Consider the following 107,525-nt stretch of genomic DNA (forward strand, 5'->3'; position numbering starts at 1 on the left):
GAGCCGATGCATTCCTTATCGGCGCATTAGGTGAAGGGGTGGGACGATGTCTCCCACGGTCTGTACTGGTCAGAGTCAGAAGCGAGGCTTTAGTCCCACCCACCCCTTCAAGTCTAAACATACAAGCGGGCTTGCCCGCGATGAGGCCCGCACAAGCAACATCGATTTAGCCGCCCCGCCCAGAAAGCATTATCATGGCCGCAGTTTTGCTGATCGAGTCCGCCATGAAGTTCGCCATCGCCGTGTTTTCCGCCGCCCACGCGCCCTCCTCGCGCCGCGCCCTGCTGTTTGCCCAGGCGGCACTGGCCGGTGGGCATGAAATTGTCCGGTTGTTTTTCTATCAGGATGGCGTCAACAACGCGTCCGGCAGTGTGGTCACGCCTCAGGACGAGCTGGACGTGCCCAAGCAGTGGCGCGCCTTTGTCAGCGACCATCAACTCGATGGCGTAGTCTGCATCGCCGCCGCCCTGCGCCGTGGGGTGTTGAACGAGGAAGAAGCGAAACGCTATCAGCGCGAAGCGGTTGCCGTCAGCGCGCCATGGGAACTGTCCGGCCTCGGTCAGTTACACGACGCGGTGCAAGACGCCGACCGTCTGATCTGTTTTAGAGGCGCATAACATGGCCAAATCCTTGCTAGTCATCAGCCGTCAGGCGCCTTGGTCCGGACCGGGTGCGAGGGAAGCGCTGGACATCGTGCTGGCCGGCGGCGCTTTCGATTTGCCGATTGGCCTGTTGTTTCTCGACGATGGCGTGTTCCAGCTCGCCGCGAACCAGAACGCCAAGGCCCTGCAACAGAAAGACCTGAGCGCCAACCTGCAAGCGCTGCCGATGTTCGGTGTGGAAGAACTGTTTGCCTGCGCCGACAGTGTGTCCCAACGCGGTCTGGAGCCGAACGGCCTGTCACTGGAAGAAGCCCAAGTGTTGGCCGCCCACGAAATCACCGCCCTTATTGACCGTTACGACCAGGTGATCACCCTCTGATGTCGACTCTGCATGTGTTGTCTCATTCCCCGTTCGGCGACGATCGCCTGACCAGTTGCCTGCGCGTGATCGGCGCTGCCGACGCGTTGCTGCTGTCCGGCGACGCGGCTTATGCCTTGCAGCCGGGCACCGCACCTTTCGCTGCACTGCAAACGCGCGGTTTGAAACTCTACGTCCTCGCCGAAGATGCCCAGGCCCGCGCCATCAGCGTTGCGGATTGGGTTGAAGCCATCGACTACCCGGCCTTCGTCGAGCTGTCGATTCACCACGACAAGGTCAACAGTTGGCTATGAATGCATTGACCGTCGGCGCCCGCGCCATCGAGCTGGACAAAGACGGTTTTCTGGTCGAGCTCAACGACTGGTCGGCCGACGTGGCCAGTGCCCTGGCCGCCGCCGAAGACATCGCGCTGACTGCGGAACACTGGGAAATCCTCGAGTTGCTGCGCAGTTTCTACGCCGAATTCCAGTTGTCGCCGGCCACTCGCCCGCTGATCAAATACACCGCATTGAAGCTCGGTCCGGAAAAAGGCAACAGCCTGCACCTGAACCGACTGTTCAAAGGCACCCCCGCCAAACTCGCCGCGAAACTGGCGGGCCTGCCCAAACCGACGAATTGCTTATGACCGACTACCCAGCGCTGACCCTCGAAACACCTGCCGAACACCCGTTCGCCCAGTTCGTGCGCATTCTCGGCAAGGGTAAACGCGGTGCCCGCGACCTGACCCGAACCGAGGCTCGCGAGGCCATGGGCATGGTCCTCGATGAAAAGGTCGAGGAAACCCAGCTCGGCGCATTCCTGATGTTGCTGCGGCACAAGGAAGAAAGCGCCGAGGAAATGGCCGGTTTCACCGAAGCGTTGCGTGAACGTCTTGACGCACCAAAGCTGGCGGTGGACCTGGACTGGCCGACCTATGCCGGCAAGAAGCGCCATCTGCCGTGGTATCTGCTGGCAGCCAAGTGCCTGGCGCAGAACGGTGTGCGAATCTTCATGCACGGCGGCGGCGCGCACACGGCCGGTCGGCTGTACAGCGAGCAATTGTTGGGCGAGTTGAACATCCCGCTGTGCCGCAACTGGCAGCAGGTTGGCGAGGCGCTGGATAACGGCGGCCTGGCCTTCATGCCGCTGATGGACTGGGCGCCACAGCTGCAACGGATGATCGACCTGCGCAACACCCTGGGCCTGCGTTCGCCGATTCACTCGCTGGCGCGGATTCTCAATCCGCTGGGCGCGCGCTGTGGCCTGCAGAGCATTTTCCACCCGGGTTATCAGGCGGTGCATCGCGATGCCAGTGGCCTGCTGGGCGACACGGCCATCGTCGTCAAAGGCGATGGCGGCGAGATCGAGATCAACCCGGATGCCGACAGCCATCTCTACGGCACCACGGGTGGCGAAAGCTGGGACGAGGAATGGCCGCAGGTGTCCGCGCAGCGTCACGTCAAACCCGCTGCGCTCGATCCTGAGCATTTGAAAGCGGTGTGGCGTGGCGATGTGGTCGACAGCTACCCGCAAATGGCCCTGATTTCGACCATGGCCCTGGCCTTGCGCGGCCTCGGTCAGACCCGTGAACAGGCCTTCGAAACCGCCGAGCAATATTGGGCCGCACGGGACAAATCGATTTAACCGATCATTTACGCCCGATCTTTGCGCTTTTTGTTCGAACCCATGGGCATAGACTCGACTCCAACGATTATTGGTTTCGGGAGTCTTGAACATGGGTTTGTTAGTCGATGGCCGCTGGCAGGACAAGTGGTACGAAAGCAGCAAGGACGGCGCGTTTCAGCGCGAACAGGCGCAACGCCGCCATTGGCTCACCCCTGACGGCCAACCCGGCCCGAGCGGCGTCGGTGGCTTTGCGGCCGAGCCAGGTCGCTACCACCTCTATGTTTCCCTCGCTTGTCCGTGGGCGCATCGCACACTGATCCTGCGCAAACTCAAGGGCCTCGAAAGCCTGATCGATGTCTCGGTCGTCAGTTGGCTGATGCTGGAAAACGGCTGGACCTTCGACCAGACGCTGGGCTCGACCGGCGACAAACTCGATCACTTCGACTTCATGCACCAGCGCTACACCGCCGATACCGCCGACTACACCGGCCGCGTGACCGTCCCGGTGCTGTGGGACAAAAAACTGAAGCGCATCGTCAACAATGAATCATCGGAAATCATCCGCATGTTCAACAGCGCCTTCGATGACCTGACCGGCAATGACCTGGACTTCTACCCGGCACCGCTGCGCAGTGAAATCGATGAGCTGAACGAGCGGATTTACCCGGCCGTGAACAACGGCGTGTACCGCGCCGGGTTTGCCACGTCGCAACAGGCGTATGAAGAAGCCTTCGATGACGTGTTTGCCGAGCTGGATCATTTGGAGCAGATACTGAGCGCCAACCGATATCTGGCGGGCGAGTACCTGACCGAAGCGGACATTCGTCTGTTCACCACGCTGATTCGTTTTGATGCGGTGTATTACGGGCACTTCAAGTGCAACCTGCGGCGGATTGCCGATTATCCGAACCTGTCGAACTGGCTGCGGGAGATTTACCAGTGGCCCGGGGTTGCCGAGACGGTGGATTTCACCCACATCAAGAACCACTACTACGCCAGCCACCGCACCATCAACCCGACAGGTGTGGTACCGAAAGGCCCGGCCCAGGATTTCACCGCCGCCCATGATCGGGAGCGGTTGAGCGGGAAAGGGGTTTGGCGCAGGTCTTGAAGCTTTTGCGGCTTTTGAGGGCCCCATCGCTGGCAAGCCAGCTCCCACAGTGATCTATGTGATGTTGAAAATTGCAGCTTCAACACAAAACCTGTGGGAGCTGGCTTGCCAGCGATTGGGGCACCCGGTTTCAGACCTGCCCCTGAGCCCCTTCAAACCACGCCAGTTTCTCGCGCAGTTGCACCACCTCGCCCACGATCACCAGCGTCGGCGCATGCACTTCATGCTCCGCCACCAGTTGCGGCAGGTTGGCCAACGTACCGGTAAACACCCGTTGATTGACCGTGGTGCCCTGCTGGATCAACGCCGCCGGGGTATCGGCAGCGCGACCATGCTTGATCAACTGCTCACAGATGCTCGGCAGGCCGACCAACCCCATGTAGAACACCAGGGTTTGCGCTGGCGCAACCAGGTCGGCCCACGGCAAATCGGTGGAACCGTCCTTCAAGTGACCGGTGACAAAGCGAACCGACTGCGCGTAGTCGCGGTGGGTCAGCGGGATCCCGGCATACGCCGCGCAACCGCTGGCTGCCGTGATACCCGGCACCACCTGGAACGGGATGCCATGGGCCGCCAATTCTTCGATTTCTTCACCGCCACGACCGAAAATGAACGGATCGCCGCCCTTCAACCGCACCACACGCTTGCCTTGCTTGGCCAAATCCACCAATTGCTGATTGATCTGGTCCTGCGGCACCGCATGATCGGCGCGACGCTTGCCGACGTAGACACGCTCGGCATCACGGCGGCACAACTCCAGAATCGCCGGCGCTACCAGGCGGTCGTACAACACCACGTCGGCTTGTTGCATCAGGCGCAAGGCACGGAACGTCAGCAGATCAGGATCACCGGGGCCGGCACCGACCAGATAAACCTCACCGGTCGCCACTGGAGCTTCGCCTTCGATTTTTGCTTGTAGCAGACGCTCGGCTTCACCGCCCTGCCCGGCCAGTTGTCGGTCGGCGATCGGCCCCTGGAAAACATCTTCCCAGAACGCCCGGCGCTGCTGCACATCCGGAAACAGCTTTTTCACCTGATGGCGGAAACCGGCCGCCAGCCCGGCCAGTTGGCCGTAAGTGGACGGAATCCAGGTTTCGATCTTGGCGCGAATCAAGCGTGCCAGCACCGGCGCATCGCCGCCGCTGGACACCGCAATGATCAGTGGAGAACGGTCGACGATGGCCGGGAAGATCACGCTGCACAGGGCTGGCGCGTCCACCACGTTGACCGGCACGCAACACCAATGGGCATCGGCGGAGACTTGTGCGTTCAGCGCTTCGTCGTCGGTGGCGGCAATGATCAGCGCGCAACCGTCAAGATCATCCTCGGCGTAGCCACGCAACAGGCACTCGCCACCGCTGCCGGCAACCAGTTCACGCAGTTGTGGTTCGATTTCAGGTGCAACCACCCGCAGCAGCGCACCGGCATCGGCCAGCAGGCGGGATTTGCGCAAGGCAATCTCCCCCCCGCCGACGACCAACACACGACTGCCGCGAAGGTTGTGAAACAGCGGCAGATAGTTCATTTAGCCGATGACCTCAAGGCCACCCATGTACGGCTTGAGCACTTCGGGCACACGGATCGAACCGTCGGCCTGCTGATAGTTCTCCACTACCGCCACCAGGGTACGACCGACCGCCAGGCCGGAACCGTTCAGGGTGTGCACCAGTTCAGGCTTGCCGGTTTCCGGGTTGCGGAAACGCGCCTGCATGCGGCGGGCCTGGAAGTCACCGCAGTTGGAGCACGACGAGATTTCGCGGTACTTGTCCTGGCTCGGAATCCACACTTCCAGGTCGTAAGTCTTGACCGCGCTGAAGCCCATGTCGCCGGTGCACAGCGCGATGGTGCGATACGGCAGTTCCAGCAGCTGCAGGACTTTTTCAGCGTTGGCGGTCAGGCCTTCCAGCGCTTCCATCGACGTCGACGGATCGACGATCTGCACCATCTCTACCTTGTCGAACTGATGCTGACGGATCATGCCGCGGGTGTCGCGACCCGACGCACCGGCTTCACTGCGGAAGCACGGAGTGTGGGCAACAAACTTGATCGGCAGTTGCTTGGCGTCGACGATTTCGCCGGCAACGATGTTGGTCAACGACACTTCGGCCGTCGGGATCAGGTACAGATCGGCTTCGCCTTCGCGTGTGATCTTGAACAGGTCTTCTTCGAATTTCGGCAACTGACCGGTGCCTTGCAGCGCCGGCGCCTGGACCAGATAAGGCGTGTAGGCCTCTTCATAGCCATGCTCGGTGACGTGCAGGTTGATCATGAACTGCGCCAGGGCGCGGTGCATGCGGGCGATCGGGCCGCGCAGCAACGCGAAACGGGCGCCGGACAGCTTGGCGGCAGTTTCGAAGTCCAGCCAGCCGAACTTCTCACCCAGGGCCACGTGGTCCTGAACCGGGAAATCGAACACCGCAGGCGTACCCCAGCGGCGCACTTCGACGTTGCCGTCTTCGTCTTCGCCAACCGGCACGGATTCGTGCGGCAGGTTGGGAATACCCAGCAGGATCGAGTCCAGTTCAGTCTGGATCGCGTCCAGTTCGACTTTACCGGTACTCAATTCGCCCGCCATGCGCTCGACGTCTGCCATCAGCGGTGCGATGTCTTCGCCGCGCTGCTTGGCCTGACCGATGGATTTGGAGCGTGCATTACGTTCAGCCTGCAGTGCTTCGGTGCGGGTCTGGACGGTCTTGCGCTGTTCTTCCAGCGCTTCAATGCGCGCAACATCCAGGGTAAAGCCACGGGATGCCAGGCGGTCCGCTACGTCCTGAAGGTTGCTACGTAACAGTTTGGAATCGAGCATGTCGGTCTCTCGTTATTAAAGTTTGGTCAAGGACAGGCCGGCCCAGGTGGCGAGCAGCCCGCCGAATACGCTGATGGCAGCATAGCCCAGGGCCAGCGGCACTTGCCCGCTTTCCAGCAGGCGCACCGTATCCAGTGAAAAGGATGAAAAAGTCGTCAGCCCCCCGAGGAAGCCGACGATCAGCCCGGCGCGCACCTCGAAGGGCACTTCCGGGCGTATCAAAAACAGACCGTATAGAACGCCGATCAGCAAACAGCCCACGATATTAACGGCGAGCGTCGCGGTATAGAAGTGCCGCGGCCAATTAGCGTTGATCCAGTTGCCCGTGGCAAAGCGCAACAACGTGCCGGCCACGCCACCGATGGACACTGCAATGATCAAGGGAACCACTACTTTCTCCGCTGCCGGGGGCTTAAACGGTCGAGTTTCGCCAGGTGATTGAGCTTCTCGCCGATCTTCAGCTCCAGGCCTCGCGGCACCGGCTGATAGAACGGGATCGGGTCGAGTTCTTCCGGGAAATAGTCTTCGCCTGCAGCATAAGCATCAGGTTCGTCGTGGGCGTAACGGTATTCATCGCCGTAACCCAGTTGTTTCATGAGTTTGGTCGGCGCGTTGCGCAGGTGCAGCGGCACTTCCAGCGAACCGTGCTCGGCGGCGGCCCGCAAGGCAGTCTTGAAGCCCATGTACACCGCGTTGCTTTTCGGTGCGCAGGCCAGATACGTAATGGCCTGAGCCACCGCCAATTCGCCCTCGGGACTGCCGAGACGTTCCTGCACCTCCCACGCCGCCAGGCACAAGCTCAGGGCGCGAGGGTCGGCATTGCCGATGTCCTCGCTGGCCATGCGCACCACGCGGCGGGCCAGGTACAGCGGATCGCAACCGCCGTCGATCATCCGCGCGAACCAGTACAATGCGCCGTCGGGATTGGAGCCGCGCACCGATTTATGCAGCGCGGAAATCTGGTCGTAAAACGCTTCGCCACCCTTGTCGAAACGCCGACGGGTATCACCCAGCAGGCTTTGCAGCAGGTCCACACCCATTTCGCTGTTGTCTTCGGCGAGGTCCGAGGCGTTTTCCAGCAAGTTGAGCAAACGCCGGCCATCGCCATCGGCGGCCGACAGCAGCATCTGGAAGCCTTCATCGCTGAGGGTCAGGTTGCGTTTGCCCAAACCACGCTCTTCGGTCAATGCGCGGTGCACCAGCTTGCGCAGGGCCGCTTCATCGAGGCTTTTGAGCACATAGACACGAGCCCGGGACAGCAAGGCGTTGTTGAGTTCGAACGAAGGGTTTTCGGTGGTTGCGCCGATGAAAATCAGTGTGCCGTCTTCGACATAAGGCAGGAACGCGTCCTGCTGCGACTTGTTGAAGCGGTGCACTTCATCGACGAACAGGATGGTGCGCTTGCCGTATTGCCCGGCCTGCTGCTTGGCGATTTCCACCGCCTGACGGATCTCCTTGACCCCGGCCAGTACCGCCGAGACCGTTTCGAAGTGCGCGTCCGAGACTTCCGCCAGCAATCGCGCCAACGTGGTTTTACCCACACCGGGCGGCCCCCAGAAAATCATCGAGTGCAGGGCACCCTGCTCCAGCGCTTCGCGCAAAGGCTTGCCGCGAGCGAGCACGTGTTCCTGACCGACGTACTCGTCCAGGTTGGCCGCACGCAAACGAGCGGCCAGGGGCTGGGCGATGGGGGTGCTGCGAAACAGGTCCATCACGTACTTTTAAAACCTCGCTATGAACACCGTATCCCCCTGTAGGAGCCGGCTTGCTGGCGATGGTGGGTCAGTCGACGCTAATGTTGAATGACAAACCGCCATCGCCAGCAAGCCGGCGCCTACAAGGGTTTTGCGTATTATTCCTGGATCACGTCCGCACCCTTCGGGATGTCGAACTTGAATCTGGACGCGGGAATCGGCTCGTTGGCCTTGACGCCGGTGAACAGGATATTGGTGCGCTGGCCAACGCTGTCGATCAGTTGCATATCATTGACCAGACCGTTGCGGAACGACAGGCGCAGGCTGTCGAACAGGGTGTCCTTGGTTTTCGGCTTGAGCGTGAAGTCGATCACACCGCCGGCTTCCTTGGCGCTGATATCGAAGCTCTGGCTGATCTTGGACACGTCACCGGACAGCAGCAAGGCTGGGGTCTGGGTCAGGCGCTGGTCGAGGTTCTTGATGGTGGCCTGTTCCAGGTCCGGGTCCCACAGGGTGACTTTCTTGCCATCGGAGACCATGGTCTGCTCCGCTGGGGCTTTGGTGTGCCAGTAGAACAGGCCTGGACGCTGCAACGACATCTCGCCGGCGGTTTCCTGCAACTGGGTGCCGGTGCCATCGAGGGTCAACTGCGAGAAGCGCGCGGTCAGGGTCTGGGATTTTTCCAGCAATTGGGTCAGGCGTGCCACGTCCTTGTCATCAGCGTGGGCCGAGAGCGTGGTCAAAGCCAGTACCGGCAGCAACAGCATGCGGATCAGACGCATGGGAGTCCTCATAACATTCGTGGGAGTGCGGGCGGCGTCAGGGACGCCGCCCCTTTCAAAATCAGGTCAGTCGCGCACCGGGCCCGGGGCCAGGACTTCACGCGAACCGTTGGTGTTCATGGACGTCACGACCCCGGCCATTTCCATGGCTTCGATCATGCGCGCGGCGCGGTTGTAGCCGATCTTCAGCTTGCGCTGAACCGCGGAGATGGAAGCACGACGGCTTTCCAGGACAAACTGAACCGCTTCGTCATACAGCGCGTCAGCCTCTGGATCATCGCCGTCGCCGCCACCGCTACTGCCTTCAAAGCCGCTACCGGCCTCTTCGACACCGTTGAGAATGTCGTCGTTGTACTCCGGCGCACCCCGCAGTTTCCAGGCTTCCACCACGCGGTGAACCTCATCATCGGAAACAAACGCACCGTGGACACGAATCGGCAGGCTGGTGCCTGGCGGCATGTACAGCATGTCACCGTGCCCCAGCAATTGTTCGGCGCCGCCCTGGTCGATGATGGTCCGCGAGTCGATCTTGCTCGACACCTGGAACGCCATGCGGGTCGGAATGTTAGCCTTGATCAGACCGGTGATCACATCCACCGACGGACGCTGGGTCGCGAGGATCAGGTGGATACCGGCTGCCCGCGCCTTCTGGGCGATACGGGCAATCAGCTCTTCAACCTTTTTGCCGACGATCATCATCATGTCGGCGAATTCGTCGACCACCACCACGATGGTTGGCAGCTTTTGCAGCAACGGCGCTTCGTCGTGGATGCTCTCGCGCTTGTACAGCGGATCGCTCAACGGTTCGCCGGCGTCCTGGGCTTCCTTGACCTTGGCGTTGAAGCCGGACAGGTTCCGTACACCCATCTTCGCCATGAGCTTGTAGCGGCGTTCCATTTCGGCAACGCTCCAGCGCAAGGCGTTGGCGGCGTCCTTCATGTCGGTCACCACCGGGCACAGCAGGTGCGGAATGCCTTCGTAGATCGACAGCTCGAGCATTTTCGGGTCGATCATGATCAATTTGGCGTCTTCCGGGCCAGACTTGAACAGGATCGACAGGATCATCGCGTTCACACCCACCGACTTACCGGAACCGGTCGTACCGGCCACCAGCAAGTGCGGCATCTTCGCGAGGTCGGTGATGACCGGTTTGCCGCCGATGTCATGACCCAGCGCCAGGGTGACCGGGGATTTGAAGTTGTCGTACTCGGGGGTCGACAGAACTTCTGAAAAACGCACGATCTGCCGGTCTTCGTTGGGAATCTCGATACCGACCGTGGTCTTGCCCGGAATCACTTCCACCACACGCACGCTGGTGACGGCCAGGGAACGGGCCAGGTCTTTTGCCAGGTTGGAAATACGACTGACCTTGACTCCGGCAGCAGGCTGGATCTCGTAACGGGTAATGACCGGGCCAGGATGGATCGAATCCACCGTGACTTCGACGCCGAATTCCTTGAGCTTGATTTCCAGCAGATGGCCGACTGCGGCCAGGGATTCAGGCGAATAGTTGAGTTGTTTCTTTTCCGCGGGATCGAGAATCGAGATCGGCGGCAAAGTGCCTTCCACGGCGCTGTCTACAAATAGCGGCGCCTGTTTCTCTTTCTCGACGCGTTTGCTCGGCGCTGCGGGCTTTGGCGGGGCTGGCGCGATGACCGGCGGAACCTGCTTCTCGCGCTCGGACATGTGCTTGCTCAAGGCCTGCTCACGTTCGATCAAACGCTCCTTGACCTTGGCCTGCTCGCGCTTGTCGGTGACGCTCGGGGCGACCACTTCATCCATGCGATCGTCGACTTCACGCAATTGTGCGACCAGTTGCTTGCGTTCGGTACGGGCAGCCCACCAGCGATTCGCGGCGCTCTGGAACAGCTCGAACAGGTCGAGGGTGATTTTCCCGGTGACGTCCATCACCTTGAACCACGACAGATCAGTGAACACGGTCAGGCCAAACAGGAACAGTGCAATGAACAGCAATGTGCTGCCCTGGATATTCAACGCGTTCCTGGCCAGGTCGCCGAGGCTTTCACCCAGCGCACCGCCCGCACCGGCCGGCAGACCGGTCGCGGCATGGAAATGGATATGGGCCAGGGCCGCGCCCGACAGCACCAGGAACACCAGGCCGATCAGGCGCCAGGAGAACAGCCAGCCGCTCCACTGCCACGGCTCGTGGCGCTGGCGGAAGATCTGATACGCCTTGATCGCCAGCAGCAACGGGAAGATGTAGGCGAAATAACCCAGCACCATGAACAGGATGTCGGCGCTGTAGGAGCCTGCCGGCCCACCGAAATTCTGAACATCGTCGATCTTGCTGTTATGGCTCCAACCCGGATCGTCCTTGCCGTAGGTCAGCAAGGCCATCATCAGGAACAGGCACAAGGCACCGATGGCGATCAGCGCACCTTCCTTGAGTCGGTAGTGCAAGTGCTGGCGCCAGAGCGGAACGACGGCTGGTTTAGGTGCTGCGGTGGATTTCTTCAAAACGCTTCTTTTCCTGCGCCAACGGCGCGTCCATCTGTTGAATGACTATGAAAACTGCCAAAAAACGCCCAATCCAGGCGGGTAAAAAAGTTAACACGCGTAACCGGGACTACTTTTAACACTACGCTCCGGTTTTTATAAACACGGTGCGCACTGAATATATGTAACACGCAAGGCATTGTACGGGTTTGTGCGCACGACGCCATGCCTGAGCCCCTTGTGTGCAGCATAGTCAACGGCACATGACATGCAGAGCAATTTGAGCATGCATTCTCTTTTGTGACAAAGGCTTATGAGGTGTTTTTATGAGTGAAGCGAAGCATCACCGCCTGATCATTCTAGGCTCCGGCCCCGCCGGTTACAGCGCCGCCGTGTATGCCGCCCGCGCCAACCTCAAACCCGTTGTCATCACCGGCATACAGGCAGGTGGCCAGCTCACCACCACCGTCGAAGTCGACAACTGGCCAGGGGATGTCGAAGGCCTCACCGGCCCGGTCCTCATGGAGCGCATGCAAAAGCACGCAGAGCGCTTTGCCACAGAGATCGTTTACGACCACATCCATACTGCCAAGTTGCAACAACGCCCGTTCGAACTGATTGGCGATGGCGGCACGTATACCTGTGACGCATTGATCATTGCCACCGGCGCTTCGGCTCAATACCTGGGCTTGCCGTCGGAAGAAACGTTTGCCGGCAAAGGCGTTTCGGCCTGCGCAACATGTGACGGATTCTTTTATCGCAATCAGGTGGTCGCGGTGGTGGGCGGTGGCAATACAGCCGTCGAAGAAGCGCTGTACCTGTCGAACATTGCCAAAGAAGTGCATCTGATTCACCGACGCGACAAACTGCGCTCGGAGAAAATTCTCCAGGACAAACTCTTCGAAAAAGCCGCCAACGGTAATGTTCGCCTGCACTGGAACCAGAATCTGGACGAGGTACTGGGTGATGCCAGCGGTGTGACCGGCGCCCGCCTGCGCGACAGTCATACCGGTGAAACCCGGGAGTTACCGCTGGCCGGCGTGTTTATCGCCATCGGGCACAAACCCAATACCGACCTGTTCACAGGCCAACTGGAAATGCGTGACGGCTATCTGGTGGTCAAGGGCGGCAGCGAGGGCGATGCCACGGCCACGGCCATCGCCGGCGTGTTTGCCGCCGGTGATGTGGCTGACCATGTCTATCGCCAGGCCGTCACTTCGGCCGGTGCCGGTTGCATGGCGGCGCTGGACGCCGAAAAATACCTCGACGACATTCCAACCGTTTGAAGGCAAACTTTATGGCGGGCCAAAACCCGCCATTGCCCTCCCCTTCTGTAAGTCCGGATGCCATGCTGACCTGGTTACAACGCAATACCTTGCACTTCCCACCGCTGGAAAAAGCCATGCGCGACCCCAACGGGCTGCTGGCCGCCGGTGGCGACCTGTCTGCCGATCGGCTGATCTCGGCCTATCGCCACGGCTGTTTTCCATGGTTTTCCGAAGGCCAGCCGATCCTCTGGTGGTCGCCGGATCCGCGCACCGTTCTGTTTCCCGACGAATTGCACGTTTCCCGCAGCCTTAACAAACTGCTGCGCCAACAACGCTATCAAGTGACCTTCGACGAAGATTTTGCGGCCGTCATCCGCGCTTGTGCCGCGCCTCGGGATTACGCCGATGGCACCTGGATTACCGAAGCCATGCAGAACGCCTACATCGAACTGCACAAGCGTGGGCACGCGCACTCGGTGGAAGTCTGGGACGGGGACGAATTGGTCGGCGGCCTGTACGGCCTGGCGATGGGCCGGTTGTTTTTCGGCGAGTCCATGTTCAGCCTCGCTGACAACGCCTCGAAATTCGGCTTTGCCACACTGGTCAAGCATCTGAAAGACTCGGGTTTTGTACTGATCGATTGCCAGATGCCTACCGATCACCTGCATAGCCTGGGCGCCCGGGCGATTCCACGCCGCGAGTTTGCCAATTACCTTGCGCAGTATCTGGACCAGCCCAGCAGCGCCAATTGGGTTTGCTGAGCGACTTTTGCGCGTGTGGCTTACACTTAATCCAAAGCACTATCCCGAGGGTTGATCATGACCGAGTTGGCGCGTTTGAAGTTCTATGCCACTCAGCCGCACTCTTGCAGTTATCTGCCAGAGGAGCAGGCCACAACCTTGTTCCTCGACCCTAGCCAGCCCATGGATGTGCATGTCTATGCAGATCTGTCAGAGATGGGTTTTCGTCGCAGTGGCGATCATCTCTATCGGCCGCATTGCCAGAATTGCAATGCATGCGTACCGGCGCGCATTCCCGTGGCGCAATTCACGCCCAACCGGCAGCAAAAACGCATTTTCAAGCGCAATGCCGATTTACAGGTACGGCCGGCCAAGCCCGGATTCAGCGAAGAGTATTTCAGCCTCTACCAGCGCTATATCGAACAGCGTCACGCCGATGGCGACATGTACCCGCCGAGCCGCGATCAGTTTTCGACGTTCCTGGTGCGCGACCTGCCGTTTTCCCGTTTCTATGAGTTCCGCCTCGATGGCCGGCTGCTGGCCATTGCCGTGACCGACCTGCTGCCAAACGGAATGTCTGCGGTCTATACCTTCTACGAGCCCGCGGAAGAACGCCGCAGCCTCGGGCGCTACGCGATTCTCTGGCAAATCGCCGAGGCCCAGCGGCTGGGTCTGGAGGCGGTTTATTTGGGTTACTGGATCAAAAACTGCAAAAAAATGAACTACAAGACGCAATATCGACCCATTGAACTGCTGATTAACCAGCGTTGGGTGGTTCTAAATTAGGGCAAACCCTAAACCCCTTGGCTTAAACCCCCTTTTTCGGGCACAATGCACGCCGCTTTTGCCTGGCGCAGTTGCACCGGGCCATTCATTGGACACCGAGGGCTTTACTGCATGTCGAAAGAAGACAGCTTCGAAATGGAAGGCACTGTCGTCGACACCCTGCCCAACACCATGTTTCGTGTGGAGTTGGAAAATGGGCACGTCGTAACCGCGCATATTTCCGGCAAGATGCGCAAGAACTACATCCGCATTCTTACCGGCGACAAAGTGCGCGTCGAGCTGACGCCCTATGACTTGAGCAAAGGGCGCATCACTTACCGCGCTCGCTAATCAAGTCAATACAAAACGCCCGGCTTATGCCGGGCGTTTTTGTTTGCAGATTGTTTACACGACAATCCTGTAGGAGCGGCGGACAACAAAAAGGCGCCTTTCGGCGCCTTTTTGATTAGCTTCTAAACGTCAGGCCATCTCGGCTGTCGTCTCGAACTCGAACGTCAGTTCTCCGTCCTTGATGTCGATGTGCACCACACCGCCATGCTCGGCCAGTTCGCCAAAGAGAATCTCTTCCGCCAGCGGACGCTTGATCTTGTCCTGGATCAGGCGAGCCATAGGTCGAGCCCCCATTGCCGAGTCGTAACCACCCGCCGCCAGCCAGCCGCGAGCGGCATCGGTCACTTCCAGCAGCACACGCTTGTCTTCCAGTTGCGCCTGAAGCTCGGTAAGGAACTTGTCCACCACGCTTTTGATGACCTCATGGCTGAGGCGACCAAACTGGATAATGGTGTCCAGACGGTTACGGAATTCCGGCGTGAAGCTCTTCTTGATCACTTCCATCGCATCGGAAGAGTGATCCTGATAGGTGAAACCGATCGAAGCACGAGCTGCGGTCTCGGCACCGGCGTTGGTCGTCATGATGACGATTACGTTACGGAAATCCGCCTTGCGCCCGTTGTTGTCGGTCAGCGTACCGTGATCCATGACCTGCAGCAGCAGGTTGAAGACTTCCGGATGCGCCTTCTCGATTTCATCGAGCAGCAGCACGCAATGAGGCTGCTTGGTGATGGCTTCGGTCAGCAGACCGCCCTGATCAAACCCGACATAGCCTGGAGGCGCACCGATCAGACGCGATACGGTGTGGCGCTCCATGTACTCGGACATGTCGAAACGAACCAGCTCGACGCCCAACGCCTTCGCCAGCTGACGCGCCGCTTCGGTTTTACCGACACCGGTGGGACCTGCGAACAGGAACGAACCGACAGGCTTGTCAGGTGACTTGAGACCGGCACGAGACAGCTTGATCGCGGTCGCCAGGGAATCGATTGCGGCATCCTGGCCAAACACGGTCAACTTCAGATCACGCTCAAGGTTACGCAGCAGTTCTTTGTCGGAGCTGGTGACGTGTTTTGGCGGAATTCGCGCGATTTTCGCAACGATGTCCTCAACTTGAGGCACTTCGATGCGCTTCACACGCTTCTCGACCGGTTGCAGGCGCTGATAGGCACCCGCCTCGTCGATGACGTCAATGGCCTTGTCCGGCATGTGACGGTCATTGATGTAACGCGAAGCCAGTTCGGCAGCCGCGCGCAGGGCTTCATCACTGTATTCGATATTGTGATGGCTCTCGAAACGCCCCTTCAGGCCGCGCAGAATACCAATGGTGTCTTCTACCGATGGCTCCGACACATCGACCTTCTGGAAGCGACGAGCCAAGGCACGGTCCTTCTCGAAGATCCCGCGGAATTCCTGGAAAGTGGTCGAACCGATGCAACGAATATCGCCAGACGACAGCAACGGCTTGAGCAGGTTCGAGGCATCCATGACGCCACCGGACGCGGCACCCGCACCGATGATGGTGTGGATCTCGTCGATGAACAGGATCGCCTGCGGGCGTTTTTTCAGCTCATTGAGCAACGCCTTGAAGCGCTTCTCGAAATCGCCGCGGTATTTGGTACCGGCCAGCAAGGCACCCAGGTCGAGGGAATACACCACGCTGTTGGCCAGCAAATCCGGCACTTGATTGTCGACAATGCGCTTGGCCAGGCCTTCGGCAATCGCGGTTTTACCCACGCCCGCCTCGCCCACCAGCAGCGGATTGTTTTTGCGACGACGCGCCAGGATCTGCGCGACGCGCTCGACTTCCAGCTCACGCCCCACCAGCGGATCGATACGACCCTGGCGCGCGAGTTCGTTCAAGTTGCTGGCATAAGCATCCAGAGGATTGCCTGAAGAAGAAGACTCACCGCCCTCGTCGTCCTGCATATCTTGCTCACCTTCAGAGTGATCGCCATGCCCCGGCACTTTGGAAATGCCATGGGCGATGTAATTGACGACATCAATGCGCGCAACGCTCTGCTGTTTCAGCAGGAACACCGCCTGACTCTCTTGCTCACTGAAGATCGCGACCAGCACATTGGCGCCAGTCACTTCACGCTTGCCCGAGCTCTGTACGTGAAACACAGCACGTTGCAGTACACGCTGGAAGCCCAGGGTTGGCTGGGTTTCACGATCCTCGTCATGGACAGGGATCAATGGCGTGGTGGAGTCGATGAACTCCTGCAGGTCATGCTTGAGTTTGTCGAGGTTTGCACCGCACGCACGCAAAACGGTGGCGGCAGCCTCATTATCCAATAGGGCCAGCAGGAGGTGTTCGACGGTCATGAACTCATGACGCTTCGAACGGGCCTCCTTGAAGGCAAGATTGAGGGTGACTTCGAGCTCGCGGTTTAACATAGCTTCACCTCATACCCAAGTGGTCGGCGATTAACCGTCCTTCTCGATTTCACAGAGTAGCGGATGCTGGCTTTCCCTGGCGTACTGGTTGACCTGCATGGCCTTGGTCTCGGCGATGTCGCGGGTAAACACTCCACATACTGCCCGTCCTTCTGTATGGACGGCTAGCATGACCTTGGTCGCCAGCTCGCGATTCAGGTTAAAAAACACCTCGAGCACTTCGACGACGAAATCCATCGGTGTGTAGTCATCATTAAACAAAACCACCTTGTACATCGGCGGCGCCTGGAGTGCAGGCTTGGCCTCCTGAACAGCAATGCCTGCGGAATCGTCGTCGTGTGAATCAGGGCGATCCTGATTGAATGTTAGTCGAATCTGGCTGATTGCATGCATGGAAAGAAAGGTTCGTCAGTTGTTCGATTACAGTGGTGGGGGCGGCTATCAGCGTTTTCAACTCCGAGTGCCAGGTCTGCTTGACTATCGGCAAAACGGTGTTACAACCAATAGAGCCCACAGTGGGTAAAAAAGGTCCGCGGAGTCAATCTTATTTACTGATTCGACTGCGGATGTACTGGATGATACTCCAGTGATGGAGTCTGTTGCAGAGGGAGTTGGGTATGTCAGGTGTCAAGGTCAGCGGTAAGGTCAAATGGTTCAACAACGCCAAGGGTTACGGTTTCATTAATGAGGACGACAAAACAGAAGACCTGTTTGCCCACTACTCGGCCATTCAAATGGATGGTTACAAGACACTGAAAGCCGGCCAGGCTGTCTCTTTCGAAATCATCCAGGGGCCAAAAGGTCTGCACGCCGTCAACATCGGCAACCCTGTAGAGGCTTCGACAATCGCGACGCATGCCGAGCAACAGACCGTGACGGCCTAAGACCACGCCGTCATCCAGTCATAAAAAACCGCCCGAATCAATCAACTGAGTCGGGCGGTTTTTGTGTGACTGTTGCTTTGTTACATGTGCGAGATCAGCGCATCACCGAAGCCGGAAGAGGACACCAGCGTGGCGCCTTCCATCAGACGTTCGAAGTCATAGGTCACAGTTCTGGCGGAAATTGCGCCATTGGTACCCTTGATGATCAGGTCAGCCGCTTCGGTCCAGCCCATGTGGCGCAGCATCATTTCCGCAGACAGGATCAGTGAACCAGGGTTGACCTGGTCCTTGCCGGCGTACTTCGGCGCGGTGCCGTGAGTGGCTTCGAACATGGCCACGGTGTCGGACAGGTTGGCACCTGGCGCAATACCGATACCACCCACTTCTGCCGCGAGGGCGTCGGAGAGGTAGTCGCCGTTCAGGTTGAGGGTTGCGATGACGTCGTATTCAGCCGGACGCAGCAGGATCTGCTGGAGCATGGCATCGGCGATGGCATCCTTGACGATGACGTTCTTGCCGGTTTTCGGGTTCTTGAACTGCATCCACGGACCACCGTCGAGCAGGGTCGCGCCGAACTCTTCAGCCGCCACTTCGTAGGCCCATTCCTTGAAGGCACCTTCGGTGAACTTCATGATGTTGCCTTTGTGCACGATGGTCAGCGAATCGCGATCGTTGTCGACCACATATTGCAGAGCCTTGCGCGCCAGACGCTTGGTGCCTTGCAGCGAGACCGGCTTGACGCCGATGCCGCAGTTTTCGTCGAAACGGATCTTGGTGACACCCATTTCCTCCTTGAGGAACTTGATGACCTTGGTCGCTTCCGGCGAACCGGCCTTCCACTCGATACCGGCGTAGATGTCCTCGGAGTTCTCACGGAAGATCGTCATGTCGACATCGCCTGGCTTCTTGACCGGGCTCGGCACGCCTTCAAACCAGCGCACCGGGCGCAGGCAGACGTACAGGTCGAGTTGCTGGCGCAGGGCCACGTTGAGGGAACGGATACCACCACCAACCGGCGTGGTCAGAGGGCCCTTGATGGAAACTACGTAATCCTTGACCGCATCCAGGGTTTCCTGAGGCAGCCAGGTGTCCTGATCATAAACCTGGGTCGCTTTTTCCCCGGCGTACACTTCCATCCAGGAAATCTTGCGCTCGCCGCCGTAAGCCTTTTTCACAGCAGCATCGACAACCTTGATCATGACCGGACTGATGTCGACACCAATGCCGTCGCCTTCGATGAAGGGAATGATCGGGTTATTAGGAACATTGAGAGAATGGTCTGCATTGACGGTGATTTTGTCGCCGACGGCTGGAACCTGAATCTTCTTGTAACCCATGCTGAACTCCATTGATTGGATTGAACATCTGGCCTGGTTCGAGCGTAACCCAGTTAAATCGGCGCGCAAACCCTATGTTCGGCCCATCTGCACCAAAGCCGCATAACTCGCGCGCTACAAGCCTGAAAGCAAAGGGAAAAGCGCCAAAACCAAGCACGACAAATCACCCTACGCCTGACTCGCCCCTGCGACCTTTAGACCAATGGACGACATTTGTCGCGTGTGAACCATCGGCAGATTGCCAGCAACCTATGTATAATGCCGCCGCTGACTAAAGGGTCACGCCGGACTGAACAGCTCTACGACGAGTGTTTCGGCCCGACGAGCCGGTCTGTTATCGCAGTCCGGCTACTTGACGCCCTACTGATGCACCCAACATCACAGCAACGAAACCTCGATATTCGGCTCATGGATGACTTTGAACGAACGCGCTTACCCGGCGCACCTCGAGTTTCTGCGCACGCTTTAGCAAAGAAGAGAGAGTTAATCCGAATATGCCCACCCGCTCGAAGATCATCTATACCTTCACCGACGAAGCTCCTGCCCTCGCCACCTATTCACTGTTGCCTATCGTAGAGGCGTTCACCGCCTCGGCTGATATCGCCGTTGAAACCCGCGATATCTCTCTTGCAGGGCGCATCCTGGCCAGCTTCCCCGAGCAACTGGGTGACAAAGCCGTAGCCGACCACCTCGCCGAACTCGGCGCCCTGGCCGTTACGCCTGAAGCCAACATCATCAAATTGCCGAACATCAGCGCCTCGGTTCCGCAACTGCAAGCCGCGATCAAAGAGCTGCAAGCCCAGGGCTTCGCACTGCCGGACTACCCTGAGACCGTCACCAGCGAGGCCGACAAAGAAGCCAAGGCCCGCTACGACAAAATCAAGGGCAGCGCCGTGAACCCGGTTCTGCGCGAAGGCAACTCCGACCGCCGCGCCCCGCTGTCGGTGAAGAATTACGCTCGCAAGCACCCGCACAAAATGGGCGCCTGGGCCAATGACTCCAAGTCCCACATCGCGCACATGAGCACCGGTGATTTCTACGGCAGCGAAAAAGCTGCCCTGATCGAAGCCGCTGACGCTGTGAAAATCGAGCTGATCGCTCAAGACGGCACCACCACCGTCCTGAAAGCAAAAACCACCGTACAAGCCGGTGAGATCCTCGATTGCGCGGTACTGAGCAAAAACGCCCTGCGCAGCTTCATCGCAGCCGAAATCGAAGACGCCAAGGCCCAAGGCGTGCTGCTGTCGGTTCACCTGAAAGCCACCATGATGAAGGTCTCCGACCCGATCATGTTCGGCCAGATCGTTGCCGAGTTCTATAAAGACGCACTGACCAAGCACGCTGACGTGCTGGCACAGATCGGCTTCAACCTGAACAACGGCATCGGCGACCTGTACGCTCGCATCAAGGCCCTTCCGGCCGAGCAGCAAGCGCAGATCGAAGCTGACATTCAAGCGGTCTACGCTGTTCGCCCATCGCTGGCGATGGTCAACTCCGACAAAGGCATCACCAACCTGCACGTGCCGAGCGACGTCATCGTCGACGCCTCGATGCCAGCCATGATCCGTGACTCCGGCAAGATGTGGGGTACCGACGGCCAGCTGCACGACACCAAGGCCGTGATCCCGGATCGCTGCTACGCCACCATCTACCAGGCCGTGATCGAAGATTGCAAAGCCAACGGTGCGTTCGATCCGACCACCATGGGCAGCGTGCCGAACGTCGGCCTGATGGCGAAGAAAGCCGAAGAGTACGGTTCCCACGACAAGACTTTCCAGATCAAGGCTGACGGCGTTGTTCGCGTCACCGACAGCAAGGGCGACCTGCTGATGGAACAGTCGGTTGAAGCCGGCGACATCTTCCGCATGTGCCAGACCAAAGACGCGCCGATCCAGGACTGGGTCAAACTGGCCGTCAACCGTGCTCGCGCAAGCGCTACTCCAGCGATTTTCTGGCTGGACCCGATGCGCGCCCACGACGGCGTAGTGATCGAGAAAGTTCAGGCTTACCTGAAGGATCACGACACTGCCGGTCTGGACATCCAGATCATGGCGCCGGTCGATGCAATGAAATTCACCCTGCAACGCACCCGCGACGGCAAGGACACCATCTCGGTGACCGGCAACGTTCTGCGCGACTACCTGACCGACCTGTTCCCGATCATGGAACTGGGCACCAGCGCCAAGATGCTGTCGATCGTGCCGCTGATGAACGGCGGTGGCCTGTTCGAAACCGGCGCTGGCGGTTCGGCACCGAAGCACGTGCAGCAGCTGCTGGAAGAAAACTTCCTGCGCTGGGATTCCCTGGGTGAGTTCCTGGCCCTGGCCGCTTCCCTTGAGCACCTGGGCGTGAACTACAACAACCCCAAGGCGCTGGTTCTGGCCAAGACCCTGGATCAGGCCACCGGCCAGTTCCTGGACAACAACAAGTCGCCATCGCGTAAAGTCGGCAACATCGACAACCGCGGCAGCCACTTCTACCTGGCGCTGTACTGGGCTCAAGCCCTGGCTGCCCAGACCGAAGATGCTGCACTGCAAGCGCAGTTCGCGACCCTGGCCAAAACCCTGACCGAGAACGAGGCGACCATCGTTGCCGAACTCAACGCCGTTCAGGGCAAGCCAGTCGACATCGGCGGTTACTACCACGCCGACGCCGAGCTGATCAGCAAGGCCATGCGCCCAAGCGCAACCTTCAACGCGGCGGTTGCTGCGCTGGTGTAAGGTTGTAAAGCTGTAAAGAAGCCCCGGCCCAGTGCCGGGGTTTCTGTTTGTGGGGATCTACGCTACCCCCCTTGTAGGAGCCGGCTTGCTGCCGATAGCGGTTTATCATTCATATCTTCGTTGACTGATACGCCGCTATCGCCAGCAAGCCGGCTCCTACAGGTTTGTATTTCAACATCAGAATTGAGGACATCTCATGGACTGGAAACCCCACATCACCGTCGCCACGATCGTCGAAGACAACGGCCGCTTCCTGATGGTCGAGGAGCTCAAGCACGGGCGCGTGGTGCTCAATCAGCCCGCCGGTCACCTGGACCCGAACGAAACCCTCACCGAGGCCGCCGTGCGCGAAACCCTCGAAGAAACCGGCTGGGACGTCGAAGCGACCGGCGTTCTGGGCATTTACCTCTACACCGCCCCGAGCAACGGCGTGACCTACCAGCGGGTCTGCTTTATCGCCAAACCGCTCAAACACCACCCGGATTATCAACTGGACGACGGCATCGTCGGCGCCAAGTGGTTGACCCGCGAAGAATTAATCGAGCAGCGCGACAACTGGCGCAGCGAGCTGATCATCCACTGCATCGACGACTATCTGGCAGGCATTCACTTCGGCCTCGAATTGATCCGTCCTTCTCTTTAGCCATGCAGGCTCCAGCCTGATAGAATCGCGTCCTTTTTCAAGACACTCATTAAATTCCTATGCGTGATCCAGCCCCTTCTGACACACAAAAGAAGCGCGTCATTGTCGGCATGTCCGGCGGCGTGGACTCCTCCGTTTCTGCCCTCCTGCTGATCGAGCAGGGTTATGAGGTGGAAGGCCTGTTCATGAAGAACTGGGAAGAAGACGATGGAACGGAATACTGCACCGCCATGGATGACCTGGCGGATGCACAAGCCGTGTGCGACAAGATTGGCATCAAGCTGCACACCGCCAACTTCGCGGCAGAGTACTGGGACAACGTGTTCGAGCATTTCCTGGCCGAATACAAGGCCGGTCGCACGCCGAACCCGGACATCCTGTGCAACCGCGAGATCAAGTTCAAGGCGTTCCTCGACTACGCCATGGTGCTCGGCGCCGACCTGATCGCCACCGGCCACTACGTGCGTCGCCGCGACATCGACGGCCGCACCGAACTGCTCAAAGGCCTGGACCCGAACAAGGATCAGAGCTACTTCCTGCACGCCGTCGGCGGTGAACAGATCGCCAAGACCCTGTTCCCGGTCGGTGAGCTGGAAAAACCGCAAGTACGCGCGATTGCCGAGAAATACGAACTGGCGACCGCCAAGAAAAAGGACTCCACCGGAATCTGCTTTATCGGCGAGCGCCGCTTCAGCGACTTCCTCAAGCAGTACCTCCCGGCGCAACCGGGCGAAATCAAGACCACCGAAGGCGAGATCATCGGCCGCCACCACGGCTTGATGTACCACACCATCGGCCAGCGTCAGGGCCTGGGCATTGGCGGCTTGAAAGACGCCAGTGACGAGCCGTGGTACGTGCTGATCAAGGACCTGGAGCACAACGAGCTGATCGTCGGCCAGGGCAATGACCATCCCTGGTTGTTCTCCCGCGCCCTGCTCGCTTCGGACATCTATTGGGTCAACCCGGTCGACCTGAGCCAGCCGCGCAAACTGACCGCCAAGGTTCGTTATCGCCAGAGCGACCAGCCGTGCATCCTGGAAAAGACCGCCACCGGTTATCGCGCGACCTTCGATGATCCGCAACGCGCGGTTACCCCAGGCCAGTCCGTGGTGTTCTACGACGGTGAAATCTGCCTCGGCGGCGGCGTGATCGAAGTCGCTGAGCCGTGGACGAGCAAGGGCCAGGCCCTATGAATCCGATTCAGGAGCAACTGACGGCGCTGGGCGGCGTATTCCTCGCCGCCGTGCTGGTCGACAAGATCGCCAAGACCGGCCAGACCAGTGAAGCCGGCCTGACCTGCATGCTCGGCAGCCTGTTGATCCGCGATCCCAAGGACACACTGGAAGTCTACGGCGGCGACGACCTCAATCTGCGCGAAGGCTATCGCGCATTGATCGGCGCCCTCGAACGCGACCCGAGCACCCTCCAGCGCGAGCCGCTGCGCTATGCGCTGGCCATGCTGGGCCTTGAGCGTCAGTTGGCCAAGCGCGGCGACATGCTGGACGTGATCGGCAAACGCCTGCCGCAGATCCAGTCACAGGTCGAACACTTCGGCCCGGCCCACGAAAACGTGATCGCCGCGTGCGGCGCGCTGTACCAGGACACCCTGAGCACCCTGCGCCAACGCATCCAGGTGCACGGCGACATGCGCAATCTGCAACAACCGAGCAACGCCTCGAAAATTCGCGCCCTGCTGCTCGCCGGCATTCGTTCGGCACGCCTGTGGCGGCAATTGGGCGGGCATCGGTGGCAGCTGGTGATCAGCCGCCGCAAACTGCTGAAAGAGCTTTACCCCTTGATGCGTAACGAATAACCCGCATCGACGGAACCGAACTTAGCAATACGCGTAATACGCCGGTCAGTTGGCGACGGACCGGCGGATTTTTTCATGTATGATACGCGCCCCATTTCGTTGCCCGACTGTCCGAGAACACCCCATGCAGCTCTCTTCGCTCACTGCGGTTTCCCCTGTTGACGGCCGCTACGCCGGCAAAACCCAGGCCCTGCGCCCAATTTTCAGCGAGTACGGCCTGATCCGTGCCCGCGTTCTGGTTGAAGTGCGCTGGCTCCAGCGCCTGGCCGCTCACCCTGCCATCAGCGAAGTGCCGGCGTTCTCCGCCGAAGCCAACGCTGTGCTGAACACCCTGGCGGAAAACTTCTCTCTGGAGCACGCCGAGCGTGTCAAGGAGATCGAGCGCACCACCAACCACGACGTCAAAGCCATCGAGTACCTGCTCAAAGAGCAAGCGGCCAAGCTGCCGGAACTGGCCAAGGTCAGCGAGTTCATCCACTTTGCCTGCACCAGCGAGGACATCAACAACCTGTCCCACGCCCTGATGCTGCGCGAAGGCCGTGATGACGTCATGCTGCCGCTGATGCGCCAGACCGCCAACGCCATCCGCGAACTGGCCATCCGCTTCGCCGACGTGCCAATGCTGTCGCGCACCCACGGTCAACCGGCCTCGCCGACCACCCTGGGCAAAGAACTGGCGAACGTGGTTTACCGTCTGGAGCGTCAAATCGCTCAAGTCGCTGCCGTTCCGCTGCTGGGCAAGATCAACGGCGCTGTCGGCAACTACAACGCCCACCTGTCGGCCTACCCCGAGATCGACTGGGAAGAAAACGCCCGCGCCTTCATCGAAGACGAGCTGGGCCTGGGCTTCAACCCGTACACCACGCAGATCGAACCGCACGACTATATTGCCGAGCTGTTCGACGCGATCGCACGCTTCAACACCATCCTGATCGACTTCGACCGTGACATCTGGGGCTACATCTCCCTGGGTTATTTCAAACAGCGCACCATCGCTGGCGAAATCGGCTCGTCGACCATGCCGCACAAGGTCAACCCGATCGACTTCGAAAACTCCGAAGGCAACCTGGGTATCGCCAACGCACTGTTCCAGCACCTGGCAAGCAAGCTGCCGATCTCCCGCTGGCAGCGCGACCTGACCGACTCCACCGTCCTGCGCAACCTCGGTGTCGGCTTCGCCCACAGCGTGATCGCGTACGAAGCCAGCCTCAAAGGCATCAGCAAGCTGGAGCTCAACGCGCAGAAGATTGCCGCTGACCTGGACGCTTGCTGGGAAGTATTGGCCGAGCCGATCCAGACCGTGATGCGTCGCTACAACATCGAAAACCCGTATGAAAAGCTGAAAGAACTGACCCGCGGCAAGGGCATCAGCCCTGAAGCGTTGCAAACTTTCATCGACGGCCTGGATATGCCGGCCGCCGCCAAGGCTGAGCTGAAATTGCTCACCCCGGCCAACTACATCGGTAACGCTGTAGAGCAAGCCAAACGCATCTGATCGACCGCTAGACCCCTTTAAGACGCCCGGCCGCGCCGGGCGTTTTTATTCCCGTATGGAAAGTGCTTTTTTTCAATAGGTTACACATGAATCCTGACATTCCTCTGCAACTTCTGGGCGGCATCACGGCACGCGAGTTCCTGCGCGACTACTGGCAGAAAAAACCGCTGCTGATCCGCCAGGCCATTCCTGATTTCGAAAGCCCGATCGACGCCGACGAATTGGCCGGCCTGGCGCTGGAAGAAGAAGTCGAATCGCGCCTGATCATCGAGAATGGCGAGCGCCCATGGGAACTGCGTCGCGGCCCGTTCGCCGAAGATGAATTCAGCAAGCTGCCGGAACGTGACTGGACCTTGCTGGTTCAAGCCGTTGACCAGTTCGTGCCGGAAGTCAGTGAACTGCTGGAAAATTTCCGCTTCCTGCCGAGCTGGCGCATCGACGACGTGATGATCAGCTTCGCCGCCCCGGGTGGCAGTGTCGGTCCACACTTCGACAACTACGACGTATTCCTGCTGCAAGGCCACGGCAAGCGCAACTGGAAGATCGGCCAGATGTGCGACTCCGAAAGCCCGCTGCTGCAACACGCGGACTTGCGCATCCTCGCCGAATTCGAAGCCACCGATGAGTGGGTACTGGAACCGGGCGACATGCTGTATCTGCCGCCACGCTTGGCTCACTGCGGCGTAGCCGTCGACGACTGCCTGACCTACTCCGTCGGCTTCCGTGCACCGAGCGCCGCTGAAGTACTGACCCACTTCACCGACTTCCTCAGCCAGTTCCTGCCGGACGAAGAGCGTTACACCGACGCCGACGCCCAGCCTGTAGCCGATCCGCACCAGATCCAGCATGACGCCCTCGATCGCCTGAAAAGCCTGCTGGCCGAACACATGAGCGACGAACGCCTGCTGCTGACCTGGTTCGGCCAGTTCATGACCGAGCCGCGCTATCCGGAGCTGGTGGCCGGTCCGGAAGACGTCGCAGAAGAAGACGTCCTCAGTGCACTGGAAGAAGGTGCGGTGCTGATCCGCAACCCGAGCGCACGCCTGGCCTGGTCGGAAGTTGATGACGACCTGCTGCTGTTCGCCAGCGGCCAGAGCCGTTATCTGCCGGGCAAACTGCGCGAGCTGCTGAAGATGATCTGCGCCGCCGACGCACTGCACACCGACAACCTTGGCGATTGGCTGAGCGACGAAGACGGCCGCGGCCTGTTGTGCGAACTGGTCAAGCAAGGAAGCCTGGGGTTTGCCGATGAATAAGATTCACGTACGTGTCGCAGACTGGCAAAAGGACAACGCCGAGATCCGGCGCATTCGTGAGACGGTGTTCGTCGCCGAGCAGTCCGTACCACCAGAACTGGAATGGGACGCTGACGACATTGATGCAGTGCATTTCCTCGCCTACGAAGGCGACTTTCCGATTGGCACCGCCCGCCTGCTGCCCGACGGTCACATCGGCCGGGTATCGGTGCTCAAGGACTGGCGCGGCTTGAAGGTTGGCGATGCACTGATGCACGCGGTAATCAGTGAAGCCGAAGAGCGCGGACTGAAGCAGCAGATGCTGAGCGCTCAGGTTCAAGCCACGGCGTTCTATGAGCGCCTGGGTTTTCACATGGTCAGTGAAGAGTTCCTGGAAGCAGGGATTCCGCACGTAGACATGGTTCGCCATTCTGCTTAAGACCTTGTGGCGAGGGAGCTTGCTCCCTCGCCACAAAAGCTGCATGCAAACACCACAAAACGCCCCGCCATCTCCGGATGCCGGGGCGTTTTGCTGTCTACCATTCAACTAAACCCACCCACGGCCGACAAACTGGCACTATCAACACCTGTAGGAGTGAGCTTGCTCGCGATGAACTTGAGGGCGCCGCATTCTTTCCAGACAACGCGCGATATCGTTCACGCCCATCGCGAGCAAGCTCGCTCCTACACACACCACAAAGTCGGAGATAACGGATATGTCCCTACGCACCCTGCTCACCACCCTGTTGGTGACCTGCAGTTTTTCGGTCATGGCAGCCACTGAAATCGTGCCCCTGAACAACCGCACCAGCGCCGACCTGCTGCCGGTGGCGCAGGATTTCATCGGCAAGGACGGGCAGGTCAGCGCCTACGGCAATCAACTCATTGTCAACGCTGATCAACGCAAGATCGACGAACTTAAAACCCTGATCTCGCAACTCGACACCGCACCCAAACGCCTGCTGATCACGGTCGACACCAGCGACAGCAACGCTCAGGGTGATCAGGGTTACTCGGTGAACGGCGCCAAGCCAAACCAGACCCGCATCATCAGTTACAGCACCGATAGTCGTGACGGCGGCACTCAGCAAGTGCAGGCCAGTGAAGGCACCCCCGCACTGATCCAGGTCGGCCAGAGCGTGCCGCTGACCAGCTCGCAGTCCGACTCCTACGGCGATCTGCGCAGCCAGACTGAATACCGCAACGTCACTCAAGGCTTCTACGTCACCGCCAACGTCACCGGCGACATCGTTCACCTGTCGATCAGCACCAACCGTGACCGCATGAGCCAGGAACGTCCCGATGTAGTGAACGTGCAAAGTACCGACACAACCGTCACCGGTCGCCTTGGCGAGTGGATCCTGCTGGCCGGGGTGAATGGCCAGACACAGGCCGACAAACAAGGCACAGCCCGCAGCTACTCGACCCAAAGCCGCGACGACATGACACTGCGGGTGAAAGTCGACACCCTGGACTAAAGCACCAAAAACTGACTGAGGAGTCGTATTAGACCAAAGATGTAGTGCCTGAAAAAAAGCACTACAAAACGTTTGACGAGCCAAAAAAGCAAAGGCATGATGGCCTCGCTCCCGCTAATCAGAGGCCCTGGCAAGGGCCTTCGAGGCGATGTTCGCATCTACCCCCCGCGAACCGCTTCGTGTCTGTACCGCCCACAAGGTGTGTTTGACGAGGTTGTCGACTGGAACGAAGTTGTCCCGAGGGACGGAAGCGTAATAGGTAACCCGGCACCACACTGATGTTCGTACCAAGGCCCACGACGCCCGAATGCGCCCGCAGTTCGCCTTTACCTGCTCACTTCCCCTCGAGCCCATCGTTCATCCCGTCGCCCTCCCCGCCGGACCCGACCTGACCCACTAAGCTTCTGGTCAGCGAGCGCAGGAATTTTCCACCGCAGTACAACTTTTCATAAAAGACGCGACGAGGTTTATCTCCATGGCACTGACACGCGAACAGCAAATTGCAGCCCTCGAAAAAGACTGGGCTGAAAACCCGCGCTGGAAAGGCGTGACACGCACTTACTCCGCTGCTGACGTCGTCCGTCTGCGTGGCTCGGTTCAACCTGAGCACACCTTTGCAAAAATGGGCGCCGAGAAGCTGTGGAACCTGGTCACCCAGGGTGCCAAGCCAGCCTTCCGTCCAGAGAAAGATTTCGTCAACTGCATGGGCGCCCTGACCGGCGGCCAGGCTGTACAACAAGTCAAAGCTGGTATCCAGGCGATCTACCTGTCGGGCTGGCAAGTTGCTGCGGACAACAACTCCGCCGAATCGATGTACCCGGACCAGTCGCTGTACCCGGTGGACTCGGTTCCAACCGTGGTCAAGCGCATCAACAACTCGTTCCGTCGTGCCGACCAGATCCAGTGGAAAGCCGGCAAGAACCCGGGCGACGACGGCTACATCGACTACTTCGCTCCAATCGTTGCTGACGCTGAAGCCGGTTTCGGCGGCGTACTGAACGCTTACGAGCTGATGAAGAGCATGATCGAAGCTGGCGCCGCCGGCGTTCACTTCGAAGACCAACTGGCTTCCGTGAAAAAATGCGGCCACATGGGCGGCAAGGTACTGGTTCCTACCCAGGAAGCTGTACAGAAGCTGACCGCTGCCCGTCTGGCTGCTGACGTTGCCGGTACTCCGACCATCATCCTGGCTCGTACCGACGCTAACGCCGCCGACCTGTTGACGTCGGACTGCGACCCGTACGACCAGCCATTCGTGACTGGCGAACGCACCCAGGAAGGCTTCTACAAAGTACGCGCCGGCCTGGACCAGGCAATCGCCCGTGGCCTGGCTTACGCTCCGTACGCCGACCTGATCTGGTGCGAAACTGCCAAGCCAGACCTGGACGAGGCTCGTCGCTTCGCTGAAGCGATCAAAAAGGAATACCCGGACCAACTGCTGTCGTACAACTGCTCGCCTTCCTTCAATTGGAAGAAAAACCTGGACGACGCGACCATCGCCAAGTTCCAGCGCGAACTGTCCGCCATGGGCTACAAGCACCAGTTCATCACCCTGGCCGGCATTCACAACATGTGGCACAGCATGTTCAACCTGGCGCACGACTACGCCCGCAACGACATGACTGCCTACGTGAAGCTGCAAGAGCAGGAATTCGCTGACGCTTCGAAGGGCTACACCTTCGTGGCTCACCAGCAGGAAGTGGGCACCGGCTACTTCGACGACATGACCACCGTGATCCAGGGTGGCTCGTCTTCGGTAACCGCACTGACCGGTTCGACTGAAGAAGAACAGTTCCACTGATCTGCTTCGCTTGAGTAAACGGCCGCTGCGGACCGATTAGAAACCGCAACGCTGAAAATCTGACGCCTCGACTGGTTCGGGGCGTTTTTTTGCCTGGGATTTCACCGTCCCTTGTAGGAGCTGGCTTGCCAGCGAAGAGGCCCGAAAGCCATGCACTGAATGAACGGACGCCTTCGCTGGCAAGCCAGCTCCTACGGGTTATGCGTCACAATCACGATCACTGCCTGGTCGAAATCTTTGATCCAGAGCGCTGCGACTGTCAGAAAAATCCACTAAGACGCTCACCGCCTCTACTTGCAGTAACGCGCATATAAGGCAACTTCCTGCGCACTTGCCGGATAAACACTTTAAAAATCACGCCAAACAATATTGATTATCATTTAGCGCAAACTATGTTCGTTACACTCCCAACAAAACATAATTCACGAAATGCCGGCTAATGCCCAAGGGGCAAGGCTTGTGGGGGGGTTCCAGTGCGCTATGTCCTTATTCCTATAATAAATTTCGCTATAGGAATTTTACTTGCTGGGTGTTTAGCCATAAAATCAGCGGGATTGATTGCTGCGACATATCGTCACTGCGTTGTTACTTTTTCAAGCTCAGAGACCTTTGCTCTCTGTTAAGGATTACCAGCATGCCCGAAGCGACAGGACTCATGGCCCACAACTGGGGCTTTGCCATTTTCCTTCTAGGCGTCGTCGGCCTCTGCGCCTTCATGCTGGGCGTCTCCAGCCTCCTTGGGTCAAAAGCCTGGGGCCGCAGCAAAAACGAACCGTTCGAGTCCGGCATGCTACCTACAGGTGGCGCCCGCTTGCGGCTCTCAGCCAAATTCTATCTGGTCGCGATGCTCTTCGTGATCTTCGATATCGAAGCCCTTTTTCTCTTTGCATGGTCTGTGTCCGTCCGCGAAAGCGGCTGGACCGGATTCGTCGAAGCTCTCGTTTTCATAGCAATTCTGTTGGCAGGCCTTGTCTACCTATTCCGAGTGGGCGCCCTTGACTGGGCTCCGGAAGCTCGGCGCAAGCGGCAAGCGAAGCTGAAACAATGAGGCTTTGGCAATGCAATACAATCTCACCAGGATCGACCCCGATGCTCCTAACGAGCAGTATCCGATCGGCGAACGGGAAACCGTTTCCGATCCGTTAGAAGATCAAGTCCACAAAAACATTTTCATGGGCAAGCTCGAAGACGTGCTTAACGGCACGATCAACTGGGGGCGCAAGAACTCCCTGTGGCCGTATAACTTCGGTCTTTCTTGCTGCTACGTGGAAATGACCACCGCCTTCACGGCGCCCCACGACATCGCGCGCTTTGGCGCCGAGGTTATCCGGGCATCGCCGCGCCAGGCGGATTTCATGGTTATCGCCGGTACCTGCTTCATCAAGATGGCGCCGATCATTCAGCGTCTCTACGAGCAAATGCTCGAACCCAAGTGGGTTATCTCCATGGGTTCGTGCGCCAACTCCGGTGGCATGTACGACATCTACTCGGTCGTTCAAGGGGTGGACAAGTTCCTGCCCGTGGACGTCTACGTGCCTGGCTGCCCGCCTCGTCCTGAAGCTTTCCTGCAAGGCCTGATGCTGTTGCAAGAGTCGATTGGACAGGAGCGTCGTCCGCTTTCCTGGGTCGTTGGTGATCAAGGCGTATACCGCGCCGAGATGCCTTCCGAGAAGGAAAAGCGCCGCGAACAGCGAATCGCAGTCACCAACCTGCGCAGCCCCGACGAAGTCTGATCCAGATCTGCTTCTTTAATAGAACGAGAACCTGGCTTCATTCTTTACGTTGACCGAAAGCGATAAATAACCATGACTACAGGCAGTGCTCTGTACATCCCGCCTTACAAGGCAGACGACCAGGATGTGGTCGTCGAACTGAACAACCGTTTTGGCCCGGAGGCGTTCACCGCCCAGGCTACCCGCACCGGCATGCCGGTGCTTTGGGTTGCCCGCGCCAAACTCGTCGAAGTCCTGACTTTCCTGCGCAACCTGCCCAAGCCGTACGTCATGCTCTATGACCTGCACGGCGTGGACGAGCGTCTGCGCACCAAGCGTCAAGGGCTGCCAAGCGGCGCCGACTTCTCCGTGTTCTACCACTTGATGTCGATCGAGCGTAACAGCGACGTCATGATCAAGGTCGCGCTGTCCGAAAGCGATCTCAGCTTGCCAACCGTTACCAGCATCTGGCCGAACGCCAACTGGTACGAGCGTGAAGTCTGGGACATGTACGGCATCGACTTCAAAGGTCACCCGCACCTGACGCGCATCATGATGCCGCCGACCTGGGAAGGTCACCCGCTGCGCAAGGACTTCCCGGCCCGTGCCACCGAGTTCGATCCGTTCAGCCTGACGCTGGCCAAGCAACAGCTTGAGGAAGAAGCCGCGCGCTTCAAGCCTGAAGACTGGGGCATGAAGCGCTCCGGCCCGAACGAGGACTACATGTTCCTCAACCTCGGCCCGAACCACCCTTCGGCGCACGGTGCATTCCGCATCATCCTGCAGCTGGACGGTGAAGAGATCGTCGACTGCGTGCCGGACGTCGGTTACCACCACCGTGGTGCCGAGAAAATGGCCGAGCGTCAGTCCTGGCACAGCTTCATCCCGTACACCGACCGTATCGACTACCTCGGCGGCGTGATGAACAACCTGCCGTACGTGCTCTCGGTCGAGAAGCTGGCCGGCATCAAGGTGCCCGAGAAGGTCGACGTCATCCGCATCATGATGGCCGAGTTCTTCCGGATCACCAGCCACCTGCTGTTCCTGGGTACCTACATCCAGGACGTCGGCGCCATGACTCCGGTGTTCTTCACCTTCACCGACCGCCAGAAGGCGTACACGGTGATCGAAGCCATTACCGGTTTCCGCCTGCACCCGGCCTGGTACCGCATCGGTGGTGTCGCCCACGACCTGCCGCGCGGCTGGGAAAAACTGGTTAAAGACTTCGTCGAATGGATGCCAAAGCGTCTGGACGAATACCAGAAAGCCGCACTGGACAACAGCATCCTGCGAGGCCGGACCATCGGCGTCGCCGCCTACAACACCAAAGAGGCCCTGGAATGGGGCGTCACCGGTGCAGGCCTGCGTTCGACCGGTTGCGATTTCGACCTGCGTAAAGCGCGTCCGTACTCGGGCTACGAGAACTTCGAATTCGAAGTGCCGCTGGCCGCCAATGGCGATGCCTATGACCGCTGCATCGTGCGCGTGGAGGAGATGCGCCAGAGCATCAAGATCATCGAGCAGTGCATGCGCAACATGCCGGAAGGCCCGTACAAGGCGGATCACCCGCTGACCACGCCGCCGCCGAAAGAGCGCACCCTGCAGCACATCGAAACCTTGATCACGCACTTCCTGCAAGTTTCGTGGGGCCCGGTCATGCCGGCCAACGAATCCTTCCAGATGATCGAAGCGACCAAGGGCATCAACAGTTATTACCTGACGAGCGATGGCGGCACCATGAGCTACCGCACCCGGATTCGTACCCCAAGCTTCCCGCACCTGCAGCAGATCCCTTCGGTGATCAAAGGCAGCATGGTCGCGGACTTGATTGCGTACCTGGGTAGTATCGATTTCGTTATGGCCGACGTGGACCGCTAAGCATGAACAGCACGCTTATCCAGACAGACCGTTTCACCTTGAGTGAAACCGAGCGCTCGGCCATCGAGCACGAGCTGCATCACTACGAAGACCCGCGCGCGGCGTCGATCGAAGCCTTGAAGATCGTCCAGAAGGAACGTGGCTGGGTGCCGGACGGCGCTCTGTACGCCATCGGCGAGATCCTCGGCATCCCGGCGAGCGACGTTGAAGGCGTGGCGACTTTCTATAGCCAGATCTTCCGTCAGCCAGTCGGCCGTCACATCATTCGCGTCTGCGACAGCATGGTCTGCTACATCGGCGGCCACGAGTCCGTGGTCAGCGAAATCCAGAGCAAGCTCGGCATCGGCCTGGGTCAAACCACCGCCGACGGTCGTTTCACCCTGCTGCCGGTCTGCTGCCTCGGCAACTGCGACAAGGCGCCGGCGTTGATGATCGACGACGACACGTTCGGTGATGTGCAGCCAGCAGGCGTTGCCAAATTGCTCGAGGGCTACGTATGACCCTGACTTCTTTCGGTCCGGCCAACCGCATCAAGCGTTCGGCCGAGACTCATCCGCTGACCTGGCGTCTGCGTGACGACGGCGAAGCCGTATGGCTCGACGAGTACCAGGCCAAGAACGGTTACGCCGCTGCGCGCAAGGCTTTCGCCGACATGGCTCAGGACGACATCGTCCAGACCGTGAAAGACGCCGGCCTCAAGGGCCGCGGCGGTGCAGGCTTCCCCACTGGCGTGAAGTGGGGCCTGATGCCCAAGGACGAATCCATCAACATCCGCTACCTGCTGTGCAACGCGGATGAAATGGAGCCGAATACCTGGAAAGACCGCATGCTGATGGAGCAACTGCCCCATCTGCTGATCGAAGGCATGCTGATCAGTGCCCGCGCACTGAAAACCTACCGTGGCTACATCTTCCTGCGTGGCGAATACACCACCGCCGCCAAGCACCTGAACCGTGCCGTGGAAGAAGCCAAGGCAGCAGGCCTGCTGGGCAAGAACATCCTGGGCAGTGGCTTCGATTTCGAGCTGTTCGTCCACACCGGTGCCGGGCGTTACATCTGCGGTGAAGAAACCGCGCTGATCAACTCCCTCGAAGGCCGCCGTGCCAACCCGCGCTCCAAGCCGCCCTTCCCTGCCGCCGTTGGCGTGTGGGGCAAGCCGACTTGCGTGAACAACGTTGAAACCCTGTGCAACGTGCCGGCAATCATTGCCGACGGCGTGGACTGGTACAAATCGTTGGCCCGTGAAGGCAGCGAAGACATGGGCACCAAGCTCATGGGCTTCTCCGGCAAGGTCAAGAACCCGGGCCTGTGGGAACTGCCGTTCGGCGTCACCGGTCGCGAGCTGTTCGAAGACTACGCTGGCGGCATGCGCGACGGTTACAAGCTCAAGTGCTGGCAGCCTGGCGGCGCCGGTACCGGCTTCCTGTTGCCGGAACACCTGGACGCACAAATGTACGCCGGCGGCATCGCCAAAGTGGGCACCCGTATGGGTACCGGCCTGGCCATGGCGGTGGACGACAGCGTCAATATGGTGTCCCTGCTGCGCAACATGGAGCAGTTCTTCGCCCGCGAATCCTGTGGCTTCTGCACCCCGTGCCGCGATGGCTTGCCATGGAGCGTCAAGCTGCTGATGGCCATCGAGAATGGCGAAGGCCAGCCAGGCGACATCGAGACCCTGCTGGGTCTGGTCGGCTTCCTCGGCCCAGGCAAGACGTTCTGTGCTCACGCACCGGGCGCCGTGGAGCCGTTGGGCAGCGCAATCAAATACTTCCGTCCTGAGTTCGAAGCCGGTATCGCGCCTGTCAGCGCCGCCGTCCCGCCTCTGGCAAGGCCGATCGTAGTCGGCGCGTAAACGCTTAAAAAAGGCGAAGGGTCCGTGCCCTTCGCTTTTCGTGTGATGACGCCTTTAACGGCTGTGTTGATTCACGCGGATAACAAGATTCCATTAGCCACGCCCGCTGACACCGGGCCAACGAAGAACTTTGAACCATGGCCACTATCCACGTAGACGGCAAAGAGCTCGAAGTCGATGGGGCAGACAACCTGTTACAGGCATGTCTGTCGCTAGGCCTCGATATTCCTTATTTCTGCTGGCACCCTGCCCTAGGCAGCGTTGGCGCTTGCCGCCAGTGCGCAGTCAAGCAGTACACCGACGAGAACGACACCCGTGGTCGTATCGTGATGTCCTGCATGACGCCTGCCACCGACGGCACCTGGATCTCCATCGAAGATGAAGAGTCCAAGGCCTTCCGCGCCAGTGTTGTTGAATGGTTGATGACCAACCACCCTCACGACTGCCCGGTCTGTGAAGAAGGCGGTCACTGCCACCTGCAAGACATGACGGTAATGACCGGCCACAATGAGCGCCGTTACCGCTTCACCAAGCGTACCCACCAGAACCAGCAACTGGGCCCGTTCATTTCCCACGAGATGAACCGCTGCATCGCTTGCTACCGCTGCGTGCGCTTCTATAAAGACTACGCTGGCGGCACCGACCTCGGTGTGTACGGCGCCCACGACAACGTGTACTTCGGTCGCGTTGAAGACGGCACCCTGGAAAGCGAGTTCTCCGGCAACCTCACCGAGGTCTGCCCGACCGGTGTGTTCACCGACAAGACTCACTCCGAGCGTTACAACCGCAAGTGGGACATGCAGTTCTCGCCGAGCATCTGCCATGGCTGCTCAAGCGGTTGCAACATCTCCCCGGGCGAGCGTTACGGCGAACTGCGTCGCATCGAAAACCGTTTCAACGGTTCGGTGAACCAGTACTTCCTGTGCGACCGTGGCCGTTTCGGCTATGGCTACGTCAACCGCGAAGACCGCCCACGTCAGCCATTGCTGGCCAACGGCGCCAAGCTGAGCCTCGACGAAGCGCTGGATAAAGCCGCCGACCTGCTGCGCGGTCGCAACATCGTCGGTATCGGTTCGCCTCGCGCCAGCCTCGAAAGCAACCACGCGTTGCGCGAGCTGGTCGGTGCCGAGCACTTCTACTCCGGTATCGAAGCGTCCGAACTGGAGCGCATCCGACTGGTCCTGCAAGTGCTCAAAGACAGCCCGCTGCCAGTGCCGAACATGCGCGACATCGAAGACCACGACGCCGTGTTCGTCCTCGGTGAAGACCTGACCCAGACTGCTGCGCGCATGGCCCTGTCCCTGCGTCAATCGGTCAAAGGCAAAGCTGAAGACATGGCCGACGCTATGCGCGTTCAGCCTTGGCTCGACGCCGCGGTGAAGAACATCGGTCAGCACGCGATGAACCCGCTGTTCATCGCCAGCCTGGCTGAAACCAAGCTCGACGACATCGCCGAAGAGTGCGTTCACGCCGCTCCAGACGACCTGGCCCGCATCGGTTTCGCCGTGGCTCACGCCCTCGACGCCAGCGCACCGGCCGTTGAAGGCCTGGACGCCGAAGCCCTCGAACTGGCCAAGCGCATCGCCGACGCCCTGCTCGCGGCAAAGCGCCCGCTGATCATCGCCGGTACTTCCCTGGGCTCCAAAGCCCTGATCGAAGCCGCCGCGAACATCGCCAAAGCCTTGAAGCTGCGCGAGAAGAACGGTTCCATCAGCCTGATCGTGCCGGAGGCCAACAGCCTCGGCCTGGCCATGCTCGGTGGTGAATCGGTCGATGCCGCGCTGCAAGCCGTGATCTCTGGCCGTGCCGACGCCATTGTCGTGCTGGAAAACGATCTGTACACCCGCACCGATAAAGCCAAGGTCGATGCTGCCCTGGCCGCTGCCAAAGTGCTGATCGTCGCCGACCATCAGAAGACCGCCACCAGCGATCGCGCGCATCTGGTTCTTCCAGCCGCCAGCTTCGCTGAAGGCGACGGCACTCTGGTCAGCCAGGAAGGTCGCGCCCAGCGCTTCTTCCAGGTCTTCGATCCGAAGTACATGGACGCGAGCATCCTGGTTCACGAAGGCTGGCGCTGGCTGCATGCCCTGCGCGCCACCCTGCTGAACCAGCCGATTGACTGGACCCAGCTGGACCACGTCACCGCTGCCGTTGCTTCGAGCACTTCGATCCTCAATCGCATTGTCGATGCCGCACCGTCCGCCGCGTTCCGCATCAAGGGCATGAAACTGGCCCGCGAACCGCTGCGTTACTCCGGTCGTACCGCCATGCGCGCCGACATCAGCGTGCACGAACCGCGTACCCCGCAGGACAAGGACACCGCCTTTGCCTTCTCGATGGAAGGTTACTCGGGCTCGGCCGAACCGCGTCAGCAAGTGCCATTCGCCTGGTCTCCGGGCTGGAACTCGCCGCAAGCCTGGAACAAGTTCCAGGACGAAGTCGGTGGTCACATCCGCGCTGGCGACCCAGGCACCCGCCTGATCGAAAGCGCTGGTGATTCGCTGAACTGGTTCTCCAGTGTTCCGCGCGCGTTCAACCCTGCTCCAGGTACCTGGCAGGTTGTGCCGTTCTTCCACCTGTTCGGCAGCGAAGAGAACTCTTCGAAAGCCGCTCCGGTTCAGGAACGCATTCCGGCGGCTTATGTTGCACTGGCCAAGTCCGAAGCCGACCGTCTGGGCGTCAACGACGGTGCCATGCTGAGCCTGAACGTGGCTGGCCAGACCCTGCGTCTGCCGCTGCGCATCAACGAAGAGCTGGGCGCCGGTCTGGTCGCACTGCCTGCGGGCATCGCCGGCATTCCGCCAGCGATTTTCGGTAAATCCGTTGACGGTCTGCAGGAGGCAGCTCAATGACCTGGTTCACTCCTGAAGTGATCGACGTGATCATCGCGGTCCTCAAGGCCGTGGTGATTCTGCTCGCCGTGGTGGTCTGCGGCGCCCTGCTCAGCTGGGTCGAGCGTCGCTTGCTCGCCCTCTGGCAGGACCGTTACGGTCCGAACCGCGTGGGTCCGTTCGGCGCGTTCCAGATCGCCGCCGACATGATCAAGATGTTCTTCAAGGAAGACTGGACGCCTCCATTCGCCGACAAGATGATCTTCACCCTGGCACCGGTAGTCGCCATGAGCGCCCTGCTGATTGCCTTCGCGATCATCCCGATCACCCCGACCTGGGGCGTGGCGGACATCAACATCGGCATCCTGTTCTTCTTCGCCATGGCTGGCCTGTCGGTCTACGCGGTGCTGTTCGCCGGTTGGTCGAGCAACAACAAGTTCGCCCTGCTGGGCAGCTTGCGGGCCTCGGCACAAACCGTGTCGTACGAAGTGTTCATGGGCCTGTCGCTGATGGGCATCGTGATCCAGGTCGGCTCGTTCAACATGCGTGACATCGTTGAATACCAAGCGCAGAACCTGTGGTTCATCATTCCGCAGATCTTCGGTTTCCTGACCTTCTTCATCGCTGGCGTCGCCGTGACTCACCGTCACCCGTTCGACCAGCCGGAAGCGGAACAGGAACTGGCCGACGGTTACCACATTGAATACGCCGGCATGAAATGGGGCATGTTCTTCGTCGGCGAGTACATCGGCATCGTGCTGATCTCGGCGCTGCTGGTGACCTTGTTCTTCGGTGGCTGGCACGGTCCGTTCGGCATCCTGCCGCAGATCCCGTTCATCTGGTTCGCACTGAAAACCGCGTTCTTCATCATGATCTTCATTCTGTTGCGCGCCTCGATTCCGCGCCCACGGTATGACCAAGTGATGGATTTCAGCTGGAAGTTCTGCTTGCCGCTGACCCTCGTCAACATGCTGGTGACCGCTGCGATCGTGTTGCTCAACACGCCCGCCGTCGCGGCTCAGTGAGGATAGAGAATCATGAAGTACATATTTGACATCGTGCATGGCTTCTACACCCAGCTTCGCAGCCTGGTGATGATTTTCGGCCACGCCTTCCGCAAGCGCGACACGCTGCAGTACCCGGAAGAAGCGGTCTACCTGCCGCCGCGCTACCGTGGGCGTATCGTCCTGACCCGCGACCCCGACGGTGAAGAGCGCTGTGTAGCGTGCAACCTGTGCGCCGTGGCGTGCCCGGTCGGTTGCATCTCGCTGCAGAAAGCTGAAACCGAAGATGGTCGCTGGTACCCGGACTTCTTCCGCATCAACTTCTCGCGCTGCATCTTTTGCGGCCTCTGCGAGGAAGCCTGCCCGACCACCGCGATCCAGCTCACGCCGGATTTCGAAATGGCCGAGTTCAAACGTCAGGACCTGGTTTACGAGAAAGAAGATCTGTTGATCTCCGGCCCCGGCAAAAACCCTGATTACAACTTCTATCGTGTTGCAGGTATGGCGATTGCCGGGAAGCCGAAAGGCTCCGCGCAAAATGAAGCCGAACCGATCAACGTGAAGAGCTTGCTGCCTTAAGGAAGAAAGATGGAATTCGCTTTCTATTTCGCATCGGGTATCGCTGTGGTGTCCACGCTTCGCGTGATCACCAACACCAACCCTGTGCACGCCCTGCTCTACCTGATCATTTCGCTGATCGCCGTGGCCATGACGTTCTTCGCCCTCGGCGCACCGTTTGCCGGTGTCCTGGAAGTGATCGCCTACGCTGGCGCCATCATGGTGCTGTTCGTGTTCGTGGTGATGATGCTGAACCTGGGCCCGGCCTCGGTTCAGCAAGAGCGCGTCTGGCTCAAGCCCGGTATCTGGGGCGGCCCGGTCCTGCTCGCTGCGCTGCTGCTGGTAGAACTGCTGTACGTGCTGTTCTCCCACCAGACCGGTGAAGCCATCGGCCACACCACCGTAGACGCCAAGGCCGTGGGCATCAGCCTGTTCGGTCCTTACCTGCTGGTGGTCGAACTCGCCTCGATGCTGCTGCTCGCTGCAGCCGTCACGGCGTTCCACTTGGGCCGCAACGAAGCCAAGGAGCAATGACGATGCCTGCTATCCCTATGGAGCATGGTCTGGCGGTCGCCGGCATCCTGTTCTGCCTCGGTCTGGTCGGCCTGATGGTCCGCCGCAACATCCTCTTCGTGTTGATGAGTCTTGAAGTGATGATGAACGCCTCTGCACTCGCGTTCATCGTGGCCGGTAGCCGCTGGGCGCAGCCGGATGGACAGATCATGTTCATCCTGGTGATCAGCCTGGCAGCCGCCGAGGCCAGTATTGGCCTGGCGATCCTGCTGCAACTGTATCGCCGCTTCCACACGCTCGATATCGACGCTGCCAGTGAGATGCGCGGATGAACCTACTCTTTCTGACTTTCGTATTCCCTCTCATTGGTTTCCTGCTGCTGTCGTTCTCTCGGGGACGCATCTCGGAAAACCTGGCCGCACTGATCGGCGTGGGTTCCATCGGTCTGTCGGCGATCGTCACCGCCTACGTGATCTGGCAATTCAACGTCGCCCCGCCGGAAGGCGGTCACTACACCCAGGTGTTGTGGCAGTGGATGGCGGTGGAAGGCTTCACGCCGAACTTCGCGCTGTATCTGGACGGCCTTTCCGTGACCATGCTCGGCGTGGTTGTCGGCGTCGGCTTCCTGATCCACCTGTTCGCGTCCTGGTACATGCGCGGTGAAGACGGTTACTCGCGTTTCTTCGCGTACACCAACCTGTTTATCGCCAGCATGCTGTTCCTGGTCCTGGGCGATAACCTGTTGTTCCTGTACTTCGGTTGGGAAGGCGTGGGCCTGTGCTCGTACCTGTTGATCGGTTTCTACTACAGCAACCGCAACAACGGTAACGCGGCACTCAAAGCCTTCATCGTGACCCGTATCGGTGACGTGTTCATGGCCATCGGCCTGTTCATTCTGTTTGCCCAGCTGGGCACGCTGAACGTTCAGGAACTGCTGGTGCTGGCACCGCAGAAATTCCAGGCCGGCGACTTCTGGATGGTCATGGCCACCCTGATGCTGCTCGGTGGTGCTGTCGGTAAATCCGCACAACTGCCGCTGCAAACCTGGCTGGCGGATGCGATGGCTGGTCCTACCCCGGTTTCGGCACTGATCCACGCCGCAACCATGGTGACCGCCGGTGTCTACCTGATCGCCCGTACCCACGGCCTGTTCACCCTGGCGCCGGAAATCCTGCACCTGGTGGGCATCGTTGGCGGCGTGACCCTGGTTCTGGCGGGCTTCGCTGCCCTGGTCCAGACCGACATCAAGCGCATCCTCGCCTATTCGACCATGAGCCAGATCGGCTACATGTTCCTGGCCCTGGGCGTTGGTGCCTGGGACGGCGCGATCTTCCACCTGATGACCCACGCCTTCTTCAAGGCGCTGTTGTTCCTTGCTTCCGGTGCGGTAATCGTTGCCTGCCACCACGAGCAGAACATCTTCAAGATGGGCGGTCTGTGGAAGAAACTGCCACTGGCCTACGCCAGCTTCATCGTCGGCGGCGCGGCCCTTGCGGCCCTGCCTCTGGTCACCGCAGGCTTCTACTCCAAGGACGAAATCCTCTGGGAAGCGTTCGCCAGCGGCAACAACGGTCTGCTCTACGCAGGTCTGGTCGGCGCGTTCATGACCTCGCTGTACACCTTCCGCCTGATCTTCATCGCGTTCCATGGTGAAGCGAAGACCGAAGCCCACGCCGGTCACGGCATCGCCCACTGGCTGCCTCTGTCGGTGCTGATCGTATTGTCGACCTTCATCGGCGCGATGATCGTTCCACCGCTGCACGGCGTGCTGCCGCAAAGCGTCGGCCATGCCGGCGGCGAAGCCAAGCACAGTCTGGAAATCGCCTCGGGCGCCATCGCCCTGGCCGGTATCCTGCTGGCCGCGCTGCTGTTCCTCGGCAAGCGTCGCTTCGTCACCGCCATCGCCAACAGCGGCATCGGCCGTTTCCTCTCGGCCTGGTGGTTCGCTGCCTGGGGCTTCGACTGGATCTACGACAAACTGTTCGTCAAACCTTACCTGGCGATCAGCCACATCCTGCGCAATGACCCGCTCGATCAGACCATCGGTTTGATCCCGCGCATGGCCAAAGGCGGTCACACCGCCCTGAGCCGTACCGAGACCGGTCAACTGCGTTGGTATGCCGCCTCGATGGCTGCGGGTGCCGTGCTGGTCATTGGCGCCGTCGTGCTGGTAGCGGTCTGATATGAACCTTGCGAATTTGCGAAAGGAAACGAGCCCGTCATGATTCTGCCTTGGCTAATCCTGATTCCCTTCATCGGCGGCCTGCTGTGCTGGATGGGTGAGCGCTTCGGCTCTACCCTCCCGCGCTGGATTGCGCTGTTGACCATGTCCCTGGAACTCGCACTCGGCCTCTGGCTGTGGGCCCAGGGCGACTATTCATTTGCTCCGGCGCCTGGCGCCGATCCGACCTGGGTGCTTGAGTTCAAGCATGTCTGGATCCAGCGTTTCGGCATCAGCGTGCACCTGGCCCTCGACGGCCTGTCGCTGCTGATGATCCTGCTGACCGGTCTGCTGGGTGTCCTGTCGGTACTCTGCTCGTGGAAAGAAATTCAGCGTCACGTTGGCTTCTTCCACCTGAACCTGATGTGGATCCTGGGCGGTGTCGTCGGCGTGTTCCTCGCCCTCGATCTGTTCATGTTCTTCTTCTTCTGGGAAATGATGCTGGTGCCGATGTATTTCCTCATCGCGCTCTGGGGTCACAGTTCTTCGGACGGCAAGAAAACCCGGATCTACGCGGCGACCAAGTTCTTCATCTTCACTCAGGCTTCCGGCCTGATCATGCTGGTGGCGATCCTGGGCCTGGTACTGGTCAACTTCAACAACACCGGCGTGATTACCTTCAACTACGCCGACCTGTTGAAGACCAAGATGTCGATGACCACCGAGTACATCCTGATGCTCGGCTTCTTCATCGCCTTCGCGGTCAAGCTGCCAGTCGTACCGTTCCACTCCTGGTTGCCTGACGCTCACGCCCAGGCGCCGACCGCAGGTTCCGTCGACCTCGCCGGTATCTTGCTGAAGACCGCGGCCTACGGCCTGCTGCGTTTCGCCCTGCCACTGTTCCCGAACGCTTCGGCCGAGTTCGCGCCGATTGCCATGACCCTGGGTCTGATCGGGATCTTCTACGGTGCGTTCCTGGCGTTCGCGCAAACCGACATCAAACGTCTGATTGCCTTCTCGTCCGTTTCCCACATGGGCTTCGTACTGATCGGCATCTACTCCGGCAGCCAACTGGCACTGCAAGGTGCAGTGATGCAGATGCTGGCGCACGGTCTGTCGGCAGCCGCACTCTTTATCCTGAGTGGCCAGCTGTACGAACGCACCCACACCCGCGACATGCGTGAAATGGGTGGCCTGTGGTCGAAGATCGCTTACCTGCCGGCCCTGAGCCTGTTCTTCGCAGCCGCGTCGCTGGGCTTGCCGGGTACCGGTAACTTCGTCGGTGAGTTCCTGATCCTGATCGGCACCTTCCCTGCTGCGCCGTTGGTCACCATCATCGCGACGTCCGGCCTGGTGTTCGGTTCGGTCTACTCGCTGATCATGATTCACCGTGCCTACTTCGGCCCGTCAAAATCGGACGCGGTGCTGCATGGCATGGACGGTCGCGAACTGATCATGGTGGTCGGTCTGGCTGCACTGCTGATCTACATCGGCGTGTACCCACAACCGTTCCTCGATACCTCTGCCGCGACGATGCATGGCGTGCAGCAGTGGCTCGGCACCGCCTTCACTCAACTCGCTTCGGCCCGGTAAGAGCGCTATGGAATTCACGACTCAACACTTTATCGCGCTTGCGCCGTTGTTGATCACCAGCGCCACGATCATCGTGGTGATGCTGGCGATCGCCTGGCGCCGCAACCACTCCCAGACCTTCCTGCTGTCGGTGGCGGGTCTGAACCTGGCTTTGCTGTCGATCCTGCCGGCCCTGAAAGTCGCGCCCCTGGCCGTGACGCCATTGCTGCAGATCGACACCTTCGCTTGCCTGTACATGGCGCTGATCCTGGTCGCCACCCTCGCCTGTGTGACCCTCGCCCACGCCTACCTCGGCGATGGCGGTTCGGGTTACCCGGGCAACCGTGAAGAACTGTACCTGCTGATCCTGATGGCTGCCGCCGGTGGCCTGGTTCTGGTCAGCGCGCAGCACCTGGCCGGGTTGTTCATCGGTCTGGAACTGCTGTCGGTGCCGGTCTACGGTCTGGTGGCTTACGCCTTCTTCAACAAGCGTTCGCTGGAAGCCGGTATCAAGTACATGGTGCTGTCGGCTGCCGGTTCCGCGTTCCTGTTGTTCGGTATGGCGCTGCTGTACGCAGACTCCGGCTCCCTGAGCTTCGTCGGTATCGGTCAGGCGCTGGCAGCTACCGGTCTGCCAAGCTCGCTGGCTCAATTGGGCCTGGGCATGATGCTGATCGGTCTGGCGTTCAAGCTGTCGCTGGTGCCGTTCCACCTCTGGACGCCGGACGTTTACGAGGGTGCTCCGGCGCCGGTCGCAGCGTTCCTGGCAACCGCATCCAAAGTGGCCGTGTTCGCCGTGATGGTGCGTCTGTTCCAGATCTCGCCAGCGGCGAGCAGCGGCGTACTCAGCGACGTGCTGACCATCATCGCCATCGCGTCGATCCTGTTCGGTAACCTGCTGGCGCTGACCCAGAGCAACCTCAAGCGTCTGCTGGGTTACTCGTCCATCGCCCACTTCGGTTACCTGCTGATCGCCCTGGTGGCGAGCAAGGGTCTGGCCGTGGAAGCCATCGGCGTGTACCTGGTCACCTACGTGATCACCAGCCTCGGCGCCTTCGGCGTGATCACCCTGATGTCCTCGCCGTACAACGGCCGTGACGCGGATGCCCTGTACGAATACCGCGGCCTGTTCTGGCGCCGTCCGTACCTGACCGCCGTGCTGACCGTGATGATGCTGTCCCTGGCCGGTATCCCGCTGACCGCGGGCTTCATCGGCAAGTTCTACATCATCGCCACCGGTGTCGAATCGCATCAATGGTGGCTGGTCGGCTCGCTGGTACTGGGCAGCGCCATCGGCGTGTTCTACTACCTGCGTGTGATGGTCACCCTGTTCCTGATCGAACCGAACCTGCGTCGCCACGATGCGCAACTGCACTGGGAACAGAAAGCAGGCGGCGTGATGTTGCTGGCTATCGCCCTCGTCGCGTTCTTCCTCGGCGTCTACCCACAACCGCTGCTGACCCTGGTTCAGCAATCGGGCCTGGCGGGTTGATCGCTTAAGCGACTTCGGTAACAAACAGAAACGGCACCTTCGGGTGCCGTTTCTGCGTTTGGGATCAAAGATCAAAAGATCGCGGCCTGCGGCAAGCTCCTACGCCGGGATGGTGTATACCCTGTAGGAGTTGCCGCAGGCTGTGATTTTTTTTGCTTTTTTCCCCACCCATTTTAAGAAAATGCTTGAGCGACGGTATGGAATAGCTGACTGCCGATCATCGCTACCGTTCGCTATGGTGCGTGAAAAGCCATTCGGAGCATTACATGAAACGGGAAGTCTTTACGTTGCGTGACAGCAGGATTGATTACTCACCCAACTCGACACATGACGATTTGACTTATCAGCAGCTTGCCTTTGTCGGCGCCATGAATTCTGGCTATATTTGTCCAGAATTCAGGAGAGAAGCCATGATCATCGTTCCGTTGGCCGAAGCTAAAAACAATCTGTCCAAACTCGTCGATGACGCTGCCGCCGGCCAAATCATCACGATCGCCAAACACGGCCGGCCACTTGCCCGACTGGTTCCCGTGGAGCGACCACGCGGACAACGAATTGGTGCGATGAAAGGCAAGCTCGTCCTTTCCGACGACTTCGATACCGCCCTGCCGGACGATTTGCTGGAGGCCTTCGAAGGGCAGCAACCATGAGGATTTTGCTCGATACCCATGTTCTACTCTGGGCACTCGCCGACGATCAGAGATTATCTGGCAAAGCCCGACAACTCATTAATAACGCCGCTGAAGTTTATGTCAGCACCGCTTCTTTCTGGGAAATGGCGATCAAGACAGGTCTGGGCAAGCTGAGCGTTGATCTGGAGGAAATCCGGCAATACTGCGTTGAAAGCGGATTCATTGAATTACCTGTTTCAGCGGAACACGCCATTGCGGTGAAAGATCTGGAGTCACATCATCGCGACCCGTTCGACCGGCTCATTGTGGCAACCGCCATGACGGAACCGATGAAGTTGCTCACCGCAGATCCGATATTGACCCAATACACCTCCTTGGCCATTTTGGTTTAGCCCCTCGCCCCGATGGATTTGAGACTTGCCGATTCCGGAACTGCGTAAACATCCAAAACGGCACCTTCGGGTGCCGTTTTTGCGTTTGGGGGATTTGTTACCGCCCTGCCCTCTGAGTTCGCCCACTCACATGACGAAATTGTAATCCCCTCATCACCTTGGCGTTATCCACCGATTGCAACGATGTCACCCGGCGACCCGGTGGGCGGTGCCAAGCCTCCCGCCGAACAATAAAGCTCACGCCCGGGCACGCATGCTCTCTGCCGAACCCAAGGAGTGTTTGATGGTTAACAGAACAAAATTGTCGATAGCCGCATTAGCGGTGCTTATCGGCTCCGGGCCGTCCATGGTCTTTGCGCAAGATGAAGCCGAGGGTTTTATCGAGGGCAGCAGCCTGACGGTGCTCAACCGCAACTTCTACTTCAATCGTGATTACCGCAAAGGCCAGTCCGCCTCAACCGGTAATGGATATTCCGAAACCTGGGCGCACGCGATTATCACAAAGTTCGAATCCGGCTATACCCAAGGTACCTTCGGGGTGGGTGTCGATGCATTTGCGATGATCGGCATGAAGCTCGATACCGGCGACGGTCGCAACGGTGGCAACGTTATGCCCGTCAATAATGAGGGGCAGGCGCAGGACGAATACACCAAGGTGGGTGGCGCCGCCAAAGTGCGCGCCTTTGATACGGAAATAAAGATCGGTGATGTGTTCCCCACCGCCCCGGTCGTCGCATCGGGTGATTCCAGGCTGTTGCCGCAAAGCTTTCAGGGTGTCCTGGCGAGCAACAACGTATCGATGGATTGTCGATACAGAGCGGTCGCCTGCACGCGATGAGCCAACCGGATTCCAGTGATATGAACGAGAATTTCGAGACCTATTATGGCGGCCCGGTCGATTCACCCTGGATCGCCTACTTCGGTGGCGACTACGAGCTGAACAAAAACCTCAGCTTCAGCCTGTACTCCAGTCGCCTCAAGGATGCCTGGAATCAGTATTACGCAGGCACTACTTGGACTTACCCGCTTGCCAATGATCTAGCGTTGTTCGGCGGCTTGACCTATTACAAGGCTGTCGATGAAGGCAAGCAACTGCTCGGTGAATTCGACAACAACATCTGGAGCGGCCGGGTCGGGGTAAAACTGGGCGCCCACTCCGTCGCGCTGTCGCACCAGCAAAACAATGGCAATGATGACTTCGACTATCTGCGCCTGTCCGATTCGATCTTCCTCGACAACTCCATCCAGTACAGCGACTTCAACTCGCCCAAAGAGCGTTCCTGGATGGCGCGCTACGACCTCGACATGACCACCTATGGCACTCCGGGACTGTCGTTCATGACCCGTTACGCCCGTGGCAGCGATGCCGACTATTCCAACGCCAACTCGGTGTACATGCGCCGCGATGCCGATGGCAACCCATTGACCGATCAGAAGCGCTGGGAGCGCGACGTCGAAGTCAAATACGTCGTGCAGAGCGGCTCATTGAAAGATCTGTCGCTGCGCCTGCGTCAGGCCACTACCCGCGCCACGGCGTTCGAATCGGACCTGAATGAAGTCCGGGTGATTGTCGAGTATCCGTTGGCCGTTCTCTGACTTCGCTGTTCATACCCATTCACCTTTAGAAGCTCCTGGCTCCTTTGGTAAGAGGTGAATCTTTTGGCGTCCTTCGGGGCGCCTTTTTTTCGCGCATTCCATTCTGAATAACACTCCTGCAAAAATTTGGTGTCAGGCGCCGCGCTTGCGACAGTCTCCCGCCACGCTGTACTTGATCGTATTAAGTTGCCCCCGGGAGTCCTCATAAGTCATCGCCGCCGGCACCACAGCACACGCCACCGCAGGCCGTACAACGCTCACCACTTTCACCACATCCAGTTCCATCCCGTATTCATAGTCGCGCACCACCGGTACCGGCTTGCCCCGACTGGCGGCGTACTGCTGCATGGCCTTGGTGTTGGCATCGAGCATTTTCTCGAACGTCCTGTCACCGCCACCTTCAGCCAGCGCATTCAGGGATATCGACATCACCCCTGCGAACGCAATCAATTTGATCAATTTCATACCCTGTACCTGCAAAATCCGGCTCATTAAAAAGCCCACCATCGAGACTCAATGACGGGCTTGTTCAAGTGCGACACGCTTACAAGTCTTTGCTCTTGTCGTCCTGCTTTTCATTGGAAACCACGGAATCTCGCGCCTGTTCCCTTGCGACAAATTGCTCCATCGAACGCTCATTGGCTGCCATCATTTTTTCGAACGTCCTGTCGCCGCCGCCTTCGGCCATGACCAGGGAAGACATCGCCAACGCCACAACAAAAGCACCCATCTGTACAATTTTCATGTTTGATTCCTCGTTTAATTAACTAACGGGATCAAGGTAACAATCTGAACCTTTCGTGACGGTGGCGCCGAAATTACATATCCGTTATGTGCGAGCTGTTCTTCGGATGGATACAAAAACTGCAGGAACGAGACTGCTCGCGATAGCAATCTGTCAGTCGGCAATGAAGCTGGCTGATCCATCGCTATCGCGAGCAGGCTCGCTCCTACAGGGGGCACTTATTTGGCGAGGGTTTCCTCTTCGTCGCGACGATGGGCGAGCTGATACAGCGCAGGCAATATCAGCAGCGTCAGGATGGTCGAAGACAAAATCCCGCCAATCACCACCGTCGCCAGCGGACGCTGCACTTCCGCCCCGGTTCCGGTGGCCAGGGCCATGGGAATGAACCCCAGGGACGCCACCAGCGCCGTCATCAACACCGGTCGCAGTCGCGTCAGTGCGCCTTCGTTGATCGCGTCAAAGAGTGAACGCCCCTCCTCCCGCAGGTTGCGGATGAACGCGATCATCACCAGACCGTTGAGCACCGCCACCCCCGACAACGCGATGAACCCGACGCCCGCCGAGATCGACAGCGGAATGTCTCGAAGCCACAGCGCCATGACGCCCCCCGTCAACGCGAACGGGATTCCGGTGAACACCAGAAGACCATCCTTGAGGTTGTTGAACATCATGAACAACAGACCAAACACCAGCAGCAATGCCACCGGCACCACGATCTGCAAGCGCTTGGCCGCCGACTGCAATTGCTCGAATTGCCCGCCCCAACTGGTCCAGTAACCCGCCGGAATCTGCACATCGCGTTCAATCTTTTCACCCGCCTCTTCGACGAACGTACCGATATCCCGTCCGCGCACGTTGGCGCTGACGATCACCAGCCGTTTGCCGTTTTCGCGGCTGACTTGATTCGGCCCCAGCACCAGGTCGAGGCTGGCGACGTCTTTGAGCGCGATGAAACCGATCTGGTTGGCAGCCGCGTTGAGCGGCGCCGGCACTGGAATCAACAGCGCCGACAGGCCGTCGATGTCCTTGCGCATGGCATCGGACAAGCGCACCACCATGTCGAAACGCCGGTCTCCCTCATACAACGTCCCCGCCTGCCGCCCACCGACCGCCACCGCGATAGTGTCTTGCACATCGCCGACGTTGAGCCCGTAACGCGCGGCCTTGTCGCGGTCGATGTTGATGGTCAGCACCGGCAACCCGGTCGTTTGCTCGACCTTCACCTCGGATGCTCCCGTCACCGCTTGCATGGCCGAGGCAATCTTCGTCGCCGTAGCATTGAGCACCGCCATGTCATCCCCGAATACCTTGACCGCCACATCGCTGCGCACGCCGGAGATCAGTTCGTTGAAGCGCAACTGGATCGGCTGCGACAGCTCATAGTTACTGCCCGGCAGCGTCGCGGCAGCTTGTTGCAGTTCGGCCATCAGGGTTTCGCGGGATTTGCCCGGGTCCGGCCACTGGTCTTTTGGCTTGAGCATCACATAGCTGTCGGAGATGTTTGGCGGCATCGGATCAGAGGCAATTTCGGCGGTGCCGGTGCGGGCGAACACCCGCTCGACCTCCGGCACTTTTTCGAGGATCAGGGTTTCCAGACGCTGCTGCATGTCCACCGATTGTGTGAGGCTCGTGCCAGGCACGCGCAAGGCTTGCAGGGCAAAATCGCCTTCGCTGAGGCTCGGTACAAACTCGCTGCCCATGCGGCTGGTCAGCACGCCGCTCAATACAATCACGCCCAGTGCCGCGCCCATCGCCACGGCGCGATGGGACATCACCCAGGTCAGCGCGGGCGCATAAACCTGACGTGCGCCACGCATGACCGCCCCCTCTTCTTCCTTGACCTTGCCGGTGACAAACAGCGCGATCGCGGCCGGGACAAAGGTCACCGACAGCAGCATGGCACCGAGCAACGCGATGACCACGGTGAACGCCATCGGATGGAACATTTTCCCTTCGACGCCGCTCAAGGCGAAGATCGGCAGGTACACGACCATGATGATCAACTGACCGAAAATCAGCGGCCGCCGCGCCTCCTTGGCCGCCGCGAACACTTCATGGAAACGCTCGGATCGCGTCAGCAATCGGCCGTGATGTTGCTGTGCATGGGCCAATCGGCGCAGGGTGTTTTCGACGATCACCACCGCGCCGTCGACGATGATGCCGAAATCGAGGGCGCCGAGGCTCATCAGGTTGGCGCTGACCTTGTTGCTGAACATCCCGGTGAAGGTGAACAGCATCGACAGCGGAATCACCATCGCGGTGATCAGCGCCGCTCGGATGTTACCCAGGAACAGGAACAGAATCGCGATCACCAGAATCGCGCCTTCGACCAGGTTCTTCTTCACCGTGGCGATGGCTTTGTCGACCAGGTGCGTGCGGTCGTAGACCGGGACAGCGATCACGCCTTTGGGCAAGGAGCGGTTGATCTGCTCCAGCTTGCTGGCGACGGCTTGCGACACGGTGCGGCTGTTTTCGCCGATCAACATGAACACCGTGCCGAGCACCACTTCACGACCGTTTTCGGTGGCAGCGCCGGTGCGCAGTTCACGGCCAATGTCCACGGTTGCGACATTGCGGACCCGGATCGGTGTGCCATCGACATTGGCCATGACGATGTTGGCAATGTCCTCGGTACTCGCCACTTGCCCCGGCGCACGAATCAGCAACTGCTCGCCGCTGCGCTCGATGTAACCGGCGCCGACGTTGGCGTTGTTGCGCTCCAGCGCCGTGACCAGATCCGTCAGGGTCAGCTTGTACGCCGCCAGCCGTTTCGGGTCGGGCGCGATCTGGTATTCCTTGGCGAAGCCGCCGATGGTGTTGATCTCGGCCACACCGGGGACGTTGCGCAACTGCGGCTTGATGATCCAGTCCTGAATCACGCGCAGATCAGTTGGTGTGTAAGGCGTGCCATCGTCCTTGAGCGCGCCCTCCTGTGCTTCCACCGTCCACAGGAAAATCTCGCCGAGGCCGGTGGAAATCGGTCCCATCACCGCCTCCGCACCTTCGGGCAATTGCTCCCTGGCGATCTGCAAACGCTCGTTGACCAATTGGCGGGCGAAGAACAGATCGGTGCCGTCCTTGAAAATCACCGTGACCTGCGACAGCCCCGAACGCGACAGCGAACGGGTCTGCTCCAGCGCCGGCAAACCGGCCATGGCGGTTTCAATCGGGAAGGTGATGCGTTGCTCGGTTTCCAGGGGCGAGAACCCGGCGGCGCCGGTATTGATCTGGACCTGGACGTTGGTGATGTCGGGCACAGCGTCGATCGGCAATTTTTGATAACTGGCGATGCCGAGGCCGGCCATGAGCAGAACGGCGAGCAGCACGATGATGCGGTGCTCAATGGCAAACTGGATCAGGCGTTCGAACATGAGAACTGTCTCGTCGAGGGGCGAATCGGTGGGCGTTTACGGGAAGGCGCTAGTGAGCGTGTTCGGCCGAGGCTTTGCCCATTTCCGACTTGAGAACGAAGCTGCCGGCACCCGCGACTTGCACGCCGGCCCCCAACCCTTGGGTGACCTCCACCAAACCTGCCGCGCTTCGTCCCAGCGCCACCGTTTGCGCCTTGAAGCCGTCGTCGGTCCGCACGAATACCGTGGGTTTGTCCTCGATGGTCTGGATGGCGGTTTCCGGTACGGCGACGTTCGCCTGTCGGCTGTCGGTGGCGACCAGCGCAGTGACAAACAGGCCTGGACGCCAGGAGCCTTGCGGGTTTTCCAGGGTGACGCGAACAGTGGCGGTGCGGGTCTGTTCGCCTAAAAGACTGCCGACGTAGCTGACGGTGCCGGCAACCTCGGCGTTCAATTCCGGAGCGCTGACGGTAACGGGTTTGCCCACTTGCACCTTGCTCAGTTCCTTGGGCGAAACGCCGAAAGTCACCCAGACTCGCGACAGATCCGAGAGCGTAAAGGCAGCGGTGGTTTCATCGACCACCTCCCCCGGTGTCAGGTGTTTTTCCACCACGACACCATCGAATGGCGCACGCAATTCGTAGCGATTACCGCCGGTGGCAACCACGCTTCCGCTCAGTACGCTGATTTTTTGCCGGGCGTTGGTCACGGCGATTTCGGCTTCTTCCAGCGCTTGGCGCGCCTGAAGCAGGTCCTGCTCGGCTGAAATCTTGTCCTGCCACAGTTTCTTCTCGCGCTCGTAGGTGGTGCGAGCCAACACCAGGCGCCGTTGTGCCGCAGCCTGTTCGCTGCGCTGATCGGAGATCTGCTGACTGCTGATGACTGCCAACAACTGGCCTTTCTTCACGGATTGCCCGAGATTGACCGAAACCGACTCGACAACACCAGGAACGCGTGGCACCAGGTGAGCCGTGCGATCCTCATCGAAACGCACTTCGCCGGGGAACGGCAGGCCGAGGCTGATGTTCTGCGCCCGCGATTGCACCAGTTGAATGCCGGCGGCAGCGATCTGTTCGGCACTCAACGCCAGGAGCCCTTCTTCGCCTTCGGCATGTCCACCGTCAGTGGCTGCGCCGTCTTCAGCGTGATCCGCCTGTTCCGCCGCTTCATCGGCATGGGCGTCGACGACGGAATTGCCCGGCCACATCGAACCGATACCAATGCCGAACGCCATTGTCGCCAGTGCGACAACGATCAGTTTTTTATCCATGCAAACTCCTCTGCGCCTATCGCCGCGCAGTAATCAAAAAGATGAAATTCAAGGGCTGACGGCGAGGTCGCCGAAGATGCGTTCGATGCGTACCCGGGCGTCTGTCGCTTCACTGACTGCCTGGATGTACTGGCTGCGGGCACTGATCAGGGTGCGCTGGGCGTCGAGCACGTCGAGAAAGCCGAACTTGCCCATTTCGAATCCGCGGGTGGCACTGTCGACCGCACTTTGTGCGGCGGGCAGAATTGTCTGGTTGAACGCTTTGACTTCGTCATTGGCGGTCTGCCATTGCTCAAGGGTGGTCTGAATTTCCGTGCGCAGGCGCAGCTCGGTGGCGTTGCGCAAATCCCGGGCCTGATCGCTGCGCCGCGCGGCCGCCAGAATGTTGCCTTGGTTGCGGTTGAACAAAGGGATCGGCATCGAAAGCCCGACCACGTTGACTCGCTCGCGGTCGGTTTCGCTGTACTGGCTACCGACGCTCACCGTCAGATCGGGGATGCGTTGCGACCTCTCCAGCCCCAGCGATGCTTCACGCTGATCGATCTGCAATTTGGCCAGACGCAGTTCGGCGGTTTCATTCAGACGCGCAAGCAAACGGGCCGGCGGTGGCACGTTGGGCATGCTATTTGTGACGGCTTGCACGGCGGTCGATGTCGGCAACGGTGCGCCCATCACCTGCGCCAATTGCTGATAGGCATTGGCCTGATCACGTTCTGCGCGGCTCAGCTCCAGGCGCACTTCCGAGAGCTGCACTTGCGCCCGAGTGCCTTCGACCGGCGATGATTTTCCGGCATCGATCTGCCCCTTGACCACGCGCAAACCGTTCTCGGCGAGTAGCAGCGATTGGCGGGACAGCTGCAAGCGTTGCTGCGCCGTTTGAGCGCTGTTGAACGCCAGGATCACATCGGCGCGCAGGGCATTGCGCTTGTTCTCCAATTCGATTCCGGCCGCGTCCTGTGCGCGACTCGCAACATCGATTCGTGCGCCGCGTTTACCGCCCAGTTCAATCGGCTGGCTGAGCATCATCGTGGTCGTGCGCGAATCGCGGCGGGTGTCTTCGGCCTCCCACGACACTTCGGGGTTGGGGATCAACCCGGCCTGCTTGCGGTCACCTTCGGCGATGCCGATTTCCCACTGGGCTGCCGCGAGGTCGGGGTTACCGGCAAACGCTGTTTTCAGGGCTTGTTCCAGGGTCAGTGTCGATGCTTGCGCAAGTCCCGAACCCGCCAGCAGTAACGCGCATCCGGCGGTCACCGCCCTTACTGTTTTTTTCAGGCGTGATCGCGCCGTCAGTTCTCTTAAACCGGGCAATGGAATACTTCCTTTTTAAATCAAGACTGTCGCCACGGTAGAGTTTTGAACTTATCGACAAGGTGACTGGAAGATTACAAATCCGTTATCCAGGGATTATGGAAGTTGTTTTGCACTAGGATGCGAAGTGCCCACCTTGATATAGCAATACATCGAAACAAATACACAAGCATTATCCGCCAAACAGCACTTGCCTCAGTTCACCTCTAATGAATCGAGTGAGTGTTTTGGCCTGGCGCGCTGCGTCAGGGTGTCGCAGAAGGCCGATTTCAGGGCTCTAGACTCAGTCAATCATTGACTCTGTAGCCACTACAGCCTTTACCTTGCGCACCCTCACTCAAAGAAATCCTCAATAGGAAATCTGAAACTCACAACACAGTGTCGTCAATAAACCCGTTCGGAAACCCTTCAAAAACAACAAACTTTCCTGACTGACCTAGTGACTTACCCATTAAATATAAGTGGTGATTAATCATGCGAATCCTTGTCGTCGAGGACGAGCTTAAAGCTGCCGAATACTTGCATCAGGGACTGACGGAAAGTGGTTATGTCGTTGACCACGCGGCCACCGGCGCCGATGGATTGCACCTGGCGCAACAGCAGGCGTATGACCTGGTGATCCTGGACGTGAATCTGCCGGAGATGGATGGCTGGGGCGTGCTGGAACAACTGCGTCACACGCACTCCACCCGGGTGATGATGCTCACTGCCCGCGGTCGTCTGGCCGACAAGATTCGTGGTCTCGACCTGGGCGCCGATGATTATCTGGTCAAGCCATTCCAGTTTCCCGAACTGCTCGCACGGGTACGCACGCTGATGCGCCGCAGTGAAAACATCCCGGTGCCGCAGGTTCTGAAAGTCGCCGATCTGGAGCTCGATCCGGGTCGTCACCGTGCCTTTCGCGGCGAGCAACGTATCGACCTGACCACCAAGGAATTCGCCCTTCTGCATCTGCTGATGCGTCAGTCCGGCGAAGTGCTGACCCGCACGCAGATCATTTCACTGGTGTGGGACATGAACTTCGATTGCGACACCAACGTGGTTGAAGTATCGATACGGCGTTTGCGGGCGAAAATCGACGATCCGTTCGACCGCAAGCTGATCCACACCTTGCGCGGCGTCGGTTACGTTCTGGAGGCGCGGGAATGAAACCAGCGAGCCTGTCGCTACGGCTGGGACTGACCATGAGTATTCTTGGGGCACTGTTGGTGATGTTCCTCGCAGTATTGGCTTACTTCGCCCTGACCCATGAGCTCAATACGCTCTCCCGGGACAGTCTGGCCAGCAAGATGGAGCAGATTGAACACGGCCTGTCGCTGTACACCGACCCCGCTGAGATCAGTTCGAAGCCGCATATCCTGCTCGATCAGGTCATGGGCCACGACAATCTCACGCTGACCATTTACGACCGAAGCAACCAGCGTTCCCCGCTGCTGAAGTCCGGCACCGGCATGGTCGATCCACGCCCTGAACTCAAAGCCGTGCGAGCGACCAGCGATCAGTTGACCTACAGCGACAGCACCGGTGCTGAAGGCGCGAAATATCTCACCCTGTCAAAGCTGATTCGCCTCAAGGATGGCACCAGTGTTCCGGTGTTGCTGTCGATGGACAATGCCCACGACCAGGCATTGCTCAGCGCCTATCTGCGCTCGACGCTGATAGCGTTGCCCTGGCTGCTGATCTTCATTGGCTTGAGTGCCTGGGTGACGGTGCAACGAGGCCTGGCTCCGATGCGCGAGTTTCGCAAAGTGGCGGCGATGGTATCGACCCAGGATCTTGATCATCGACTGTCGGTGGTAAACATGCCGCAGGAGTTGAGCGAACTGGCGCAAGGCATCAACTTCATGCTGCACCGCCTCGACAACGGTGTGCAGCAGCTATCGCAGTTCTCCGATGATCTGGCCCATGAACTGCGCACGCCGATCAACAACCTGATGGGCAAGGCGCAGGTAACCCTGTCCCGGGAACGCACGACCGAAGAGTACAAAGATGTATTGGTGTCGTGCATTGAAGAGTTGGAGCGTGTCGCTCGGATCGTCTGCGACATGCTGTTTCTGGCGCAGGTCAGTCATCCGGAGTCGCTCGCGCCTTTTGAGTTGATCGAGCTGGAGGATGAAGCGCTGAAAGTCGCCGATCTGTTTGCGCTGTCGGCCCAGGAGAAGCGGATCGATCTGAGTGTGGTTGGCAGCGCGCGGGTGCTGGGCGACCGGTTGATGATTCAACGGGCGATCTCCAATCTGTTGTCCAATGCGCTGCGCCACTGTCCACCCGGAGAAACCGTTTCACTACTGATCGAGTGCGGCGCAACAGAGGCTTCGCTGCTCGTCAGCAACCCCGGCACCGGCATCGAAGCGCAGCATCTGCCGCATCTGTTCGAGCGCTTTTACCGGGTCGACAGCAGCCGATCTCGTGCCCAAGGCAGCACCGGACTGGGGTTGGCGATTGTGCGCTCGATCATGAGCCTGCATCAGGGCGTGGCGCAGGTGCAGAGTTTGCCGGGAACGATGACGGTGTTTCGGTTGGGGTTTCCAAAAGCCGACGCATAACTGCCCATGTGAGAGCGAGCCTGCTCGCTCCTACAGTGGGCCGGCAGTGGGTGCAAATTATGTGGGCGGAGGAAATCCCTTGTAGGAGCTCGCTTGCGAGCGATGACGGTGGATCAGACAACAAAAAACGGCACCTTCCGGTGCCGTTCGCTTTCACAACACAACCTCCTTACTTACGCGCTGCCTCCCAGGATTTCAGCAGTTCGGCATAGCTCACGGTTTCGCCTTTCGGCTTCTCGTTTTCCAGTTTCGGCTTAGGCGCACCCGGTTGGTCGAACCAGTATTGCGCGTCGCGCTCAGGGTTCATTTTTGGCGCGCAAGTGGCTTGGGCTTTCGAGCGCTCAAGGCGGGACATGATGGCGTCCTGATCCTTGGCCAGGCCGTCCAGCGCTTGTTGCGGGGTTTTCTCGCCGCTGGCGGCTTCAGCAATGTGGCTCCACCACAGTTGTGCCAGGCGAGGATAGTCCGGCACGTTGGTCCCGGTCGGGGTCCATTGCACGCGGGCCGGGCTGCGGTAGAACTCGACCAGGCCACCGAGTTTCGGCGCCAGGTCGGTCATGGCTTGCGAGTTGATGTCCGACTCGCGGATCGGGGTCAGGCCGACGATGGTTTTCTTCAGCGAGACGGTTTTCGACGTCACGAATTGCGCATAGAGCCAGGCCGCCAGTTTTTGCTTCTCAGGCGTGGACTTCATGAAGGTCCAGGAACCCACGTCCTGATAACCCAGTTTCATCCCCTCTTCCCAATACGGTCCACGCGGTGACGGCGCCATGCGCCATTTCGGCGTGCCGTCGGCATTCATCACCGGCAAGCCCGGTTTGGTCATGTCGGCGGTGAATGCGGTGTACCAGAAGATCTGCTGAGCGATGCTGCCTTGCGAGGGCACCGGCCCGGATTCGGAGAAGGTCATGCCCGCCGCTTCCGGTGGTGCGTACTTCTTCATCCAGTCTACGTATTTGGTGGTGGCGAACACCGCCGCCGGACCATTGGTGTCGCCACCGCGTGTCACGCTGGAGCCCACCGGATGGCAGTCCTCGACGCGAATGCCCCACTCGTCCACCGGCAAGCCGTTGGGGATGCCCTTGTCGCCACCACCGGCCATGGAAAACCAGGCATCGGTGAAACGCCAACCCAGTGACGGGTCTTTCTTGCCGTAGTCCATGTGCCCGTAAACGCGTTTGCCGTCGATTTCCTTGACGTCTTCACTGAAGAATTTCGCGATGTCTTCATAGGCCGACCAGTTCACCGGTACGCCCAACTCGTAGCCGTACTTTTCCTTGAACTTGGCCTTCAGGTCTGCGCGTTCGAACCAGTCGGCGCGGAACCAGTACAGGTTGGCGAACTGCTGGTCAGGCAATTGATAGATCTTGCCGTCCGGTGCCGTGGTGAAGGAGATGCCGATGAAGTCCTTGATGTCGAGGGTCGGCGAGGTGAAGTTCTTGCCCTCGTTGGCCATCAGGTCGGTGATCGATTCGGTCTTGCCGTAGCGAAAGTGCGTACCGATCAGGTCAGAGTCGTTGACCCAGCCGTCATAGATGTTTTTGTCCGATTGCATTTGGGTTTGCAGCTTTTCCACCACGTCGCCTTCCTGCAGCAAGTCGTGGGTCAGCTTGATGCCGGTGATCTCGCTGAAGGCCTTGGCCAGCACCTTGGATTCATACTCGTGGGTGGCGATGGTTTCCGAGACCACTTTGATGCTCATGCCGCGAAACGGCTCCGCGGCCTTGATGAACCACTTCAGCTCTTCCAGTTGTTGATCGGCCGTCAGGGTCGACGGTTTGAACTCAGCGCCGATCCATTTCTTCGCCGCGTCTTCATAGGCGTCGGCCCAGGCCGATGCGCTCAAACCGCTGAGTGCCAGCATGGCTGCCAATGAAATGCTATGTCGCAGCTTATTGTTTTTGTCGAACATAGAGACCTCCTGTTTAAGTTTCGGAGCAACATTGCCGAGCGATTCGACTAGCCCCAACGCATCACAGCCAACAGCCACACCAGGGACATCGCGAAGGCGACCCAGATGCTCCAGTCGGTGACGCCGATTACCAGCAAATGCAGGTAGGCGCTGCCGAGAAGACCGATAAACAGCCGATCGCCACGGGTGGTGGCAATCGGCAAAAAACCTCGTCGCAGAATGCTCGGCGAACGCAATTCCCAGGTGGTCATGCCCACCAGGATCAAACCGATAAAACTAAAAAATGCCGCCGTGGGGACCGTCCAACTCATCCATTCCATCATCAGCTCCTCATACCCGGCCCAGGGCAAAGCCCTTGGCCACGTGGTTGCGAACGAACCAGATCACCAGCATGCCCGGCAGGATGGTCAACACCCCTGCCGCCGCGAGCACGCCCCAGTCGATGCCGGACGCCGAGACCGTGCGCGTCATCACCGCCGCGATCGGTTTGGCGTTCACTGAGGTGAGGGTTCGCGCCAGCAGCAGTTCGACCCAGGAAAACATGAAGCAGAAAAACGCCGTCACGCCGATGCCGGAGCCGATCAGCGGGATGAAAATCTTCACGAAGAACTTGGGGAAACTGTAGCCGTCGATGTAAGCGGTTTCGTCGATTTCCTTCGGCACGCCGGACATGAAGCCTTCGAGAATCCACACCGCCAGTGGCACGTTGAACAGGCAATGGGCCAGGGCCACGGCGATGTGCGTGTCGAACAACCCGATCGACGAGTACAGCTGAAAAAATGGCAGCAGGAACACCGCTGGCGGCGCCATGCGGTTGGTCAGCAACCAGAAGAACAGGTGCTTGTCGCCAAGGAAGCGATAACGCGAAAACGCATACGCCGCCGGCAGCGCCACGCTCAAGGAGATCACCGTGTTCAGGCTCACGTAGTACAGCGAGTTGAGATAACCGGTGTACCAGGCCGGGTCAGTGAAAATCACCTTGTAATTGTGGAAGGTGAAATCCTGGGGGAACAGCGTCAGGCCGCCGAGGATTTCGCCGTTGCTCTTGAACGACATGTTCAGCAGCCAATAGATCGGCACCAGCAGGAACAGGATGTAGAGCAGCAGTGGAACAAGCTTTCTCTTGCTCATGATGGCCTCAGCGGTTGGCGTCGGAGTGAGTCATGGCGGTGTAGAACAGCCAGGACACCAACAGGATGATCAGGAAGTACACCAGCGAAAACGCGGCGGCCGGCCCCAGGTCGAACTGCCCGATCGCCATCTGCGTCAGGGTCTGGCTGAGGAAGGTCGTCGCGTTGCCAGGCCCGCCACCGGTGAGCACGAACGGCTCGGTGTAGATCATGAAACTGTCCATGAAGCGCAGCATCACGGCGATCAGCAACACACTCTTGAGCTTGGGCAACTGGATGTGCCGGAACACCGCCCAGGCCGAGGCCCGGTCAATCCGCGCCGCCTGGTAGTACACGTCCGGAATCGCCCGCAGGCCAGAGAAGCACAGCAGCGCCACCAGCGACGTCCAGTGCCAGACGTCCATCACCAGCACGGTGACCCAGGCATCCATGGTGTTCGCCGCATAGTTGTAGTTGATGCCCATGGCCTTGAGGCTCGCCCCCAGCAGACCGATGTCGGCCCGGCCAAAGATCTGCCAGATGGTGCCGACCACGTTCCACGGGATCAGCAACGGAATCGCCAGGATGATCAGCACCACCGACGACCAGCGGCCCTTGGTCGGCATGGTCAGGGCGATCGCAATGCCCAGGGGGATTTCGATCAGCAGCACGCAGGCCGAATAGATGAACTGGCGCAGCAGCGAGTCGTGCAGGCGCGGGTCGAGCAGCACTTGTTTGTACCAGTCGGCGCCGACGAAGTAGCGGCTGGACTGGTCGAAGATGTCCTGTACCGAGTAGTTGACGACCGTCATCATCGGGATCACGGCACTGAACGCCACCAGCAGGAACACCGGCAGCACCAGCCACCAGGCTTTATTGTTCTGCACCTTGTTCATCGCTGCACCTCGTGGGCTTGCGCCTCCAGCAGGAACTCATCGGCATAGACCATCAACCACTGCGCCGGAAAGCTGATGTACGCCGTGCCTTGGGGCACCGGCTTGTCTTCCGCCAGACGCACTTTCAGCGGAGCCCCATCAAGGTTCAGGGTCATGATCTTGTAGGTGCCGAGGTCTTCCACGTGTACGACGTCTGCCCGCAACGCGTCATCAAAGGCTTCGTCCCACACATGGATGAACTCCGGACGAATGCCGACCTTCAGGGTTTTCCACTCCGATTCAGCAATGCGCTGCCGCATGACCTCGGACAACGGCAGATGGGTCGACGCGAAACCGACGCCACCCGGTTGCGGCTGCACGTCGATCAGGTTCATGCCCGGACTGCCAATGAAGTAGCCGACGAAGGTGTGGCTGGGTCGCTCGAACAGTTCCCTTGGCGTACCGAACTGCACGATCTGCCCGCCGTACATCACCGCAATTTTGTCGGCGAAGGTCGAGGCCTCCAGCTGATCGTGGGTGACGTAGACCATGGTGATGTTGAACTGCTCGTGAATCTGCTTGAGCTTGCGCCGCAGTTTCCACTTCAGGTGCGGGTCGATCACCGTCAGCGGCTCGTCGAAGAGAATCGCCGACACGTCGTCACGCACCAGCCCACGGCCCATGGAGACTTTCTGTTTCTCGTCGGCGGTGAGGTTGCGGGCTTTTTTGCTCAGCAGATTCTGCAGGTCGAGGACTTCGGCGATTTCCTGCACCTTGCTGTGAACTTTCGCCTCGGCCATGCCCTGATTGCGCAGCGGGAAGGCCAGATTGTCGAACACCGTCATGGTGTCGTAGACCACCGGGAACTGGAAAACCTGAGCGATGTTGCGCTTCTCCGGGGTCAGGTTGTTGACCGCTTTGCCATCGAACAGCACATGCCCCTGGGACGGACTGAGCAGCCCGGAGATGATATTGAGCAAGGTCGACTTGCCGCAGCCCGAGGGGCCAAGCAAGGCGTAGGCTCCGCCCTGCTCCCAGATGTGGTCCATCTCGCGAATCGCATAATCCTCCGGTCCGGTCGGGGTTTTGCTGTAGCTGTGGGCGAGGTTCTGCAAACGGATTTCGGCCATCAGGCAACCCTCGCGACACGCCGGCCCGGCGCCTGGACCAGCCGCCCCTGCGCATCGAACACAAACAGTTTATGGGTCGGGATGTAGATGCGAATCGGCGCATCGACGTCGTATTCGTGAACGCCGGGCAAGTGCAGTACCAGCAGGAAATGCTCGTTGCGCACGTGCAGGAAGGTTTCCGAGCCACTGATTTCCGCGACTTCGACGGTCACCGCCAGCTCGAGGTCGTCGTCGTTGCTCGGCACCAGCGAGATATGGCTGGGCCGCACGCCGAAGCGAAACTCGCCCTCGCCCACCGGACGCAGATCGACGTTCAGCGGGAAGTGCACGAAGTTGGCGAAGCTCACTTCATTGCCGGCAATGCGCCCCGGCATCAGGTTGATCGGCGGTTCGGAAAACAGCTCGGCCGCCAGCACTGACTGCGGCTGGTGATAGACCGAGGACGACTGCCCGCTCTGAATCACCCGGCCTTCATGAAGAATCGTCGTGGTGCCGCCCAGGGCCAACGCTTCGTTGGGCTCGGTGGTGGCGTAAATGGCGATGGTGTGGCGCGCCTTGAACAGCTCGCGCATTTCCTGGCGCAGCTCTTCGCGCAACTTGTAGTCGAGGTTGACCAACGGTTCGTCGAACAGGATCAGCTCCGCGTCCTTGACCAACGCCCGGGCCATGGCCGTGCGCTGTTGCTGACCACCGGAGAGTTCGAGAGGATGCCGCTGGAGGAACTTCTCGATGCGCAGCATCTTCGCGGTTTCCAGCACTTTGCTCTGGATCTGTTCGTTGGACATCCCGGCCTGTCGCAACGGCGAGGCGATGTTCTCGAACACCGTCATGGTCGGGTAGTTGATGAACTGCTGATACACCATCGACACGTTGCGTAACCGCACAGGCCGCTGGGTGACATCGACGCCATTCATCAGGATGCGACCGCTGTCAGGCTTATCCAGACCGGCCATCAGGCGCATGAGACTGGTTTTGCCGGACAAGGTACGCCCAAGCAAAACGTTGAACGATCCGGGTTCGAAACTCAGGTTGGCATCGTCGATCCAGGTCTGGCCCTCGACGGTGCGGCTGACGTGCTCCAGGGTGAGTGACATGGCTCGGCCTTTTTATTTTTTTGAGTCAAGCGACCGGAGCACTACAGCGACATTCGTGCCAGAAAATTCAAGTTATTGATTCAGTTTGGAAATCCTGAAAAAGGAAGAAAAATGGCGTTCGTTGCTGAACACAAATGAACAATTTGAAATGAACAACTGAACAGTCGAGCGATTGACAATGAACAATAGTGAACAACACTCTACGGACTGTTCACGGCCACCTGTAGGAGCCGGCTTGCTGGCGATGGCGTCATCGAAATCGCCATCGCCAGCAAGCCGGCTCCTACAAAGGCGTGGCGCGCCAGAACCATCACGTGTGAGATTCAACGTGATGTGCAAAACCCATAAAAACAATAAAAGCTTGCCCAGAGATCGACTGCCATGGCCGCACCCGCCTCGCCGCTCTCCCACGACGCCATCATCCAGGACTCCTGGTCACGTTGCCGCACGTTCGGCCTCAGTCACCAGAGCACGCCGGCATTCGACCAATTGCCGGCCGTGGACATTGCGCAACTGCTGGAGAGCCAGCATTCCCTGGTGCAGACCACCCATCAGGAAGTGCTGCCGTACTACGAGAACATCCTCAGCAACTCCAATTGCCTGATCATGCTCGCCGACAATCAGGGCCAGGTGCTGACGTCATGGGGGACCCAGCGTTTCATTGAACCGAGCCTGACCCGCGGGTTCAGCGCCGGCGCCAGCTGGATGGAACGTTGCAGCGGGACCAACGCCATTGGCACTGCGCTGGCCTGCGAGCAGGCGGTGCACATTGAGCATGACGAACACTTCCTCAAGGCCAACCGTTTCATGACCGGTTCCGCCGCGCCAATTTTCGATGCCGAACGCAAAGTCATTGCGGTGCTGGATGTGTCCAGCGACAGCTATCTGCCGCCCTCTCATACCTTGGGCATGGTCAAGATGATGAGCCAGACCGTGGAAAACCGGCTGATCCTCAACCTGTTCCACGGTCAGCATTTTCAACTGACGTTCAACACTGGGCTGAACAACCTCGACAGCCAGTGGGCCGGGTTGTTGATTTTCGATGAGAGCGGACAGGTTTTGTCGGCCAACCGCCGCGCCGATAATTTGCTTGGCGTTCGACTCTCGCGGATCAGCGTCGAAAGCCTGTTCAAGGTTTCGCTGCTGGAACTGCTCAATCAACCCGAAGGCCTGCCCTTCTCTCTACAAGCTTCCGGGCGCAACCGCTTTCAGTGCCTGTTGAAAAGGCCGCAACAAGTGCCGGTGCAGCCGCGAGTGTTTGCTGAACCCGTGGCGGCGCCTGCTGCGATCAGCCTGAACACCCTGCATTTTGGCGACAGCCGCGTGGAAAAAGCCGTGCGCCAGGCCGAGCGCTTGCTGGAAAAAGACATTCCGTTGCTGATCCATGGGGAAACCGGGGTCGGCAAGGAAGTTTTCGTCAAAGCGCTGCATCAAGCCAGCTCTCGCAGCAAACAGGCGTTTATTGCGGTGAACTGTGCCGCGATCCCCGCCGAACTGGTCGAATCTGAACTGTTCGGCTACGAGAGAGGCGCATTCACTGGGGCCAATCAGAAAGGCAGCATCGGGCTGATTCGCAAGGCTGACAAAGGCACGTTGTTCCTTGATGAAATCGGCGACATGCCGCTGCCGACCCAGGCCCGCCTGCTGCGAGTATTGCAGGAGCGTTGCGTGCAACCGGTGGGCAGCAGCGAGTTGTTCCCGGTGGACCTGCGCATCATTTCCGCAACCAACCGTTCGTTGCGCGAACAGGTGCAGTTGGGGCGGTTTCGTGAGGATTTGTACTACCGCATCGGCGGCCTGACCCTGGAATTGCCGCCCTTGAGAGAACGCAGTGATAAAGAGGCGCTGTTCAAACGCCTGTGGGAACAACACCGCGAGCCGAGCCAATGGGCCGGGTTGAGTCACGAAGTGCTGGAACTGTTCAGCCGTCACCCGTGGCCAGGCAATTTACGTCAGGTCAGCAGCGTGATTCAGGTAGCCCTGGCCATGGCCGAGGAACAACCGATACGGCCGGAGCATTTGCCGGATGATTTCTTTGTTGATCTGGAGATGGAGCCGGTCGAGACGGCGGAACCGATTGCCGTGGATTTGAATGATGTGGAGGATTTGAATCGGCAGTTGCAGGCGGCTGGGGGGAATATTTCGTATCTGGCCAGGCGGCTTGGGGTGAGCCGTAACACCCTTTACAAGCGATTGCGCCAGACGGAATGATGGGTTGCCCAGACGGGCCCTATCGCTGGCAAGCCAGCTCCTACAGTGCCCGAGGTGTACGTAAATTTGGCGAACGGCGCGACCTTGTAGGAGCTGGATTGCCAGCGATGGGGCCCGCCCTGTCAGAGCAGAATGGCTGCGGGGGGAATATTTCGTATCTGGCCAGGCGGTTGGGGGTTAGTCGCAATACCCTCTACAAACGGCTGCGCCAGACGGAATGATGGGTTGCCCGGACGGGCCCTATCGCTGGCAAGCCAGCTCCTACAGTGCCAGAGGTGTACGTAAATTTGGCGAACGGCGCGACCTTGTAGGAGCTGGCTTGCCAGCGATGACGCCCGCCCTGTCAGAGCAGAATGGCAGCGGGGGGAATATTTCGTATCTGGCCAGGCGGCTTGGGGTGAGCCGTAACACCCTTTACAAGCGATTGCGCCAGACGGAATGATGGGTTGCCCGGACGGGCCCTATCGCTGGCAAGCCAGCTCCTACAGTGCCCGAGGTGTACGTAAATTTGGCGAACGGCGCGACCTTGTAGGAGCTGGCTTGCCAGCGATGGGGCCCGCCCTGTCAGAGCAGAATTAGCGAGCAGCCCCTAAAAACAAAAACCCGCACAAGGCGGGTTTTGTTTGTAGCGACTACAGCAATCAGTCAGCCAGACGCCAGGTCGTGCCGCCCTTGCCGTCTTCCAGCACCACGCCCATGGCGGTGAGCTGATCGCGGATGCGGTCGGATTCGGCCCAGTCTTTACCGGCACGTGCCGCCAGACGCGCAGCGATCAATGCCTCGACTTCGGCTGCATCGACGCGCCCTTCGGCACCGGCTTGCAGGAAGTCATCGGCTTCGAGTTGCAACACACCCAACACGCTGGCCAGTTCTTTCAAACGGGCTGCCAGACCGGCCGCTGCGTTGAGATCACTCTCGCGCAAACGGTTGATCTCGCGGACCATCTCGAACAGCACTGCGCAGGCTTCCGGCGTGCCGAAGTCGTCGTTCATCACCGTGGTGAAGCGCTGGACGAACGCTTCGCCGCCAGCAGGCGCGACAGTCGGCAGGCCTTTCAACGCGTGGTAGAAACGCTCGAGTGCGCCCTTGGCGTCCTTGAGGTTGTCTTCCGAATAGTTGATGGCGCTGCGGTAGTGGCTCGACACCAGCAGGTAACGCACGACTTCCGGGTGGTACTTGTCGAGCACGTCGCGAATGGTGAAGAAGTTGTTCAAGGACTTGGACATCTTCTCGCCATTGATGCGAATCATGCCGCAATGCATCCACGCGTTGGCGTAGGTCTTGCCGGTGGCCGCTTCGCTCTGGGCGATTTCGTTTTCGTGGTGCGGGAACTCAAGGTCGCTGCCGCCGCCATGAATGTCGAAAGTCTCACCGAGGCAGCAGGTCGACATCACCGAGCATTCGATGTGCCAGCCTGGACGCCCGGCGCCCCACGGCGATTCCCAGCTCGGCTCGCCCGGTTTGGCGGCTTTCCACAGCACGAAGTCCAGCGGGTCCTGCTTGGACTCGTCGACTTCGATGCGCGCACCGATGCGCAGGTCTTCGATCTTCTTGCGCGACAGTTTGCCGTAGCCCATGAACTTGCCGACGCGGTAGTACACGTCGCCATTGCCCGGGGCGTAGGCGTAACCCTTGTCGATCAAGGTCTGGATCATCGCGTGCATGCCAGGGATGTGATCCGTGGCACGCGGTTCCATGTCCGGCTTCTTGATGTTCAGGCGCGCTTCGTCTTCGTGCATCGCCGCGATCATGCGCTCGGTCAACGCTTCGAACGATTCGCCGTTCTCGTTGGCCCGGTTGATGATCTTGTCGTCAATGTCGGTGATGTTGCGCACATAAGTCAGGTCGTAACCGCTGAAGCGCAACCAGCGTGTCACCAGGTCAAACGCAACCATGCTGCGGCCGTGGCCCAGGTGGCAGTAGTCGTACACGGTCATCCCGCAGACGTACATGCGCACGTTGTTGCCATCCAAAGGCTTGAAGACTTCTTTGCTCTTGGTGAGCGTGTTGTAAATGGTTAGCACGTTAACTTCCTTGAATCACTGGCCCCACGAATCACGCAAGGTCACGGTACGGTTGAATACCGGCTGACCTGGTTTCGAGTCCTTGATATCCGCGACGAAGTAACCTTCGCGCTCGAACTGGAAACGGTCTTCCGGCTGTGCGTTGCCCAGCGAAGGCTCCGCACGACAACCGGTGAGTACCTGCAGCGAATCAGGGTTGATGTTGTCCAGGAAACTGGCGCTGTCTTCGGCCTTCTCAGGGTTGGCCGAACGGAACAGACGATCGTACAGACGCACTTCGCACTCGACGCTGGCCGCGGCCGGCACCCAGTGCACCACGCCTTTGACCTTGCGGCCTTCAGGGTTCTTGCCCAGGGTTTCCGGGTCGTACGAGCAACGCAGTTCGACGATGTTGCCATCGGCGTCCTTGATCGCTTCGTCGGCACGGATCACGTAGCTGCCACGCAGACGCACTTCACCGGCCGGTTCCAGGCGCTTGTAGCCCTTCGGCGGCTCTTCCATGAAGTCTTCACGGTCGATGTAGATTTCGCGAGCGAACGGCAGGACGCGCACGCCCATGTCTTCTTTCGGGTGGCATGGCAGTTCGAGGTTCTCGACCTGGCCTTCCGGGTAGTTGGTGATCACGACTTTCAGCGGTCGCAACACGCACATGGCACGCGGCGCGCTCTGGTCGAGGTCGTCGCGGATGCTGAATTCGAGCATGCCGAAGTCCACCACGCCGTCGGAACGGTTGGTGCCGATCATTTCGCAGAAGTTGCGGATCGATTTCGGCGTGTAGCCACGGCGACGGAAGCCCGACAGCGTGGACATGCGCGGGTCGTCCCAACCATGCACGTGCTTCTCATCGACCAGTTGCTTGAGCTTGCGCTTGCTGGTGATGGTGTAGTTCAGGTTCAGACGGCTGAATTCGTACTGGCGCGGGTTGGCCGGCACAGGCAAGTGCTCGAGGAACCACTCGTACAGCGGACGGTGGCTTTCGAACTCCAGGGTGCAGATCGAGTGGGTGATGCCTTCGATGGCGTCCGACTGACCATGGGTGAAGTCGTAGTTCGGGTAGATGCACCACTTGTCGCCGGTCTGGTGGTGATGCGCATGGCGAATGCGATACATGATCGGGTCGCGCAGGTTCATGTTCGGCGAGGCCATGTCGATCTTGGCGCGCAGTACGCGGGCGCCGTCCTTGAACTCGCCGGCCTTCATGCGGGCGAACCAGTCCAGGTTTTCTTCCACGGAGCGATCACGGAACGGGCTGTTCTTGCCTGGCTCGGTCAAGCTGCCACGGTATTCCTTGGCTTGCTCCGGGGTCAGGTCGTCGACGTAGGCATTGCCGGATTTGATCAGCTCAACGGCCCAGTCGTGCAACTGGTCGAAATACTGCGAGGCGTAGCGCACTTCGCCGGACCATTCGAAGCCCAGCCATTTGACGTCGCTTTCGATCGCGTCGATGTATTCCTGGTCTTCCTTGGCCGGGTTGGTGTCGTCGAAACGCAGGTGCGTGACGCCGCCGAACTCCTGGGCCAGGCCGAAGTTCACGCAGATCGACTTGGCGTGGCCGATGTGCAGGTAGCCGTTGGGTTCAGGCGGGAAACGGGTAACGATCTGCGTGTGCTTGCCCGAGTCCAGGTCTGCCTGGATGATCGGCCGCAGGAAGTTGACCGGCACGGCAGGGCCGGTCTTGGCATTCGAGGTAGGGTCGACAGTGGGCTTACTCATAGGATCCTTGAACGTACAAGTGCGTGGCCGTAATGAAGGCCGGACAAAACAAAGCCGCTATCATAGCCGATGCCGTCAAGTGCCTGACAGAGCGCACCCTGTAAACCGTCGTATTTAATAGGCTCTAAATGAAAAAACAGCCTCGAAATTCGCGCCCGGCACGCTAAACTGCGCACCTTGGCCAAGACAGGCTGAACCGGTGGCGGAACGTGAGGTTCCAACACCACGAATTCCTTTAATACGCTTCAACTCAAAAGAGTCCCGATCATGACCCAAGTCAAACTGACGACCAACCATGGCGACATCGTCCTCGAACTGAACGCCGACAAAGCCCCGATCACCGTGGCCAACTTCATCGAGTACGTTAAGGCCGGTCACTACGAAAACACCGTTTTCCACCGTGTCATCGGTAACTTCATGATCCAGGGCGGCGGTTTCGAGCCAGGCATGAAAGAAAAGAAAGACAAGCGTCCAAGCATCCAGAACGAAGCTGACAACGGCCTCTCCAACGACAAGTACACCGTCGCCATGGCCCGCACCATGGAGCCGCATTCGGCTTCCGCGCAGTTCTTCATCAACGTTGCAGACAACAGCTTCCTCAACCACAGCGGCAAGAACACTCAGGGTTGGGGCTACGCGGTATTCGGTAAAGTGACCGCCGGCACCGACGTTGTCGACAAGATCAAAGGCGTGGCCACCACTTCCAAGTCCGGCCACCAGGACGTACCAGCAGACGACGTGATCATCGAGAAAGCCGAGATCATTGAGTGATATTGCTGATTTCAGATTTACATCTGGAAGAGGAGCGCCCGGACATAACCCGGGCGTTTCTGGATTTGCTCGCCGGACGCGCCCGCTCGGCGAGTGCGTTGTACATTCTGGGCGACTTTTTCGAGGCGTGGATTGGCGACGACGCCATGACCCCTTTCCAGCGTTCCATCTGCCAGGCCCTGCGCGAGTTGAGCGACAGCGGCACGGCCATTTTTCTGATGCACGGCAATCGTGACTTCATGCTCGGCAAGGCTTTCTGCAAACAGGCCGGCTGTACATTGTTGAAGGACCCGAGTGTCGTGCAGTTCAACGGCGAGCCGGTGCTATTGATGCACGGCGACAGCCTTTGCACCCGCGACGTCGGCTATATGAAGCTGCGGCGTTACCTGCGCAACCCGATCACGCTGTTCATCCTGCGCCATTTGCCCTTGAGTACCCGCCATAAACTGGGCCGTAAGCTGCGCAGTGAAAGCCGTGCGCAAACACGGATGAAGGCCAATGACATCGTCGATGTCACGCCCGAGGAGATTCCGCGGATCATGCAGGAATACGGCGTGAAAACCCTGATCCACGGCCACACCCACCGCCCCGCCATCCACAAGTTGCAACTGGGCGAACAAGCGGCACGGCGCATTGTGCTGGGGGATTGGGACCGTCAAGGCTGGGCATTGCAGGTGGATGACAGCGGGTTTGCGCTGGCACCGTTCGATTTCACCCCGCCGCCGCAATTGCAGGCTCCATCGATCTGACTGCCACACACAAAAACCTGTGGGAGCCGGCTCGCTCCCACATTTTATTGACCGTGTTCTGATCCGCTTCGCGGCCCAGCGGGAGCAAGCGCCCTCGCCACAGCACGGATACGGCTTAGAAATCCCGCTTGTAAAAGATGTCCAGCGAACTGGCCACACCGCTGGCGACTTCGAGGTAGACCTTTTTGCTCAGCTTGTAGCGCAGGCCGATGGTGTTGGCCGGTTCGAACACGCCGACGCCATAACGCAGGCTGAGCTTCTCCGAGATGTTGCCGCTAGCCACCACGCTGGTGGCGTTGCCGCTGCCCTCGGTGTCGAGCTGGAAGTCCTCGATCCCCAGGTTCTTGGCCAGCCCACCGGTCACCCCGGAGCTGCCCATCAGGCCCAACCCGAGTGCGGCCTGTGCCAGCATGTTGTTGTCTTCACCGTTGGTACTTAACGGACGTCCGAGCACCAGATAGGACAATGCCTGCTCCTGGCTCATGGCCGGTTCGGAGAAAATCTGCGTGGTCGGTTGCTCGGCGCTGCCGCTCAGACGAATACCGGCGATCACGTCGTCGGTCTGGCGAATCGCTTCGATGTCCAGATACGGCTGGTCGATCGGTCCGGCAAACAGCAACCGCGCCCGGCGCACCGAAAGCCGCTGCCCATAGGCGCGATAACGACCGTCGTTGAGCCACAACTCACCCCGGGTGTCCATGTTGTCGCCGATGTGCACATGCCCTTGCACATTGGCGGTCAGGCCGAACCCGGCGAAGCTCAACTTCTCGTCACCGACCAGCACTTCGATGTCCATTTTCATCGCCAGCGGCGGATTGCCCTCTTCGGTCTGCTGACCGACGATCACCGTGTCATCAGAGACTTTGACCGTCGAAGGCGGCAACTCGCGAATGGTGATGTCACCCTTGGGCACCAGCACTTTGCCGGCGATGGCCAACTCGTCACCCTTCATCGATATTTTCAGGTCCGGCGCCACTTCCAGCTTGGCGTAAGGCTCGACCGTCACGGGCAACTGCGAGCCCTTGAGCGCCAGGTCCACCACCAGCGCCTGACCCCAGGCGATGTTGCCGTTCAAGGTCCCCTGCCCGCTCTTGCCGCTTTTCCAGCCGCCGTTCAGTTGCACGTTTTCGCCAGCGATGAGCGCTTGCAGGTTGAGGTTTTTGAGTTCCATCGGCAACTCGGGGCCGGAGACTTCGCCATCACTGAGCTGCAAGCTGCCATTGACCTGCGGCGCCAACAGACCACCGGAGATCGTACCGCTGCCATTCAAACGCCCCGTCAGTTTCTCGACCATGGGCACAAACGGTCGCGCCACCGACAGGTCCAGCCCATTCAAGCGGAATGAGCCCGACACTGGTTTGTTCTTGAGCAACGGATTGATCTGCGCCTGGAGCATCAGCTCGCCGAGCTTGGCACCGGCGAAATTGAGGTCGGTGTCGATGCGTTTAGGCGTGAGCTTGCTGGTGAGTTTCAGGGTCTGGTACGGGAAATCGATCCACTGGTCTTTTTCCTTGATGCGCAACGTGCCACCGCTGGCGTCGACGCTGATCAGGCCATTCGGGCCGCTGGCCGGCAAGTCCAGTTGCAGGTCGGCATTGAGCCGACCCTGCCAGGCGAAATCCTTGGGCAGCCATTGGGCGAGGCTGTCGATGGGGAATTGCTTGAGGTGATAACGCAGTTTCGGCTCCGGCATCAGACGCGAATCTTCACCGCACAGGCTCGCCTGGCCGGACGCCCAGCAATGGGCGCCAAAGTTGATTTTACCGTCCGCCAGGCGTTCGAGTTTCGCCGGACCTTGCAGCTTCCAGTCTTGCCCACCAGCCTGAATCTCACCACTCGCCAGCCGCCCGCGCCAGTCGCCTTTGTCCAGCGCACCGTCCAGCCCCAGGGCCAGTTTCAGCGTCGGCCCTTGCAGGTCGAGGGCGAGTTTCTGATGCTTGATGTCGCCCTGACCGCTGGCCGTCAATGTCCCGAATGACGTGTCACCGGCCTGGATGCCGCTGCCCTTGAGGTCGATTTTCGCCCGTTGCGCACTGTCGAGGGTGGCGTCGAGGTTCAGGCTTTGCAGGCGATTGTCCTGGAACACCAATTGCGTGCCTTGCAGCCCGAGCTTGCCCTGTGGCGCTTTGAGCGTACCGGCGACATCCACGCGGCCATTGATCTGGCCGCGCAGTTCGGGCCAGAGTTGAGCCAAACGCGTCAGTTTGATATCGATCTGCCCGGCGAGCTTCTGTTGCAGGCTGCCCTTGCCGGTGATGCTGTTATCGCCGAGGCGGATTTGCAGCGCGTTGAGGTTCCATTGCTCGCCAACGCCATCGGCCTTGGCCTGGATCACCGCCGGCTGGCCACGCAATTTACCTTTCAGGTCCAGGTCGGCGTTGAGGCTGAGCGTTTCATTTTTCATCTCGCCTTTACTGCGCAACGGCCCCGCCAACGTGCCCGGCAACTCCGCGACCCAGTACGCCGGGTTGATGGCCGACAGGTCCAGTGCGGTGTCCCAGGCGATGCCATCGGCGAATTGCAGGTTCAGATGGCCTTCGGCCTTGCCCTGCCCGGCCTGGAGTTGAATCTGTTGCAGGTAGATTTTGCTCAGGTCGCCGGCAAACGGGCTCGCCAACGTGAAGGCACCCGCCGGGCCATCTGCAGCGGCCTCAAAATGACCGAGGTACTTGCCGTCGGTGTAGGACACCTCACCGTTGAAGCGGCGCAACGCCACTTCCGGCTCATCGATCAGCGGATACAACCGGTGCCACGGGAAGTCCAGCCAGTCGAATTTAGCTTCGGCGCTCAGGGCTTTGCTCCAATCCAGTTGCCCGGTGAGCTTGAGGCTTTGTTTGTCGTTGGCGATCAGGTCCAGCGCGGCGATTTGTGCGCCGTTGGCGTCGACTTTGCCTTGCAGCGCCAGTGCGACCGGGCCTTTCTCTGCCGGCAAACTCGCCTTGCCTTGTAGCGCGTAACCGTTTTTCAGGTCGCCAGCGCCGGTCAGTTCCAGTTGATTGAGTTGCAGGGTATCTGGCAGATCGGCACTCGGCTTGAAGCCATCGGCGGTGATGCGCACTTTGGCCGGCAGGTTTTCCACCAGCGGTTGCAGTTCACCGGTCAGTTGCCCATTGAGATAGCCGCTGCTGTCGGCTTTCAGGTTCAAGGTTTTCAGCAGGTCGCCATCGACCTTGAGCGCCAGTGCCCACGGCTCGGTGCCCGGTGAAGGCAGGGTCAGTTTGCCCTCAACCTTGAGCGGCCAGTTGCCCGTCGGTTGCAACAGGCCGGACAGGTTCAGGCTCAGTTCATCGCGCTGCAATTTCACTGAGTCGATCTGCAAGCCGTTGACCGTCCAGTGCGCCGCCAGTTGCAAACCCTTGAGTTCTTCGCTGCCGTTGAACAGCAGGCTGCCGACCTGAATGTCTCCCAGTTCGAGCGCCACCGGCAGATTCAAATCCGGAAGACTGATGGGCCCGCTACTTTTTTCTTCGACACCGGGAGGAAATTGCAGGCTGACCTGATCGGCCTTCAACTGCTCGATACACAACGTCATGCGCGTCAGGCACAAGGGCGACCAGGCAAAAATGACCTTGCTCAGTTCAACCCGGCTGCTGTCCTGCTGCCACAGCACGCGATCGGCGCTCCACTGTCCGCCCAACCGGCCCTGAAAATTGTCCAGGGTCAAACCCGGTACGAAACCCAATGCCCAGCGGCTGCCCGTTGCTGTGCCCAATACCGTGGCCAGCGTCAAAACCACCAACATCAACAATGCCGGAATCGCCAGCAGCGTTACTTTCAAGCCACGATTCACAGCTCAGGCCCCATGGAAAAGTGCAATCGAATACCGCCATCGTCGTCCAGTGCATGGGCCAGGTCGAGGCGGATCGGCCCCACCGGTGACACCCAGCGCACGCCGATACCGACCCCGGTCTTGAGGTTCGGCAATTCAAGCGTATTAAAAGAGTTGCCCTGGTCAACGAACGTCGCGACCCGCCACTTTTCGGCGACCGAGTATTGATACTCCGCGCTCGCGGCAACCATGTAACGGCCGCCGATGCGGTCGCCCTCGTTGTTTTCCGGCGACAGGCTTTGATAATCGTAACCGCGCACGCTCTGATCGCCACCAGCGAAGAAACGCAGCGAGGGCGGTATGGACTTGTAGCCATTGGTGGCACTGCCACCGACCTGCACCCGCCCGAGGAAACGGTGCTTATCGAACACAGTAGTCAGGCCTTTGACCAGCGCGGTGCCGTAAAGCAGGTTGTTGTCGGAGCCCAGCCCTTCTTTCGCCACTTTGGACTCGAATTGCAGGCGATAGCCATTGTGCGGGTCAATGCGGTTGTCACTTTTCAGGTAGGAATAGCTCACGCCAGGCATCAGCAACGTACTCGACCCAGCGTCGTCACCCAGTGAGTAATCCTCACGCTGCCATTTCAACGACACCACGCGCTTCCAGCCACTGGGCAATTTGCTGTGCCATTCCGGGCCGATACTCAGCAGCTCGCTGTGGGTGTCGGTGCCGGCGATGTCTTCGTTCTGGTAACCACCGGCAAACCGCAGTTTGTCGGTCAGGGGCGGATCCAGCGGAATGTCATAGAACAGGCCGACGTTTTGCCGGGGCGCCGAGACTTCGGTTTCCCAGCCATAACTGTGTCCTTGCGGATTGACCCAGTGCCGGGTCCAGTTAGCCTTGACCCGCGGCCCGACGTCGGTGGAGTAACCGAGGCCGAGGCCCATCGTCCGGGGCTTGCGGGTATCCAGTTCGACCTCCACCGGGATGACATTGTCTTTGGACGCCGCAGGCGCTGCGTCCACGCGCACACTTTCGAAGTAGCCGCTCGATTGCAGGTTCTGATTGAGTTCGGCGATCAATTCCGAGTCGTACGGTTCACCGGCCTTGAACGGCACCATGCGTTGCAGCAAGCCTTCGTCGAACGGCGAGTCGCCCTTGAATCCGACGTTGCCAAAGGCATAGCGCGGGCCGCTGTCGTAGATCAGTTCGATATCGGCGACACCGGCACGCGGGTCCACCGACAATTTTGAGCGCGTGAAATGACCGCTGAAGAAGCCGTAACGCGACGCCTGGTTCTGGATCAACCGTTTGGCGTCTTCGTAATGCCCGTGATTGAGCACCGCGCCAGTTTTGAGGGCATCACTATTGGGAACACGAAAGGATTTGAGGGAGGCAGCAGGACCGTCGATGCGCACCGTGACGTTGCGCAAGTGCACCGGTTCACCCGGGTCGATGGTCAGTATCAGGCGCGGCTTGTCGCCGTCCTTCACGTCACTGTCAATCTGCGGCTGGTAATAGCCCAAGGCCTGGGCGGCCTTGCGCGCCTGTTCCTCGGCGCCACGACTGAAGCGCTGCAAGGCTTCTTCGTCACGATCACCGAGGCTGCCGATATAGCCCTCTATATTGGCCTTCAGTTCATCGTTGGACGGTTTGATCCGCACATCCAACTCACTTTGCGCCAGCGCCGTGCAGCTGGAAATCAGCATTAGCACGCCACTGGTAATTTTTCCTGGAAACTTCATAGGCGCGAATGCTATCACGAGCTTGAGAGCGCGATAGAGCCTTCAGCGCGCAAAAAGTTCGCTGTCTAGCCGGTTGCTGCCTGTAACACCTGCGGATTGGGATGAAAAAATACGTGCTCGCGGATAGGCCCTATCGCGACCTCGCCAATTTCTTCATAACCCTGGCGCTTGTAAAAATCCAGATAGCGAGGGTTGCCGGTATCGAGGATCACACCCTGAGAGCTCTCATCCACCGCGCACCAGTTATGCACGGCTTGCAACAGTTGTTCGCCGAAATGTTTGCCCTGAAACTGCGGATGCACGCCCAGCAATGGCAGGACATGCACCGAGTCGTTCGGCACGCACGCCGCCACAGCATCGTGATACTCAAGGTAGCGCCGAGTGCAGCGAAAACCGGTACTGAGCACCATGCGCAGACGCCAGGCCCAGCTTTCAGTGATACCCAGGCGTCGTTGTGGCGGGGCGATCAGGGCGATGCCGATCAAGCGATCGTTGACCAACAGGCCGATGGCCGGCAGATCCTGAAGAAAATGCTGCGTGACCAGTTCGCGCACGGTGGCGCGGACCCGCTGTTCATAACCGGGACGTTCGGCTTCGAACAGGTAGGCGAATGTCGGTTCATGCCGGTAAGCCTGATACAACAAAGAGCGCGCTTCGCGGGCATAGCCGCTGTCGAGCATGTGAATATCAGCGATGGCGGTCGAGGTTTCGGGCATGACGGTCGTTCTCCCCGGCACAGCTCGAACGGCTGCGCTCTTGTTGTTACGAGCTCATTTGGGCGGACACAGTTCCTGGCGGATCGGAATTGAGTGTAGGCAATGAAATGGCCTTCGCGAGCAGGTTCGCTGCCAATACATTGCTGACAGACAAAGGCGAATCCCCTCACCCCAACACTGGCCCGATTCCTACATGTCAGCTAGCATCGCCCTTTTGCCAGGACTGCCGACCATGAAGATCGTCTCCTTCAACATCAACGGGCTGCGCGCCCGTCCCCATCAGCTGGCGGCGCTGATCGAAAAACATCAGCCCGACGTGATAGGGCTGCAGGAAACCAAGGTCCACGACGAACAGTTCCCGCTGGCCGAGGTTCAGGCATTGGGCTATCACGTGTATTTCCACGGGCAAAAGGGCCACTACGGTGTCGCCCTGCTCTCGCGCCAGGAGCCGCTGGCCCTGCACAAAGGTTTCGCCACCGATGAAGAAGACGCCCAACGGCGTTTCATCTGGGGCACTTTCGCCGACGCCAATGGCGTGCCGGTGACCATCATGAACGGCTATTTCCCACAGGGAGAAAGCCGCGACCATCCGACCAAATTCCCGGCCAAGCAGCGTTTCTACAACGACTTGCAGCACTTGCTGGAAAGCCAGTTCAAGAACGATCAACCGCTGGTGGTGATGGGCGACGTGAACATCTCCCCGGAAGACTGCGACATCGGCATCGGCCCGGACAACATGAAGCGCTGGCTGAAAACCGGCAAATGCAGCTTCCTGCCGGAAGAGCGCGAGTGGATGGCACGCCTGAAGAATTGGGGCCTGACTGACAGCTTCCGGCACCTGAACCCGGAAGTGGCGGATGTCTTCAGCTGGTTCGACTACCGCAGCCGTGGTTTTGAGGACGTGCCCAAGCGCGGGCTGCGTATCGACGTGATCCTCGCGTCCCACGGTCTGTTGCCACGGGTCAAAGCGGCCGGCGTCGACTACGAACTGCGCGGTATGGAAAAACCTTCGGATCATGCGCCGATCTGGCTCGAATTGAGCTAGAAAGCAAAAGATCGCCGCCTGCAAAATCCTGCAGGCTGCGATCTTTTGACTGTCATCTTTTAGCAACCTCACTGACTTAATCTCCCGACACCTCCTTTGCTATATAAGGTGCCGGCATGATGCTGCGCGTGCTGTTCCTGTTGACACTCAGCCTTGGCTTGCCGCCGTTGGTCTCGGCCGACAATTTGCCGACGCCCGAGCACGGCCCGGTGCTGCGCATTCAGGGCTCCAACACCATTGGCGCAGCGTTGGGGCCGGCGCTGGTCGAAGGGTTGCTGCGAGAACAAGGTCTGCGCAATGTTCATCGCGAGCCCGCAGACACGGCCAACGAACTACGTATCGTGGGTGAAACCGGGCAAGGCCGACCAGTCATCGTGGAGTTGGCGGCCCACGGCTCCAGCACCGGTTTTACCGCACTGAAAACCGGCACCGCCGATCTCGCCGCCTCGTCGCGTTCGATCAAGGACAGCGAACTGGCCAGCCTCGAACCCCTGGGCGATCTGAAAACTCCCACGGCCGAACAGGTCATCGCCATCGACGGCCTGGCGATCATCCTTCATCCGGACAATCCGCTGCATCAACTCGACACCACACAATTGGCTCGTATTTTCAGTGGCGACGCCAAAACCTGGGAAGAAGTCGGCGGACACGGTGGGACGATTCATCTGTATGCGCGGGATGATCAATCCGGTACGTACGACACGTTCAAGGATCTGGTCCTTGATGGCCGTGGGAAAACGCTGAGCAGCACCGCCAAACGCTTCGAATCCAGCGAACAACTGTCAGACGCTGTCAGCGCAGACCCGCAAGGCATCGGCTTTATCGGCCTGCCCTATGTGCGCCAGGCCAAAGCCGTCGCCATCATCGACGGCCAATCCCAAGCCATGCTGCCGCTCAATAGCCTGATCGCCACGGAAGACTATCCGCTGTCCCGTCGTTTGTTCTTTTACCTGCCGCCGACCGGGAAAAATCCCTGGGCCCAAGCGTTGGTGGACTACACCCAGAGCAGCAAAGGGCAAGCGATTGTCGCCGCCAACGGATTTATCGCCCAGACCGTCCAGGCCATGACCGTCACGCCGAATGCGCTGATGCCCGAGGGTTACCAGTCCCTCAGCCGTCATGCCCAGCGCCTGTCGGTGAACTTTCGCTTCGAAGAAGGCAGCGCCAGCCTGGACAACAAGGCGCGTCAGGACCTGACACGGGTGCTCGACTATATAAAGCAGCACGATAAAACGGCTGGGCAAGTGACACTGGTGGGGTTTGGTGATGCCAAGAGTGACCCGGCTCGCGCCGATCTGCTGTCGAAACTGCGGGCCATGGCGGTGCGGCGGGAGTTGGTGAAGGACGGCGTAGTGCTCCGCGAGATTCGCGGATTCGGCGCCGAAATGCCGGTGGCTGCCAACAGCAAGGATGAGGGGCGGATCAAGAATCGACGGGTTGAGGTTTGGGTGTATTGAATTGCAATGCGAACAAATGTGGCGAGGGGGATTGCCCCCGTTGGAACGCGAAGCGGGCCTGAACCCATCCACCGTGTTTAATCTGAAACTACTCGGTGGATGGTTCACGACTGCTTCGCAGCCGAACGGGGGCAAGCCCCCTCGCCACAAAAGCTCATTGACTACAATGACTCTGAATGATCAGTGCCCGCTGCGCATCATCTCTTTCGGCACATATTTGCCGATCTCGAATTTACCGATCGCCGCACGGTGCACTTCGTCCGGGCCATCGGCCAGGCGCAGGGTGCGTTGCATCGCATACATGTAGGCCAGTGGGAAATCGTTGGAAACCCCTGCCCCGCCATGAATCTGGATCGCCCGGTCGATCACCCGCAAGGCCACGTTCGGCGCCACGACCTTGATTTGCGCAATTTCACTTTTGGCCACTTTGTTGCCGACAGTGTCCATCATGTACGCCGCTTTTAATGTCAGCAGGCGCGCCATGTCGATTTCCATCCGCGAGTCGGCGATCTTGTCGATGTTGCCGCCCAGGCGAGCCAGCGGTTTGCCGAACGCCGTGCGATTCACCGAGCGTTTGCACATCAGTTCCAACGCGCGCTCGGCCATGCCGATCGAACGCATGCAGTGGTGAATCCGCCCAGGGCCAAGGCGACCTTGAGCGATTTCGAACCCGCGTCCTTCGCCCAACAGGACGTTTTCGTACGGCACCCGGACATTTTCAAAGTGCACTTCGGCGTGACCGTGAGGTGCATCGTCGTAACCGAACACGGGCAGCGGGCGCACGATCTTCACACCAGGCGCATCCACCGGCACCAGAATCATCGAGTGCTGGGCGTGACGCGGTGCGTCGGGATTGCTCAGGCCCATGAAGATCAGGATCTTGCAGCGCGGGTCGCAAGCGCCGGAAGTCCACCATTTCTTGCCGTTGATGACCCACTCGTCACCGTCACGCACAGCACGGGCGGCCATGTTAGTGGCGTCGGAGGACGCGACGTCCGGCTCGGTCATGGCGAAGGCCGAGCGGATCTCGCCACGCAGCAGGGGTTCGAGCCAACGCTGCTTTTGCTCTTCGTTGGCGTAACGCACCAACACTTCCATGTTGCCGGTGTCCGGCGCCGAGCAGTTGAACGGCTCAGGCCCCAGCAGTGAGCGGCCCATGATTTCCGCCAACGGCGCATATTCAAGGTTGGTCAGCCCGGCGCCCAGCTCGGACTCAGGCAGAAACAAATTCCACAGGCCTTCAGCCTTGGCCTTGAGTTTCAGTTCTTCCATGATCGCGGTCGGCTGCCAGCGATCGCCTTCGGCGACCTGACGTTCGAACACCGCTTCGGCGGGGTAAACGTAGGTGTCCATGAACGCAGTCACGCGCTCACGCAGTTCCTGAACCTTGGGCGAATAAGCGAAATCCATGAGCGAGATACCTTCTTGGGGGAGGTTGTTTAGGTCATGTATCGATGCTAGAACAGCGTTGATAATTTACCTAGCCTATTCTCGGCGTGTATAAACATTCATCACCGATATATGATCGGCTGATCTTCAAGGCCAGCCCGTCCACACAATAAGAGTGCCGCGCAATGAATCTGAGCAAGGTCGACCTGAACCTTTTCATCGTCTTCGACGCGATCTATACCGAAGCGAACCTGACCCGTGCGGGGCAAATCGTGGGCATCACCCAGCCAGCCGTCTCGAACGCTCTGGCCCGCCTGCGCGAGACCTTCAACGACCCTTTGTTCGTGCGTACCGCCCAGGGCATGGTGCCCACACCGATGGCGCAGAACATCATCGGCCCGGTGCGCAACGCCCTCTCGCTGCTGCGCATCTCCGTACAGGAAAGCCGCATTTTCAACCCGCAACAGGCGAACAAGACCTACCGCATCAGCATGACCGACCTCACGGAAGCAGTGATCCTGCCGCCGCTGTTCCAGCGCCTGCGTCGTCTCGCGCCGACGGTGATCATTGAAAGTTTCCTGTCCAAGCGCCGCGAAACCACCAAGGAGCTGGCAGCCGGTCGCCTCGATTTCGCCGTGGATGCGCCGCTCAACACCGACCCGCAGGTTCGCCACGTCAAATTGATGGAAGACCGCTACGTGTGTGCCATGCGCAAGGGGCATCCCCTGGCGGGCAAGGAAAAGCTCACCCTCGATGATTACCTGGGGCTGACCCATATCCATATTTCCAGCCGTCGCAGCGGCCTTGGTTATGTTGACCTCGCGCTGGGCAAGATGGGTATCCAGCGCAAGATCGCCCTGCGCTCTCAGCATTATTTGATGGCATCACAAGTGATGCAGCAGACGGACATGGTCATGACCGTGCCGGAGCGCTTTGCCCGTCGCAATGAGCTGCACGCCTTCAATCTGCCGGTCAACGACGTGCCGCCGGTGGAGACGCACCTGTACTGGCATGAAAGCACCGACCAGGATCCGGCCAACCGCTGGATGCGCGAACAAATGATCGAGTTGTGCCAGCAGGTGACGGCGCATGAGAAGAAGTTCGACGCTAAAATGGTGTAAAGCCATTCAAAAGATCGCAGCCTGCGGCAGCTCCTACATGGATACGCATTTTCCTGTAGGAGCTGCCGCAGGCTGCGATCCTTTTCGCCCCTTGACGTAAACGTCAACCTGCCATTAGCTTAGCGCCATGACCTTTCGTGAGCGCTTCCATGAGCAGCCAGACCTACAGCATTTCCGACCTCGCCCGCGAGCTCGACATCACCACCCGCGCCATTCGCTTTTATGAAGAGCAAGGCCTGCTCAGCCCCGAACGCCGTGGTCAGGAACGCATCTATTCGCCCCGTGACAAGGTCAGCCTGAAGCTGATCCTGCGGGGCAAGCGCATTGGCTTCTCCCTGGCCGAATGCCGTGAGTTGATCGAACTCTACGACCCGTCCAGCGGTAACACCAAGCAACTGCACAGCATGCTGGCGAAAATCAGCGAGCGCCGGGAGCAGCTTGAACAGCAAATGCTCGATATCGAGCAGATGAAACTGGAACTCGATACGGCGGAAGAGCGCTGCGTGCAGGCGCTGGAGCAGACGCTCAAAAGCCAGGAAGTCATTCAGTAAAACCCGGCCCCTGTAGGAGCGAGCCTGCTCGCGATGGTCGTTAACGATAACGCGTGCTTGCTGAATAACCGCGGTGGCTGGGAGCCCATCGCGAGCAGGCTCGCTCCTACAGGGCTCTTCGAACAATCAGCACAGGTCGATCCCCATGTCCCTTCCCTCCCACGTACGCCTTGTCGAAGTCGGCCCCCGCGACGGTCTGCAAAATGAAGCACAACCCATCAGTGTTACCGACAAGGTGCAACTGGTCGACGCACTGACCGCCGCCGGGCTCGGCTATATAGAAGTCGGTAGCTTCGTGTCGCCCAAGTGGGTGCCGCAGATGGCAGGGTCCGCCGAGGTTTTCGCGCAGATTCAGCGCAAGCCCGGTGTGGTCTACGGCGCACTCGCCCCCAATTTGCGCGGTTTTGAAGATGCCCTCGCAGCCGGGGTCAAGGAAGTGGCCGTATTCGCGGCGGCATCCGAGGCGTTTTCGCAGCGCAACATCAATTGCTCGATCAGCGAAAGCCTGGAGCGTTTCGTACCGATCATGGACGCCGCCAGACAGCACGGCGTGAGTGTGCGCGGTTACGTGTCGTGCGTGCTGGGCTGCCCTTATGAAGGTAACGTCGCCCCGGAACAGGTCGCCGTCGTCGCTCGCGAGCTCTACGCCATGGGCTGCTATGAAGTGTCCCTGGGCGACACCATCGGTACCGGCACGGCTGGCGCGACCCGCCGGATGTTCGACGTGGTATCGGCCGATGTGCCCCGGGACAAACTGGCGGGGCATTTCCACGATACCTATGGCCAGGCGGTCGCCAACATCTATGCAAGCCTGCTGGAAGGCATCGCGGTGTTCGACAGCTCCATCGCGGGGCTCGGCGGCTGCCCTTACGCCAAGGGCGCCAGCGGTAACGTTGCCACCGAGGACGTGGTTTACCTGCTCAACGGCCTGGGTATTCAGACCGGAATCGACCTGGATGCCCTGATCCGTGCCGGTCAGCAGATTTGCAACGTACTGGGGCGGCCTACCGGTTCTCGGGTGGCCAAGGTACGTAGCGCGCAATAAGTGGGGGGAATGTGTCCGGGTGTTACCGCCGTGGTCCGAAACGTGGGCAAAGCGAGTAACACGGAAACAAAATATAGGGGATCACCTGAGAGGCAAAATCCCGATAAAACCCAAAGCATTGATTTTAAAGGGCTTTAAAAAGTTGGCACGGCTCCTGCTATATCTATCGCACAACAAGAATAAAAAAAATTGCAGCAACCCTAATAAAAACAAAACGTAACGACTCTGACATAACAAAAACAACACGGCAGAGACGCAGCTAACAGATTTTTTTGGAGAAGATGTGCTTTTCAGGGTGCTTTTCGGAGTTACCCGCAACCGGACAGAGAACAATAAAACTACCCTCAGGTAGCTCCCGTACTGGTTGGATCGCTCAGCGAAAAAGTAGATCAGCGCTCAAAAAAATACGTTTGCTCTTGATCCCGAATGGGGGTCGCAAAAAAACAGCGGTAAAGGGCAACGGTTGCCAAAAACAAAAACAGACCGACCCTCAATAATAAAAAAAGAGCACGCGCAACGACAAATTAAAGGGGAGCTTCGGCTCCCCTTTGTGCTGTCTGCGATTTGGAATTCTCGATCCTGTAGGAGTTGGCTTGCTAGCGATGAACGATGACGCAGTCTGTCTGATGGACCGCGGCGCGCGCATCGCCAGCAAGCCGGCTCCTAGGGGATCGCTTTGAGCTCCGCGACGCTGATTTCACGCATCCGGAATTTCTGGATCTTGCCGGTTACCGTCATCGGAAACTCTTCCACAAACTTGAAGTAGCGCGGCGTCTTGTAGTGCGCGATGCGCTCCTTGCACCAGGTTTGCAGCTCTTGCTCGGTGGCGCTGTGGCCCGGATGGAACTTGATCCAGGCAACGATCTCTTCGCCATAACGCGAGCAAGGAATGCCAATCACCTGCACGTCAGCAACGGCCGGGTGAGCGAAGAAGAATTCTTCCAGCTCCCGTGGGTAAACATTCTCACCGCCACGGATGATCATGTCCTTGTTACGTCCGGCGATGCACACGTAACCCTCCTCATTCATGCTCGCCAGATCACCGGTGTGCATCCAGCCGGCCTGATCAATGGCTTCTGCCGTACCTTCGGGGTTGTTCCAGTAACCGAGCATCACACTGTAACCACGCGTGCACAGCTCGCCGATGGTTCCGCGGGGCACAAAGTTGCCCGACTCATCGATGATTTTGCTTTCAAGTTGCGGTTGAGTGCGGCCGACGGTGGTCACGCGCAGTTCCAGCTCGTCTGAAGGACCGGTCTGCAATGACACCGGACTGGTTTCCGTCATGCCGTAGGCAATCTGCACTTCGCTCATGTGCATTTCGCTGATGACCCGGCGCATCACCTCGATAGGACAAGTTGCGCCCGCCATGATCCCGGTGCGCAACGTCGACAGGTCGAACTCGGCCCGCTGCGGCTGATCCAGCATGGCGATGAACATGGTTGGCACGCCGTAGAGCGCTGTAGCCTTTTCTTCAGCGACCGTGCTCAGCGTCAGCAACGGGTCAAATGCATCGTTCGGGTAAATCATGGTGCTGCCGTGGGTCATGCAGCCAAGGTTGCCCATGACCATGCCAAAACAGTGATACAGCGGCACTGGAATCACCAGGCGATCATCGGCCGTCAGCCCGAGACTTTCGCCGACCATGTAACCGTTGTTGAGAATATTGTAGTGACTGAGGGTCGCGCCCTTGGGAAAACCGGTGGTACCGGAGGTGTACTGAATGTTTACGGGTTGATCGAAGTGCAGGCTGTCCTCGCGCTGGCGCAACTGCTCGACCGAAACGCTACCCGCGAGATCGGCCAGTTGCGACCACGGCAGAAAACCATTCGGCGGTTGCACATCCAGGCTGATGACGCCGCGCAGATCAGGCAAGCGCTCGCACTGCAATTGGCCAATGGATTGTTCTGCCAGCTCCGGCACCAGGCCTTGCAACATCGCGTGATAGTTGGACGTCTTGAAGGCCCCGGCGCACACCAGCCATTGGCAGCTGGACTGCTTCAATACGTACTCGAGTTCGGAACTGCGATAGGCGGGATTGATATTGACCAGAATCACGCCGATTTTCGCGGTGGCGATCTGCGTTATGCACCATTGCGCGCAGTTCGGCGCCCAGATGCCGAGACGATCCCCGGCTTGCAGGCCCAGCGTCAGCAATGCTCTAGCATGCAGATCCGCCGCGTCCCCCAGTTGTCGCCAGGTGTAGCGCAGCTGTTGATGGCGTACGACCAACGCCTCTGCGCTCGCATACTTCGCAACCGTGTTGTCGAAGGCCTGGCCGATGGTCATCGCCAGCAAGGCTTTGTCCTGAGAACCGCGGGTGTAACTGCGCTGCGAACTTGCACTGGGTTGATCCATGACGACCCCTATTGTCTTTATTGATGGGCTTGCCGCGGCAACCTGTAGGAGTGACCTGTGGCGAGGGGGCTTGCCCCCGTTGGGATGCGCAGCAGCCCCAAAATTTCCGATGTCTCGAAGACCTTGTGGGTGCTGCGCACTCAAACGGGGGCAAGCCCCCTCGCCACTGGCCATCAACACAGGATGAGCCGCGCTCTATCTTGAACTGGCTCTACTCTCGCTTAAGTTGACGTTAACGTAAAGGGTGATTGACAGCCATTCGTCACAGGCTTACGTTAACGTAAAGGTGAGAGCTGTAGCACTGCCCTCCCTACCCTACAAAAAAGCCAAAAGGTGTCCCATGAGCTACCCATCCCTGAACTTTGCCCTCGGTGAAACCATCGACATGCTGCGCGATCAGGTTCAGTCCTTCGTCGCTAAAGAGATCGCCCCGCGCGCCGCTCAGATCGACATCGACAACCTGTTCCCCGCTGACCTGTGGCGCAAATTCGGCGACATGGGCCTGCTGGGCATTACCGTGCCGGAAGAGTACGGCGGTGCCGGCCTGGGTTATCTGGCTCACGTTGTCGCAATGGAAGAAATCAGCCGTGGTTCAGCGTCGGTGGCACTGTCCTACGGCGCGCATTCCAACCTCTGCGTCAACCAGATCAACCGCAACGGCACTCACGAACAGAAATCCAAATACCTGCCAAAACTGATCAGCGGCGAACACATCGGCGCCCTGGCCATGAGCGAGCCGAATGCCGGTTCCGACGTGGTTTCGATGAAACTGCGTGCCGACAAACGTGGCGACAAGTACGTGCTCAACGGCAGCAAAACCTGGATCACCAACGGTCCGGATGCCAACACTTACGTGATTTACGCCAAAACCGACCTGGAGAAAGGCCCCCACGGCATCACCGCTTTCATCGTCGAGCGCGACTGGAAAGGCTTCAGCCGCAGCAACAAGTTCGACAAGCTCGGCATGCGCGGTTCGAACACCTGCGAACTGTTCTTTGATGACGTCGAAGTGCCGGAAGAAAACATCCTCGGCGTGCTCAACGGTGGTGTGAAAGTGCTGATGAGCGGCCTCGACTACGAACGCGTCGTGCTGTCCGGTGGCCCAACCGGGATCATGCAAGCCTGTATGGACCTGATCGTGCCGTACATCCACGACCGCAAGCAGTTCGGCCAAAGCATCGGCGAATTCCAGCTGATCCAGGGCAAAGTCGCCGACATGTACACCCAACTCAACGCCAGCCGCGCTTATCTGTACGCCGTGGCCCAGGCCTGCGAACGTGGCGAAACCACACGCAAGGACGCTGCCGGCGTGATCCTCTACAGCGCCGAACGCGCCACGCAAATGGCCCTCGACGCGATCCAGATTCTCGGCGGCAACGGCTACATCAACGAATTCCCGGCCGGCCGACTGCTGCGTGACGCCAAGTTGTACGAAATCGGCGCGGGCACCAGTGAGATCCGTCGCATGCTGATCGGTCGCGAACTGTTCAACGAAACCCGCTAAACGGAGCTGTCCATGGCAACCTTGCATACCCAGCTCACCCCCCGTTCAGCGGAGTTCGCAGCCAACAGCGCAGCGATGCTCAAACAGGTCGACGCCCTGCACACTTTGCTCGCTCAAGTGGCCCAAGGTGGCGGCCCCAAGGCTCAGGAACGCCACACCTCGCGGGGCAAACTGCTGCCTCGCGAGCGCATCAATCGCCTGCTCGATCCGGGTTCGCCGTTTCTGGAGATCAGCCAACTGGCGGCCTACGAGGTTTATGGAGAAGACGTTCCCGCGGCTGGCGTGATTGCCGGGATCGGTCGCGTGGAAGGCATCGAATGCATGATTGTCGCCAACGATGCCACCGTGAAAGGTGGCTCGTATTACCCGCTGACAGTGAAGAAGCACCTGCGCGCCCAGACCATCGCGCAGCAGAATCGCCTGCCGTGCATCTACCTGGTGGATTCGGGCGGCGCCAACCTGCCGCGTCAGGATGAAGTGTTTCCGGACCGCGAACACTTCGGCCGGATCTTCTTCAATCAGGCCAACATGAGCGCCATGGGCATTCCGCAGATTGCCGTGGTCATGGGTTCCTGCACCGCCGGTGGTGCTTATGTGCCAGCAATGGCCGACGAAGCGATCATGGTCCGCCAACAGGCAACGATTTTCCTGGCTGGTCCACCGCTGGTGAAAGCTGCGACCGGTGAAGTGGTCAGTGCCGAGGATCTCGGCGGGGCCGATGTGCACTGCAAGATCTCCGGGGTAGCGGACCATTACGCCGAGAGCGACGAACACGCGCTTGCCCTCGCCCGCCGCAGCATCGCCAACCTCAACTGGCGCAAACTCGGTGAGGTGCAACAGCGCGCACCGATCGCGCCGCTGTACGGCAGCGACGAGTTGTACGGCGTGGTCCCGGCCGACGCGAAGCAGCCATTCGATGTGCGCGAAGTGATTGCACGGCTGGTGGACGGTTCGGTGTTCGATGAATTCAAGGCACTGTTCGGTACTACATTGGTTTGCGGCTTTGCCTACCTGCACGGTTACCCGATCGCAATCCTCGCCAACAACGGCATCCTGTTCGCGGAGGCGGCGCAGAAAGGCGCGCACTTCATCGAGCTGGCCTGTCAGCGTGGCATTCCGCTGCTGTTCCTGCAGAACATCACCGGTTTCATGGTCGGTCAGAAATACGAGGCCGGCGGCATCGCCAAGCACGGCGCGAAACTGGTGACTGCCGTGGCTTGCGCCAAGGTACCGAAATTCACCGTGATCATCGGCGGCAGTTTTGGCGCCGGTAACTACGGCATGTGCGGCCGCGCCTATGACCCGCGCTTCCTGTGGATGTGGCCGAACGCGCGCATCGGCGTAATGGGCGCCGAACAGGCGGCCGGCGTGCTAGTGCAGGTCAAGCGTGAGCAGGCTGAACGCAGCGGCCAGGGTTTCAGCGCCGAGCAGGAAGCCGAGATCAAGCAGCCGATACTCGACCAGTACGAAGAACAGGGTCACCCCTATTATTCCAGCGCGCGCTTGTGGGACGACGGTGTCATCGACCCGGCCCAAACCCGCGACGTACTGGCCCTGGCCTTGTCCGCGTCGTTGAACGCGCCAATCGAACCGAGCCGCTTCGGCGTGTTCCGGATGTGATCGGGAGAAGAACATGAGCGACTTCAACACCCTCGAACTGCTGACCGACCCCCGTGGTTTCGCGACCCTATGGCTCAGCCGTGAAGAAAAGAACAACGCCTTCAACGCCGAAATGATCCGCGAGTTGATCCTCGCCCTCGATAAAGTGGCGAGCAATTCCAGCCTGCGATTCCTGATCGTGCGCGGTCGCGGCAAGCACTTCAGCGCCGGCGCCGACCTGGCCTGGATGCAGCAATCGGCCGAACTCGATTACGCCACCAACCTCGATGACGCCCGGGAACTGGCGGAGTTGATGTACAACCTGGCCAAACTGAAAGTTCCGACCCTGGCCGTGGTGCAAGGCGCAGCCTTTGGTGGCGCCCTGGGCCTGATCAGTTGCTGCGACATGGCCATCGGCGCCGATGACGCGCAGTTCTGCCTGTCGGAAGTACGCATCGGCCTGGCACCTGCAGTGATCAGCCCGTTCGTGGTGCAAGCGATTGGCGAGCGCGCGACCCGTCGTTATGCCTTGACCGCCGAGCGCTTCGGCGGGCAACGGGCGCAGGAAATCGGTTTGTTGTCGGAGAGTTATGCAAGTGCCGAGCTGGAACAGAAAGTCGAGCAATGGATCGTCAATCTGTTGCTCAACAGTCCGGCCGCGATGCGCGCCAGCAAGGAGCTGCTGCGCGAAGTCGGCGACGGTTCACTGACCCCGGCATTGCGCCGCTACACCGAAAACGCCATCGCCCGCATTCGCGTCAGCGCCGAAGGCCAGGAAGGCCTGCGCGCCTTCCTGCAAAAACGTCCGCCGAACTGGCAAGCCGAAACCACCAAGGAGCCCCGCTGATGAGCGCACCTGTTATCACCACGCTACTGGTGGCCAACCGTGGCGAAATCGCTTGCCGGGTGATGCGCACCGCCAAGGCTCTGGGCCTGACCACCGTCGCGGTGCACAGCGCCACCGACCGTGATGCTCGCCATAGCCGGGAAGCCGATGTTCGCGTCGACCTCGGTGGCAGCAAAGCCGCCGATAGCTACCTGCAAATCGACAAACTGATCGCGGCGGCCAAGGCCAGCGGTGCCCAGGCGATTCACCCCGGTTATGGCTTTTTGTCGGAAAACGCCGGGTTCGCCCGCGCCATCGAAAACGCCGGCCTGATTTTTCTCGGCCCGCCCGCCTCGGCCATCGACGCCATGGGCAGCAAGTCCGCCGCCAAAGCCCTGATGGAAACCGCTGGCGTGCCATTGGTGCCGGGCTATCACGGTGAAGCCCAGGACCTCGACACCTTCCGCGATGCCTGCGAACGCATTGGCTACCCAGTGTTGCTCAAGGCCACGGCCGGTGGTGGCGGCAAAGGCATGAAAGTGGTCGAAGACGTCAGCCAACTGGCCGAAGCCCTGGCCTCGGCCCAGCGTGAAGCGCAATCGTCATTCGGCGATTCGCGGATGCTGGTGGAGAAATACCTGCTCAAACCGCGTCACGTGGAAATCCAGGTATTCGCCGATCAGCACGGCAACTGCCTGTACCTCAACGAACGTGACTGCTCGATTCAGCGCCGGCACCAGAAAGTCGTCGAAGAAGCGCCCGCGCCGGGGCTGAGCCCCGAACTGCGTCGCGCCATGGGCGAAGCCGCTGTGCGCTCGGCGCAGGCCATTGGTTACGTCGGCGCCGGTACGGTGGAGTTCTTGCTGGATGCGCGCGGTGAGTTCTTCTTCATGGAGATGAACACGCGACTGCAAGTCGAGCACCCGGTCACCGAAGCCATCACCGGCCTCGACCTGGTGGCCTGGCAGATCCGCGTGGCCCGTGGCGAGGACTTGCCGATGACCCAGGATCAGGTTCCGTTGATCGGCCATGCGATTGAAGTCAGGTTGTATGCCGAGGATCCGGGTAATGACTTCCTGCCGGCCACCGGTCGCCTGGCGTTGTACCGCGAATCGGCCCCGGGCGCGGGTCGCCGGGTGGACAGCGGCGTCGAAGAAGGTGACGAGATCTCGCCGTTCTACGACCCGATGCTGGGCAAGCTGATTGCCTGGGGTGAGGACCGTGAGCAGGCCCGTTTGCGCCTGCTGAGCATGCTCGATGAGTTCGCCATCGGCGGGCTGAAGACCAACATCAACTTCCTGCGTCGCATCGTTGCCCATCCCGCGTTTGCCGCCGCCGAACTGGATACCGGGTTCATTCCGCGCTATCAGGAACAACTGCTGCCGGCCCCTTCGCAACTAGATGACGAATTCTGGCAAGCCGCCGCACAGGCATTTACCCAAAGCCAGCCGAATGCAACCCGCGCCGATGACCCGAGTTCGCCTTGGTCGAACGCCAGCGGTTTCCGCTCCGGCCTGCCTCGTGAAATCACCTTGCACCTGAGTTGTGAGGACCAGGATCGCGCACTGACCTTGGGTAACGATTGTTCTCACACAGCACAGCTCAAGGGTGAGTACTTGCTGACCGAGCACAACGGTTTACGTCGCCAGCATCGCGCCATTCGCCATGGCGACTCTGTGTACTTGCAATGGGACGGTGAACTGCGCCGCATCGAGACTTACGACCCGATCAGCGCCGTCGAAGCCAGCCACAGCCATCAAGGTGGCCTGACCGCCCCCATGAACGGCAGCATCGTCCGCGTGCTGGTAGAGGCCGGCCAATCGGTGGAAGCCGGGGCGCAATTGGTGGTACTGGAAGCGATGAAGATGGAGCACAGCATTCGTGCGCCCCATGCCGGAGTGATCAAGGCGCTGTATTGCCAGGAAGGCGAGATGGTCAGCGAAGGCAGTGCGCTGGTCGAGCTGGAAGAGGCTTGAAATGAAGATCGGTCCTACGCTTTGCGTGGACCGATCTGACTAGAACCTGGTGGTTGCCTGAACCACCACGCCGATGATTCGGCATTCTTCTGAGTAAAGGGCTTTCGGATAGGTCGGATTGAGCGGAACCAGATAACGCTGCCCGCCCTCCTCGATCAACTTGCGAAACGTCGCTTCGGCACTGCCAGGCCATTGGGCAATGACCAGTTTGCCGGGCTCCGCCTCTACGTCCGGATCCACCAGGATCAGCATGCCTTCCGGGATGCTGACGCCGTTGGGAGCAGTCATTGCGTCACCCACCACCTTCAACCAGAATGCCGCGCCCCGGGCGTGATAGTCGGTCAATTCGAACTGCGCCTTGCCATACGCCGCCAACTCGCCATCGCGTGCTTCGACAGGTTCGCGCCAGTCACTGACCGGGTAGCGGAAGTACGGGTTGTACTTGTGCGTCAGCGAAAGCTCGTCGTCCTGAGACGCCTGCGGCTCGCGGATCACCAGGGCCACTTCGAGGAACCCCAGGCCGAGCGCATGCAACACGCGATTCATGTCATCGATGCCAGGCTCGCGGCGCTTGTTGAGCCAGTGACCTATGCCACCCTGGGACATTCCGAGACGTTCGGCGAGTATTTCCTGAGTGATCTTGAGTTCACTCATCTTGGCCTTGACCAATTCGATCCATTTATCCATGTGCGGCACGATACGTGGGCGACTCCGGCCATCAAAACACACATTGTAGTATTTAATTGATCGTCACAAATACAAATCGTACTAGGATGGATTCACGGATCTGAATCAATCACGGAGCTTGCCATCGCCATGAACCAACCCGCCAACGACCTGCCCGACATGCAAATGGACACGTCCCTCACCTCGCCGCAGGGGTCCGCCGCTGCACAGCGTGCGCTGGACTATTACTTGAAACCGACTGTTTCAGAGGACATGAACGAATCGCGATTCTTTGATGTAAACCGCAATGTCAGCAGTGAGGAGGCACTGGTCCATGCCTCGGACCTGTTGCGATGCGCCGCCGCGACGGCGTTCGAGTCAGCCAGTCATTTGCAAGGAGCAAACCGGGACCTGGCGTTTTCGACGGTGCATATGATCGACATGGCCAAGGCGATGGTGGATCGCTCGCTGGAAGGGCATCAAAGAGGTTGAATTCGGGATGCAAAAAGGGAGGACGGAAAAGAATTTTCCAATCGAATAGATAAAAAAGTTTGACTTGCAAACGAGAATGATTATTATTGCAACAACTGGTCGCGAGATCAGTCGATGGACCAGGGACCTTAGGTCGGTCTCCTGGACTATCTCCTCATCAGGCTAATCACGGTTTTTGACCCGGCTTTTTGCCGGGTCTTTTTTTGCCAGTTTTTCTGGCTTTGGCTTCAGGCTAATGAAGTCTTTTTGGGCACTGCCAATTTGAAGGCGCGGATAATATCAAAAGAGCATCAGCTGGCAAGAGAAGCCCGTCTTCATTAGCTAAAATTAAAATAGAAATAGCACTTGAGAATCAATCGCACAGTCTCTAAGCTGCGTCCGCGTCATGGAGGACGCCCCCCTCGCACCCCGCAATTTCCCTCGGTTTCACCCCTGTCTTGCGTGTAAAGTAGCTGCGATAAAAATCATATTCAGGAAACGATTATGACCGTGGCGAAATCCTCTTTCGATATCAGTGCCAACTTCGACAGTGGCAATATTGAAGTCCTGGATATCAGCAATCCATTGCAAGCATTGTTGGCCATCAAGCCCGATACCCGCAGCCCGCATTTCCAGTGGTTCCACTTCAAGGCCAGCGGCCTGCATGTCGGCCAGGAACACTGGTTCCGCCTGAGCAACGCCAGCAAATCCTCGTATAACAAAGCCTGGGATGGCTATCAGGCCGTCGCTTCCTACGACCACGTCAACTGGTTCCGGGTGCCGACCATTTTCGAAGGCGATTGCCTGCGCTTCAGCCTCGAAGCTACCGCCACCCACGCCTGGTGTGCCTACTTCGAACCCTACAGCCGTGGCCGCCACGACTGCCTGATCGAGCAAGCCCTGACCAAGGCCGGCACCGAACTGCTGGCGACCGGCAAGAGCGTCGAAGGGCGTGACATCCAGTTGCTACGCAAAGGCACCGGCGCTGAAGGCCGGCGCAAGGTGTGGATCATCGCCCAGCAGCATCCGGGCGAGCACATGGCCGAATGGTTCATGGAAGGCGTGATCGAGCGCCTGGAAAAGCGCGACGACCCGGTCCTGAACAAACTGCTGGCCAGCGCCGACGTGTACCTGGTGCCGAACATGAACCCGGACGGCGCTTTCCACGGTCACCTGCGCACCAACGCCATGGGCCAGGACCTCAATCGCGCCTGGCAAAGCGCCAGCCAGGAAATCAGCCCGGAGGTCTTTTTCGTACAGCAGCAGATGGAAAAGTACGGCGTCGATCTGTTTCTCGACATCCATGGCGAGGAAGAAATCCCTTACGTGTTTACCGCCGGTTGCGAAGGTAATCCCGGTTACACACCGCGCATCGCCAAACTCGAAGAACACTTCCGCAGCCATCTGAAGCACCTGACCAAGGACTTCCAGACCGCCCACGGCTACACCCTCGACAAACCAGGCGAAGCCAACATGACCTTGGCCTGCAACAGCGTTGGCCAGCAGTACGACTGCTTGTCGCTGACCCTGGAAATGCCGTTCAAGGACAACAACGATGCGCCGAATGTGCTGACGGGGTGGTCAGGCAAGCGTTCGAAACAGTTGGGCAAGGATGTGTTGACGACGGTGGCGGAGATGGTCGACTCCCTGCGTTGATCAACTTCGCAGGAAAATGAGCACACACTGTGGCGAGGGAGCTTGCTCCCTCGCCACGGATTTCCGCAGTTTTCTAACCGCGATCCCTGCCCCGCAACATGCTGTCCAGCACATCATCGCGGCGCACCCAACCGTGAAACAACGCCGCCGCCAGATGCAGCAATACGGTCAAAAACAGCAAATACGCCAGATACCCGTGCGCCTTGCGAAGGAATGCAAACACCTGCGCATTCGCCGACACAATGGATGGCAACTGCAGCGAACCACTGAGCATCACCGGCTCACCCGACGCCGAAATCATCGCCCAGCCAAGCAATGGCAAAACCAACATCAAGGCATACAGCAAGACATGCGACGCCTTGGCCGCCAACACTTGCCAACCCGGCAGGTCCGCCGGCAGCGGTGGTTGCGTGGTGGAGAAGCGCACCACCAGCCGCACGATCACCAGCAGCAAAATGGCGATGCCCAAGGGTTTGTGCAGATGGATCAGCCATTCATGTCGCTCAGAGACCGAGGCGACCATACCGGCGCCGATAAACAGCATGGCAATGATCATCAGCGCCATCAGCCAGTGCAGCAGACGCGCCAGCGGGGCGAAGTGGTTCGGTTGAGTGCTCATTGCCGGGTCTCCTGTTTGGCGGCGGGCAATTGACTGACTTCGCTGGTGCGACGCAGGTAGGAATTGGCGTAACCGGCTGAACGAGCGGCGAGTAACGGGTCGTCGGACCCTTCGATCCCGGCAGGCAATACCAGCGGGTCGTAGTTGATGTCACGGCATTCGCCATTGAGTTGCGGCTGGGTGCTCTCAAGGACCAGGGTCCCGGCGTTCAAGACTTTGCGCCCTGTGGGCCAGGCCTTGCTGGCGTCGTCGACCGGGTCACCCGGGTTGGCCAGGGTGAGATTCAGTTGCCAGCGCAAGGGTCCTGCGGCGATGCGCTGCACCAGATCCTTTTCCAGAAAGTCGCCACCTTCGGATGCCATCGCACCCGGCGCGTCTTGCGCCACCGGCACCATGCTCCAGCGCACGGCCTGGCGCTGCCCGGTGGCGTTGACCAGGTAAAACGCGTTGACGCTGTTGTAGGTTTCCGTCACATAGCTTGCCGACGGTTTGGCGGTCTTGACCCAAGCCAGGAACGGCGCGGATTCCGGGTGCGAACCGAAGAACGCCGGCACCGCTTTAGGGTCCGGTTTGCCGGTCGCCGGATCGGGCGACTGGGCCTGTTGAAACTGGTAGAACGCTTCCGGCGTACCCACCGGGAACACCGGCATGCTGTTCATCCCGGTGCGCCATTGCTGGCCGTTGGCCTGAGTGAAGCGCAGTGCCAGGCTGCGGATCGGCACGGCGTTGTCCGGCGCATAAGGATTACCCGCCGGCAGGGCAAAACGCCCTACCACCGGGGTCCGAGCCTCATTGAACACCTGGGCGGTTGAGTAACTGCGCGCCTCACCGCTGCTTTCGAAGTGCCCGATCACGCACACGCCTTTGGAGTGGTTGCGACGGAAACCGGGGTGCACGCCGTTGTTGGTTTCCAGCACATTGATCAGCTTTTTCGGCGTCAGGCGCTGTGGGTCGAAGGTGCCATTGACGTAGGCAAACGCCGCGGCCAGCACAGCGACGACGACGGCAATGCCGGTCAGGCGCAGTGTCAGGCTCGCGGCACTCAGCGGTGGCCGGTCCGGCCCCGTTGGCGGTGATGATCGATCTACCATGAAAGACTCCAGGGCCATCGGCCACAAGTGAGAAGAATCAAGCAGACGAACCGCACACCGGTTTATTCCCACGTGTGGTGTTTATTTTTCCAGGCGTGGAATAACCTCCCGTACCGGGCGTCTTCCTAGTCCACAGCGTAGTGACTAGCCAGAACCACATGAACGATATCGACGAACAACTGCGAGAAATCATTCCCCGATTGCGGCGATTTGCTGTGTCGTTGACGCGCAACCCAAGCAGCGCCGACGACCTGGTCCAGGCCAGCCTGGAGCGTGCGCTGTCGAGTTGGGGTGATAAACGTGTCGACGGTGATTTGCGCGCCTGGCTGTTTTCAATTCTCTATCGCCAATTTCTCGATGCGCACCGACGTTCCCGTAGGTATGCGCGCATGCTCGAATTTTTCACCGGGCGTGACGACCCACAGCCTTCGGTGGAACGCACCGTCATCGCCCAGTCGACCCTTACCACCTTCGATCAATTGCCCACCGAGCAACGCGCGTTGCTGCTGTGGGTGTCCGTTGAAGGCCTGAGCTACAAAGAAGTCGCCGAGATTCTCGACGTTCCCATCGGCACCGTGATGTCCCGTCTGTCCCGGGCTCGACAGGCTCTGCGCCAGCTCAGCGATGGCGAAATCAACCGCCCTTCCCTGCGGAGACTCAAATGATCAGCATGCCCCCTGACGAGCGTGACCTTCACGCTTACGTCGACCATCAACTCAGCGACGCTGACCGACGTCTGATCGAGACTTTTCTCACCAGCAACCCGGACGTTGCCGCACAGGTCCGTGCCTGGCAGCAGGACGCCCAGGCACTGCGCGCAGCCCTCGGTGGCGCCTTGCAGCAACCGGCCAACCCGGACCTCGATCCGGTTGCGATTCGCCAACGCCTGAAACGCCAGTCGCGCCGTCACCTGGCCAGCGCGGCGGTGTTGTTCATCGCCGTCAGCGTGGGCGGCGTCAGCGGCTGGCAAGCACGCGAGATGACGATTGCCGCCGCTCCGCTACCGATGACCGACGCCTTGCAGGCGTATCGCCTGATTGCCCAGCAAGGCATCCTGCCGGCGGACTACAAGGTCAGCGATGACGGTGACATGCAAGGCTGGCTCGACCGCTATTTCACCCAGGCCAACCGCCTGCCTGACCTCTCGGGTGCGGGGTTCAAACCGGCCAGTGGGCGATTGCTCAGTACCGAGCAAGGGCCGGCGGCGATGGTGGTTTATGAAAATCAGGGCGGACAGAAAATCAGTTTTTATGTCCGGCCACCGGGGCCGAAAAACTTCCTGCTGCCAAGAGGCAGTCGTCGTGATAACGGCTTGCAGGCCGAGTATTGGTCGGGAGGTGGCTACAACTACGCAATGGTCAGCCCGGCGGACACACCGGCAGCGCAGATGCTCAGACAGACCGCGCAATTCTAGGGATCAACGTATCGCAGCAAAAACCGGCTCTGGTTACACTACGCCGCCGCAGCTCGGGGAGCTCGCCAGTCAATGAAGGTGATATCACGTGGCCGTTCGACCACCCAAACGTTCGCGACTCACACCACGCTGGTCCGCGTTACGCCGCCTATTTGGCAAGGCATCGGTGCCGGGCTGCGCTGCGAGCGGTCAAGCCATCCACGACTACTTCCGCCACAAGGCGCACTCCCAGGGCTACACGCTCAGCCACAGCCAGCAGCGTGTGATCGACTGCATGGCCTTGTATGCCTCAGCGTTGTCGGGGCCCTCGACGAGCGCCCTTCCCGGCCTTTACTTGCATGGCGCCGTGGGGCGAGGCAAAAGCTGGTTGCTCGACGGTTTTTTCCAGGCCGCTCCCCTGGAGAAAAAACAGCGTCTGCACTTCCATGATTTTTTTGCTCGCCTGCACCAGGGCATGTTCACCCATCGCGAGCAGCCCGACGCATTGACGACTTCTCTGGATGAATTGCTGAGCGATTGTCGGGTGCTGTGTTTCGATGAGTTCCATGTGCACGACATCGGCGATGCCATGCTCATCACACGGCTGTTCAAGGCCCTGTTCCAGCGCGGCATCCTGCTGCTGGTCACCTCCAATTACCCGCCCGAAGGCCTGCTGCCCAACCCGCTGTATCACGCGCGCTTCAAACCGGTGATCGACCTGATCAACACTCGCATGCAGGTCATGGAAGTCGGCGGCCCCCACGACTATCGCAGCCAGGCCCGCACCCATGCGCAACAGCTCTTCACCCAAGGTCATTACGTCTGGCCGGCCAGCGCCGCACAACGGTTGTCGCTGAACCTGCCTGAACGCGACGCGCCGCCCGTGTCACTGCCTGTCGGCACCCGGCAGTTCCAGGCACGGTTCTGCGAAGGACGGCGTATCGGCTTCACCTTCGCCGACCTGTGCGACCGCCCCACGGCGGTGATGGACTATCTGGAGTTGTGCCGTCGCTTCGACATCTGGGTCATCGATGACCTGCCGCCACTGAGCGAATGCACGATTGCCGCGCAACAGCGCTTTATCAATCTGATCGACGTGCTGTACGACCAGGACAAGCACCTGGTCTTGCTGGGGCAGCACTCGCTGCGTGACAGCCTGGGCGGTGATGCCATTGATCTGGCGCGCACCCGCAGTCGTTTGGGGCAACTGATGGAAGTCAGGGAGCCGGCCTGACAGGAAACATGCCGTTGCCGCTATCATGTCGCCCATTCCCGGGCCCAGTGCCTGCTCCTTGATCAATAGCGAACCTGTTCATGCACACCCTTGCACAATTGCGCGCCGGCCAGCTGTCGGGCATCACACGCCTGGATCTGGCCGAAGACCTGAGCGAATTCCCACAGGAAATTTTCGCGCTGGCGGACTCGCTCGAGGTGCTCAACCTCAGCGGCAATGCCTTGAGCTCGCTGCCAGAAGACTTGCACCGCCTGACTCGATTGCGCGTGCTGTTCTGTTCCGATAACCGCTTCACCGAGTTGCCGGCCTGCCTCGGCCAATGCGCCGAATTGACAATGATCGGCTTCAAGGCCAACCGCATTGCCCATGTCCCCGGCACTGCGTTGCCGCCGCGGCTGCGTTGGCTGATTCTCACCGACAATTGCGTCGAAACGCTGCCGGTTGAGTTGGGAGAATGTCTGCACCTGCAAAAGCTCATGCTCGCGGGAAACCGTTTGCAAGCGTTGCCGGCGTCGTTGCGCAATTGTCATCGGCTGGAGCTGATCCGCATCGCCGCCAATCAGTTGACCGAATTACCGCAATGGCTGCTGGCCCTGCCAAGCCTGACGTGGCTGGCCTATGCCGGTAACCCGCTGGAAACCGAAGCCGATGCCGCCGCCCTCGACGCCACCCCGCGCATTGACTGGTCGACGTTGCGCCTGGAACAACAACTGGGCGAAGGCGCCTCCGGGGTCATCCATCAGGCCCTCTGGCAACCGGCCCATCAACCGGCAGTGCCGGTTGCGGTCAAGCTCTACAAAGGCGAGATGACCAGCGATGGTTCACCGCTGCATGAGATGAATGCGTGCATTACCGCCGGTCTGCACCCGAACCTGATCCGCGTCGAAGGCCGGATTGTGGATCACCCGCAGGAAACGGCCGGGCTGGTCATGCAACTGATCGCGCCGAGTTACCGCAACCTCGCCGGACTGCCAAGCCTGGCGTCCTGCAGCCGTGACGTGTATGCCGACGACCTGCGTTTCAGCGCGGCGGTGGCGCTGCGTATCGCTTGTGGTATCGCATCGGTCGCCGAGCACCTGCACCGGCATGGCATCACCCACGGCGATCTCTACGGCCACAACATCTTGTGGAATGAGCACGGTGACTGTCTGCTGGGCGATTTTGGCGCAGCGTCGTTTCACGCCACGGATGACAGCCTTGCAAGCCAGGCGTTGCAGCGAATCGAAGTGCGGGCGTTCGGGGTGTTGCTGGGGGAATTGCTGGAGCGGATCGACTCAGGGTTGAGCGATGAGCAGCGAGAGGTGCTGGAAGACTTGCAGCAGCAATGTTGTCAGCCGCAAGTGCTGACTCGACCTGGGTTCAATGAAATTATCCAGGCGTTGAATGCCACCTGACCGCTTCGCGGTCAATCGCGAGCAGGCTCGCTCCCACAGGTTTTGTGTCATCTACACAAATCCCTGTGGGAGCGAGCCTGCTCGCGATGACGGCCTGCCAGGCAACAGAACCGTCATTGACACAAAGACTTAACCCGCCAACCCGACAAACATATCCTGTACGTCGTCATGGTTATCGAGGCCTTCCAAAAAGGCTTCAACTTCAGCCATCTGCTCATCGCTCAGGCCGCTGACCGGGTTTTTCGGCTGGTAGCCCAGTTTGGCCGACAGCACGGTGAAGCCTTGTTCCGGCAGGGCTTTCTGTACCGCGTCCAGGTCCGTAGGTTCGGTCAGGAACAGGGTCGCACCGTCTTCACCCGGCTCGAAATCCTGAGCACCGGCTTCGATGGCGGCCATTTCCGGATCGGCGTCCGGGGTGTCCGGCGAGGCTTCGATCATGCCCACGTGGTTGAAGTCCCACGCCACCGAGCCCGAAGCGCCCAATTGCCCCTTGCGGAACGCCACGCGAATTTCCGCCACGGTACGGTTGATGTTGTCGGTGACGCATTCAACGATCAACGGCACTTGATGCGGTGCGAACCCTTCATAGGTCACGCGATGGTATTGCACGGTTTCGCCCAACAGGCCCGCACCTTTCTTGATGGCGCGATCCAGGGTTTCCTTGGGCATTGAGGCTTTCTTGGCCTGTTCGACCACCAGACGCAGGTGTGCGTTGGTGGTGGTATCGGCACCGTTGCGTGCAGCGATGGTGATTTCCTTCACCAGTTTGCCGAAGATCTTGCCTTTGGCATTGGCTGCCGCTTCTTTGTGTTTAACCTTCCACTGTGCGCCCATTACTCACTCTCTTGTCGATGGCGCCGAGACATCTATTGGCCGACGCTTTGCGCAAGTTTATACGGCCTAAAGTCGGCAATCGACCAAAAATTCTGACGTGCATCGACATCTTCACCGGCGGTTGTAGGGCGATTCTGAAAAGTCGATTTGCGATGACCACAAAGCGCTGCGGTTTCGTACCCTCTTCACCCGTATTCCATGGCAGCAGCGAGCTCGATGCATAACGACACGCAAAGTCCCTTCACCCTGTCCCTGCTCGACCATGATTTGCACTTTCAGGTGGTGCGGTTCAGTGGTCATGAAGCGCTCAACCAGCCCTATCGTTTCGAAATCGAGGTGATTGGCCTGGCTCCGGCCTTGAGCCTGGAGCGATTGCAGAATCAACCGGCCTACCTCGGGCTAGGCCCAGGTCAGGGCGTTCATGGCGTTTTGTGCAGTACCGGTCTCGAATACCGTGGCACCTTCCAGGTCGCCTACAAACTGCAGCTGATCCCCCGCCTGAAAACGCTGGATCAACATCGCCGCCGCATTTTCCAGCACTTGAGCGTGCCCATGATCCTGCACCGGTTGCTGGAGGAAAATGAACTGCCCGCCGACAGCTATCGCTTCGAACTGACCACCGGCCAGTACCCTGTGCGAGCGTTTTGCATTCAGTACGAGGAAACAGACCTGGACCTGCTGCAACGGCTCTGCGAAGAAGAAGGTATCCACTACCACTTCGAGCATCAGCGCGACGGGCACGTGCTGGTTCTGGCCGATGACAGCCTGAGCTTCCCCCAGGACGCATTGTTGACGACGTTCCAGAGCGACGCGTTCGATGAAACGAAAGAGCCGATGATCACTGAACTGTTTCAGCGCCATGTGTCGCGGCCCTCGCCGCCGCGCCCTGTCCCTGGAAATCGAGGTACGGCAAACGTTACCGATGGCGCCGCCAATCACTCACTGCCGCCCAGCATGCCACCGTTGCGCAGTCCTGCCCGCGATCAGCTCAGTCGTCGACAGCTGGAGCGGCTGCGTTGTCGACAGCTACAAATAGAGGGACGGAGCCATCTGGGTGCATTGCGCAGTGCGCGGATTGTGCAGGTGTCGGGACATCCGCTGACGAGTTTCAATGATCAATGGCTGGTCACCGAGGTGTGGCATCAAGGGCAACCGATCTCCCCTTTTGCCGAAAACACGCCGGGCGTGACGCTGGAGTACCACAACCGGTTCACTGCCATTCCCTGGTCGACCGCGTTCCGGCCGGCACTCAAGCAACCCCGGCCCAACATTCCGGGCTATCAGCCGGCCCGGGTGTGCGGCCCGATCGGGCAGCCGGCAGACCGGGATGAACAAGGGCGGGTTCGGGTCAACATTTGGTCTTCCCTGCAAACGGATACAGACGAATCTGTCGGGCTTTGGCTGCCGGTTGCACTGGCCTGCGCGCAGAACCCTGGCAACCTGAGCCGACTGCCCGTGGCCGGCAGCGATGTGCTGGTCAGTTTCCTCGACAGTGATCCGGACCGACCGGTGCTCTGCGCGGTCATGGCCCCACTCGAACCGCCGCGCCCTGCGCCCAATCCGAGACCCGTCGGTGACAGCCGCCTGTTGCTCGATTGGCTGGTCAATCGTTCGGATTTCGAGCTTTGATATCAGCCCTTGTCGGCCTTGCCCGCTGCCGCCGCGAACTTCGCCAGGCGCACATCCAGGTGACGAGGGCGGCGTCCGTGGTCTTCGGCGCGCTCCTTGCGGCGGATGGCGTTGCGCACCATCAACGACCCCAGGTAGCGAATCGGCTCCGGTGGAAAAAAGCCCAGCGGTCCGTTCACCAGCGGCGAACGGGTCCAGGCGTTGTCCAGGCCCAGGACCATCGACGCCAGAATCTGCCCGCCCATATGACACGGCCCGACCCCGCTGCCGGAATAGCCAAAACCGTAGAACACGTTGCCACTGGCGCTCATCTGCCCGAAGAACGGCAGCCCGGTGACCGATCGATCCGACGGGCCGTTCCAGGTTGCCTCGACCTTGACGTCGGCAAACGCCGGGAAGAAATCCGCGAGACTGCTCTGCAACAAGCCGGCATAAGGCGACGGTTGATCGAATACCGGCCGCATGCGCCCGCCAAAGGCGAAGGTGTTGCCGCCCTTGCCAAGCATGATCCGGCCGTCCGGGGTGTTGTGGTAGTAGTGCACGAAAATCCGCGAATCGAGCACCGTGACGCCGCTGGTCAAGCCGATCTCATTGAGCAGGTCCGGCCGAGGTTCGGTGATCAGCATGTCGCTGGAAACGATCGCCACGCTGCGCTCGAACTGCGGGAAGGCGCGAGCCATCCACGCGTTCATCGCCAGCACCACCCGATCGGCGCGAATCGTACCGTTCGGCGTTTGTATTCCCGCCGGCTTGCCTTCTTCCAGCCCGGTCATCGCGGTGTTTTCGTAAATCCTCACACCCAATTGCAGGGCGACACGGCGTAACCCGCGCACCAGTTTGCCCGGCTGCACACTGGCCGCTGCCGGGGAAAACCAGCCTTCCAGGTGTTTGCTGGAACCGGCCATGCGCTGCACATCGGCCACTGGTCGCTGGGTGAACGAGTTGATGCCATTGCGCTCCAGCGCCGCAATGACCGCGTCAGTCGAGCCACATTGCGCGCGGTTGGTGGCGGTGTAGAGCGTACCGTCGAGGCGATAATCGGCATCCACCGCGTACTGCTCGCAGAAGTCGCCGATGGCATGGATGCTGCGCTCGGATTCCTTGACCAGGCGCACGGCCTCCTCGACGCCGAACAGCCGCTCAAGGGTGAAGTACTTGGCCGACCACGACAGCGCACAGCCGCCATTGCGACCACTGGCGCCAGCACCACAGATATCCGCTTCGATCAGCACCACATCCAGCTCGGGGTTCTGTTCCTTGAGCATGATCGCGGTCCACAACCCGGTGTAACCACCGCCGACAATGCAGACGTCGGCGCGGCTGTCGCCCTCCAGTGGCGGGCAGGGTTCGGATGTATCAGCCTTCAAGGCCTGGTCCAGCCAAAAGGGTCTCATGGGTCATCTCCAGTCAGACGTCCACACGCCGGCCTGCCACCAGTGCAGCAGGCTGCGCGGGACAGGATTCAGGTTCGCAGGGGTTTGATGGCCATTGCCCGGTTGGGCACGTAGGCGTAATGGGTACCCAGGCCACCGGGGCGGCTGTTCCAGTGCGGGATCAAGACGAGTGCGGAGAACATCGCGCTGCCGGCAAAGACAATGAACACCGTGACGGTGTCGAAGTAGCCCGGCAGCAATCCACCGAGGATCGCCCCGACCGACCCGCAGCCGTTGACGAAACCGGCCGCCGTGGCACCCGCCTTGGCAGTGCCGAAGTCAATGGCGGCCGCACCGCTGATCATCGAGTCTGGTCCGTAAAGCGTCAGGCCCATGACGAACAGCAGTATCACCACCAGCAGCACGCTGCCGGTATGCAGGGCGCCCATGAAAAACGCCAGGGACACGGTCAATGCCAACAGGCTGATCACGCAGGCTGGCATGCGACGGGCGCCGAACAGTTTGTCCGAGGCCAGACCGATCATGATCGGCCCAAGCAATCCGGCCAGTTCAAACGCAGTCGGAATGATCGCCGCGCCGACCTTGCCCACCGAGGGCATCTGTTCGAAAACGATCACCGGGCCCCACAACAGAATCGCGTAGCGCGCCGGTTTGAGCATGAAGTACGCCAAACCCAGCACCAGCACGGTGCGGTTGCGCAGGATCTCCTTCAAAGGCTCCCACATGCTGATTTTGCTTTGCGCGTCAGCTTGTTCGGCGGTCAGCTCAGGTTCCGGCTCCACCGCCGGCAAGCCGACGTCTTCCGGTTTGTTGCGTTGGAAAATAAAAAACAGCACGGCGACCAGCCCAACCACCGCCGCACTGGAAATGAACGCCGCATGCCAGCTGCCAATGAGCGTGTACGCCCACCAGCCGGCAAACGGCGAAGCCACCAGACCACCAAAGGCATAGCAGGAACTCCACAGGCCCAATACCCGCCCGCGTTGCTCGGAGGGAAAGAAACTGCCGAGGTTCTTGCACAATCCCGACCATCCGGTGGACTGCGCCAGGCCTTGTATCAGCATGCAGGTGGCGAAAATCGGCAAGGTCGCGAAACTGCCCATCACCAGCGCCGCACCGGCGGAAATCAGCAAACCACCGAGCACCACGACGCGCGGACCAAAACGGTCGGCCAGGATGCCCCAACCGAACTGGCCCACGGCGTAGGCGGCCAGGTAAATGGCATCGAGGTTGGCCATGGTCATTTTGTCGAGCATGAACGTCGGGTCTTCGCCAATGCCGAGTTTGGCGACAGAGAAAGCTTTGCGAGTGAAGTAGAAAGCGGCGTAGGCGAGCCAGGTGATCGCGAAGATCTGCACGCGCCAACGCTTGATGGTGCCGATGTGCTTGTTCATTGTGGTTCTGACCTCAGGGTGTGAGTGTGCCGGCAGAATTTGGAAGAAAACGCCTGTGTTTTTATTGTTGAGCACTGCGATATCGCCCTGTCCCTACGGCGGATACCGGTCAGATGAGTCCTGTAGCTGCACGCACAGGCTCATGGCTCCCGCTGCTGTTCGACTGACCAGTCACCGGGGCTGAGGTGGATAAAAACAATTACTGATTAATAAGTGAAATCGATTTATCGTATTTCAAATATAAGCTCAGCTTGTTACTGGAGATTTCCATGTCGGTGTCCCACGCCCAGCTCAAGGCTTTCCACGCCGTGGCAGTGCATGGAAGCTTTACCAAGGCCGCCGAACGCCTGTTCCTGACGCAACCGGCGATTTCCGACCAGGTGCGCAAACTCGAAGAGCGCTACGGCGTGTTGCTGTTTCACCGCAACAAACGATCGGTGCGCCTGACTGATCTGGGCGAGCGCCTGCTCGGCGTGACGCAGAAACTGTTCGTCATCGAAGCCGAGGCCCAGGAACTGTTGCAGGATTCCCAGGCCTTGCAGACCGGCAGCCTGATTCTGGCGGTGGATGCGCCGGTCCATGTGCTGCCGCAGATTGCCCGGTTCTGTGAGCGCTACCCCGGGATCAGCGTGAAGATCGAAACCGGCAATACCGATGAGTCATTGTTCCGGCTCTTCAACTATCAGGCTGATCTGGCATTGCTGGGCCGTGACGTCAGCGATGAACGCCTGCTCTCCCTGCCGCTGCGCAACGACCCGATGGTGGCGTTCGTGTCACGCAATCATCCGTGGGCCGATCGTGAATCCATCACCCTCGCGGACCTCGACGACACACCGCTGGTGCTGCGGGAAATCGGTTCCGTGACCCGCCAGACGCTGGAAGAGGAAATGGCCGGCGCCGGGTTTCGCATCCGTCCGGCGATTCAGGTCGAAGGACGGGAAGCCGCGCGAGAGGCGGTGGTGGTGGGGATTGGCGTTGGCGTGGTGTCGGCGGCCGAATTTGGTGCGGATTCACGGGTATGCGCACTGCCGATTATTGATTGCAAACGCAGGCTGACGGAAACCCTGGTGTGCTTGCGCGAGCAGAGCTCACGACGGGTGGTGGCGACTTTTCTGGAGATGGTGCGCGAGAGTCTGAACTGACCCCACCCCCTGTAGATACCGTCTTGCTTCTCATCGAGCAAGCGCAAGTTTCGGGTCAAAGGGTTGGCCCGACTTGAGCACTCCGTAAACGAAATGCAGCAGTTTGCGCATCGCCGCACAGATGATCTGCTTGGGGGC

Annotated in this window: 91 protein-coding genes and 3 pseudogenes; 60 read left to right on the plus strand and 34 right to left on the minus strand. The window is 59.6% G+C overall.

Annotated elements, in window-relative coordinates:
• The first annotated feature begins 224 nt into the window (after positions 1-224).
• From tusD to CKW19_RS20200, 6 genes are all read left to right on the plus strand, one after another.
• Positions 225-617, plus strand: a complete 393-nt coding sequence (gene tusD / locus CKW19_RS20175; RefSeq protein ID WP_095059595.1) for a sulfurtransferase complex subunit TusD — start codon at positions 225-227, stop codon at positions 615-617.
• Position 618: 1 nt separating this feature from the next.
• Positions 619-981, plus strand: coding sequence for a sulfurtransferase complex subunit TusC (tusC, locus tag CKW19_RS20180; protein ID WP_095059519.1), 363 nt, complete (start codon positions 619-621; stop codon positions 979-981).
• Positions 981-1,274 carry a sulfurtransferase complex subunit TusB gene (tusB, locus tag CKW19_RS20185; RefSeq protein ID WP_095059520.1) on the plus strand — a complete coding sequence of 98 codons (294 nt, stop codon included), beginning with the start codon at positions 981-983 and terminating at the stop codon, positions 1,272-1,274. The genes tusC and tusB overlap by 1 nt, the downstream gene beginning before the upstream one ends.
• The gene (locus CKW19_RS20190) at positions 1,271-1,606 is read left to right on the plus strand and encodes a TusE/DsrC/DsvC family sulfur relay protein (RefSeq protein ID WP_095059521.1); all 336 of its coding nucleotides are present in this window, start codon (positions 1,271-1,273) and stop codon (positions 1,604-1,606) included. The genes tusB and CKW19_RS20190 overlap by 4 nt, the downstream gene beginning before the upstream one ends.
• On the plus strand, positions 1,603-2,604 hold the full coding sequence (locus CKW19_RS20195) for a glycosyl transferase family protein (RefSeq protein WP_095059522.1): 1,002 nt from the start codon (positions 1,603-1,605) through the stop codon (positions 2,602-2,604). Before CKW19_RS20190 ends, CKW19_RS20195 begins: the two co-directional genes overlap by 4 nt.
• A gap of 91 nt (positions 2,605-2,695) precedes the next feature.
• Positions 2,696-3,697 (plus strand): glutathione S-transferase family protein, encoded by a 1,002-nt coding sequence (locus tag CKW19_RS20200; RefSeq protein ID WP_095059523.1) that lies wholly within the window; start codon positions 2,696-2,698, stop codon positions 3,695-3,697.
• Positions 3,698-3,827: 130 nt separating this feature from the next.
• Here the strand turns inward: CKW19_RS20200 and cysG are convergent, their stop codons facing one another.
• From cysG to CKW19_RS20230, 6 genes are all read right to left on the minus strand, one after another.
• Positions 3,828-5,222: a siroheme synthase CysG gene (cysG, locus tag CKW19_RS20205; RefSeq protein WP_095059524.1), complete on the minus strand. Its 1,395-nt coding sequence runs from the start codon at positions 5,220-5,222 to the stop codon at positions 3,828-3,830.
• Positions 5,223-6,503 carry a serine--tRNA ligase gene (serS, locus tag CKW19_RS20210; protein ID WP_095059525.1) on the minus strand — a complete coding sequence of 427 codons (1,281 nt, stop codon included), beginning with the start codon at positions 6,501-6,503 and terminating at the stop codon, positions 5,223-5,225.
• A 15-nt stretch (positions 6,504-6,518) separates the two neighbouring features.
• Positions 6,519-6,893: a fluoride efflux transporter CrcB gene (gene crcB, locus CKW19_RS20215; protein ID WP_095059526.1), complete on the minus strand. Its 375-nt coding sequence runs from the start codon at positions 6,891-6,893 to the stop codon at positions 6,519-6,521.
• Positions 6,893-8,215, minus strand: coding sequence for a replication-associated recombination protein A (locus CKW19_RS20220; RefSeq protein WP_095059527.1), 1,323 nt, complete (start codon positions 8,213-8,215; stop codon positions 6,893-6,895). Before CKW19_RS20220 ends, crcB begins: the two co-directional genes overlap by 1 nt.
• Before the next feature lie 140 nt (positions 8,216-8,355).
• Positions 8,356-8,979 (minus strand): outer membrane lipoprotein chaperone LolA, encoded by a 624-nt coding sequence (lolA, locus tag CKW19_RS20225; RefSeq protein WP_095059528.1) that lies wholly within the window; start codon positions 8,977-8,979, stop codon positions 8,356-8,358.
• A 66-nt stretch (positions 8,980-9,045) separates the two neighbouring features.
• Positions 9,046-11,457, minus strand: coding sequence for a DNA translocase FtsK (locus CKW19_RS20230; RefSeq protein WP_095059529.1), 2,412 nt, complete (start codon positions 11,455-11,457; stop codon positions 9,046-9,048).
• A 305-nt stretch (positions 11,458-11,762) separates the two neighbouring features.
• Between CKW19_RS20230 and trxB the strand changes: the two genes are divergently transcribed.
• From trxB to infA, 4 genes are all read left to right on the plus strand, one after another.
• A complete protein-coding gene (trxB, locus tag CKW19_RS20235; protein WP_095059530.1) occupies positions 11,763-12,722 on the plus strand; it encodes a thioredoxin-disulfide reductase in 960 nt (319 codons plus the stop codon).
• 62 nt (positions 12,723-12,784) lie between these two features.
• Positions 12,785-13,465, plus strand: coding sequence for a leucyl/phenylalanyl-tRNA--protein transferase (gene aat / locus CKW19_RS20240; protein ID WP_095059531.1), 681 nt, complete (start codon positions 12,785-12,787; stop codon positions 13,463-13,465).
• A 57-nt stretch (positions 13,466-13,522) separates the two neighbouring features.
• Positions 13,523-14,230 (plus strand): arginyltransferase, encoded by a 708-nt coding sequence (locus CKW19_RS20245; protein ID WP_095059532.1) that lies wholly within the window; start codon positions 13,523-13,525, stop codon positions 14,228-14,230.
• A gap of 111 nt (positions 14,231-14,341) precedes the next feature.
• Entirely contained in the window at positions 14,342-14,560 is a 219-nt protein-coding gene (gene infA, locus CKW19_RS20250) for a translation initiation factor IF-1 (protein WP_002553999.1), read from the plus strand.
• Positions 14,561-14,689: 129 nt separating this feature from the next.
• Here the strand turns inward: infA and clpA are convergent, their stop codons facing one another.
• Positions 14,690-16,960, minus strand: a complete 2,271-nt coding sequence (gene clpA, locus CKW19_RS20255; protein ID WP_053161438.1) for an ATP-dependent Clp protease ATP-binding subunit ClpA — start codon at positions 16,958-16,960, stop codon at positions 14,690-14,692.
• A 30-nt stretch (positions 16,961-16,990) separates the two neighbouring features.
• Positions 16,991-17,353 carry an ATP-dependent Clp protease adapter ClpS gene (clpS, locus tag CKW19_RS20260; protein WP_046032480.1) on the minus strand — a complete coding sequence of 121 codons (363 nt, stop codon included), beginning with the start codon at positions 17,351-17,353 and terminating at the stop codon, positions 16,991-16,993.
• Positions 17,354-17,577: 224 nt separating this feature from the next.
• Between clpS and cspD the strand changes: the two genes are divergently transcribed.
• Positions 17,578-17,844, plus strand: a complete 267-nt coding sequence (gene cspD / locus CKW19_RS20265) for a cold shock domain-containing protein CspD (RefSeq protein ID WP_095059533.1) — start codon at positions 17,578-17,580, stop codon at positions 17,842-17,844.
• Positions 17,845-17,924: 80 nt separating this feature from the next.
• Here the strand turns inward: cspD and icd are convergent, their stop codons facing one another.
• On the minus strand, positions 17,925-19,181 hold the full coding sequence (gene icd / locus CKW19_RS20270; RefSeq protein WP_095059534.1) for an NADP-dependent isocitrate dehydrogenase: 1,257 nt from the start codon (positions 19,179-19,181) through the stop codon (positions 17,925-17,927).
• Positions 19,182-19,675: 494 nt separating this feature from the next.
• On the opposite strand from icd, the gene CKW19_RS20275 reads away from it, so the two are divergent.
• The 25 genes and pseudogenes from CKW19_RS20275 to CKW19_RS20395 all read left to right on the plus strand — a co-directional run bounded on the left by CKW19_RS20275 (position 19,676) and on the right by CKW19_RS20395 (position 48,559).
• The gene (locus tag CKW19_RS20275) at positions 19,676-21,901 is read left to right on the plus strand and encodes an NADP-dependent isocitrate dehydrogenase (protein ID WP_095059535.1); all 2,226 of its coding nucleotides are present in this window, start codon (positions 19,676-19,678) and stop codon (positions 21,899-21,901) included.
• Between the two features lie 196 nt (positions 21,902-22,097).
• Entirely contained in the window at positions 22,098-22,544 is a 447-nt protein-coding gene (locus tag CKW19_RS20280) for an NUDIX hydrolase (protein WP_095059536.1), read from the plus strand.
• Positions 22,545-22,603: 59 nt separating this feature from the next.
• Positions 22,604-23,737 (plus strand): tRNA 2-thiouridine(34) synthase MnmA, encoded by a 1,134-nt coding sequence (mnmA, locus tag CKW19_RS20285; protein WP_095059537.1) that lies wholly within the window; start codon positions 22,604-22,606, stop codon positions 23,735-23,737.
• Positions 23,734-24,357 carry a high frequency lysogenization protein HflD gene (gene hflD, locus CKW19_RS20290; protein ID WP_095059538.1) on the plus strand — a complete coding sequence of 208 codons (624 nt, stop codon included), beginning with the start codon at positions 23,734-23,736 and terminating at the stop codon, positions 24,355-24,357. Before mnmA ends, hflD begins: the two co-directional genes overlap by 4 nt.
• Positions 24,358-24,481: 124 nt before the next feature.
• Positions 24,482-25,852: an adenylosuccinate lyase gene (gene purB / locus CKW19_RS20295; RefSeq protein ID WP_095059539.1), complete on the plus strand. Its 1,371-nt coding sequence runs from the start codon at positions 24,482-24,484 to the stop codon at positions 25,850-25,852.
• An 86-nt stretch (positions 25,853-25,938) separates the two neighbouring features.
• On the plus strand, positions 25,939-27,108 hold the full coding sequence (locus tag CKW19_RS20300) for a cupin domain-containing protein (protein ID WP_095059540.1): 1,170 nt from the start codon (positions 25,939-25,941) through the stop codon (positions 27,106-27,108).
• Positions 27,101-27,526 (plus strand): GNAT family N-acetyltransferase, encoded by a 426-nt coding sequence (locus CKW19_RS20305; RefSeq protein ID WP_095059541.1) that lies wholly within the window; start codon positions 27,101-27,103, stop codon positions 27,524-27,526. Before CKW19_RS20300 ends, CKW19_RS20305 begins: the two co-directional genes overlap by 8 nt.
• Before the next feature lie 277 nt (positions 27,527-27,803).
• Positions 27,804-28,565, plus strand: a complete 762-nt coding sequence (locus CKW19_RS20310) for a secretin N-terminal domain-containing protein (protein ID WP_095059542.1) — start codon at positions 27,804-27,806, stop codon at positions 28,563-28,565.
• A gap of 475 nt (positions 28,566-29,040) precedes the next feature.
• The gene (aceA, locus tag CKW19_RS20315) at positions 29,041-30,366 is read left to right on the plus strand and encodes an isocitrate lyase (protein ID WP_034146910.1); all 1,326 of its coding nucleotides are present in this window, start codon (positions 29,041-29,043) and stop codon (positions 30,364-30,366) included.
• A 634-nt stretch (positions 30,367-31,000) separates the two neighbouring features.
• Complete coding sequence (locus tag CKW19_RS20320) at positions 31,001-31,414, plus strand: NADH-quinone oxidoreductase subunit A (RefSeq protein ID WP_003223812.1); 414 nt, start codon at positions 31,001-31,003, stop codon at positions 31,412-31,414.
• Positions 31,415-31,424: 10 nt separating this feature from the next.
• Positions 31,425-32,099, plus strand: coding sequence for an NADH-quinone oxidoreductase subunit B family protein (locus CKW19_RS20325; RefSeq protein WP_007946424.1), 675 nt, complete (start codon positions 31,425-31,427; stop codon positions 32,097-32,099).
• Positions 32,100-32,171: 72 nt separating this feature from the next.
• Positions 32,172-33,956, plus strand: a complete 1,785-nt coding sequence (nuoC, locus tag CKW19_RS20330) for an NADH-quinone oxidoreductase subunit C/D (protein WP_095059543.1) — start codon at positions 32,172-32,174, stop codon at positions 33,954-33,956.
• 2 nt (positions 33,957-33,958) lie between these two features.
• Positions 33,959-34,456, plus strand: a complete 498-nt coding sequence (gene nuoE, locus CKW19_RS20335) for an NADH-quinone oxidoreductase subunit NuoE (RefSeq protein WP_008020715.1) — start codon at positions 33,959-33,961, stop codon at positions 34,454-34,456.
• Positions 34,453-35,808, plus strand: coding sequence for an NADH-quinone oxidoreductase subunit NuoF (gene nuoF / locus CKW19_RS20340; protein WP_095059544.1), 1,356 nt, complete (start codon positions 34,453-34,455; stop codon positions 35,806-35,808). The genes nuoE and nuoF overlap by 4 nt, the downstream gene beginning before the upstream one ends.
• 137 nt (positions 35,809-35,945) lie before the next feature.
• Entirely contained in the window at positions 35,946-38,660 is a 2,715-nt protein-coding gene (gene nuoG, locus CKW19_RS20345) for an NADH-quinone oxidoreductase subunit NuoG (RefSeq protein ID WP_095059545.1), read from the plus strand.
• Complete coding sequence (nuoH, locus tag CKW19_RS20350; RefSeq protein WP_053161451.1) at positions 38,657-39,664, plus strand: NADH-quinone oxidoreductase subunit NuoH; 1,008 nt, start codon at positions 38,657-38,659, stop codon at positions 39,662-39,664. The genes nuoG and nuoH overlap by 4 nt, the downstream gene beginning before the upstream one ends.
• A 12-nt stretch (positions 39,665-39,676) precedes the next feature.
• Complete coding sequence (nuoI, locus tag CKW19_RS20355; protein ID WP_177330210.1) at positions 39,677-40,222, plus strand: NADH-quinone oxidoreductase subunit NuoI; 546 nt, start codon at positions 39,677-39,679, stop codon at positions 40,220-40,222.
• 9 nt (positions 40,223-40,231) lie between these two features.
• The gene (nuoJ, locus tag CKW19_RS20360) at positions 40,232-40,735 is read left to right on the plus strand and encodes an NADH-quinone oxidoreductase subunit J (RefSeq protein ID WP_053161453.1); all 504 of its coding nucleotides are present in this window, start codon (positions 40,232-40,234) and stop codon (positions 40,733-40,735) included.
• Between the two features lie 2 nt (positions 40,736-40,737).
• Positions 40,738-41,046 (plus strand): NADH-quinone oxidoreductase subunit NuoK, encoded by a 309-nt coding sequence (gene nuoK, locus CKW19_RS20365; protein WP_007946416.1) that lies wholly within the window; start codon positions 40,738-40,740, stop codon positions 41,044-41,046.
• The gene (gene nuoL, locus CKW19_RS20370) at positions 41,043-42,896 is read left to right on the plus strand and encodes an NADH-quinone oxidoreductase subunit L (protein ID WP_095059546.1); all 1,854 of its coding nucleotides are present in this window, start codon (positions 41,043-41,045) and stop codon (positions 42,894-42,896) included. Before nuoK ends, nuoL begins: the two co-directional genes overlap by 4 nt.
• Before the next feature lie 39 nt (positions 42,897-42,935).
• Positions 42,936-44,468 carry an NADH-quinone oxidoreductase subunit M gene (nuoM, locus tag CKW19_RS20375; RefSeq protein ID WP_095059547.1) on the plus strand — a complete coding sequence of 511 codons (1,533 nt, stop codon included), beginning with the start codon at positions 42,936-42,938 and terminating at the stop codon, positions 44,466-44,468.
• 7 nt (positions 44,469-44,475) lie between these two features.
• The gene (gene nuoN / locus CKW19_RS20380; RefSeq protein ID WP_095059548.1) at positions 44,476-45,939 is read left to right on the plus strand and encodes an NADH-quinone oxidoreductase subunit NuoN; all 1,464 of its coding nucleotides are present in this window, start codon (positions 44,476-44,478) and stop codon (positions 45,937-45,939) included.
• 368 nt (positions 45,940-46,307) lie between these two features.
• The gene (locus tag CKW19_RS20385) at positions 46,308-46,589 is read left to right on the plus strand and encodes a type II toxin-antitoxin system Phd/YefM family antitoxin (protein WP_256580361.1); all 282 of its coding nucleotides are present in this window, start codon (positions 46,308-46,310) and stop codon (positions 46,587-46,589) included.
• Positions 46,586-46,963, plus strand: coding sequence for a type II toxin-antitoxin system VapC family toxin (locus CKW19_RS20390; RefSeq protein ID WP_095059550.1), 378 nt, complete (start codon positions 46,586-46,588; stop codon positions 46,961-46,963). The genes CKW19_RS20385 and CKW19_RS20390 overlap by 4 nt, the downstream gene beginning before the upstream one ends.
• A gap of 346 nt (positions 46,964-47,309) precedes the next feature.
• Positions 47,310-48,559: pseudogene (locus CKW19_RS20395) on the plus strand (OprD family porin).
• Positions 48,560-48,691: 132 nt separating this feature from the next.
• On the opposite strand, the gene CKW19_RS20400 reads toward CKW19_RS20395, so the two are convergent.
• The 5 genes from CKW19_RS20400 to CKW19_RS20420 form a co-directional block, all read right to left on the minus strand.
• The gene (locus tag CKW19_RS20400) at positions 48,692-49,024 is read right to left on the minus strand and encodes a DUF2790 domain-containing protein (RefSeq protein WP_095059596.1); all 333 of its coding nucleotides are present in this window, start codon (positions 49,022-49,024) and stop codon (positions 48,692-48,694) included.
• 79 nt (positions 49,025-49,103) lie between these two features.
• Positions 49,104-49,304, minus strand: coding sequence for a co-regulatory protein PtrA N-terminal domain-containing protein (locus CKW19_RS20405; protein ID WP_095059551.1), 201 nt, complete (start codon positions 49,302-49,304; stop codon positions 49,104-49,106).
• A gap of 218 nt (positions 49,305-49,522) precedes the next feature.
• On the minus strand, positions 49,523-52,675 hold the full coding sequence (locus CKW19_RS20410) for a CusA/CzcA family heavy metal efflux RND transporter (protein WP_095059552.1): 3,153 nt from the start codon (positions 52,673-52,675) through the stop codon (positions 49,523-49,525).
• A 49-nt stretch (positions 52,676-52,724) separates the two neighbouring features.
• Positions 52,725-53,924, minus strand: coding sequence for an efflux RND transporter periplasmic adaptor subunit (locus tag CKW19_RS20415; RefSeq protein WP_095059553.1), 1,200 nt, complete (start codon positions 53,922-53,924; stop codon positions 52,725-52,727).
• A 48-nt stretch (positions 53,925-53,972) separates the two neighbouring features.
• On the minus strand, positions 53,973-55,235 hold the full coding sequence (locus CKW19_RS20420; RefSeq protein WP_095059554.1) for a TolC family protein: 1,263 nt from the start codon (positions 55,233-55,235) through the stop codon (positions 53,973-53,975).
• 474 nt (positions 55,236-55,709) lie between these two features.
• Between CKW19_RS20420 and CKW19_RS20425 the strand changes: the two genes are divergently transcribed.
• Both CKW19_RS20425 and CKW19_RS20430 read left to right on the plus strand, forming a co-directional pair.
• The gene (locus CKW19_RS20425) at positions 55,710-56,384 is read left to right on the plus strand and encodes a heavy metal response regulator transcription factor (RefSeq protein WP_095059555.1); all 675 of its coding nucleotides are present in this window, start codon (positions 55,710-55,712) and stop codon (positions 56,382-56,384) included.
• Entirely contained in the window at positions 56,381-57,781 is a 1,401-nt protein-coding gene (locus tag CKW19_RS20430) for a heavy metal sensor histidine kinase (RefSeq protein WP_095059556.1), read from the plus strand. The genes CKW19_RS20425 and CKW19_RS20430 overlap by 4 nt, the downstream gene beginning before the upstream one ends.
• A gap of 169 nt (positions 57,782-57,950) precedes the next feature.
• Here the strand turns inward: CKW19_RS20430 and CKW19_RS20435 are convergent, their stop codons facing one another.
• The 6 genes from CKW19_RS20435 to CKW19_RS20460 are packed head-to-tail and all read right to left on the minus strand — an operon-like array spanning position 57,951 to position 63,901.
• Positions 57,951-59,693 carry an ABC transporter substrate-binding protein gene (locus CKW19_RS20435; RefSeq protein ID WP_095059557.1) on the minus strand — a complete coding sequence of 581 codons (1,743 nt, stop codon included), beginning with the start codon at positions 59,691-59,693 and terminating at the stop codon, positions 57,951-57,953.
• Positions 59,694-59,740: 47 nt separating this feature from the next.
• The gene (locus CKW19_RS20440) at positions 59,741-60,013 is read right to left on the minus strand and encodes a DUF2160 domain-containing protein (protein WP_095059558.1); all 273 of its coding nucleotides are present in this window, start codon (positions 60,011-60,013) and stop codon (positions 59,741-59,743) included.
• A gap of 10 nt (positions 60,014-60,023) precedes the next feature.
• Positions 60,024-60,824 (minus strand): carbohydrate ABC transporter permease, encoded by an 801-nt coding sequence (locus CKW19_RS20445; RefSeq protein WP_095059559.1) that lies wholly within the window; start codon positions 60,822-60,824, stop codon positions 60,024-60,026.
• A gap of 7 nt (positions 60,825-60,831) precedes the next feature.
• A complete protein-coding gene (locus tag CKW19_RS20450) occupies positions 60,832-61,698 on the minus strand; it encodes a carbohydrate ABC transporter permease (protein ID WP_020801179.1) in 867 nt (288 codons plus the stop codon).
• A complete protein-coding gene (locus CKW19_RS20455) occupies positions 61,695-62,807 on the minus strand; it encodes an ABC transporter ATP-binding protein (protein WP_095059560.1) in 1,113 nt (370 codons plus the stop codon). Before CKW19_RS20455 ends, CKW19_RS20450 begins: the two co-directional genes overlap by 4 nt.
• Positions 62,807-63,901, minus strand: coding sequence for an ABC transporter ATP-binding protein (locus tag CKW19_RS20460; RefSeq protein ID WP_095059561.1), 1,095 nt, complete (start codon positions 63,899-63,901; stop codon positions 62,807-62,809). The genes CKW19_RS20455 and CKW19_RS20460 overlap by 1 nt, the downstream gene beginning before the upstream one ends.
• A gap of 381 nt (positions 63,902-64,282) precedes the next feature.
• On the opposite strand from CKW19_RS20460, the gene CKW19_RS20465 reads away from it, so the two are divergent.
• The 3 genes and pseudogenes from CKW19_RS20465 (at position 64,283) to CKW19_RS29605 (ending at position 66,554) form a co-directional block, all read left to right on the plus strand.
• Positions 64,283-66,112 (plus strand): sigma-54-dependent Fis family transcriptional regulator, encoded by a 1,830-nt coding sequence (locus tag CKW19_RS20465; RefSeq protein WP_095059562.1) that lies wholly within the window; start codon positions 64,283-64,285, stop codon positions 66,110-66,112.
• Between the two features lie 140 nt (positions 66,113-66,252).
• Positions 66,253-66,333 (plus strand): annotated as a pseudogene (locus tag CKW19_RS29600) (helix-turn-helix domain-containing protein); the annotation flags it as partial.
• A gap of 107 nt (positions 66,334-66,440) precedes the next feature.
• A complete protein-coding gene (locus CKW19_RS29605) occupies positions 66,441-66,554 on the plus strand; it encodes a helix-turn-helix domain-containing protein (RefSeq protein ID WP_371856354.1) in 114 nt (37 codons plus the stop codon).
• Positions 66,555-66,753: 199 nt separating this feature from the next.
• On the opposite strand, the gene cysS is transcribed toward CKW19_RS29605, so the two are convergent.
• Positions 66,754-68,136: a cysteine--tRNA ligase gene (cysS, locus tag CKW19_RS20480; protein WP_095059565.1), complete on the minus strand. Its 1,383-nt coding sequence runs from the start codon at positions 68,134-68,136 to the stop codon at positions 66,754-66,756.
• Between the two features lie 15 nt (positions 68,137-68,151).
• Positions 68,152-69,849 (minus strand): glutamine--tRNA ligase/YqeY domain fusion protein, encoded by a 1,698-nt coding sequence (locus CKW19_RS20485; protein ID WP_095059566.1) that lies wholly within the window; start codon positions 69,847-69,849, stop codon positions 68,152-68,154.
• Between the two features lie 267 nt (positions 69,850-70,116).
• On the opposite strand from CKW19_RS20485, the gene CKW19_RS20490 reads away from it, so the two are divergent.
• Positions 70,117-70,620 carry a peptidylprolyl isomerase gene (locus tag CKW19_RS20490; RefSeq protein WP_095059567.1) on the plus strand — a complete coding sequence of 168 codons (504 nt, stop codon included), beginning with the start codon at positions 70,117-70,119 and terminating at the stop codon, positions 70,618-70,620.
• Complete coding sequence (gene lpxH / locus CKW19_RS20495; RefSeq protein WP_095059568.1) at positions 70,617-71,369, plus strand: UDP-2,3-diacylglucosamine diphosphatase; 753 nt, start codon at positions 70,617-70,619, stop codon at positions 71,367-71,369. The genes CKW19_RS20490 and lpxH overlap by 4 nt, the downstream gene beginning before the upstream one ends.
• 115 nt (positions 71,370-71,484) lie before the next feature.
• On the opposite strand, the gene CKW19_RS20500 is transcribed toward lpxH, so the two are convergent.
• From CKW19_RS20500 to CKW19_RS20510, 3 genes are all read right to left on the minus strand, one after another.
• Positions 71,485-75,159: a translocation/assembly module TamB domain-containing protein gene (locus CKW19_RS20500; protein WP_095059569.1), complete on the minus strand. Its 3,675-nt coding sequence runs from the start codon at positions 75,157-75,159 to the stop codon at positions 71,485-71,487.
• Entirely contained in the window at positions 75,156-76,883 is a 1,728-nt protein-coding gene (locus CKW19_RS20505; protein WP_095059570.1) for an autotransporter assembly complex family protein, read from the minus strand. The genes CKW19_RS20500 and CKW19_RS20505 overlap by 4 nt, the downstream gene beginning before the upstream one ends.
• A gap of 65 nt (positions 76,884-76,948) precedes the next feature.
• On the minus strand, positions 76,949-77,599 hold the full coding sequence (locus CKW19_RS20510; RefSeq protein ID WP_095059571.1) for an N-acetyltransferase: 651 nt from the start codon (positions 77,597-77,599) through the stop codon (positions 76,949-76,951).
• A 232-nt stretch (positions 77,600-77,831) separates the two neighbouring features.
• On the opposite strand from CKW19_RS20510, the gene xthA reads away from it, so the two are divergent.
• A complete protein-coding gene (xthA, locus tag CKW19_RS20515; RefSeq protein ID WP_095059572.1) occupies positions 77,832-78,644 on the plus strand; it encodes an exodeoxyribonuclease III in 813 nt (270 codons plus the stop codon).
• A gap of 116 nt (positions 78,645-78,760) precedes the next feature.
• Complete coding sequence (locus tag CKW19_RS20520) at positions 78,761-80,101, plus strand: substrate-binding domain-containing protein (RefSeq protein WP_095059573.1); 1,341 nt, start codon at positions 78,761-78,763, stop codon at positions 80,099-80,101.
• A gap of 180 nt (positions 80,102-80,281) precedes the next feature.
• Here CKW19_RS20520 and CKW19_RS20525 read toward each other — a convergent pair whose 3' ends face one another.
• Positions 80,282-81,511, minus strand: a complete 1,230-nt coding sequence (locus tag CKW19_RS20525; RefSeq protein ID WP_095059574.1) for an acyl-CoA dehydrogenase — start codon at positions 81,509-81,511, stop codon at positions 80,282-80,284.
• A 164-nt stretch (positions 81,512-81,675) separates the two neighbouring features.
• Between CKW19_RS20525 and CKW19_RS20530 the strand changes: the two genes are divergently transcribed.
• The 3 genes from CKW19_RS20530 to CKW19_RS20540 all read left to right on the plus strand — a co-directional run bounded on the left by CKW19_RS20530 (position 81,676) and on the right by CKW19_RS20540 (position 84,207).
• Positions 81,676-82,611, plus strand: a complete 936-nt coding sequence (locus tag CKW19_RS20530; RefSeq protein WP_095059575.1) for a LysR family transcriptional regulator — start codon at positions 81,676-81,678, stop codon at positions 82,609-82,611.
• Positions 82,612-82,760: 149 nt separating this feature from the next.
• Positions 82,761-83,162, plus strand: a complete 402-nt coding sequence (locus CKW19_RS20535; protein ID WP_057714129.1) for a MerR family DNA-binding transcriptional regulator — start codon at positions 82,761-82,763, stop codon at positions 83,160-83,162.
• A gap of 145 nt (positions 83,163-83,307) precedes the next feature.
• Positions 83,308-84,207 carry a hydroxymethylglutaryl-CoA lyase gene (locus CKW19_RS20540; RefSeq protein WP_095059576.1) on the plus strand — a complete coding sequence of 300 codons (900 nt, stop codon included), beginning with the start codon at positions 83,308-83,310 and terminating at the stop codon, positions 84,205-84,207.
• 663 nt (positions 84,208-84,870) lie between these two features.
• On the opposite strand, the gene CKW19_RS20545 is transcribed toward CKW19_RS20540, so the two are convergent.
• Positions 84,871-86,565, minus strand: a complete 1,695-nt coding sequence (locus CKW19_RS20545) for an AMP-binding protein (protein WP_095059577.1) — start codon at positions 86,563-86,565, stop codon at positions 84,871-84,873.
• A gap of 340 nt (positions 86,566-86,905) precedes the next feature.
• Here CKW19_RS20545 and CKW19_RS20555 point away from each other — a divergent pair, with 340 nt between their 5' ends.
• The 4 genes from CKW19_RS20555 to CKW19_RS20570 are packed head-to-tail and all read left to right on the plus strand — an operon-like array spanning position 86,906 to position 92,470.
• Positions 86,906-88,069 carry an isovaleryl-CoA dehydrogenase gene (locus CKW19_RS20555; RefSeq protein ID WP_095059578.1) on the plus strand — a complete coding sequence of 388 codons (1,164 nt, stop codon included), beginning with the start codon at positions 86,906-86,908 and terminating at the stop codon, positions 88,067-88,069.
• Positions 88,070-88,081: 12 nt separating this feature from the next.
• Positions 88,082-89,689, plus strand: a complete 1,608-nt coding sequence (locus CKW19_RS20560) for a carboxyl transferase domain-containing protein (RefSeq protein ID WP_095059579.1) — start codon at positions 88,082-88,084, stop codon at positions 89,687-89,689.
• 13 nt (positions 89,690-89,702) lie between these two features.
• A complete protein-coding gene (locus CKW19_RS20565; RefSeq protein ID WP_095059580.1) occupies positions 89,703-90,515 on the plus strand; it encodes a gamma-carboxygeranoyl-CoA hydratase in 813 nt (270 codons plus the stop codon).
• The gene (locus CKW19_RS20570; RefSeq protein ID WP_095059581.1) at positions 90,515-92,470 is read left to right on the plus strand and encodes an acetyl/propionyl/methylcrotonyl-CoA carboxylase subunit alpha; all 1,956 of its coding nucleotides are present in this window, start codon (positions 90,515-90,517) and stop codon (positions 92,468-92,470) included. The genes CKW19_RS20565 and CKW19_RS20570 overlap by 1 nt, the downstream gene beginning before the upstream one ends.
• A gap of 39 nt (positions 92,471-92,509) precedes the next feature.
• Here the strand turns inward: CKW19_RS20570 and CKW19_RS20575 are convergent, their stop codons facing one another.
• Positions 92,510-93,157 (minus strand): LexA family transcriptional regulator, encoded by a 648-nt coding sequence (locus tag CKW19_RS20575; RefSeq protein ID WP_095059582.1) that lies wholly within the window; start codon positions 93,155-93,157, stop codon positions 92,510-92,512.
• Positions 93,158-93,286: 129 nt separating this feature from the next.
• Between CKW19_RS20575 and CKW19_RS20580 the strand changes: the two genes are divergently transcribed.
• Together CKW19_RS20580 and CKW19_RS20585 are read left to right on the plus strand one after the other, a co-directional pair.
• A complete protein-coding gene (locus tag CKW19_RS20580; RefSeq protein WP_095059583.1) occupies positions 93,287-93,628 on the plus strand; it encodes a DUF6124 family protein in 342 nt (113 codons plus the stop codon).
• Between the two features lie 483 nt (positions 93,629-94,111).
• On the plus strand, positions 94,112-95,263 hold the full coding sequence (locus tag CKW19_RS20585; RefSeq protein ID WP_095059584.1) for a M14-type cytosolic carboxypeptidase: 1,152 nt from the start codon (positions 94,112-94,114) through the stop codon (positions 95,261-95,263).
• Between the two features lie 73 nt (positions 95,264-95,336).
• Here the strand turns inward: CKW19_RS20585 and CKW19_RS20590 are convergent, their stop codons facing one another.
• Positions 95,337-95,882 carry a cytochrome b gene (locus tag CKW19_RS20590; RefSeq protein WP_095059585.1) on the minus strand — a complete coding sequence of 182 codons (546 nt, stop codon included), beginning with the start codon at positions 95,880-95,882 and terminating at the stop codon, positions 95,337-95,339.
• Positions 95,879-96,973: a catalase family peroxidase gene (locus CKW19_RS20595; RefSeq protein ID WP_095059586.1), complete on the minus strand. Its 1,095-nt coding sequence runs from the start codon at positions 96,971-96,973 to the stop codon at positions 95,879-95,881. Before CKW19_RS20595 ends, CKW19_RS20590 begins: the two co-directional genes overlap by 4 nt.
• Positions 96,974-97,131: 158 nt before the next feature.
• On the opposite strand from CKW19_RS20595, the gene CKW19_RS20600 reads away from it, so the two are divergent.
• The 4 genes from CKW19_RS20600 (at position 97,132) to CKW19_RS20615 (ending at position 100,994) form a co-directional block, all read left to right on the plus strand.
• A complete protein-coding gene (locus tag CKW19_RS20600) occupies positions 97,132-97,638 on the plus strand; it encodes a sigma-70 family RNA polymerase sigma factor (RefSeq protein WP_095059587.1) in 507 nt (168 codons plus the stop codon).
• Positions 97,635-98,387 carry an anti-sigma factor gene (locus tag CKW19_RS20605; RefSeq protein WP_095059588.1) on the plus strand — a complete coding sequence of 251 codons (753 nt, stop codon included), beginning with the start codon at positions 97,635-97,637 and terminating at the stop codon, positions 98,385-98,387. Before CKW19_RS20600 ends, CKW19_RS20605 begins: the two co-directional genes overlap by 4 nt.
• 88 nt (positions 98,388-98,475) lie before the next feature.
• Complete coding sequence (zapE, locus tag CKW19_RS20610) at positions 98,476-99,600, plus strand: cell division protein ZapE (RefSeq protein WP_095059589.1); 1,125 nt, start codon at positions 98,476-98,478, stop codon at positions 99,598-99,600.
• A gap of 80 nt (positions 99,601-99,680) precedes the next feature.
• Positions 99,681-100,994 (plus strand): leucine-rich repeat-containing protein kinase family protein, encoded by a 1,314-nt coding sequence (locus tag CKW19_RS20615; RefSeq protein WP_095059590.1) that lies wholly within the window; start codon positions 99,681-99,683, stop codon positions 100,992-100,994.
• A 129-nt stretch (positions 100,995-101,123) separates the two neighbouring features.
• On the opposite strand, the gene CKW19_RS20620 is transcribed toward CKW19_RS20615, so the two are convergent.
• On the minus strand, positions 101,124-101,828 hold the full coding sequence (locus CKW19_RS20620; protein ID WP_053161495.1) for a YebC/PmpR family DNA-binding transcriptional regulator: 705 nt from the start codon (positions 101,826-101,828) through the stop codon (positions 101,124-101,126).
• A 216-nt stretch (positions 101,829-102,044) separates the two neighbouring features.
• Between CKW19_RS20620 and CKW19_RS20625 the strand changes: the two genes are divergently transcribed.
• On the plus strand, positions 102,045-103,457 hold the full coding sequence (locus CKW19_RS20625; RefSeq protein WP_095059591.1) for a type VI secretion system Vgr family protein: 1,413 nt from the start codon (positions 102,045-102,047) through the stop codon (positions 103,455-103,457).
• A 2-nt stretch (positions 103,458-103,459) separates the two neighbouring features.
• On the opposite strand, the gene CKW19_RS20630 is transcribed toward CKW19_RS20625, so the two are convergent.
• Positions 103,460-104,851 carry an FAD-dependent oxidoreductase gene (locus tag CKW19_RS20630; protein ID WP_095059592.1) on the minus strand — a complete coding sequence of 464 codons (1,392 nt, stop codon included), beginning with the start codon at positions 104,849-104,851 and terminating at the stop codon, positions 103,460-103,462.
• A 68-nt stretch (positions 104,852-104,919) separates the two neighbouring features.
• Complete coding sequence (locus CKW19_RS20635; RefSeq protein ID WP_095059593.1) at positions 104,920-106,245, minus strand: MFS transporter; 1,326 nt, start codon at positions 106,243-106,245, stop codon at positions 104,920-104,922.
• Positions 106,246-106,514: 269 nt separating this feature from the next.
• Here CKW19_RS20635 and CKW19_RS20640 point away from each other — a divergent pair, with 269 nt between their 5' ends.
• Positions 106,515-107,387 (plus strand): LysR family transcriptional regulator, encoded by an 873-nt coding sequence (locus CKW19_RS20640; protein ID WP_095059594.1) that lies wholly within the window; start codon positions 106,515-106,517, stop codon positions 107,385-107,387.
• Positions 107,388-107,417: 30 nt separating this feature from the next.
• Here the strand turns inward: CKW19_RS20640 and CKW19_RS29175 are convergent.
• A pseudogene (locus CKW19_RS29175) lies at positions 107,418-107,525 on the minus strand (IS110 family transposase); the annotation flags it as partial.

Source organism: Pseudomonas sp. Irchel s3f7, from assembly GCF_900187615.1.
GTDB lineage: Bacteria > Pseudomonadota > Gammaproteobacteria > Pseudomonadales > Pseudomonadaceae > Aquipseudomonas.

Coding starts and splice junctions, on each gene's coding strand:
- nuoG (WP_095059545.1), top strand. CDS start 35,946: ATGGCCACTATCCACGTAGACGGCAAAGAGCTCGAAGTCGATGGGGCA.
- CKW19_RS20575 (WP_095059582.1), bottom strand. CDS start 93,157: ATGGATAAATGGATCGAATTGGTCAAGGCCAAGATGAGTGAACTCAAG.
- CKW19_RS20580 (WP_095059583.1), top strand. CDS start 93,287: ATGAACCAACCCGCCAACGACCTGCCCGACATGCAAATGGACACGTCC.
- CKW19_RS20305 (WP_095059541.1), top strand. CDS start 27,101: ATGAATAAGATTCACGTACGTGTCGCAGACTGGCAAAAGGACAACGCC.
- CKW19_RS20510 (WP_095059571.1), bottom strand. CDS start 77,599: ATGCCCGAAACCTCGACCGCCATCGCTGATATTCACATGCTCGACAGC.
- nuoM (WP_095059547.1), top strand. CDS start 42,936: ATGATTCTGCCTTGGCTAATCCTGATTCCCTTCATCGGCGGCCTGCTG.
- CKW19_RS20325 (WP_007946424.1), top strand. CDS start 31,425: ATGCAATACAATCTCACCAGGATCGACCCCGATGCTCCTAACGAGCAG.
- CKW19_RS20460 (WP_095059561.1), bottom strand. CDS start 63,901: ATGTCACTCACCCTGGAGCACGTCAGCCGCACCGTCGAGGGCCAGACC.
- CKW19_RS20625 (WP_095059591.1), top strand. CDS start 102,045: ATGCATAACGACACGCAAAGTCCCTTCACCCTGTCCCTGCTCGACCAT.
- lolA (WP_095059528.1), bottom strand. CDS start 8,979: ATGCGTCTGATCCGCATGCTGTTGCTGCCGGTACTGGCTTTGACCACG.
- CKW19_RS20595 (WP_095059586.1), bottom strand. CDS start 96,973: ATGGTAGATCGATCATCACCGCCAACGGGGCCGGACCGGCCACCGCTG.
- CKW19_RS20405 (WP_095059551.1), bottom strand. CDS start 49,304: ATGAAAATTGTACAGATGGGTGCTTTTGTTGTGGCGTTGGCGATGTCT.
- CKW19_RS20300 (WP_095059540.1), top strand. CDS start 25,939: ATGAATCCTGACATTCCTCTGCAACTTCTGGGCGGCATCACGGCACGC.
- CKW19_RS20490 (WP_095059567.1), top strand. CDS start 70,117: ATGACCCAAGTCAAACTGACGACCAACCATGGCGACATCGTCCTCGAA.
- CKW19_RS20200 (WP_095059523.1), top strand. CDS start 2,696: ATGGGTTTGTTAGTCGATGGCCGCTGGCAGGACAAGTGGTACGAAAGC.
- CKW19_RS20640 (WP_095059594.1), top strand. CDS start 106,515: ATGTCGGTGTCCCACGCCCAGCTCAAGGCTTTCCACGCCGTGGCAGTG.
- nuoF (WP_095059544.1), top strand. CDS start 34,453: ATGACCCTGACTTCTTTCGGTCCGGCCAACCGCATCAAGCGTTCGGCC.
- CKW19_RS20605 (WP_095059588.1), top strand. CDS start 97,635: ATGATCAGCATGCCCCCTGACGAGCGTGACCTTCACGCTTACGTCGAC.
- CKW19_RS20385 (WP_256580361.1), top strand. CDS start 46,308: ATGAATTCTGGCTATATTTGTCCAGAATTCAGGAGAGAAGCCATGATC.
- CKW19_RS20615 (WP_095059590.1), top strand. CDS start 99,681: ATGCACACCCTTGCACAATTGCGCGCCGGCCAGCTGTCGGGCATCACA.
- cspD (WP_095059533.1), top strand. CDS start 17,578: ATGTCAGGTGTCAAGGTCAGCGGTAAGGTCAAATGGTTCAACAACGCC.
- infA (WP_002553999.1), top strand. CDS start 14,342: ATGTCGAAAGAAGACAGCTTCGAAATGGAAGGCACTGTCGTCGACACC.
- cysG (WP_095059524.1), bottom strand. CDS start 5,222: ATGAACTATCTGCCGCTGTTTCACAACCTTCGCGGCAGTCGTGTGTTG.
- CKW19_RS20435 (WP_095059557.1), bottom strand. CDS start 59,693: ATGTTCGACAAAAACAATAAGCTGCGACATAGCATTTCATTGGCAGCC.
- CKW19_RS20450 (WP_020801179.1), bottom strand. CDS start 61,698: ATGAACAAGGTGCAGAACAATAAAGCCTGGTGGCTGGTGCTGCCGGTG.
- CKW19_RS20425 (WP_095059555.1), top strand. CDS start 55,710: ATGCGAATCCTTGTCGTCGAGGACGAGCTTAAAGCTGCCGAATACTTG.
- CKW19_RS20560 (WP_095059579.1), top strand. CDS start 88,082: ATGGCAACCTTGCATACCCAGCTCACCCCCCGTTCAGCGGAGTTCGCA.
- purB (WP_095059539.1), top strand. CDS start 24,482: ATGCAGCTCTCTTCGCTCACTGCGGTTTCCCCTGTTGACGGCCGCTAC.
- CKW19_RS20620 (WP_053161495.1), bottom strand. CDS start 101,828: ATGGGCGCACAGTGGAAGGTTAAACACAAAGAAGCGGCAGCCAATGCC.
- CKW19_RS20600 (WP_095059587.1), top strand. CDS start 97,132: ATGAACGATATCGACGAACAACTGCGAGAAATCATTCCCCGATTGCGG.
- tusC (WP_095059519.1), top strand. CDS start 619: ATGGCCAAATCCTTGCTAGTCATCAGCCGTCAGGCGCCTTGGTCCGGA.
- CKW19_RS20505 (WP_095059570.1), bottom strand. CDS start 76,883: ATGAAGTTTCCAGGAAAAATTACCAGTGGCGTGCTAATGCTGATTTCC.
- CKW19_RS20555 (WP_095059578.1), top strand. CDS start 86,906: ATGAGCTACCCATCCCTGAACTTTGCCCTCGGTGAAACCATCGACATG.
- CKW19_RS20310 (WP_095059542.1), top strand. CDS start 27,804: ATGTCCCTACGCACCCTGCTCACCACCCTGTTGGTGACCTGCAGTTTT.
- nuoC (WP_095059543.1), top strand. CDS start 32,172: ATGACTACAGGCAGTGCTCTGTACATCCCGCCTTACAAGGCAGACGAC.
- CKW19_RS20485 (WP_095059566.1), bottom strand. CDS start 69,849: ATGAGTAAGCCCACTGTCGACCCTACCTCGAATGCCAAGACCGGCCCT.
- CKW19_RS20565 (WP_095059580.1), top strand. CDS start 89,703: ATGAGCGACTTCAACACCCTCGAACTGCTGACCGACCCCCGTGGTTTC.
- nuoL (WP_095059546.1), top strand. CDS start 41,043: ATGAACCTACTCTTTCTGACTTTCGTATTCCCTCTCATTGGTTTCCTG.
- CKW19_RS20525 (WP_095059574.1), bottom strand. CDS start 81,511: ATGGATTTCGCTTATTCGCCCAAGGTTCAGGAACTGCGTGAGCGCGTG.
- CKW19_RS20390 (WP_095059550.1), top strand. CDS start 46,586: ATGAGGATTTTGCTCGATACCCATGTTCTACTCTGGGCACTCGCCGAC.
- CKW19_RS20545 (WP_095059577.1), bottom strand. CDS start 86,565: ATGGATCAACCCAGTGCAAGTTCGCAGCGCAGTTACACCCGCGGTTCT.
- CKW19_RS20280 (WP_095059536.1), top strand. CDS start 22,098: ATGGACTGGAAACCCCACATCACCGTCGCCACGATCGTCGAAGACAAC.
- CKW19_RS20535 (WP_057714129.1), top strand. CDS start 82,761: ATGAGCAGCCAGACCTACAGCATTTCCGACCTCGCCCGCGAGCTCGAC.
- serS (WP_095059525.1), bottom strand. CDS start 6,503: ATGCTCGATTCCAAACTGTTACGTAGCAACCTTCAGGACGTAGCGGAC.
- CKW19_RS20455 (WP_095059560.1), bottom strand. CDS start 62,807: ATGGCCGAAATCCGTTTGCAGAACCTCGCCCACAGCTACAGCAAAACC.
- icd (WP_095059534.1), bottom strand. CDS start 19,181: ATGGGTTACAAGAAGATTCAGGTTCCAGCCGTCGGCGACAAAATCACC.
- tusB (WP_095059520.1), top strand. CDS start 981: ATGTCGACTCTGCATGTGTTGTCTCATTCCCCGTTCGGCGACGATCGC.
- CKW19_RS20320 (WP_003223812.1), top strand. CDS start 31,001: ATGCCCGAAGCGACAGGACTCATGGCCCACAACTGGGGCTTTGCCATT.
- clpA (WP_053161438.1), bottom strand. CDS start 16,960: ATGTTAAACCGCGAGCTCGAAGTCACCCTCAATCTTGCCTTCAAGGAG.
- nuoJ (WP_053161453.1), top strand. CDS start 40,232: ATGGAATTCGCTTTCTATTTCGCATCGGGTATCGCTGTGGTGTCCACG.
- CKW19_RS20590 (WP_095059585.1), bottom strand. CDS start 95,882: ATGAGCACTCAACCGAACCACTTCGCCCCGCTGGCGCGTCTGCTGCAC.
- CKW19_RS20540 (WP_095059576.1), top strand. CDS start 83,308: ATGTCCCTTCCCTCCCACGTACGCCTTGTCGAAGTCGGCCCCCGCGAC.
- CKW19_RS20190 (WP_095059521.1), top strand. CDS start 1,271: ATGAATGCATTGACCGTCGGCGCCCGCGCCATCGAGCTGGACAAAGAC.
- CKW19_RS20465 (WP_095059562.1), top strand. CDS start 64,283: ATGGCCGCACCCGCCTCGCCGCTCTCCCACGACGCCATCATCCAGGAC.
- CKW19_RS20430 (WP_095059556.1), top strand. CDS start 56,381: ATGAAACCAGCGAGCCTGTCGCTACGGCTGGGACTGACCATGAGTATT.
- clpS (WP_046032480.1), bottom strand. CDS start 17,353: ATGCATGCAATCAGCCAGATTCGACTAACATTCAATCAGGATCGCCCT.
- mnmA (WP_095059537.1), top strand. CDS start 22,604: ATGCGTGATCCAGCCCCTTCTGACACACAAAAGAAGCGCGTCATTGTC.
- CKW19_RS20220 (WP_095059527.1), bottom strand. CDS start 8,215: ATGGACCTGTTTCGCAGCACCCCCATCGCCCAGCCCCTGGCCGCTCGT.
- CKW19_RS20275 (WP_095059535.1), top strand. CDS start 19,676: ATGCCCACCCGCTCGAAGATCATCTATACCTTCACCGACGAAGCTCCT.
- CKW19_RS20530 (WP_095059575.1), top strand. CDS start 81,676: ATGAATCTGAGCAAGGTCGACCTGAACCTTTTCATCGTCTTCGACGCG.
- nuoH (WP_053161451.1), top strand. CDS start 38,657: ATGACCTGGTTCACTCCTGAAGTGATCGACGTGATCATCGCGGTCCTC.
- xthA (WP_095059572.1), top strand. CDS start 77,832: ATGAAGATCGTCTCCTTCAACATCAACGGGCTGCGCGCCCGTCCCCAT.
- aat (WP_095059531.1), top strand. CDS start 12,785: ATGCTGACCTGGTTACAACGCAATACCTTGCACTTCCCACCGCTGGAA.
- CKW19_RS20440 (WP_095059558.1), bottom strand. CDS start 60,013: ATGGAATGGATGAGTTGGACGGTCCCCACGGCGGCATTTTTTAGTTTT.
- CKW19_RS20245 (WP_095059532.1), top strand. CDS start 13,523: ATGACCGAGTTGGCGCGTTTGAAGTTCTATGCCACTCAGCCGCACTCT.
- CKW19_RS20585 (WP_095059584.1), top strand. CDS start 94,112: ATGACCGTGGCGAAATCCTCTTTCGATATCAGTGCCAACTTCGACAGT.
- CKW19_RS20400 (WP_095059596.1), bottom strand. CDS start 49,024: ATGAAATTGATCAAATTGATTGCGTTCGCAGGGGTGATGTCGATATCC.
- CKW19_RS20410 (WP_095059552.1), bottom strand. CDS start 52,675: ATGTTCGAACGCCTGATCCAGTTTGCCATTGAGCACCGCATCATCGTG.
- CKW19_RS20445 (WP_095059559.1), bottom strand. CDS start 60,824: ATGAGCAAGAGAAAGCTTGTTCCACTGCTGCTCTACATCCTGTTCCTG.
- nuoN (WP_095059548.1), top strand. CDS start 44,476: ATGGAATTCACGACTCAACACTTTATCGCGCTTGCGCCGTTGTTGATC.
- trxB (WP_095059530.1), top strand. CDS start 11,763: ATGAGTGAAGCGAAGCATCACCGCCTGATCATTCTAGGCTCCGGCCCC.
- CKW19_RS20520 (WP_095059573.1), top strand. CDS start 78,761: ATGATGCTGCGCGTGCTGTTCCTGTTGACACTCAGCCTTGGCTTGCCG.
- CKW19_RS20415 (WP_095059553.1), bottom strand. CDS start 53,924: ATGGATAAAAAACTGATCGTTGTCGCACTGGCGACAATGGCGTTCGGC.
- nuoI (WP_177330210.1), top strand. CDS start 39,677: ATGAAGTACATATTTGACATCGTGCATGGCTTCTACACCCAGCTTCGC.
- CKW19_RS20570 (WP_095059581.1), top strand. CDS start 90,515: ATGAGCGCACCTGTTATCACCACGCTACTGGTGGCCAACCGTGGCGAA.
- nuoE (WP_008020715.1), top strand. CDS start 33,959: ATGAACAGCACGCTTATCCAGACAGACCGTTTCACCTTGAGTGAAACC.
- CKW19_RS20195 (WP_095059522.1), top strand. CDS start 1,603: ATGACCGACTACCCAGCGCTGACCCTCGAAACACCTGCCGAACACCCG.
- CKW19_RS20635 (WP_095059593.1), bottom strand. CDS start 106,245: ATGAACAAGCACATCGGCACCATCAAGCGTTGGCGCGTGCAGATCTTC.
- aceA (WP_034146910.1), top strand. CDS start 29,041: ATGGCACTGACACGCGAACAGCAAATTGCAGCCCTCGAAAAAGACTGG.
- tusD (WP_095059595.1), top strand. CDS start 225: ATGAAGTTCGCCATCGCCGTGTTTTCCGCCGCCCACGCGCCCTCCTCG.
- nuoK (WP_007946416.1), top strand. CDS start 40,738: ATGCCTGCTATCCCTATGGAGCATGGTCTGGCGGTCGCCGGCATCCTG.
- hflD (WP_095059538.1), top strand. CDS start 23,734: ATGAATCCGATTCAGGAGCAACTGACGGCGCTGGGCGGCGTATTCCTC.
- CKW19_RS29605 (WP_371856354.1), top strand. CDS start 66,441: ATGACGCCCGCCCTGTCAGAGCAGAATGGCAGCGGGGGGAATATTTCG.
- CKW19_RS20630 (WP_095059592.1), bottom strand. CDS start 104,851: ATGAGACCCTTTTGGCTGGACCAGGCCTTGAAGGCTGATACATCCGAA.